This is a genomic window from Actinacidiphila glaucinigra (genome assembly GCF_035918135.1).
Taxonomy (GTDB): domain Bacteria; phylum Actinomycetota; class Actinomycetes; order Streptomycetales; family Streptomycetaceae; genus Actinacidiphila; species Actinacidiphila glaucinigra.
Genome location: NZ_CP109144.1, coordinates 977487 through 1087609, shown reverse-complemented (window position 1 = coordinate 1087609; position 110123 = coordinate 977487). Strand labels below are relative to the sequence as shown.

The 110123-nt window shown below is 73.2% G+C and carries 104 protein-coding genes, 1 pseudogene and 1 riboswitch (1 of these 106 only partly in view); of the genes and pseudogenes, 52 read left to right on the top strand and 53 right to left on the bottom strand.

Annotated features, from left to right (window positions below):
• Positions 1 to 36: 36 nt before the first annotated feature.
• Positions 37 to 771 carry a class I SAM-dependent methyltransferase gene (locus OIE69_RS04690; RefSeq protein ID WP_326570651.1) on the top strand — a complete coding sequence of 245 codons (735 nt, stop codon included), beginning with the start codon at positions 37 to 39 and terminating at the stop codon, positions 769 to 771.
• Positions 772 to 919: 148 nt separating this feature from the next.
• Here the strand turns inward: OIE69_RS04690 and OIE69_RS04685 are convergent, their stop codons facing one another.
• The 3 genes from OIE69_RS04685 to OIE69_RS04675 form a co-directional block, all read right to left on the bottom strand.
• Positions 920 to 3220 carry an esterase-like activity of phytase family protein gene (locus OIE69_RS04685; protein ID WP_326570650.1) on the bottom strand — a complete coding sequence of 767 codons (2301 nt, stop codon included), beginning with the start codon at positions 3218 to 3220 and terminating at the stop codon, positions 920 to 922.
• Positions 3221 to 3351: 131 nt separating this feature from the next.
• Positions 3352 to 3594: a hypothetical protein gene (locus OIE69_RS04680; RefSeq protein ID WP_326570649.1), complete on the bottom strand. Its 243-nt coding sequence runs from the start codon at positions 3592 to 3594 to the stop codon at positions 3352 to 3354.
• Between the two features lie 61 nt (positions 3595 to 3655).
• Positions 3656 to 4195 (bottom strand): universal stress protein, encoded by a 540-nt coding sequence (locus OIE69_RS04675; protein ID WP_326570648.1) that lies wholly within the window; start codon positions 4193 to 4195, stop codon positions 3656 to 3658.
• A gap of 164 nt (positions 4196 to 4359) precedes the next feature.
• Between OIE69_RS04675 and OIE69_RS04670 the strand changes: the two genes are divergently transcribed.
• A complete protein-coding gene (locus OIE69_RS04670; protein ID WP_326570647.1) occupies positions 4360 to 5238 on the top strand; it encodes a LysR family transcriptional regulator in 879 nt (292 codons plus the stop codon).
• Positions 5239 to 5269: 31 nt separating this feature from the next.
• Here OIE69_RS04670 and ssuE read toward each other — a convergent pair whose 3' ends face one another.
• From ssuE to OIE69_RS04615, 11 genes are all read right to left on the bottom strand, one after another.
• Positions 5270 to 5827 carry an NADPH-dependent FMN reductase gene (gene ssuE, locus OIE69_RS04665; RefSeq protein ID WP_326570646.1) on the bottom strand — a complete coding sequence of 186 codons (558 nt, stop codon included), beginning with the start codon at positions 5825 to 5827 and terminating at the stop codon, positions 5270 to 5272.
• A gap of 57 nt (positions 5828 to 5884) precedes the next feature.
• A complete protein-coding gene (locus OIE69_RS04660; protein WP_326570645.1) occupies positions 5885 to 6673 on the bottom strand; it encodes an alpha/beta hydrolase in 789 nt (262 codons plus the stop codon).
• A complete protein-coding gene (locus OIE69_RS04655) occupies positions 6670 to 7716 on the bottom strand; it encodes an LLM class flavin-dependent oxidoreductase (RefSeq protein WP_326570644.1) in 1047 nt (348 codons plus the stop codon). The genes OIE69_RS04660 and OIE69_RS04655 overlap by 4 nt, the downstream gene beginning before the upstream one ends.
• Positions 7717 to 7735: 19 nt before the next feature.
• Positions 7736 to 9076, bottom strand: coding sequence for an NtaA/DmoA family FMN-dependent monooxygenase (locus OIE69_RS04650; RefSeq protein ID WP_326570643.1), 1341 nt, complete (start codon positions 9074 to 9076; stop codon positions 7736 to 7738).
• 26 nt (positions 9077 to 9102) lie between these two features.
• Positions 9103 to 9972, bottom strand: coding sequence for an ABC transporter ATP-binding protein (locus OIE69_RS04645; RefSeq protein ID WP_326570642.1), 870 nt, complete (start codon positions 9970 to 9972; stop codon positions 9103 to 9105).
• Positions 9969 to 10847: an ABC transporter ATP-binding protein gene (locus tag OIE69_RS04640; protein WP_392567458.1), complete on the bottom strand. Its 879-nt coding sequence runs from the start codon at positions 10845 to 10847 to the stop codon at positions 9969 to 9971. The genes OIE69_RS04645 and OIE69_RS04640 overlap by 4 nt, the downstream gene beginning before the upstream one ends.
• Positions 10844 to 11734 carry an ABC transporter permease gene (locus OIE69_RS04635; protein ID WP_326570641.1) on the bottom strand — a complete coding sequence of 297 codons (891 nt, stop codon included), beginning with the start codon at positions 11732 to 11734 and terminating at the stop codon, positions 10844 to 10846. Before OIE69_RS04635 ends, OIE69_RS04640 begins: the two co-directional genes overlap by 4 nt.
• A gap of 2 nt (positions 11735 to 11736) precedes the next feature.
• Positions 11737 to 12765 carry an ABC transporter permease gene (locus tag OIE69_RS04630; protein WP_326570640.1) on the bottom strand — a complete coding sequence of 343 codons (1029 nt, stop codon included), beginning with the start codon at positions 12763 to 12765 and terminating at the stop codon, positions 11737 to 11739.
• A 31-nt stretch (positions 12766 to 12796) separates the two neighbouring features.
• Positions 12797 to 14371 carry an ABC transporter substrate-binding protein gene (locus OIE69_RS04625; RefSeq protein ID WP_326570639.1) on the bottom strand — a complete coding sequence of 525 codons (1575 nt, stop codon included), beginning with the start codon at positions 14369 to 14371 and terminating at the stop codon, positions 12797 to 12799.
• Positions 14372 to 14856: 485 nt separating this feature from the next.
• The gene (locus OIE69_RS04620) at positions 14857 to 15774 is read right to left on the bottom strand and encodes a DsbA family oxidoreductase (protein ID WP_326570638.1); all 918 of its coding nucleotides are present in this window, start codon (positions 15772 to 15774) and stop codon (positions 14857 to 14859) included.
• The gene (locus OIE69_RS04615; protein ID WP_326570637.1) at positions 15771 to 16205 is read right to left on the bottom strand and encodes an RrF2 family transcriptional regulator; all 435 of its coding nucleotides are present in this window, start codon (positions 16203 to 16205) and stop codon (positions 15771 to 15773) included. The genes OIE69_RS04620 and OIE69_RS04615 overlap by 4 nt, the downstream gene beginning before the upstream one ends.
• Before the next feature lie 137 nt (positions 16206 to 16342).
• On the opposite strand from OIE69_RS04615, the gene OIE69_RS04610 reads away from it, so the two are divergent.
• Positions 16343 to 16849 (top strand): cupin domain-containing protein, encoded by a 507-nt coding sequence (locus OIE69_RS04610; protein ID WP_326570636.1) that lies wholly within the window; start codon positions 16343 to 16345, stop codon positions 16847 to 16849.
• Between the two features lie 74 nt (positions 16850 to 16923).
• Here the strand turns inward: OIE69_RS04610 and OIE69_RS04605 are convergent, their stop codons facing one another.
• Complete coding sequence (locus tag OIE69_RS04605; RefSeq protein ID WP_326570635.1) at positions 16924 to 17709, bottom strand: glutathione S-transferase C-terminal domain-containing protein; 786 nt, start codon at positions 17707 to 17709, stop codon at positions 16924 to 16926.
• Positions 17710 to 17910: 201 nt separating this feature from the next.
• A riboswitch (SAM riboswitch) is annotated at positions 17911 to 18014 on the bottom strand.
• A gap of 643 nt (positions 18015 to 18657) precedes the next feature.
• Between OIE69_RS04605 and OIE69_RS04600 the strand changes: the two genes are divergently transcribed.
• From OIE69_RS04600 to OIE69_RS04580, 5 genes are all read left to right on the top strand, one after another.
• A complete protein-coding gene (locus OIE69_RS04600) occupies positions 18658 to 19785 on the top strand; it encodes a GNAT family N-acetyltransferase (RefSeq protein WP_326570634.1) in 1128 nt (375 codons plus the stop codon).
• A 76-nt stretch (positions 19786 to 19861) separates the two neighbouring features.
• On the top strand, positions 19862 to 19978 hold the full coding sequence (locus OIE69_RS04595; protein WP_326570633.1) for a putative leader peptide: 117 nt from the start codon (positions 19862 to 19864) through the stop codon (positions 19976 to 19978).
• A gap of 71 nt (positions 19979 to 20049) precedes the next feature.
• The gene (locus OIE69_RS04590; protein ID WP_326570632.1) at positions 20050 to 21300 is read left to right on the top strand and encodes an LLM class flavin-dependent oxidoreductase; all 1251 of its coding nucleotides are present in this window, start codon (positions 20050 to 20052) and stop codon (positions 21298 to 21300) included.
• A gap of 14 nt (positions 21301 to 21314) precedes the next feature.
• Entirely contained in the window at positions 21315 to 22691 is a 1377-nt protein-coding gene (locus tag OIE69_RS04585; protein ID WP_326570631.1) for an NtaA/DmoA family FMN-dependent monooxygenase, read from the top strand.
• A gap of 112 nt (positions 22692 to 22803) precedes the next feature.
• On the top strand, positions 22804 to 23931 hold the full coding sequence (locus OIE69_RS04580; RefSeq protein ID WP_326570630.1) for an LLM class flavin-dependent oxidoreductase: 1128 nt from the start codon (positions 22804 to 22806) through the stop codon (positions 23929 to 23931).
• An 18-nt stretch (positions 23932 to 23949) separates the two neighbouring features.
• On the opposite strand, the gene rpmF is transcribed toward OIE69_RS04580, so the two are convergent.
• Genes rpmF through rpmG form a run of 4 tightly spaced genes read right to left on the bottom strand, consistent with a single transcriptional unit; the run spans position 23950 to position 25835 of the window.
• On the bottom strand, positions 23950 to 24120 hold the full coding sequence (gene rpmF / locus OIE69_RS04575; RefSeq protein WP_326570629.1) for a 50S ribosomal protein L32: 171 nt from the start codon (positions 24118 to 24120) through the stop codon (positions 23950 to 23952).
• Positions 24121 to 24150: 30 nt separating this feature from the next.
• Positions 24151 to 24411, bottom strand: coding sequence for a 30S ribosomal protein S18 (gene rpsR / locus OIE69_RS04570; RefSeq protein ID WP_326570628.1), 261 nt, complete (start codon positions 24409 to 24411; stop codon positions 24151 to 24153).
• A gap of 34 nt (positions 24412 to 24445) precedes the next feature.
• Positions 24446 to 25621 (bottom strand): GTP-binding protein, encoded by a 1176-nt coding sequence (locus OIE69_RS04565; RefSeq protein ID WP_326570627.1) that lies wholly within the window; start codon positions 25619 to 25621, stop codon positions 24446 to 24448.
• A gap of 49 nt (positions 25622 to 25670) precedes the next feature.
• Entirely contained in the window at positions 25671 to 25835 is a 165-nt protein-coding gene (gene rpmG, locus OIE69_RS04560) for a 50S ribosomal protein L33 (protein ID WP_089223718.1), read from the bottom strand.
• A 66-nt stretch (positions 25836 to 25901) separates the two neighbouring features.
• Here rpmG and rpmB point away from each other — a divergent pair, with 66 nt between their 5' ends.
• The 4 genes from rpmB (at position 25902) to OIE69_RS04540 (ending at position 27339) form a co-directional block, all read left to right on the top strand.
• Positions 25902 to 26138, top strand: coding sequence for a 50S ribosomal protein L28 (gene rpmB / locus OIE69_RS04555; protein ID WP_326570626.1), 237 nt, complete (start codon positions 25902 to 25904; stop codon positions 26136 to 26138).
• Entirely contained in the window at positions 26138 to 26443 is a 306-nt protein-coding gene (gene rpsN, locus OIE69_RS04550) for a 30S ribosomal protein S14 (RefSeq protein WP_326570625.1), read from the top strand. Before rpmB ends, rpsN begins: the two co-directional genes overlap by 1 nt.
• A 65-nt stretch (positions 26444 to 26508) precedes the next feature.
• Positions 26509 to 26775, top strand: coding sequence for a type B 50S ribosomal protein L31 (locus OIE69_RS04545; protein WP_326570624.1), 267 nt, complete (start codon positions 26509 to 26511; stop codon positions 26773 to 26775).
• A 327-nt stretch (positions 26776 to 27102) separates the two neighbouring features.
• Positions 27103 to 27339: a DUF397 domain-containing protein gene (locus tag OIE69_RS04540; protein WP_326580975.1), complete on the top strand. Its 237-nt coding sequence runs from the start codon at positions 27103 to 27105 to the stop codon at positions 27337 to 27339.
• Positions 27340 to 27511: 172 nt separating this feature from the next.
• Here OIE69_RS04540 and OIE69_RS04535 read toward each other — a convergent pair.
• Positions 27512 to 27773, bottom strand: a pseudogene (locus OIE69_RS04535) (IS5/IS1182 family transposase); the annotation flags it as partial.
• Between the two features lie 63 nt (positions 27774 to 27836).
• On the opposite strand from OIE69_RS04535, the gene OIE69_RS04530 reads away from it, so the two are divergent.
• Positions 27837 to 28250 carry a cytidine deaminase family protein gene (locus OIE69_RS04530; RefSeq protein ID WP_326570623.1) on the top strand — a complete coding sequence of 138 codons (414 nt, stop codon included), beginning with the start codon at positions 27837 to 27839 and terminating at the stop codon, positions 28248 to 28250.
• 208 nt (positions 28251 to 28458) lie between these two features.
• Here the strand turns inward: OIE69_RS04530 and OIE69_RS04525 are convergent, their stop codons facing one another.
• Both OIE69_RS04525 and OIE69_RS04520 read right to left on the bottom strand, forming a co-directional pair.
• Entirely contained in the window at positions 28459 to 29139 is a 681-nt protein-coding gene (locus tag OIE69_RS04525; protein WP_326570622.1) for an NADPH-dependent F420 reductase, read from the bottom strand.
• Positions 29140 to 29211: 72 nt separating this feature from the next.
• On the bottom strand, positions 29212 to 29775 hold the full coding sequence (locus OIE69_RS04520) for a TetR/AcrR family transcriptional regulator (RefSeq protein WP_326570621.1): 564 nt from the start codon (positions 29773 to 29775) through the stop codon (positions 29212 to 29214).
• A gap of 61 nt (positions 29776 to 29836) precedes the next feature.
• On the opposite strand from OIE69_RS04520, the gene OIE69_RS04515 reads away from it, so the two are divergent.
• From OIE69_RS04515 to OIE69_RS04490, 6 genes are all read left to right on the top strand, one after another.
• Complete coding sequence (locus tag OIE69_RS04515; RefSeq protein ID WP_326570620.1) at positions 29837 to 30616, top strand: SDR family NAD(P)-dependent oxidoreductase; 780 nt, start codon at positions 29837 to 29839, stop codon at positions 30614 to 30616.
• 151 nt (positions 30617 to 30767) lie between these two features.
• Positions 30768 to 32195 (top strand): hypothetical protein, encoded by a 1428-nt coding sequence (locus OIE69_RS04510; protein WP_326570619.1) that lies wholly within the window; start codon positions 30768 to 30770, stop codon positions 32193 to 32195.
• A 75-nt stretch (positions 32196 to 32270) separates the two neighbouring features.
• Positions 32271 to 33524: an AAA family ATPase gene (locus OIE69_RS04505; RefSeq protein ID WP_326570618.1), complete on the top strand. Its 1254-nt coding sequence runs from the start codon at positions 32271 to 32273 to the stop codon at positions 33522 to 33524.
• Positions 33521 to 34780, top strand: coding sequence for a vWA domain-containing protein (locus OIE69_RS04500; RefSeq protein WP_326570617.1), 1260 nt, complete (start codon positions 33521 to 33523; stop codon positions 34778 to 34780). Before OIE69_RS04505 ends, OIE69_RS04500 begins: the two co-directional genes overlap by 4 nt.
• A 133-nt stretch (positions 34781 to 34913) precedes the next feature.
• Positions 34914 to 36326, top strand: coding sequence for an APC family permease (locus OIE69_RS04495; protein ID WP_326570616.1), 1413 nt, complete (start codon positions 34914 to 34916; stop codon positions 36324 to 36326).
• Entirely contained in the window at positions 36323 to 37345 is a 1023-nt protein-coding gene (locus tag OIE69_RS04490) for an acetamidase/formamidase family protein (protein ID WP_326570615.1), read from the top strand. Before OIE69_RS04495 ends, OIE69_RS04490 begins: the two co-directional genes overlap by 4 nt.
• A gap of 117 nt (positions 37346 to 37462) precedes the next feature.
• On the opposite strand, the gene OIE69_RS04485 is transcribed toward OIE69_RS04490, so the two are convergent.
• Both OIE69_RS04485 and OIE69_RS04480 read right to left on the bottom strand, forming a co-directional pair.
• Positions 37463 to 37936 (bottom strand): carboxymuconolactone decarboxylase family protein, encoded by a 474-nt coding sequence (locus OIE69_RS04485; protein ID WP_018560156.1) that lies wholly within the window; start codon positions 37934 to 37936, stop codon positions 37463 to 37465.
• Positions 37937 to 38029: 93 nt separating this feature from the next.
• Positions 38030 to 38620: a flavodoxin family protein gene (locus OIE69_RS04480; RefSeq protein WP_326570614.1), complete on the bottom strand. Its 591-nt coding sequence runs from the start codon at positions 38618 to 38620 to the stop codon at positions 38030 to 38032.
• A gap of 287 nt (positions 38621 to 38907) precedes the next feature.
• On the opposite strand from OIE69_RS04480, the gene OIE69_RS04475 reads away from it, so the two are divergent.
• Positions 38908 to 39516 carry a flavin reductase family protein gene (locus OIE69_RS04475; RefSeq protein ID WP_326570613.1) on the top strand — a complete coding sequence of 203 codons (609 nt, stop codon included), beginning with the start codon at positions 38908 to 38910 and terminating at the stop codon, positions 39514 to 39516.
• Between the two features lie 25 nt (positions 39517 to 39541).
• On the opposite strand, the gene OIE69_RS04470 is transcribed toward OIE69_RS04475, so the two are convergent.
• Positions 39542 to 40570, bottom strand: a complete 1029-nt coding sequence (locus OIE69_RS04470; RefSeq protein WP_326570612.1) for a LacI family DNA-binding transcriptional regulator — start codon at positions 40568 to 40570, stop codon at positions 39542 to 39544.
• A gap of 211 nt (positions 40571 to 40781) precedes the next feature.
• On the opposite strand from OIE69_RS04470, the gene OIE69_RS04465 reads away from it, so the two are divergent.
• Genes OIE69_RS04465 through OIE69_RS04450 form a run of 4 tightly spaced genes read left to right on the top strand, consistent with a single transcriptional unit; the run spans position 40782 to position 45897 of the window.
• The gene (locus tag OIE69_RS04465) at positions 40782 to 42086 is read left to right on the top strand and encodes an ABC transporter substrate-binding protein (protein WP_326570611.1); all 1305 of its coding nucleotides are present in this window, start codon (positions 40782 to 40784) and stop codon (positions 42084 to 42086) included.
• A 5-nt stretch (positions 42087 to 42091) separates the two neighbouring features.
• Positions 42092 to 43072 (top strand): carbohydrate ABC transporter permease, encoded by a 981-nt coding sequence (locus OIE69_RS04460; RefSeq protein WP_326570610.1) that lies wholly within the window; start codon positions 42092 to 42094, stop codon positions 43070 to 43072.
• 16 nt (positions 43073 to 43088) lie between these two features.
• On the top strand, positions 43089 to 43910 hold the full coding sequence (locus tag OIE69_RS04455; RefSeq protein ID WP_326570609.1) for a carbohydrate ABC transporter permease: 822 nt from the start codon (positions 43089 to 43091) through the stop codon (positions 43908 to 43910).
• A 34-nt stretch (positions 43911 to 43944) separates the two neighbouring features.
• Positions 43945 to 45897, top strand: coding sequence for a glycoside hydrolase family 127 protein (locus OIE69_RS04450; RefSeq protein WP_326570608.1), 1953 nt, complete (start codon positions 43945 to 43947; stop codon positions 45895 to 45897).
• Positions 45898 to 45972: 75 nt separating this feature from the next.
• On the opposite strand, the gene OIE69_RS04445 is transcribed toward OIE69_RS04450, so the two are convergent.
• Positions 45973 to 47193 carry a threonine synthase gene (locus OIE69_RS04445; protein WP_326570607.1) on the bottom strand — a complete coding sequence of 407 codons (1221 nt, stop codon included), beginning with the start codon at positions 47191 to 47193 and terminating at the stop codon, positions 45973 to 45975.
• 67 nt (positions 47194 to 47260) lie between these two features.
• Between OIE69_RS04445 and OIE69_RS04440 the strand changes: the two genes are divergently transcribed.
• Together OIE69_RS04440 and OIE69_RS04435 are read left to right on the top strand one after the other, a co-directional pair.
• A complete protein-coding gene (locus OIE69_RS04440) occupies positions 47261 to 48172 on the top strand; it encodes an alpha/beta fold hydrolase (RefSeq protein WP_326570606.1) in 912 nt (303 codons plus the stop codon).
• 43 nt (positions 48173 to 48215) lie between these two features.
• Positions 48216 to 48743 carry a GNAT family N-acetyltransferase gene (locus OIE69_RS04435; RefSeq protein WP_326570605.1) on the top strand — a complete coding sequence of 176 codons (528 nt, stop codon included), beginning with the start codon at positions 48216 to 48218 and terminating at the stop codon, positions 48741 to 48743.
• A gap of 3 nt (positions 48744 to 48746) precedes the next feature.
• Here OIE69_RS04435 and OIE69_RS04430 read toward each other — a convergent pair whose 3' ends face one another.
• From OIE69_RS04430 to OIE69_RS04420, 3 genes are all read right to left on the bottom strand, one after another.
• Positions 48747 to 49133 (bottom strand): TetR/AcrR family transcriptional regulator C-terminal ligand-binding domain-containing protein, encoded by a 387-nt coding sequence (locus tag OIE69_RS04430; protein WP_326570604.1) that lies wholly within the window; start codon positions 49131 to 49133, stop codon positions 48747 to 48749.
• Positions 49133 to 49333 (bottom strand): hypothetical protein, encoded by a 201-nt coding sequence (locus tag OIE69_RS04425; RefSeq protein WP_326570603.1) that lies wholly within the window; start codon positions 49331 to 49333, stop codon positions 49133 to 49135. The genes OIE69_RS04430 and OIE69_RS04425 overlap by 1 nt, the downstream gene beginning before the upstream one ends.
• 293 nt (positions 49334 to 49626) lie before the next feature.
• Positions 49627 to 50508 carry a LysR family transcriptional regulator gene (locus OIE69_RS04420; RefSeq protein WP_326570602.1) on the bottom strand — a complete coding sequence of 294 codons (882 nt, stop codon included), beginning with the start codon at positions 50506 to 50508 and terminating at the stop codon, positions 49627 to 49629.
• A gap of 148 nt (positions 50509 to 50656) precedes the next feature.
• Between OIE69_RS04420 and OIE69_RS04415 the strand changes: the two genes are divergently transcribed.
• The 3 genes from OIE69_RS04415 (at position 50657) to OIE69_RS04405 (ending at position 54441) form a co-directional block, all read left to right on the top strand.
• Positions 50657 to 51493 (top strand): EamA family transporter, encoded by an 837-nt coding sequence (locus OIE69_RS04415; protein WP_326580973.1) that lies wholly within the window; start codon positions 50657 to 50659, stop codon positions 51491 to 51493.
• A gap of 68 nt (positions 51494 to 51561) precedes the next feature.
• Positions 51562 to 52395: a S1 RNA-binding domain-containing protein gene (locus OIE69_RS04410; RefSeq protein WP_326570601.1), complete on the top strand. Its 834-nt coding sequence runs from the start codon at positions 51562 to 51564 to the stop codon at positions 52393 to 52395.
• Positions 52396 to 52584: 189 nt separating this feature from the next.
• The gene (locus OIE69_RS04405) at positions 52585 to 54441 is read left to right on the top strand and encodes an FHA domain-containing protein (protein ID WP_326570600.1); all 1857 of its coding nucleotides are present in this window, start codon (positions 52585 to 52587) and stop codon (positions 54439 to 54441) included.
• 9 nt (positions 54442 to 54450) lie between these two features.
• Here OIE69_RS04405 and OIE69_RS04400 read toward each other — a convergent pair whose 3' ends face one another.
• Positions 54451 to 54798 carry an ArsR/SmtB family transcription factor gene (locus tag OIE69_RS04400; protein ID WP_018560147.1) on the bottom strand — a complete coding sequence of 116 codons (348 nt, stop codon included), beginning with the start codon at positions 54796 to 54798 and terminating at the stop codon, positions 54451 to 54453.
• Positions 54799 to 54908: 110 nt separating this feature from the next.
• Between OIE69_RS04400 and OIE69_RS04395 the strand changes: the two genes are divergently transcribed.
• The 4 genes from OIE69_RS04395 (at position 54909) to OIE69_RS04380 (ending at position 57306) form a co-directional block, all read left to right on the top strand.
• Complete coding sequence (locus OIE69_RS04395; protein ID WP_326570599.1) at positions 54909 to 56198, top strand: MFS transporter; 1290 nt, start codon at positions 54909 to 54911, stop codon at positions 56196 to 56198.
• A 245-nt stretch (positions 56199 to 56443) separates the two neighbouring features.
• On the top strand, positions 56444 to 56593 hold the full coding sequence (locus OIE69_RS04390; protein WP_326570598.1) for a hypothetical protein: 150 nt from the start codon (positions 56444 to 56446) through the stop codon (positions 56591 to 56593).
• 105 nt (positions 56594 to 56698) lie between these two features.
• Positions 56699 to 57073: a hypothetical protein gene (locus OIE69_RS04385; RefSeq protein ID WP_326570597.1), complete on the top strand. Its 375-nt coding sequence runs from the start codon at positions 56699 to 56701 to the stop codon at positions 57071 to 57073.
• Positions 57055 to 57306: a hypothetical protein gene (locus OIE69_RS04380; RefSeq protein WP_326570596.1), complete on the top strand. Its 252-nt coding sequence runs from the start codon at positions 57055 to 57057 to the stop codon at positions 57304 to 57306. The genes OIE69_RS04385 and OIE69_RS04380 overlap by 19 nt, the downstream gene beginning before the upstream one ends.
• Before the next feature lie 5 nt (positions 57307 to 57311).
• Here OIE69_RS04380 and OIE69_RS04375 read toward each other — a convergent pair whose 3' ends face one another.
• From OIE69_RS04375 to OIE69_RS04355, 5 genes are all read right to left on the bottom strand, one after another.
• Positions 57312 to 57734, bottom strand: a complete 423-nt coding sequence (locus tag OIE69_RS04375; RefSeq protein ID WP_326570595.1) for an ester cyclase — start codon at positions 57732 to 57734, stop codon at positions 57312 to 57314.
• A 61-nt stretch (positions 57735 to 57795) separates the two neighbouring features.
• A complete protein-coding gene (locus tag OIE69_RS04370; protein ID WP_326570594.1) occupies positions 57796 to 58998 on the bottom strand; it encodes a cytochrome P450 in 1203 nt (400 codons plus the stop codon).
• A gap of 57 nt (positions 58999 to 59055) precedes the next feature.
• Complete coding sequence (locus OIE69_RS04365) at positions 59056 to 59487, bottom strand: hypothetical protein (RefSeq protein WP_326580971.1); 432 nt, start codon at positions 59485 to 59487, stop codon at positions 59056 to 59058.
• A gap of 196 nt (positions 59488 to 59683) precedes the next feature.
• Positions 59684 to 60862 carry a GDSL-type esterase/lipase family protein gene (locus OIE69_RS04360; RefSeq protein WP_326570593.1) on the bottom strand — a complete coding sequence of 393 codons (1179 nt, stop codon included), beginning with the start codon at positions 60860 to 60862 and terminating at the stop codon, positions 59684 to 59686.
• Positions 60863 to 60940: 78 nt separating this feature from the next.
• A complete protein-coding gene (locus OIE69_RS04355) occupies positions 60941 to 61510 on the bottom strand; it encodes a TetR/AcrR family transcriptional regulator (protein WP_326570592.1) in 570 nt (189 codons plus the stop codon).
• A 144-nt stretch (positions 61511 to 61654) separates the two neighbouring features.
• Between OIE69_RS04355 and OIE69_RS04350 the strand changes: the two genes are divergently transcribed.
• On the top strand, positions 61655 to 61834 hold the full coding sequence (locus OIE69_RS04350) for a hypothetical protein (protein ID WP_326570591.1): 180 nt from the start codon (positions 61655 to 61657) through the stop codon (positions 61832 to 61834).
• Between the two features lie 154 nt (positions 61835 to 61988).
• Positions 61989 to 62735, top strand: coding sequence for a hypothetical protein (locus OIE69_RS04345; RefSeq protein ID WP_326570590.1), 747 nt, complete (start codon positions 61989 to 61991; stop codon positions 62733 to 62735).
• On the opposite strand, the gene OIE69_RS04340 is transcribed toward OIE69_RS04345, so the two are convergent.
• Complete coding sequence (locus tag OIE69_RS04340; RefSeq protein ID WP_326581581.1) at positions 62713 to 62955, bottom strand: hypothetical protein; 243 nt, start codon at positions 62953 to 62955, stop codon at positions 62713 to 62715. The two genes, OIE69_RS04345 and OIE69_RS04340, sit on opposite strands and share 23 nt — an antisense overlap.
• A gap of 73 nt (positions 62956 to 63028) precedes the next feature.
• On the opposite strand from OIE69_RS04340, the gene OIE69_RS04335 reads away from it, so the two are divergent.
• Both OIE69_RS04335 and OIE69_RS04330 read left to right on the top strand, forming a co-directional pair.
• A complete protein-coding gene (locus OIE69_RS04335) occupies positions 63029 to 63610 on the top strand; it encodes a TetR/AcrR family transcriptional regulator (protein WP_326570589.1) in 582 nt (193 codons plus the stop codon).
• A gap of 46 nt (positions 63611 to 63656) precedes the next feature.
• The gene (locus OIE69_RS04330) at positions 63657 to 63872 is read left to right on the top strand and encodes a hypothetical protein (RefSeq protein ID WP_326570588.1); all 216 of its coding nucleotides are present in this window, start codon (positions 63657 to 63659) and stop codon (positions 63870 to 63872) included.
• Here OIE69_RS04330 and OIE69_RS04325 read toward each other — a convergent pair.
• The 8 genes from OIE69_RS04325 to OIE69_RS04290 all read right to left on the bottom strand — a co-directional run bounded on the left by OIE69_RS04325 (position 63866) and on the right by OIE69_RS04290 (position 77155).
• Positions 63866 to 64882, bottom strand: coding sequence for a LacI family DNA-binding transcriptional regulator (locus OIE69_RS04325; RefSeq protein WP_326570587.1), 1017 nt, complete (start codon positions 64880 to 64882; stop codon positions 63866 to 63868). The genes OIE69_RS04330 and OIE69_RS04325 overlap by 7 nt on opposite strands.
• Before the next feature lie 63 nt (positions 64883 to 64945).
• The gene (locus OIE69_RS04320; protein WP_326570586.1) at positions 64946 to 65974 is read right to left on the bottom strand and encodes an ABC transporter permease; all 1029 of its coding nucleotides are present in this window, start codon (positions 65972 to 65974) and stop codon (positions 64946 to 64948) included.
• A complete protein-coding gene (locus OIE69_RS04315) occupies positions 65971 to 66939 on the bottom strand; it encodes an ABC transporter permease (RefSeq protein ID WP_326570585.1) in 969 nt (322 codons plus the stop codon). Before OIE69_RS04315 ends, OIE69_RS04320 begins: the two co-directional genes overlap by 4 nt.
• Positions 66932 to 68545: a sugar ABC transporter ATP-binding protein gene (locus OIE69_RS04310; RefSeq protein WP_326570584.1), complete on the bottom strand. Its 1614-nt coding sequence runs from the start codon at positions 68543 to 68545 to the stop codon at positions 66932 to 66934. The genes OIE69_RS04315 and OIE69_RS04310 overlap by 8 nt, the downstream gene beginning before the upstream one ends.
• Positions 68546 to 68640: 95 nt before the next feature.
• Complete coding sequence (locus OIE69_RS04305; protein ID WP_326570583.1) at positions 68641 to 69732, bottom strand: ABC transporter substrate-binding protein; 1092 nt, start codon at positions 69730 to 69732, stop codon at positions 68641 to 68643.
• Positions 69733 to 69872: 140 nt separating this feature from the next.
• Positions 69873 to 73184, bottom strand: coding sequence for a LamG-like jellyroll fold domain-containing protein (locus OIE69_RS04300; RefSeq protein WP_392567457.1), 3312 nt, complete (start codon positions 73182 to 73184; stop codon positions 69873 to 69875).
• A 413-nt stretch (positions 73185 to 73597) separates the two neighbouring features.
• On the bottom strand, positions 73598 to 76012 hold the full coding sequence (locus OIE69_RS04295; RefSeq protein WP_326570581.1) for a glycoside hydrolase family 32 protein: 2415 nt from the start codon (positions 76010 to 76012) through the stop codon (positions 73598 to 73600).
• A 129-nt stretch (positions 76013 to 76141) separates the two neighbouring features.
• Positions 76142 to 77155 carry a carbohydrate kinase family protein gene (locus OIE69_RS04290; protein WP_326570580.1) on the bottom strand — a complete coding sequence of 338 codons (1014 nt, stop codon included), beginning with the start codon at positions 77153 to 77155 and terminating at the stop codon, positions 76142 to 76144.
• A 261-nt stretch (positions 77156 to 77416) separates the two neighbouring features.
• Between OIE69_RS04290 and OIE69_RS04285 the strand changes: the two genes are divergently transcribed.
• The 6 genes from OIE69_RS04285 to OIE69_RS04260 all read left to right on the top strand — a co-directional run bounded on the left by OIE69_RS04285 (position 77417) and on the right by OIE69_RS04260 (position 84022).
• Positions 77417 to 78418, top strand: coding sequence for a sugar ABC transporter substrate-binding protein (locus OIE69_RS04285; protein ID WP_326570579.1), 1002 nt, complete (start codon positions 77417 to 77419; stop codon positions 78416 to 78418).
• A gap of 3 nt (positions 78419 to 78421) precedes the next feature.
• On the top strand, positions 78422 to 79417 hold the full coding sequence (locus OIE69_RS04280) for an ABC transporter permease (protein ID WP_326570578.1): 996 nt from the start codon (positions 78422 to 78424) through the stop codon (positions 79415 to 79417).
• Complete coding sequence (locus OIE69_RS04275) at positions 79414 to 80268, top strand: ATP-binding cassette domain-containing protein (RefSeq protein ID WP_326570577.1); 855 nt, start codon at positions 79414 to 79416, stop codon at positions 80266 to 80268. Before OIE69_RS04280 ends, OIE69_RS04275 begins: the two co-directional genes overlap by 4 nt.
• Before the next feature lie 50 nt (positions 80269 to 80318).
• Complete coding sequence (locus tag OIE69_RS04270) at positions 80319 to 81347, top strand: LacI family DNA-binding transcriptional regulator (protein ID WP_089223669.1); 1029 nt, start codon at positions 80319 to 80321, stop codon at positions 81345 to 81347.
• Between the two features lie 222 nt (positions 81348 to 81569).
• A complete protein-coding gene (locus OIE69_RS04265) occupies positions 81570 to 83000 on the top strand; it encodes a cytochrome ubiquinol oxidase subunit I (RefSeq protein ID WP_326570576.1) in 1431 nt (476 codons plus the stop codon).
• Complete coding sequence (locus OIE69_RS04260) at positions 83000 to 84022, top strand: cytochrome d ubiquinol oxidase subunit II (protein ID WP_326570575.1); 1023 nt, start codon at positions 83000 to 83002, stop codon at positions 84020 to 84022. The genes OIE69_RS04265 and OIE69_RS04260 overlap by 1 nt, the downstream gene beginning before the upstream one ends.
• 498 nt (positions 84023 to 84520) lie before the next feature.
• Here OIE69_RS04260 and OIE69_RS04255 read toward each other — a convergent pair whose 3' ends face one another.
• Positions 84521 to 89065: a S8 family serine peptidase gene (locus OIE69_RS04255; protein ID WP_326570574.1), complete on the bottom strand. Its 4545-nt coding sequence runs from the start codon at positions 89063 to 89065 to the stop codon at positions 84521 to 84523.
• 151 nt (positions 89066 to 89216) lie between these two features.
• Positions 89217 to 90227 carry a LuxR C-terminal-related transcriptional regulator gene (locus tag OIE69_RS04250; RefSeq protein WP_326570573.1) on the bottom strand — a complete coding sequence of 337 codons (1011 nt, stop codon included), beginning with the start codon at positions 90225 to 90227 and terminating at the stop codon, positions 89217 to 89219.
• A 110-nt stretch (positions 90228 to 90337) separates the two neighbouring features.
• Between OIE69_RS04250 and OIE69_RS04245 the strand changes: the two genes are divergently transcribed.
• Positions 90338 to 90769: a type 2 periplasmic-binding domain-containing protein gene (locus tag OIE69_RS04245; RefSeq protein ID WP_326570572.1), complete on the top strand. Its 432-nt coding sequence runs from the start codon at positions 90338 to 90340 to the stop codon at positions 90767 to 90769.
• Between the two features lie 148 nt (positions 90770 to 90917).
• Positions 90918 to 91529, top strand: coding sequence for an NAD(P)H:quinone oxidoreductase (wrbA, locus tag OIE69_RS04240; protein ID WP_018560128.1), 612 nt, complete (start codon positions 90918 to 90920; stop codon positions 91527 to 91529).
• A gap of 116 nt (positions 91530 to 91645) precedes the next feature.
• On the opposite strand, the gene OIE69_RS04235 is transcribed toward wrbA, so the two are convergent.
• From OIE69_RS04235 to OIE69_RS04220, 4 genes are all read right to left on the bottom strand, one after another.
• Positions 91646 to 91951 carry a hypothetical protein gene (locus OIE69_RS04235; protein ID WP_326570571.1) on the bottom strand — a complete coding sequence of 102 codons (306 nt, stop codon included), beginning with the start codon at positions 91949 to 91951 and terminating at the stop codon, positions 91646 to 91648.
• A gap of 251 nt (positions 91952 to 92202) precedes the next feature.
• On the bottom strand, positions 92203 to 94503 hold the full coding sequence (locus OIE69_RS04230) for a SpoIIE family protein phosphatase (protein ID WP_326570570.1): 2301 nt from the start codon (positions 94501 to 94503) through the stop codon (positions 92203 to 92205).
• 146 nt (positions 94504 to 94649) lie between these two features.
• Positions 94650 to 98126, bottom strand: coding sequence for a phosphodiester glycosidase family protein (locus tag OIE69_RS04225; RefSeq protein WP_326570569.1), 3477 nt, complete (start codon positions 98124 to 98126; stop codon positions 94650 to 94652).
• A gap of 243 nt (positions 98127 to 98369) precedes the next feature.
• Positions 98370 to 99140, bottom strand: a complete 771-nt coding sequence (locus OIE69_RS04220) for a GNAT family N-acetyltransferase (RefSeq protein ID WP_326570568.1) — start codon at positions 99138 to 99140, stop codon at positions 98370 to 98372.
• 299 nt (positions 99141 to 99439) lie between these two features.
• On the opposite strand from OIE69_RS04220, the gene OIE69_RS04215 reads away from it, so the two are divergent.
• Both OIE69_RS04215 and OIE69_RS04210 read left to right on the top strand, forming a co-directional pair.
• Positions 99440 to 99883, top strand: coding sequence for a VOC family protein (locus tag OIE69_RS04215; protein WP_326570567.1), 444 nt, complete (start codon positions 99440 to 99442; stop codon positions 99881 to 99883).
• A 149-nt stretch (positions 99884 to 100032) separates the two neighbouring features.
• Entirely contained in the window at positions 100033 to 101487 is a 1455-nt protein-coding gene (locus tag OIE69_RS04210; RefSeq protein WP_326570566.1) for a dihydrolipoyl dehydrogenase family protein, read from the top strand.
• A gap of 62 nt (positions 101488 to 101549) precedes the next feature.
• Here the strand turns inward: OIE69_RS04210 and OIE69_RS04205 are convergent, their stop codons facing one another.
• Positions 101550 to 102452 carry an SGNH/GDSL hydrolase family protein gene (locus tag OIE69_RS04205; protein WP_326570565.1) on the bottom strand — a complete coding sequence of 301 codons (903 nt, stop codon included), beginning with the start codon at positions 102450 to 102452 and terminating at the stop codon, positions 101550 to 101552.
• Between the two features lie 369 nt (positions 102453 to 102821).
• Between OIE69_RS04205 and OIE69_RS04200 the strand changes: the two genes are divergently transcribed.
• Entirely contained in the window at positions 102822 to 104441 is a 1620-nt protein-coding gene (locus OIE69_RS04200; protein ID WP_326570564.1) for a phytoene desaturase family protein, read from the top strand.
• A gap of 74 nt (positions 104442 to 104515) precedes the next feature.
• The gene (locus OIE69_RS04195; RefSeq protein WP_326570563.1) at positions 104516 to 105505 is read left to right on the top strand and encodes an aldo/keto reductase; all 990 of its coding nucleotides are present in this window, start codon (positions 104516 to 104518) and stop codon (positions 105503 to 105505) included.
• A 64-nt stretch (positions 105506 to 105569) separates the two neighbouring features.
• On the opposite strand, the gene OIE69_RS04190 is transcribed toward OIE69_RS04195, so the two are convergent.
• Together OIE69_RS04190 and OIE69_RS04185 are read right to left on the bottom strand one after the other, a co-directional pair.
• Positions 105570 to 106022: a universal stress protein gene (locus tag OIE69_RS04190; RefSeq protein ID WP_326570562.1), complete on the bottom strand. Its 453-nt coding sequence runs from the start codon at positions 106020 to 106022 to the stop codon at positions 105570 to 105572.
• Between the two features lie 193 nt (positions 106023 to 106215).
• Positions 106216 to 106518 (bottom strand): putative quinol monooxygenase, encoded by a 303-nt coding sequence (locus OIE69_RS04185; RefSeq protein ID WP_326570561.1) that lies wholly within the window; start codon positions 106516 to 106518, stop codon positions 106216 to 106218.
• A 206-nt stretch (positions 106519 to 106724) separates the two neighbouring features.
• Between OIE69_RS04185 and OIE69_RS04180 the strand changes: the two genes are divergently transcribed.
• The 3 genes from OIE69_RS04180 to OIE69_RS04170 form a co-directional block, all read left to right on the top strand.
• Positions 106725 to 107150 (top strand): pyridoxamine 5'-phosphate oxidase family protein, encoded by a 426-nt coding sequence (locus OIE69_RS04180; RefSeq protein ID WP_392567456.1) that lies wholly within the window; start codon positions 106725 to 106727, stop codon positions 107148 to 107150.
• Positions 107151 to 107259: 109 nt separating this feature from the next.
• A complete protein-coding gene (locus OIE69_RS04175) occupies positions 107260 to 108111 on the top strand; it encodes a hypothetical protein (protein ID WP_326570560.1) in 852 nt (283 codons plus the stop codon).
• A gap of 487 nt (positions 108112 to 108598) precedes the next feature.
• On the top strand, positions 108599 to 110123 hold the 5' portion of the coding sequence (locus OIE69_RS04170) for an MFS transporter (protein ID WP_326570559.1). Its footprint extends 209 nt past the window's final position; 1525 of the gene's 1734 nt are visible here — the first part of the coding sequence; it begins with the start codon at positions 108599 to 108601; its stop codon lies beyond the right edge, outside the window.

The window sequence follows — 110123 nt, the reverse complement described above, 5'->3', positions numbered from 1 at the left end:
TGTGACGTGGATCCCACCCCGGGTAGTGTCGCCCCCATGGCCGACGAGGAATTCCGGGACCCGCGGCTCGCCGCGCTGTACGACGCCCTCGACGACCCCGGCCGCGGCGACCTCGACGCGTACACCGCGTTGGTGCGGGAGTACGACGCGCGCCGGGTCCTGGACATCGGCTGCGGAACGGGGGTGTTCGCCCTGCGCCTGGCCGGCCTCGGCTTCGAGGTCGTCGCCGTCGACCCGGCCCGGGCGGCCCTCGACGTCGCCCGGGCCAAGCCGGGGGGCGAGCGGGTCCGGTGGATCCACGGTGATGCGACGGAGCTGCCGCCGCTGCGCGTGGACCTGGCGACGATGACGGCCAACGTCGCCCAGGCGATCGACGACCCCGGGGCGTGGCGGGACACCCTGCGGGGGGTGTACGGGGCGCTGCGGCCGGGCGGCCGTCTGGTGTTCGAGACCCGGGATCCGGCGAAGCGCGCATGGGAGGGCTGGAACCGGGAGACGTCGCACCGGGTCGTGGACGTGCCGGGCACCGGACCGGTGGAGTACTGGGTCGAGCTGCTCGACGTCAGCGGGCCGCTGGTGACGTTCCGTTGGACGTACGTCCTGGCCGCCGGCAGGGAGGTGCTGACCTCGACCTCCACCCTCCGGTTCCGTCGGCGGGAGGAGGTCGAGGCAGAGCTCACCGCGCAGGGGTACGTCCTCGACGAGGTGCGGGACGCCCCGGACCGGCCCGGCCGGGAGTTCGTCTTCCTCGCGCGCCGTCCGGAAGCGTGACCGGCGGGCTCAGCGGCCTCGGCGCGACGAGGGGCGGCGGGCCGGGCCGGGGTCGTCGTGCACCTGGCGCGGGCCGGGCCCGCGCAGGCCCGACGCGTACGGCCGCCGGTGGAACCGGCGGCCGTACGGGGGAGGGCGGCGCGGACGATCAGCGCTTCCCGAAGACCTTCCTGCCGGAACCGAGGTCCATGAAGACCGTCTCTCCGGTGGCGTCGGCCAGGCCGTCGTTGTCGGTCACGGCGTAGACGTGGCCGTCACCGCCCACGGTGAGGCCCTCGAGCTTCTCCTGCGTCCACCCGTTCGTCGCCCGCAGGTCGGGCAGCACGTCGTGGGCCAGCTCCTTGGGCAGTACCTGGAGCGGTCCCGACGGGGCGGCGGACTTCGGCATGTCGACCGTGTACACGCGCTTGATCTTCGCGGCGGGGCCGTTCAGCTTGTCCCGCTCGATGAGGGCGAGCTTGTCGCCGACCGCCGTGATCTCGGACAGGCCGATCCAGTCGCCCGGGGTGTCCGTGGTGCCGATCCGGTAGCCGAACCAGCTCCAGGTGCCCGACCCGACGTCGTAGCGGCCGATCCGGACGACCCCGGCCGGGTCGCCCTTGACCTCGCGCTGCAGGGTGGCCCAGACCACCTCGCGGCCGCCCCGGTCGGTGGTCGCGGTGACGCCCTCGAAGCCCTGCTTCGCCAGGCCCGCGGCGACGTCCGCTGGGAGCGTGACGACCTGCCTGGTCACCCCGTCGCGGTCGAGGCGGACCAGCTTGTTGCCGTCGCCGGTCGCGCCCTCGACGGCGAGCCAGAAGCCGCCCTGCGGGCGGGCGTATATGCCCTCGGCGTCGTAGCCGACCGGCTTGCCGTCGGCGTCCTTGACGGTCAGGGCGCGGGTGATGACCGCCGGCTTCCGCGAGGTGTCGACGGTCATGATCCTGGTGACGGAGTACGCCGCGTCGGTGACCGTGTACAGCTCGTGCGGCCTGCCGGGGACGGCGGACAGCGCGCCGAGCGCGCCCCAGCCGATCGGCGTCCCGCCGGAGTCCGAGGCCGAGACGATGCCCGGGAACGACGGGGTGCCCTTGCCCAGCTGGAACAGGCTCACCGAGGCCCGCACGTTGACCGAGGCGTCGTCCTCCTCGCTGGAGACCACGAGCAGGTCGCGCGACGGGATCGGCAGCAGCCCCTCCGGGCCGTTGGTGGTGGCCAGCATCTGGCGGAAGACCGGGGCGGTCGGGCGGCTGACGTCGTACACGGCGACGAAGTTGCTGCGCTCCGACCCGACGAAGGCGTACCGCACGCCGTGGAAGGTGGCGACGACCACGCCCTCCGGCTCGGTGCCCTTCTTGGCCGCGCGGTCCTCGTTGTGCAGCCCGTAGCGGACGGCCAGGCGCTCGAAGCTGTTGCCCGCGTCCCAGACGACCTTGCCGGTGCGGCTGTCGAAGACGGTCCAGCCGCGCGTGCCGCCCTTCCAGTCGCCCTCGTTGGCGGTCGCGAAGTAGCGGTCGTCGATCCAGTTGACGGCGTCGGGCTCGCGCCGCACTTCGGTGATCGAGCCGGTCTGGTCGATGACGCCGTCCTTGACGGTGTCGATGCCGCGGACGGTGGCCGTGCCGGCGGTGAAGGCCTTGGTGATGCGGCCCGTCGGCAGGTCCACCAGGACGACGCCGTTGTTCTCCTGCAGCGTCACGGCCAGCTGGTTGCGGCCGTTGACGGCGACGTACTCCGGCTCCGGGTCGGTGGGCTCCACGATCCCGGCGGCGGACAGCACGGGCAGCGCGGTGCCGTCGGGCCGGGTCAGCGGCACGGCCCGGGTGCTCCAGTGCTGCGGCGCGGCGCCCTTGAGGTCGACGATCTGCACGAAGCCGGCCGGGGCCTGGGGCAGGTCGCCCTCCTCGCCGCCGGGCGGGGTCGCCTCCTCGTCGCGCTCGTTCTCGATCGCGATCGCGGCGTACCGCTTGTCCTTGGTGATGGTGATGGAGTCCGGCTGACCGCCCAGGTCGAAGCTGGTGACCCGCTCGCGGTCGCGCAGGGATATGACGTCGAGACGTCCGGAAGGCGTGGAGTAGCCGCTGCTGGTGTTCACCACGACCAGCACGTACTGGCCGACCACGGCCACGGAGGTCGGCTCGTCCTCGGCGTCGCCCAGCTCCGCCAGCGACAGCGTGCCGAGGCCGCGCGGGCTGCCCGGCTCGGCGATGTCGAGGAAGCCGATCCGGCGCGCCAGGGCGTCGGTGTAGACCAGGGTGCGGCCGTCCTCGCTGACCGCCGAGATCTCGGCGACGGTCGCCGCGGCCGGGTCCTCGCCCGCCGGGCGGTTCTGGAAGACCGGGTACGTGGCGGTGCGCTGGAAGGTGGGCGTCACGTGCGGGTGGTGGGCGCTCGCCGGGCTCGCGGCCACGAGCGTGCCGGCAGCGACAGCCGCGGTCGTGAGCGCGGCGTAGGTTCTCTTGGGGAGCATCGTCTCTCCGTTGCGCTACGGTCGGAAAGGCGATCATCTCGCCGCCGGGCCAGCGCAATCGGGCCCACAGGTGAACAACCGGCGAAGATCGCCCGCAGGGGGTGACGCCGTCCGGTCGGCGCCGCCGGGTCTCAGCGCGCGGCGGAGGCGCGGCGGACGGCCGGGGCGGCCGCGGAGTACCGGGCGGCGCGCCGCGGGGGAGTCTCCTGGGCGTACGGGACGGTGGGGCCGGACCGCTGCCGGGGGATCTGGCAGCCGCGGCACAGGGCGAGGCCACCGGGAGCGGCGACGAGCGTTCCCCACCCGCGGCAGGTCCGGCACCGGCGGGCCCTGCGGGGATCGGGGTGGGGAGCGGGGCCGGTGCCTCGGGTCATACGGGGGTTCCTTCCTCGGGTCGGGGTGCAGGCGGCGCGCGGGCCGCGGCCGTGTCCGGGATCAGCCATGCTTCCGACGCGCTCTCGGCCGGACGTCCCGCCGACGGCAGCGGCGCAGCAGTCGCGCCTCGCGGGGCAGCAGGCGCGGCCCGCCGACGATCACGAGGTCGCACACGGCGCCGGCGAGGACGGCCCTCTGGACGGGCCTGCGGTGCACGCCCATCGGTGAGCGCGAGGACCGTGCCGTGCCGACGAGCAGCACGTCCGCGGCATCGGACGCGACGGCGCACAGCACCGTCCCCGGGGCGCCCCTGACGACCCGCCGCTCGATCCGTACCTCCGGCGGCAGGCCGCCGAACGCGTCGTCCAGGGCCTGGTCAAGGCGCCGAGCCGCCCCCTCGGCCCAGAGGTCCGCCCAGGAGGACTCGGGCCGAGCGCGGTACAGGGCCTCGCCCTCCGGCGGCTCCCACGCCAGGACGGCGAGGAGCGGCCGGCCGGTGGCCCGGGCCTCGACCAGGCCGCGGCGCAGCGCCGCGAGGCCGGCGAGGGAGCCGCTCACACCGACGACGACCCGGCCCGCCCGGCCGGGCCGGCCGGTCATGGGCCGGCCCTGTGGGCGGTGCCACGGGGGGAGGGCGGTGTCGCGTTCGGCATGGCCGCGTCCCCTCTGTCGGTTCTGTCGGTCCTGTGAAAGCCCTGCCAGCGTGGCCGCGCGCCGTACGATGAGGCAAATCGATGGTATTCATCCCGTGATGCGAGGCACCGATGGACGTGACTCTGCGGCAACTGAACGTGTTCGTCGCGATCGCGGACCACCGCGGGTTCGGTACGGCCGCCGCCGCGCTCGGCATGAGCCAGTCCTCGGTGTCGCACTCACTCGCGTCCCTGGAGCGTGCCGTACGGGGCGAGCTGGTGCGGCGTGCCGCCCCTGCCGGGCCCACGCCCCTGGGTGACGCGCTGCTGCCGCACGCACGCGCCACCCTCGCCGCGGCCCGGGCCTTCGCCGCGGCGGCGGCCGCCCGGCACGACGCGGCGGCCGAGGGCACGATCACCGTCGCCGTACCGCCGACCGCCGCGCACGGGCTGCTGCCGCGGCTGCTGAGGCTGTGGCGAGAAAACGCCCCGCACGTCGAGATCAGGATCTTCGAGGGCTTCGCCGAGGAGATCACGCAGTGGCTGGAGAGCGGCACGGTCGACGCGGCGATCCTCATCGACCCGGACCCGGTGCCCCGTGGGGCCGTCCCGGTCGCGACCGACGCGCTGGAGGCCGTCATGCGCGGCGACCATCCGCTGGCGGGCGAGGACTCCATCGAACTGGCCGACCTCCTGGACGACCCGCTGCTCGCCACCACCTCCGGCGCCGAGAGCCAGCTCAGGGAACTCCACACGCTGGCCGGGGTTCCGTACCGTCCCACGCAGCGCATCCGTGAACTCGGCACGCTTCTCTGCATGGTCGAGGCCGGCCTCGGCGTCGCGGTCGTCCCCTCGCTGGCCGGGAGCATGCTGCCGGGCGGTCTCACCCTCGTCCCCGTACTGCCGCGGGTGGAACGGAGGTTGCTCCTCGCCGGCCCGGCCACACGCCCCTGGCACCCGCACGTGACCGCGATCCGCGACCTGTGCCGGGAGACCGGGCCCGCGACGTGAGTCCCGCGCGCGGCGTACGGAGGGCGGGGGCTCACCCCGTGGGCGCCAGTGCGGTCGTACGGCCTCCCAGGGCGACGGAGAATCGGTCGGTGACCTGCGTCAGGGCCTCGGCCGTGGCGGGCGCGACGGTCAGTGTGCCGTCGTCGGCGACGGTGAGGTCCTTGTCGAGCGTGAACCACCCCGGGACGACGTGGGTGGCGCCCATCGAGCTGAGCACCGGGCGCAGCGCGTAGTCGATGGCCAGGACGTGGGCGGTGGTGCCGCCGGTGGCCAGCGGCAGCACGGTCTTGTCGGCGAGGGCGAACTGCGGCAGCAGGTCGAGCAGCGACTTGAGCAGGCCCGAGTAGGCGGCCTTGTAGACGGGCGTGCCGATCACCACGCCGTCGGCGCGCTGGAACAGGGCCGCGGCCGCGGCGATGGCGGGGTGGCGTACGTCGGCGCCGAGCAGTGCCTCGGCGGGCAGCGTGCGCACGTCCAAGGGGACGACCTCGTGGCCCTGGAGCCGGAGCCGGTCGTCCAGGTGGCGCAGCAGCCGTGCGGTGCGGGAGGTGGCGGAGGGGCTTCCGGAGACGGAAAGGATGACGGCCATGGGGACCTTCCGGGTCAGGGCGGGCGGGGGTGTGGGCGAACGGGGACCTCGGCGTGGTCACCAGGTGCTGGATTCCACCGCCACGACGGGCACCAGCCCGTTGCGCAGCGTCTCCAGGAAGGTGACGGCCTCGGCTGCCACGGAGCGGTGCTGTATGTCGTTGAGCACGTCGTGGTGGGCGCCGCGGACCACCGAGAGCCGGGCGCGGTGCTGGGACTTGGCGGTGCGCGCGAGGGCGTCGTGATCGGCGAGCGGGTCGGTGTCACCGACCAGGAAGAGCGCGGGAAGGGCGAGTTCGGCCTCGTAGGCGGCGGTGAGCAGGGAATCCGGCAGCGGCTCGCCCAGCGAACCCCGGCGTACGCGGGGATCCCGGGTGAGCGTGTCGCGGTGGGCGGGGCAAGAGGTGCGGACGTCGAGTTCGCCTTCCCAGCCGCCTGCTCCGGCGGAAGCCGCCCGGCCGGGGAGCCCGGCGAGGACGACGCCGTCCGGCCGGACCCCGGCGGGTCCGGGCCGCCCGAGGAGCGCGGCGAGGGCGGCGGCGCCCGAGTCGGCGCCGACCAGGACGAGGGGGGCGGCCGGTGGACCCTCGATGGCGGTGCTCTCGACGGCGGCCGCGAGGCGCTCGCCGAACAGGGTCAGGGAACCGGCCGGGTCACCGTGGTCCGGCTCCGGGGCGGTCACGACGCGGACGCGGTAGGCGTCCGCGGCCAGCCGCCGCCCGAAGCGGGTGTAGGTCGCCGGTGTCTCGCCGCGACCGGGTACCACGACGACCGTGCCGCGGGTGAGCAGGCCCTCGGGGCCGTGGTGGTCGGTGTGGGCTGTTGTGCCGGGGGTGTGGTCGGTCATGTCGGGACTCCCGCCGGCTCGGGCCGGGGCTCGGGCTCGGCCGCGCGCCGCCAGCCCAGCGCCGGCGCCACCTCCGTCGCGATGAGTTCCAGCGCGCGCAGCGCCGCGTCGTGGTGGGGGACGGCGGGGTTGAACTGGGTGATCAGATCGGTCGCGACCGGCAGGACCCGCTCCCGCCGCAGCGCCGCGACGATCTCCTCGGGATGCCCGTGGAAGGAGTGGAAGCGGCGCAGTGCCTCGTTCAGGTCCAGGCCCTTCGGGAAGGCGCCGCCCTCCGCCATGCGCAGCGCCGCGCGGTGCACGTCGTCACCGATCTGCCGCAGCGCCGTCCGCCGGTCCTTCGCCGGGAAGACGAAGCGCGACAGCCCGATCCGGGGCCGGCGCGGCCAGTCCCAGGCGCCGAGGTACGCGTCCGCCCACGGGCGCTGCACCGCGTCGGTGGGGGAGTCGAAGCCGTACGCCGCCCGGTTGAGCAGGAGGTTCGACCCGCCGGCCGCCGCGTAGGCGGCTCCTTGCGTACTGAAGGCGCCCTGCCAGATGCGGTCGCCGAAGTCGCCGGCGGCCGGCTGGACGCGGAAGCCGGGCGCGCCGACCTCCTCGCGGGCCAGCGCGCTGCGCAGCACGTCGAGGTGTTCGCTGGTCAGTTCGCGCTTGCGGGCGACGTCCCGGCCGAAGGCGGCGTACTCCAGGGCGTTGTAGCCGCTGCCCACGCCGATCTCGACGCGGCCCCCGCTGAGGGTGTCGACGGTGGCGACGTCCTCGGCGAGCCGGATCGGGTCCTCCAGCGGGAGGATCGTCACGGCGGTGCCGAGCCGGATCCGGGTGGTGCGCGCCGCGGCGTGGGCGAGGAACGTCCAGGGCGAGGCCAGCCCCCCGCCGCCGAGGGGTACGTGGTGCTGGGCCACCCAGCCGGTGTCGAAGCCGAGTTCGTCGGCGGCGACGAAGAGTTCCAGGGCGTTGCGGTAGGTGCGGACCGGGTCGTCGTCGCGGCCCTGCACATGGGTGAGGAAGCCGAGCCTGAAGCGCGGGCTCTCGGTGCTCATGACCTGTTTCCGTCCGTCCTCAGTCGGCCACGAGCCGGCGCTCGCGGGTGTGGCGGTTGGCGGGGACCGGCAGGCCGAGGTTGCCGCGCAGGGTGTCGGCCTCGTACGCGGTGCGGAACAGGCCGCGCTTCTGCAGCAGGGGCACGACGCCGTCCGCGAAGAGTTCGAGTTCGTCGTTGGTGCGGAAGGCGAGGTTGATGCCGTCGAAGGTGCCGGCGGCGAACCACTGCTCGATGGTGTCGGCGACGGTCCGCGGCGACCCGACGAAGGGGGAGCTGCGGAACTCGTTGGCCGACTGGGCGACCTGGCGCAGCGTCAGGTTTTCCGTCCTGGCCCGCTCGGTGATCCTGGCGGCGCCCGTGCGTCCGCCCTTCTCGGCGAGGTGCGCGACGTCGGGGAAGGGCGCGTCCAGGTCGTGCACGCCGAAGTCGTAGGCGCCGAAGGAGCGTCCGAGCAGCGCGAGGTTGCGGTCGAAGTCGTTGTCCTCCTCGAAGATCTCCCGCTCGCGGCGCCGGGCGGCATCGTCGGTGGCGGCGACGACCGGCCCGCCGTGGATGAAGATCTTGATGTGGTCGGGGTCGCGCCCGTAGGAGGCGGTGCGCTGCTTGATGTCGGCGTAGTACTCCTGCGCCTGCCGGAGTGTGCCCCCGGGCGCGTAGATGCCCTCGGCCACCTGGGCGGCCAGGTCGCGGCCCTCCTCGGAGACGCCGGCCTGGAAGATCACGGGCTGGCCCTGGGGGGACCGGGACAGGTTGAGGGGGCCGGCGACCGAGAAGTGCTCGCCGGCGTGGTCGAGCGCGTGCAGCTTGGCCGGGTCGAGGAAGACGCCCCGTTCCACGTCGGCCGGGAAGGCGTCGTCCTCGTAGGAGTCCCACAGGCCGCGGGCGACCCGGACGAACTCCAGGGCACGGCCGTAACGGGAGGTGTAGTCCAGGTGCTCGTCGAACCCGAAGTTCCTGGAGGTGCCCGTGTCGAAGCTGGTCACGACGTTCCAGCCGGCGCGGCCGCCGCTGATGTGGTCGAGGGAGGCGAAGCGCCGGGCGAGGTTGAAGGGCGAGTTGTACGTCGAACTGGCCGTGCCGACCAGCCCGACGTGACGGGTGTGCGTGGCGACCGCCGACAGCAGGGTCAGCGGCTCCAGCCGGTTGAGGTAGTGGGCGGGGTAGGTGGCGTTGATGAACTGGCTGTCGACGATGAAGAGGGCGTCGAAGAGGGCGTGTTCGGCCGCCTTGGCCTGCGCGATGTAGTAGTTGATGTCGGTGCTGGCGTTCTTGGCGACGCGGGCGTCCTTCCACAGTCCGTGCTGGCCTGGGCCGCCGACGCCGTAGGGGTGGAGCGCGAGGTGGATCCTGCGGGACATGGTGGCTGTTCCTGTCTGTCGTGGGGTCAGGTGCGCAGCAGGGCGCGCAGCGCCTCGCGTTCGGCCCGGTCCGCCGGGGCGGAACGCAGGGTGGGCGCCGAGCCGATGAGCAGGCGCGTGTAGGGATGGCGGGGGTGGTTGACGACGTCGTGGGTGGTGCCGGTCTCGACCAGCTCGCCCTGGTGGAGCACGGCGACGCGGTCGCAGATCCCGGCCACGGAGCCGAGGTCGTGGGAGATGAAGACCAGGGCCACTCCGGAGGCGCGGAGCTCCTTGAGGATCTCCAGGATCTGCACGCGGGTGGCCGCGTCGAGGGCGCTCACCGGTTCGTCGAGGATGACCAGGCGCGGTCCGGTGACCAGCGCCCGGGCCACCGCGACCCGTTGGCGCTGCCCGCCCGAGAGCTCCCCGGGCAGCCGGGCCAGGAGCTCCTCGTGCAGGCGGACGCGGGGGAGGAACGCACGCGCCCGTTCGGCCGCCTCCTCGCGGGGGACGCCCTGGAGGAGCAGCGGTTCGGTGAGGGAGTCCTCGACGGTGAGGTCCGGGTCGAGGCTGCGCAGGGGGTCCTGGAAGACGTACTGGACGACGCCTCGGCGGCGCAGGGCGCGCCACTGCCGCGGGCCGTGGCGGGTGACGTCCTCCCCGCCGACGACGACCGACCCCGCCGAGGCGCGCACCAGGCCCAGCACGGTGCGGGCCAGGGTGGACTTCCCGGACCCCGTCTCGCCGATGAGGCCGACGGCCTCGCCGGGCGCGACGGTCAGGGACACCCCGCGCAGTGCCGGGCGGCGCCGGCGGCGCAGGCCGTAGTGCACGTCGAGGCCGGTGATCTCCAGCACGGGACCGGCGGGGTCCGCACCGCCGGCCGGCGTCGTCCGCGGTGGCTCGCCGGTCATGCGTCCTCCTTCACGGTGAGGAACTTCTCCAGGCCGTACTGCTCGTGTTGGGCGATCAGCAGACGGGTGTACTCGTGCCGCGGGTCGTGCAGCACCGCGCGGGTCGGGCCCTGCTCGACCACCTCGCCCTCCCGCAGGACGACGACCTCGTCGCAGACCTGGGCGACGACCGCCAGGTCGTGGGAGACGACGACGAGGGCCAGCCCCGCCTGTTCGCGCAGTTCGGTGAGCATGTCGAGGATCCCGGCCTGCACGGTGACGTCGAGGGCGGTGGTGGCCTCGTCGGCGATGAGGATCCGCGGGCCGGCGGCGATCGCCGCCGCGATCAGGACGCGCTGGAGCATGCCCCCGGACAACTCGTGGGGGTAGCTGCCGTACGCCAGCTCCGGGTCGCGCAGTTGCACCGTCCGCAGCAGCTCGACCGCCTGCCGGCGGGCCTCGCGGCGCCGCTGCCCCTTCTTGGCGCGCAGGACCTCGGCGATCTGCGCGCCCACCCGGATCGAGGGGTTGAGGTAGGAGGCCGGGTCCTGGAAGACCGCGCTGATCGTGGTGCCCCGCAGGGCCGTCCACTGAGCGCGTGTCAGGGTGGCGATGTCGGTGCCGTCGATCTCGATCGACCCACCGGTGACCTCGAAGTGCGCGGGCAGGATGCCGAGTGCGGCGCGGCAGGTGAGGGTCTTGCCGCTGCCGGACTCCCCGACGATGCCGACCGCCTTTCCGGGTGCGAGGTCGAAGCTCACCCCGTGGACGATCTCGCGGTCGCCCGCGCGGTCGCCGATGCGCACGTCGCGGAGGGACAGCACCGGCGGTGCCGGGGGGTCGGGCGCGGTGCCCGGGGCAGGCCGGGGGAGCAGTCCTTCGGACACGGTCGTCAACGCGCACCTCCGGCGGGGGCGGGGTCGGTCTTGTCGAGGCGGTCGGCGCGGGCCCCGCGGCGGTCGAGCAGTGCGCGTCCGGCCTCGCCGGAGACGTCGCGGATCGCGTCGGCGAGCAGGTTGCTCGCCCAGACGGTGGCCATGATCAGCAGGGCGGGGGCCACCGGGGCCCACGGCCGGTGGCTGAGGTAGCCCAGGTCCGAGGCGAGCAGGCCGCCCCAGGTGGGCGCCGGCGGCTGCACGCCGATGCCGAGGAAGGTCAGGCTGGAGACGATCACGAAACCGACGCCGATGGTCTGGGCGAGCGCGACCGCGACAGGCGGGAGGATCTTGCCCCACACATGGCGGCGTACGATCCAGCCCGTCGAGGCACCGGAGACGAGCGCCGCCTCCACGTACGGCGAGCGCGCCACGGCCAGGGTGGCGGCGCGGGCCACCCGGTAGAACAGCGGTGACACCAGCACGCCGGTGACCAGCATGGCCTGGGTGAGGCCGTTGCCGAGGAGCGCGACCACGGCGACGGCGAACAGCAGGAAGGGCAGCGCGACCAGCGTGTCGGCCAGGCGCAGGGTCGTCCACTCGAAGACCCGGCCCCAGTAGACGGACAGGATGCCGGGCACCGCGCCGACGACCAGGGCCGTCAGGGCGACTTCGAGCGAACCGAGCACGCTGACGCGCGAGCCGTCCAGGAGCCGGCTGAGGACGTCACGGCCGAGGTAATCGGTGCCCAGCCAGTGCGGGCCCGAGGCGGCGGCCAGCGTGTTGTCGCTGGTGGCCAGGGGATCGTGCGGTGCGAGCCAGGGACCGAGCAGCGCCAGCAGCGCGATCACGGTCAGCACGACCGCGGCGATCCGGCCGGAGGAGAGGGAGAGGACGCGGCGCACCATGGTCAGACCCCCCGCTGGGACGCCGGCGTCACGCGCGCCAGCACCAGGTTGACGATCAGGTTGAAGGAGACGACCAGGACGATCGACACCACGAGGACGCCCTGGACGGCGGGGACGTCCCCGGCCTGGGCGGCGTCGTTGGCGAACCTGCCGAAGCCCTGCAGACCGAAGATCCATTCGGTGACGACGGAGGCACCCACCAGGGCCGGGAACTTCAGTCCGAGGGTGGCGAGCGCCGGCCCGAGGCCGTTGCGCAGGACGTGACCGAAGAAGATCCGCCGCGGGCTCAGGCCGCGCACCACCGCGCCCGTCACGTAGTTCTCGCGGTGGGCCGCCACGAGGCCCGCGCGCAGTTGGCGGGCGACGTCGGCGACCACGTCGAAGCTCAGCGCGATCGCCGGGAGGGTGATGTGGGCCAGCCACGGTCCGACGCCCTGCTCCGCCGGGACGTAGCCGCCGGAGGGGAACCAGTGGAGACCGACGGCGAAGACGACGACCAGCACGATGCCCACCACGAAGGCCGGCATCACCGAGACGACCGTGACGAATCCGGTGATCGCACGGTCGATCCACGTGGTGCTGCGCAGCGCCGCCACCGTGCCCAGCACGAAGCCCACGACGACGCCGATGAGCAGGGCGAGAATCGCGACCGAGAGGCTGACGCCCAGGCCGAGACCGATGAGGGTGGAGATGTCGGCGCCGTTGGCCCAGCTGGTGCCGAGCCGCCCGTGCAGGATGCCGTCGAGCCAGTCCCCGTACTGGACGAGGAACGGCCGGTCGAGCCCCCACTGAGCCTCGACCCGGGCGATGGCCTCCGGTGTCGCGTCCTCGCCCAGCTGGATCCGTGCGGGGCTGAGCCCGCTCAGCGCCCGCAGCGCGAAGGTCACGAAGGTCGCGACAAGGAACACGGGCACGATGATCGCGACGGACCGGGCGAGGGCGGCCAGGACCTGGCCTCCGGCGTGCCGGGCGCCGGCCGCGGCGAGGCCGCGACGGGGGGTGAGGGCGACCGGCGTGGCGGTCGTCGTCATGAGGTTGCCTCCCCTGAGTGGTGGACGGTGGTCAGCTGCCGCCGGCGATGGTCACGCCGGTCCAGTCGATGTGGGCCGGGTTCTTCGGCAGGTCCGAGATCGCCTTGCTCTTGGCGAAGAGGTTGGGCGAGGAGTAGGTGAAGACCAGGGCCTTGCTCTTCAGCCCGGCCCGGGTCGCCGCCTGGAGGTTCGTCACGTAGCCGGGGGAGTCCAGCGGCGTGCGGCGGACCTTCGCCACGGCCGCGTCGAAGCCGGCCGGCTCGTACGGAGTGCTCAGGTTCAGCGGGCCGTTGGGCCCGAAGTGCGCGGTGAGGGTCTGCACCGCGGAGTCGCGCCCGGTGGTGCCGTAGAGCGAGAACGTCAGGTCCTTGGCGAAGAACGGGGTGGCCCAGTTCTTGTCGACCTTGATGCGGACGGTGATGCCGACCGCGGCCAGCTGCGCCTGCACGATCTCGGCCTGCGGGTCCTCCGCCGGGATGACGAGGTCGAGCTTGATGTCGCCCGCCTTGTGGCCGGCCTCGGCGAGCAGCTTGCGGGAGGTCGCCGGGTCGTACGGGTACGGGTCCCGGGACTTCGGGTCGTAGGCCACGTACCCCGGCGGGAAGGGCTGGTCGGTCGCCTCGCCGTAGCCGAAGGTCAGCTTGTCGACGAACTCCTTGCGGTTGACCGCGTGGCGGACGGCGTCGACGACCCTGTCGTCGTCGAACGGCGCCTTGTTGACGTTGAGGCTGAGGTTCGAGGCGTTGAATCCCGGTTGCACGAAGACGTCCAGGCCGGCCTTCTCGGCGGCCTCCGCCTGACTCGGTTCGAGGTCGGCGAAGTTGTAGACGCCGGTCTGGAGGCCGGAGACGACCGTCGAGGCGTCGGGGGCTGAGGTCAGCTCCACGTCGTCGATGTGGATGTTCTTCGCGTCCCAGTAGTCCGGGTTCTTCTTGAGCAGCACCTTGGTGCCGGGGATCAGCTGCTTCACCACGAACGGACCGGCGCCGACGGGGTTCTGGTCCAGTTTCTGCGGGGCCGCGGCCGCCTTGGGGCTGGCGATCTGCAGGACGCGCTGACCGAGCAACTGGGGTATCTGGTAGTCGACCTGGGTGAGGTGGACGACCGCGTCCAGTCCGTCGGCGTCCACCGACCCGATCGAGGTCAGGTCGCCGAAGAGCGCCGAGTTCTTCTGCTTCTTGGCCCGCTCGATCGCCGCCTTGACCGCTGCCGCGTCGACCGGCTCCCCGTCGCTGAACTTCAGGCCGGGGCGGAGGCGGAAGGTGATCTCGTCACCCTTGTCGTTGTACTCCCAGCTCTTCGCGAGGTCGGGGACGGCCTTGCCGTTCTCGTCGGTTCGCGTCAACGAGGCGTAGACAAGGGCGAGTTGGCGGAACTGGGCGCCGCTGCCGGAGACCACCGGGTCCCAGTGGGCGGGGAAGTAGGAGGAGGCCCACTTCAGTGTGGCGCTCCCGGTCGACGCGCCGGCGCCGCCGCCGCACGCGCCGAGGGCGGGGACGAGGACGGAGACGAGGGCGGTTCCGAGGGCCGCGGTGCGCAGCCGGCCCGGGGGCCGGGCGGCAGGGGAGGCGGGCTCTGGGCGGCTGGGCGTGAGTCGTCCGGGCATCTGAGTGCTTTCTTCGAGGGCCCCCGGACCGGCTCAGGGCAGGCGGGGGCGCGGCGGCGGGCACGGCGCGCACCCGCGCCGGACGCCGTCGTGCCGGGACGGTCGTGCCGACGGGGCTCGGGAGCACACATCGGGCACACCGCCCTCAGGGCAGGGCGTTCGGGGGTACGCGGGGACTCACCGGGATGCGGTGGGAGAAGGCGGCGGAGCGCGGAAGGGGCGGCGCGGACGGCGGGCGCGGCTCGACGGGGCGGCGGCGCGGCCGGTGCTGACGGATGCGGTCAGGCGCCTGTGGGCCGTGGGCGGCGGCCGGTCAGCGACAGAGGGCGCTGCAGGTGCGCCGCAGGTCCACGTAGCGGCACACCACACCGGGGTGCGTCGTGAGCATGCTGTTCATCCTGGCGAGCGCGGAGAGCGGCTGTCAATAGACACCAATTGGTGTCTCATTTGGCGGGACGCGCTCCTGACTGCGCCTCAGATATCCCTCAGCGCAGGCCGCGAGCGCCGCGAGCGGTGGCCGGGTGCGTCGCGGCCTCCTCGGGGTGCAGCCACAGGGGGCCGTTCCCGGTGTCCACCCGGATCGCCTCCGGTGGCGGCCAGGCCCCGGTGACCAGCAGGGCACGCTCGGGATCAGTGAGGCTCCGGTAGCGCCGCAGCGCCTCGGACGGCGGCAGCGGGGCCGGGGGGCGCAGGAGCCCCGGGCTCAACTCCTCGACGGCGGAGGCGTACTCCTCGTAGGGCCGCCAGCCGGGCACCACGCGCCGCCCGGCCGGGGAGCGCACGAGCAGCGTCGGCAGCGCGTACCGGTGCCCGCCGTCGCCGGTCTCCTTCGCCGCACCGGGGTGCGGCGACGCGCTCCGCACCGACAGCACCTCGCGCACCGGGCGGCGCGCCTCCGCACGGTCGGCCCGTACCCGCTCCAGGACGTCACCGGCTCCCGCGTCGGCCGCGAACCGTACCGGGTCCAGTCCCGGCGTGCCCCGTACGGCGGCCAGCGCGAGCGCGGGCGTGTCGGCCGGCTCCCCGAGCACGAACACGGTCTCCCGGAGCCGGCGCAGCACCCGCCCGGCCACCTCCTCGCCCTGCAGCTCGGCCGCCTTGGCGGCCAGCGAGGCGGGCCAGGAACTCGCCGCCACCCGGCTCAGACGCTCCGCCCGCGGCGCCCGGGTGTGCGCGCTGATCACCTCGACGTGCCGCGCGTACCAGGCGGTCTCCGCGGCCGCGTCGGGCGGTGGGTCGTCGTCGACGTCGAACAGGACGCCGTGCACGCGGCGCCAGCGCACCCGGCCGCCCAGCGCGGCCCGCAGCCTGCGGAACACCGGTTCCGAACCCCAGGCCCAGGGGCACAGCGGATCGGTGTACTCCACCACCTCCACGGCGGGCGGGGGAGGCGGGGCCGTCACGCAGCTCCCTTCCGGTCCAGCCGTTCCGCGGCGGCCGCCGGCAGGAGCGAGGCCAGGGTCACCCCGCCCAGGACCGCCGCCGCGCCCGCCTCGACCTGGCGCCACACCCCCGGCAGCCCCGCGGCCGGACCGGGGTAGCCGAGCCCGGCCAGCGACTCGCCCCGCAGCGTGATCAACTCGCCGTCCACGGCGCGCGCCACGTCCAGGAGGGTGATCTCGCCGGCGGGCCGGCCGAGCCAGTAGCCGCCCTCGCAGCCACGCTGACTGCGCACCAGCCCGGCCTTGCGCAGTTCGCTCACCACGGACTTCAGGAAGCGGAACGGGATCTGCTGCGCGGAGGCGATGGCCTCGCAGGTCAGGGGGCGGGCAGGCTCACAGGCGAGCTCCAGCAGAGCCCGCGTGGCGTAGTCCGCCTTCGCGGAGATATGCATGGGGCCATCATGCCCCAACCGGTCCGCGCGGCCCGGGGGTTCCGCCACCGCGCTCGTTCATTGCGGCAGCATTGCCGCAGGTAAGCCTAAAAGACACTTCTTGACATCCTTTTCGGGGCCGCCCTAGCGTCCCGGCCATGAGCGAGCCCCTGACGAACCCCGGTGAAGGCTTCCATCCCCATCTCCACGACGCGCCCGGGCAGGCGGCTGCGGCCCTGCGGACCCGGCTGCACCACATCCGCGCGGACGCCCTGGACGGCGAGACGGCGCAGACCGGCGGGATGCGCAGGTTCGCCGCCGTCAGCGGGCGGACCGTGGGGTCCGAGAAGCTCTGGATGGGCCAGACCCACGTCGCCCCGGCGACGGCGTCCTCCGACCACCACCACGGCGAGTCCGAGACCGCGATCTACGTGGTGAGCGGGCACCCCGAGTTCGTGTTCCTGGACGGCTCGGGCGACGCGCCCGAGGAGGTGCGCCTGCGCACCTCGCCCGGCGACTACGTCTTCGTCCCCCCGTTCGTGCCGCACCGCGAGGAGAACCCGGACCCCGCGGAGGAGGCCGTGGTCGTCATCGCCCGCAGCACCCAGGAGGCCGTCGTGGTCAACCTCCCCGGTCTGTACGCCCTTCCGGCCGAGGGCGCCTGAGCGGGCCCGCACACGCACCCCGGAGCCGTCCCCGCCCTCGCCCTGTGCGACGAGGGCGGGGACGGCTCCGTGCGTCAGACGGTGGGCGCGAGCGCGGCCGCCGTCCGCTGCGCACGGAACGCCGGGTGAAGGTCCAGACGGGCGACGTACGCCGTCAGGTGGCCGTAGGAGCAGAGCAGGCCGCTCGCGAGGTGGGAGAGGGCCACCCACACGTCGACGTCGGCGGCGGTCAGGTGCCCACCCAGGACGTACGGCCCGCAGGCCAGCCGGCGGTCCAGCAGGTCGAGGGTGGCGTGCAGGGTCCGCAGGGCCGCGTCACGGTCGGACGGTGTCCCGTCCGCGGCCAGTTCGGCGGCTCTCGTCAGGCCCGCGTCGACCGTGTGCCGGAGGCCCTCGATGTCGGGCAGGAGGGCCGGGGGACACAGCGGAGGTACGGGAGCGCACCCCTCGGCGCCGAGGCGGCCCGCGAGGTCGCCGAGGATGTCCGGGGTGTGGTTGCTGACGACCCGCCCGGTCCACCGGTCGCACAGTGCGGGCACGGTGAGCGGTCCGTCGTAGTGGTGCCACGTGGCCTCGTAGGCCGCGCGCAGCGCGGCGAGCGCGGTGTCGCCGGCGGCCCCCGCCGGGACGGGCGTCGTGGCGACGGAGTCCCGCAGCCCCAGCAGGTCGAGGGTGATGGCGACCCGTTGCGAGAGCGGGCACCCCGGCGACAGGAACAGCTCGAACCGGCGCGGCGCCGGGTAGAAGCCGCCGGCGAGGTCGACACCGATGCGGCTGCGGAAGCGGTCGGGACGGGACGCGCGCGGCAGCGCCGAACAGGAGACGTGGAGTGCGGGGTCGAGCGGGATCGTCTCGGTCATGCCCTCTCCAAGGCGTGGCGGGCCGCCGGTCGCCCCGTGGGGGCACCGGCGGCGGGACGGCTGAAGGTCCTGGGTGGAGGTCAGCCGGCCGCGCCGTACGAGCTGCAGACGCGCAGGAAGTCGATGTGCAGCCGCCGGGTGAGGAGGAGGGTTCGTGCCCTGGGCATGTCCGCCTCCCCGGCTCGGGGCCCGCCGGAGGCGGGACCGCGCTTGCCCCGCCGCACCGGCGGGACCAGGTCGTCACCCGGGGCACCCCACCGCGATGTGAGGGTTGCCGGTCAGCGGGCCGGGGCCGATGACCCACCGCGCCGCGGGGCGGCGTCGTGGGCGCTGACGATCGTGACCTGGCCATCAGTGTCGAGTCGTCAAACCCCGCGCGTCAAGGGACCCGTTCGCGTCTCATCGGACCGCTCACGATGTGAGACGGCGTCGTTGACATTCCCGGTGGGCCGTGCCTAACTTACGCCGCAGATCGGTCATGAGCTCCGGCGCGAGCCCGGCTCGCCGGGGCCGGCGCCCCCGTGTCGCGGTGGGACGCCCCGGATGACGACCGGACCGGACGGTCCGACGACGGCAATGGACGCGAGGCCCCGCGGGGCGGAACGGTGACGGTGACGACGATGCACGCAGTTCCGGGGACGGCCGCACAGCGGCCCCACGGCCGCGTCCCGTCGTGCCCGCGGCTCCCCGTCGCCGCGCTCCACGTCCCCAGCGCCTCCTGTAGCGCGTGTCCCGCGCACTGTCGCGCCCTCTGTCAAGGCTGACGGCTTCCTGAACCCCGGCCCCCGCCGCTGACGCGGCGGCGCGCCCTCCCGCCCAGGCCCGCCCAGGCTTGCTCCGCCCGCCTCCCCGCCTCCCCGCCGCATCGCCACGCCCGCCGGACGCCCGATGCCGGTGGAGCCGCTGCCGCGTGCGCGACCGGGGCGTACCGAACCGCTGGAGTCCCCCATGACCGAACCACCCGGCACCGCCGTGTCCTCCCGCCCGGCGCCGCCCCCGCCCGGAGCACCCGCCGACGCAGCGCCTCCCGCACCAGGACCGCCCACCGCAGAGCGGGTGTTGCCGCTACGGCGGCGAGGTCGCCTGATCGCCACGGCGGTCGTGCTGGTGCTCGTCGCCCAGATCGCCCACGGCCTGGTGACCAACCCCTTCTACCAGTGGGACCGCTTCGCCTACTGGTTCGTCCGGCCGGTGATCCTGGACGGGCTGCTCATCACCCTGGAGGCGGCCGCGTACAGCGCGGTGCTCGGCCTGCTGGGCGGGATCGCGCTCGCACTGGCCAGGCTCTCGGGCAGCCCCGTGCTGCGTGCCGTCAGCTGGACGTACACCTGGCTGTTCCGCTCGGTGCCGCTGATCGTGGTGCTGCTGTTCCTGTACAACTTCAGCGCGCTGTACCGGACGTTGAGCCTGGGTGTGCCCTTCGGGCCGGCTTTCCCTGGTGGCCGTCGGGGTCGGCGGGACGGTGCGCAGCGCGCCGACGTCTCCCCGTTCACCGCGCTGTCCGACCCGGCCGATCCGCGGGCCTGGGCGGACCTGACCGTACTCGCCGGGCCGGGAGCCGCCGTCGCGGTCACCGGCGCGCAGCGGCCGCCCGACGGTTGGGAACTCGTCGAGGGCGGGGTGGGGGTGCAGCTCGTCGACACCTCGCTGCGCGCCGAACACGCGCCTGAGGCGGTGCGGCTGGGCGCCGCCGACGTCCCCGAGATCCTGGAACTCGTCGCCCTCACCAGGCCGGGCCCCTTCCTCTCCCGGACCGTCGAACTCGGCACCTACCTCGGCATCCGGGAGGAGGGACGGCTGGTCGCCATGGCCGGGGAACGACTGCGGACGCCGGGATGGACGGAGATCAGCGCGGTGTGCACCCACCCCGGTCACCGCGGCCGGGGTCTGGCGACCCGGCTGGTACGCGCCGTGGCCGCGGGGATCAGGGACCGTCGGGAGACCCCCTTCCTCCATGCCGCCGCCGTCAACACCGGCGCGATCCGGCTCTACGAGTCGATCGGGTTCACCCTGCGCCGCCGGACGACCTTCCTCTTCCTGCGAACCCCGGGCGGCCCGGGGGAACAGACCGGCTAGGGAAGGCGTTCCGTTGACAGGAGGAGTACGGGCGCCGTGCCGCCCGCCGTATCCGGGGAGAGCGGAGGTGAGGTCCGTGCCGACGCCGTCCCGCGTGTCCGCCGCGGTGCCCGCCCCACCCCGCGACCCCCTGCTCTACTCCCGCGCGCACATCGACCTGCAGCGCGTGGCCGCCTCCCTCTGTCGTTCCTGACCCCCGTCCCCGCCGCCGGCCCTCCCGACGAGCGCCGGTGAGACCCGTGGTCGATCAGGAAGGCCTCTCCCATGTCCTCGGACATCCCTTCGCCGTACCCACTTCCCGATTCCTCGCCGAACGCACCGCTGCACCTCGCCGTGGCCCTCGACGGGGCCGGCTGGCACCCGGCCGCCTGGCGTGAGCAAACGGCCCGGCCCCGTGAACTGCTCACCGCCCGCTACTGGCAGGACGTCGTCACCGAGGCCGAGCGGGGGCTGCTCGACTTCGTGACGATCGAGGACTCCCTCGGTCCGCAGTCCTCCCACCCCACCGAACCCGACGGACGCACCGACCAGGTGCGCGGCCGCCTCGACGCCGTCCTGGTCGCCGCCCGGGTGGCCCCCCTGACCCGGCACATCGGTCTCGTGCCGACGGTGGTCGCCACCCACACCGAGCCGTTCCACATCTCCAAGGCCATCGCCACCCTCGACTACGTGAGCACCGGCCGGGCCGGTCTGCGCGTCCAGGTCTCGGCCCGGCCGAACGAGGCCGCGCACTTCGGCAGGCGCGCCATCCCCCCGTTCGGCATCGGGGACCTGGACACCCCGGTCGTACGGGAGCTGGTCACCGGCCTCTTCGACGAGGCGGCCGACCACGTCGAGGTGGTGCGCCGGCTCTGGGACAGCTGGGAGGACGACGCCGAGGTCCGCGACGTCGCCACCGGCCGCTTCATCGACCGCGACAAGCTCCACTACATCGACTTCGAGGGCCGGTACTTCAGCGTCAAGGGTCCCTCCATCACGCCCCGGCCGCCCCAGGGCCAGCCCGTCGTCAGCGCCCTCGCCCACAGCGGTGTGCCGTTCCGGCTCGTGGCCCGCTCCGCCGACGTCGGCTACGTGACCCCGCACGACGGGGAGCAGGCCCGCGCCATCGTCACCGAGATCCGCGCCGAGCAGCGGGCGGCCGGCCGGGAGCGCGAGCCCCTGCACGTCTTCGGCGACCTCGTGGTCCTCCTCGACGACGACGCCGGCGCGGCCCGGGCCCGCCTGGACCGGCTCGACGACCTCGCCGGCACGCCGTACACCAGCGACGCGAAGGTCTTCGCCGGCACGCCCGCAGGTCTCGCGGACCTGCTGCTGGAGTGGCGGCGGGCCGGGCTCACGGGCTTCCGGCTGCGCCCCGCCGTGATCGGCCACGACCTGCCGGCCATCACCCGGGGGCTCGTGCCCGAGCTGCAGCGCCGCGGCGCGTTCCGCGGCGCCTACGAGGCCCGCACCCTGCGCGGCCTGCTCGGCCTGGCCCGCCCCGCCAACCGCTACGCCACCAGCGCGACCGCCTGAGCCGGAGGAACCGTATGAGCAAGCCGCGCAAGCAGATCCATCTGGCCGCCCACTTCCCCGGCGTCAACAACACCACCGTATGGAGCGACCCGCAGGCCGGCAGCCACATCGAGTTCGGCTCCTTCGCGCACTTCGCACGGACCGCAGAACGCGCCAAGTTCGACTTCCTGTTCCTCGCCGAAGGCCTGCGCCTGCGCGAACAGGGTGGCAGGATCCACGACCTGGACGTGGTCGGCCGCCCCGACACCTTCACCGTCCTCGCCGCGCTCGCCGCCGTCACCGAGCGCATCGGCCTCACCGGCACCATCAACTCCACCTTCAACGAGCCCTATGAGGTGGCCCGGCAGTTCGCCAGCCTCGACCACCTCTCCGGCGGGCGCTCCGCCTGGAACGTCGTCACCTCCTGGGACGCCTTCACCGGGGAGAACTTCCGCCGAGGCGGATTCCTCCCGCAGGAGGAGCGCTACTCCCGCGCCAGGGAGTTCCTCGCCGCCGCGGGCGAGCTCTTCGACTCCTGGCACGGCGACGAGATCCTCGCCGACGGGGCGACGGGCGCCTTCCTGCGCGACGCGCGGGCCGGATCCTTCGTGCACAAGGGGCACCACTTCGACATCCAGGGGCAGTTCAACGTGCCGCGCAGCCCGCAGGGACGCCCGGTGGTCTTCCAGGCCGGCGACTCCGAGGAGGGCCGGGAGTTCGCGGCCGCCGACGCCGACGCCATCTTCAGCCGCTACAGCACCTTCGAGGAGGGCCGGGCCTTCTACCGCGACGTCAAGGCCCGGCTGCCGAAGTACGGGCGCGCCCCGGACCAGTTGCTGATCCTTCCCGCCGCGACCTTCGTCCTCGGCGACAGCGACGCGGAGGCGGCCGAACTGGCCCGCGAGGTGCGGCGGCAGCAGGTCAGCGGGGCCACCGCGATCAAGCACCTGGAGTTCGTCTGGAACCGCGACCTGTCCGCCCACGACCCGGACGGCCCCCTCCCGGACGTCGACCCCGATCCCGGCGAGCACACCGTCGCCCGCGGCCGCGCCCAGGTGCGCATGTACCGCGACCCTCTGGCCACCGCCCGCGAGTGGCGCGAGCTGGCCGCCGCCAACGGGTGGTCGATCCGCGACCTGGTCATCGAGACCGGCAACCGCCAGTCCTTCGTGGGATCCCCGGCCACCGTCGCCGCGGCCATCGACGACTTCGTGCAGGCCGACGCCGCCGACGGCTTCATCCTCGTCCCGCACGTCACTCCCGGCGGCCTGGACTCCTTCGCCGACACCGTCGTCCCGCTGCTGCAGGAACGGGGCGTCTTCCGCGCCGACTACGAGGGCACCACCCTGCGCGACCACCTCGGCCTCGCCCGCCCCGACGCGCAGACCCCGGCGGAGCGGGCCGCGTCGTGAGCCAGTCCGAGGTCGCACCGGTGCTGCGGCGGGCCATCCCGGACCCGCCGTTCGCCTGGGGCCCGGACCCGTCCTCGCCCGAACCCGCCCACCGCTGAGGAGAACGCCCACCGTGTCCCGTACGCCGCTCGGAGTCCTCGACCTCGTCCCGATATCCTCCGGCTCCACCGCCGCGCAGGCCCTGCGCAACAGCATCGACCTCGCCCGGCAGGCGGAGGAGTCCGGCTACGCCCGCTACTGGTTCGCCGAGCACCACCTCAACCCCGGTGTCGCCGGCACCTCGCCCGCCGTCCTGCTGGCCCTCACCGCGGCCGCGACCTCCACGATCCGGCTGGGCTCGGGGGCCGTCCAACTCGGCCACCGCACCGCCCTGTCCACGGTCGAGGAGTTCGGCCTCATCGACGCCCTGCACCCGGGGCGCCTCGACCTGGGGCTCGGCCGCTCCGGGGGCCGCCCGCCGGGCGGCGCGGCCGATCCGGTGCCGTCCACGACACCGGTCGTGGACGGGCGGACGCCGGGCGGGCTGCGGATCCCGCCGAAGTTCTCCTTCGAGCATCTGCTCGGCTCACCCCGTATCGCGCTCCAGCGGCAGCTGCTGCAGCAGCCCGGCGCGCGCTCCCAGGAGTACGGGGAGCAGGTCGACGACATCCTGGCGCTGCTGCGCGGCACCTACCGCTCGGCGGACGGCGTCGAGGCGCACGTCGTGCCGGGGGAGGGCGCCGACGTCCAGGTGTGGATCCTCGGCAGCAGCGGCGGCCGGAGCGCCGAGGTCGCCGGCCGGCACGGATTGCACTTCGCCGCGAACTACCACGTCAGCCCGGGCACCGTCCTGGAGGCGGTCGACGGCTACCGTGCCGCCTTCCAGCCGGGCGGCGTGCTCGACAAGCCCTACGTCAGCGTCTCCGCCGACGTCGTCGTCGCGCAGGACGACGCGAGGGCCCGCGAGCTCGCCACCGGCTACGCCCCCTGGGTCCGCAGCATCCGGACCGCCGAGGGCGCCATCGAGTTCCCCACCCCCGGACAGGCCCGGGCGCACCCGTGGACGGAGGCGGACCGGGCGCTGGTGGCCGACCGGGTCGAGACCCGGTTCGTCGGCTCGCCGCAGCGTGTCGCCGACCAGTTGGAGCAGCTCCAGGAGGCCACCGGCGCCGACGAGTTGATCGTGACCACCATCACCCACGACCACGAGGACCGGGTCCGTTCCCATCGGCTCCTGGCCGAGGAGTGGCACCGGCGCTGACGGTCCGGCGCGGCGGCGTCAGTCCCGCCCGGGCAGCAGGCCGCGCCGGAACGCAGCGACGAGGTGGACCGGCACCAACTGCTCGCGGCCGTCGACGGTGACCGGGACCAGGTGGGGAGCCGCGGCCTTCCACCGGGCGCGGCGGTGACGGGTGTTGCTGCGGGAGGTCTTGCGTTTGGGTACGGCCACGGGGGTTCTCCTTCGGGGACGGGTGCGCGGTCAGCGGGAGGCGTACGGCAGCAGGGCCATCTCGCGGGCGTTCTTTATCGCCCGGGCGAGGGCCCGCTGCTGCCGGGCGGTGACGCGGGTGACCCGCCGGCTGCGGATCTTGCCCCGGTCGGAGATGAGCCTCCGCAGCAGGTCGGTGTCCTTGTAGTCGACGTACTCGATGCCGGCGGCGATGAGCGGGTTGGGCCGGGACGCGCGGGCGTCCTTGCCCCTGCCCTTGCTCCTGGGCGTGGCGGTGCGGGCTGTCTTCACGGTGCTGTCTCCGGTGGTCGTCGCGGTGTGCGGTTCAGGCCGCGTGGTCGAGGAAGCCGTCGAAGGCGTGGGGGAGGCGGCGCCAGCCGTCTGGTCCCGCGGCGTACTCGGCGTCCGTGAGCAGGCAGCGGTCGAGGGTGGCCACGAGTCCTTCGCGGTCCAGGCCGGGCGAGGTGAAGGTGAGGTGCTGTCCGCGGTCGCCGTGCTCCGGGTGCCAGTCCAGGGCGGCCGCCACCCGCCGTTCGGGCGGCACCATCTCCCACGCCGCGTCGGGGAGCGCGGCGAGCCACGGCCCGACGTCCTCGATGCACAGCGCGCCGCCGGCGGCCTCCCAGGAGAGCAGGGTGTCGGGATGGTCGGCCAGCCAGAAGCGGCCGCGGCTGCGTGCGGCGGCGCAGCTGAGGTCCTCCAGGGCCGCGTGCAGCCGGCCGGGATGGAAGGGCCGGGCGGACCGCCACACCAGGGTGGCGACACCGTGGGCGTCGGCCTCCTGGGGCAGCAGGGCACAGGCCGGATGCTGCCGTGCGGCGGCCGCGGCGACGTCGAAGCCGGACCGTGCGGCCGGGGCGAGCCGGCCCGTGCCGATGGCGACCTGACGGGCCGTCGGGTGGAGCTGGGTGAGCAGTTCGACGTCGCCGGGGTCGGCGTCCTCGCCCGGCGCGAGGGCGAGGACGCCGGCGTACTCCAGTTGCCGGGCCAGGGTGTCGGCGACGGTGCGGTGGTCGCCCGGAGCGACGGCGAGGCCGTGTTCGGTGAGGTCGTCGCCGCAGCCGAGGTGGTCGAGCAGGAGGGCGGGGTCGACGCAGGTGACCACCCCGGCCGCCGCCAGCAGGTTCCCCGAGAGGCTGCCGTCGGGCAGCGGGGTGCCGACCAGGACCTCGGCCATCGCCTGTGGTTCCACCGAGTCCCACAGTTCGACGACGGCGAGCCGGCAGGACGGGTCCGCGGCCAGCGCCAGCAGCTCGGGGAGCAGGTCGGCGCGGAGCGCGCAGCAGGCGCAGTCGTTCACGAGCTCGGTGTCGGTCCGGGAGAGGACGCCCGCGCGGTCACTGAGGACGCGCCGGACGGGTCCGCCGACGGCGGGCCGCAGGTCGTGGTGGAGGGCGAGGGCCCCGGCGGTGGAGTGCAGGAGTTCGCGCACCGCGGCCCGGCGGGCCTCGGCGTGCAGACCGCCGACGAGGACGACGGGCAGCTTGGGGCTGCTGTCCACGGGAGGTGCCTTTCGTGTCAGGGGTCGAGCGGGTGAAGAGCGGGGCGGGTCAGCGTTCCTCGCGGAACTCGACGTGACGCCGGACCACCGGGTCGTACTTGCGCAGGACCAGGCGGTCCGGGTCGTTCCGGCGGTTCTTGCGGGTCACGTAGGTGTGGCCGGTCCCGGCGGTGGAGCGGAGCTTGATGACGGGGCGTAGGTCGGTGCGTGCCATGCCGGGTACTATACAGAACTGGTTTTCATTTCCAATAAGCTCGATGAGCCGACAGAACGGACCGACATGCCCGCACACTGCCAACTCACCGGCCGCAAGCCCGGCTTCGGCAACTCCGTCTCGCACTCCCACCGGCGCACCAGGCGCCGCTTCGACCCGAACATCCAGCACAAGCGCTACCTGCTGCCCAGCGAGGGCCGCACCGTCCGGCTCACGCTGAGCGCCAAGGGCATCAAGACCGTCGACCGCATCGGTATCGAGAAGGCCGTCGCCGTCATCCGCGCCCGGGGAGGCCGGGTCTGATGGCCAAGGCCGGGAAGATCGCGAAGAACGAGCAGCGCAAGGCCGTCGTGGCGCGGTTCGCCGTACGGCGCGCCGAACTCAAGGACGTCCTGCGCCGCCCCACCGCCACCCCGCGGGAGAAGGCCGACGCGCGGCGGGAGCTGGACCGGCAGCCTCGCGACGCCAGCGCCACCCGGGTCCGCAACCGCGACGCCCTCGACGGGCGGGCCCGCGGCCACCTGCGGGCGTTCGGCCTCTCCCGGATCACCATGCGCGCCCAGGCGCACGCGGGCCACCTGCCCGGAGTGCGCAAGGCCTCCTGGTGACACCGCCCTCCCGGAACACCGCACCACCGGCCCCCGCGGCCCGTACGACACCTCACGGAGAACCCATGAAACCCGGCATCCACCCGGACTACCGTCCGGTCGTCTTCCGCGACCGCGCGGCGGACTTCGCCTTCCTCACCCGCTCCACGATGACCAGCGAGAAGACCGTCGTCTGGGAGGACGGCAGGACCTACCCCGTGGTGGACGTGGAGATCTCCTCCGCGAGCCACCCCTTCTACACCGGTACCGCCCGCGTGGTGGACACCGCCGGCCGCGTCGAGCGGTTCCGGCGCCGCTACGGGACCGGGGACACGGCACCCGGCGGAAGCTGACGGAGGCCGCTGCCCCACGGCGGTGCTCCGGCACCGGCCCTCCCGGTGCAGGGGCGCCGCCTCGCGCGCGTACGCGCACGATCCGCCGCGGCGCCCGCGAACACGGCGGGGATGTATGACGACGCACGGTTCGTCCGGAAGCGCCTGGACGCCGGCCGCTCGACTCGCCGCGTGTTCTCGCAGGCGGTTGCGGCGAGGGGACCGGCCGGTGCTCGATACGGCTCCGCTCCGGGGCGGACAGCCGGCCGGGAGTGCGAGATGCACACGAGGACCATCAGAGCGACGCTGAAAGGAGAAGTCCGTCCGAGCGCAATAGGAGATCCCCTGATGGACGCAGGCAAGGCAGAGCTGTACGCAATGGACCTGACTGATGCGGACTGGGTCGCGAGCAGCTACTCCAACAGGTGGGACAAGACGTGTGTGGAGGTCGCAGACCTCGGCGGCGGAGCGGTCGCGGTCCGCGATTCGCAGAACAAGGACTTGCCGCCGCTGCGGTTCACGGCGGAGGAGTGGGCGGCGTTTCGACTGGGAGTACGTGACGGCGAATTCGGCTGGAGACCTTGAGCCTTTTCCAGCCTGACGCAAGTCGCACCGCGGTCGCCGCCAGGGCGGTGCCCGACTGTTCAGGAGCCTTCGGTGTCCGGCCGCTTCGCGGACTGGAGCAGATACGGGGGGAGTTTTGAACTGGCGGACGGCGCCTCGATGCCGACCGACGCCCCAGGCCGCACCGTCCTGAGGCTGACGGGGCGAGGTGCAAGGCCAGTACGGCCTTGACGATGTCGGTGATACAGCTGGTGCCGCAACTGCGAAGGAGCCGACGGCTCGGATCCTGACGTGGGTGGAGTTCACCGCCCGCTTGCCCGCTGGGAACGTGCTCCATCGGCGCCGGTGAGGCACCGGGATCGTCCCCCGAGCTCCCTGATTCCCCGTGGCTGCCCACGTTCGGACGCCGGCCTCGGTCAGGGGACGATGCCGTGTGCGGACTTGATGTCGTGGATATTTGCTTGCGCGTGGTCGTTACGCGGGTCAACGTCGCCTGACAGCTGACGAAGGCAGAGAAGATGACCACGCAGACCCACCACGTCGACCACGAACTCATACAGGCCGCAGCCCACGTTGCGCGCACTCGTTGCCGGGGCGACAACCACACCATGGCGGCGGCGGCCCGTGCCCAGGACGGCCGGATCATCACCGCGGTGAACGCCTACCACTTCACCGGAGGCCCCTGCGCCGAGCTGGTCCTTATCGGCGCGGCAGCCGCCCAGGGCGCCTACGAGCTGCACACGATCGTCGCCGTGGGCGACCGGGACCGGGGGGTTGTCCCCCCATGCGGCCGGTGTCGGCAAGTCCTCCTCGACTACTTCCCTGCCCTCAAGGTCATCGTCGGCGATGACGTCCGCGTCCGAACCGTCGCCATTGCCGACTTGCTGCCCGAAAGCTACGTCTGGGCCGACCACCAGCTCGACGCCGAGTAAACCGTCACTCGGCACGAGCCGCCGCTGCCGGGGCAGGGCTCGAGTGCGACGTCAGTTCACCCACCGAGCCCACGGACGAACAGGTGCTCCACGTCGTGGAACGAGTCGTTCTGGCCCCCGACGAGGTCAACCACCGATCACGAGCCCGTGACCTGTGCGAACGCCGGACCCCGAGGCCTCCGGCGCCGGAGGCCGCGGGCTCCGTCCCTCAGCGGGTGGCGGCGGCGAGCGCGGCCCGGATCACGTCGGCGGGCACGGGGGTCCCCGTCACCTTCGCGAAGTCGGCCTCGCCGCCCGCGTACGGCAGGCCGTAGACCGGGGTGCCGGGCTGGGAGCGCCAACTGTCGGCGAGGGTGCCGTAGGCGACCGCGTCGTAGCCGAGTACGTCGAGGAGGTTCGCCGCGTCCGCGACGGCGGCGGGGTCGTCGCCGGCGATCGGGAGGGCGGTCCGGTCGGGGGAGCCCTTGGGCCGGGCGAGCTCCGCGAGGTGGCGGAAGAAGATGTTGTTGAACGACTTCACCACGTGGGCGTCGGGCAGGTGGCCCTGGAGCAGCCCGCTCTCCGTGGTCGTTCCGTCCTCGAGCGCGGCGATCCGGCCGTCGCGCTGGGGGTAGTAGTTGCCGGTGTCGATGACCGTCTTCCCGGCCGTCGGGGCCAGGGGGACCTGGTCGAAGGCCCCGAGCGGGATCGTCACCACGACCCAGTCGCCCGCCGCGGCCGCCTCGGCCGGGGTCGCGGCGCGTGCCCGGGGGCCCAGCTCGGCCACCAGGCCGTCCAGGGTCTCCGGCCCGCGCGAGTTGCTGAGCACCACGTCGAGGCCCGCGGCCACGGCGAGCCGTGCCAGGGTGCCGCCGATGGATCCGCTGCCGATCAGTCCAAGAGTCGCCATGTAGGCGGCAACCCCGTGCCCCGCGGTTCTGTTTCCGAGGGGCCGCAAAGAGCGTGCAAAACGGGAAGGTGGTCAGCCGTCGAGGAGCAGGTCGAACACCTGTTCCAGCCTCCGGGTCAGGGCTTGCTCGTCGGTGTCGTTGAGCGTGGTGCTGCCGATGATCGTGCGCATCAGCCAGAAGCCCGCGACGACCGAGAGGGCCATGGCGGCACGTTCGGTTCCCCGCAACTCCGGTGCGACGTCGAGCAGATGGGCTTCGACGTGGTTCTCGATGCCGGCCCGCAGGATCTCCGCGGCGCGGGGGTTGGGCGCCGAGCGCAGCATGAGGAGGAACGGGTCGAGGCTGTCGGCCTCCGGCGCGGTCCGGCGGACCAGCGCGGCGGCCACGTCACGGGCAAGGGTGGCCGGGTCGCTGGTGAGGACCGTGCGCTCGGTCATGGACGCCTCCACCACCTCGGCGAAGAGCCCTTCCTTGGAGCCGAAGTAGCGGCCCACCAGCATCGCGGTGACTCCCGCGGCCTTGGCGATCTCCCGCACCCCGACACCGTCGTAGCCGTGCCGGGTGAAGGCCTCGATGCCCGCACGCAGGATGGCCTCCTTGGTGGCGGCCGCGTCGCGGCGTCGCGGAGTCGTCATGTCGACGAGTGTAGACTGAGGTCATGTCTACAGGTGTATACATGATCGGAAGGACAACGCGATGGATCTGAACCTGAACGGCCGCCGGGCCCTCGTGACCGGTTCCAGCTCCGGCCTCGGCGCGGCGATCGCCGAACTGCTCGCTGCGGAGGGCGCCGACGTCGTGGTGCACGGACGGGACGAGGCACGGACGCGCGAGGTCGCGGAGAAGATCGGCGCCGTCGCCGTGGCGATCGGCGACCTCGCCACGGACGACGGCGCCGACGCCGTGGCCCGCGTCGCGGGGGAGCCCGACGTCCTGGTCAACAACGCCGGTTCGTACGAGCACGTCGGCTGGGCCGAGGCCACCGCGGCGGAGTGGCTGCGCACGTACGAGGTCAACGTGGTCTCGGGTGTCCGTATGATCCAGCGGCTGGTGCCCGGGATGCGCGAGCGCGGCTGGGGCCGGGTGATCCAGATCGGCGGCGGGCTCGCCTCGCAGCCGATCGCGATGCAGCCCCACTACAACGCGTCCCTCGCCGCGCGGCACAACCTGGCCGTCTCCCTGGCGCGGGAGCTGAAGGACACCGGGGTGACCTCCAACGTGGTCTCTCCCGGGGCGATCCTCGTCGACGCGGTGCAGGACCTGATCACCGGACTCGCGCCGGAGCGCGGCTGGGGCCGGACGTGGCAGGAGATCGAGCGCAACGCCGCGCGGGACTTCGTGCCCAACGACATCGGCCGCTTCGGCCGCCCCGAGGAGATCGCGGGCGCCGTCGCCTACCTGGCGAGCCCCTACGCGGACTACATCAGCGGCGCCACGATCCGCGTCGACGGCGGCACCATCCGCTCCGTGACGTGAGCCGGGCTCCCGCGGAGCACGGCGGCGCCCGGTGCCGGGACCCCGGCGACGGCAGGGGTCTGACAGATCGTGACGGGAACGCTATGCTCCCGGCGATGACGACTTACTCTTCTTCCAGATTGGGGGACCCGTCCGCGCAAGGTGAGTGCTGATGCTCACTCAGACCGCGAACGAGGATTCCCGCCTCTCCTTCTGGCTGCGCGTGCGCGAGTTCGCCGTGCCGCCGTCCATGGTCGAGATCGCGACCGCCCGCCGCCGAACCGGTGACTGGGCGGGGGCGTGCGCCGCCGCCGGTATCGACGTCGACCTCGATCTCCGTTCCCTCGCCCGCACCCACGGCCGGGAACTCGCGGCCCGGGTCCGGGCCGACCTCCGCCATCTGGCTCCCGACCTGCTGCGCTGGCACATGCCGCGGGTCGCTCCCGACGGTCTGCTGCGCCCAGCGCTGACCATCGCCCTGGCCCGGTACGGGGCCTCGGGGCCGGAGGGCGGTGACCGGGTGCACCTCGTGGTCCGGACCCCGCCCGCGTGGGCGGACGGCGGGCAGCGGTTCAGCCTCGCGCTGTGGGACCCGGCCCACCCCGGGGCGGGTGCCCGCCACCATCCGCACCACCGGCCCCACCGGCGGTTCCGCCTCGATCTGCACCGGCACCTGTGGGACGCGCGCAGAACCGGTGAGCTGCCGCTGCGCGCCGGAAGCGGTGGCCGCCGGCCCGTCGATCCGCCTCTCCTCCGGGACGCGGAGCCGCCGGGGCCACTGCCGCCGTACCGGCGCTGCGCGGTCGACCGGTGGGAGGACGAGGCGCGGATGGTGCTGCGTGCCGAGGGCCGGACCTCCGGTGCCGTCACCGTGCGTTTGGGCTCGCGCCACCGGCTGATCGTGGACGTGGCCGGCGGGGACGGCGGCGCGGGAGCGCCCACCGCGCGGATCACGGAGGCGACCGGAGCCGGCGGCGGCAGCCGGCCGCTGCCGGTGCTGCCGGACGCGGCGACCTGGGTGCCGCCGGATGTGGAACTGCTCGCCGCGGGTCTGATCGGCGCCGACGGACTGCACCCGCTGGTGGCGGCCGCGCTCGTGCCCGGCCACCCGGCGTCCGGGCCGTCCCTGCCGACGGGCGGGCCGGGAGGACCGCGCGTCGTGGAGTGCCGGGGCGCACCGCACCGGATCGGCCTGGTCGACGGTGTCCTGACCGCGCTGGACCACGAGCCGGACGAGATCCGCCGGGAGGAGCTGCTGGTCGCCCTGACCGGCACCCCGCTGCCGTGCCTGCAGGCGATCGACCGGGCGCACCGGCGTCCGGAATCCCTCGCCGACGTACGGGCACGCCTGGACCACGGCGACATCGCCGGCGCGCTGGCCGTCGTCGAGGGCCTGCTCGGTCCCGGCGCGGTGCTCCGCGACGGCCCGCTGCGGGACGAACTGGAGGCGGCAGCCCAACGGCGCATCGCGTACGGCCTGTTCCGGGCCGGCCTGGCGGGGCCCGCTCCCGGGCGGGTGCCGCCGCGCGCGTACCCCCCGGCGCTCCGCACCCGGCCCCGCCGCGGCCGTCCCGACCCGCGGTACCGCACCGCCCGCTGACCCGGGACGTGCGCGGCGTCCTCGCGCACGCCTCCGTACCCCCTTCGACTTCACGAACCCCCGAGGTGATCACCCATGCCCACGTCCGCCCCGTCCACCCTGCCCGCCGACCTGGTCTCCGCCCCCCAACTCGACGTCGCCGAGACCCTGTTGGCGATGCTGCGCCGCACCACCACCGAACCGCGCCCCGACACCCAGTTGGAGGCCCTCACCCTGGCCGTCGCCGCCGACCTGCCCGTGCTCCTCTGGGGCGAGCCCGGGATCGGCAAGACCGCCGCGCTCACCCAGCTCGCCGTCGCGCTCGACCTCCCGCTGACCACGGTGATCGCCAGCGTCCACGAGCCGTCCGACTTCTCGGGGCTGCCCGTCGTCGGGGACGACCCCGCGGAGCAGGGCGTACCGATGGCCCCGCCGGACTGGGCCGTACGCCTGGTCCGGGCCGGCCGGGGCCTGCTCTTCCTCGACGAGCTGTCCACCGCGCCGCCCGCCGTGCAGGCGGCCCTGCTCCGCCTCGTGCTGGAGCGGCGGATCGGCGCCCTGCGGCTGCCGCCCGGGGTCCGGATCGTGGCCGCCGCGAACCCCCGTTCCTCGGCGGCCGACGGCTGGGAACTGAGCGCGCCGCTGGCCAACCGGTTCGTCCACCTCCAGTGGACCCACGACCACGACGTGGTGGTCCGCGGCCTGGGCGGGACCTGGCCCCGGGCGACGCTGCCCCGGCTCGACCCGGGCAAGCTGCCCGGTGCCGTGGACTTCGCCCGGCGCGCGGTGTGCGGGCTGCTCGCCGCCCGCCCCGGCCTCGTCCACCGCCTCCCCACCGGCGAGACCCGCCGCGGCGGTGCCTGGCCGTCCCCGCGCAGCTGGGAGATGACGCTGTGCCTGATCGCCTTCGCGACCGCGGCCGGGGCCTCCCAGGAGGTGCTCTCCCTGCTCGTCCGGGGCACCGTGGGGGACGGCCCGGGGCTGGAACTGCTGGCGAGCATCGACCGGATGGACCTCCCCGACCCCGAGGACGTGCTCGCCGACCCGGCGGGTGCCGTACTGCCCGAGCGGGGGGACCTGCGCCAGGCCGTCCTGGACGGTGTGGTGGACGCCGTCCGCAACCGGCCGGAGAAGTCCCGCTGGGACGCGGCGTGGGCGCTGCTCGTCCGGGCCCTGGAGACCGGGGCGCCCGACCTCGTGGTCGTCCCCGCGACCACGCTCGCCTCGCTGCGCCGCGAGGACTGGGACGTCCCCGCGGCCATCGAGCGGCTCGCCGGAGCGGTGTCCCTGTCCCGGCGCGCCGACCGGGCGGCCGAGCGGTCCGGGCTCGTCGCGAAGGCCGGCCGGTGAGCGCGCAGGCGCCCGCGGCGCTGGACCGCGAGAAGCTCTTCGCCGCCCGGCTGTACGCCGCGCGGGTCCGCCCCTACCTGGCGACGGCGCTGTTCGCGCTGCACGTCGTGGAGTCCCGGCGGGTGCCGACGATGGCCGTCGACCCGCACTGGCGGTGCTACGTCTCACCGGCGTTCGTGGACCGCACGCCGCTCGAGGAACTGGCCGGTGTGTGGGTGCACGAGGTGTCGCACCTGCTGCGCGACCACCACGCGCGCGGTGACCGCGTCGCACGGCAGCAGGGACTGGAGGGCCCGGCGGAGCGGCTGCGGATGAACATCGCCGCGGACTGCGAGGTCAACGACGACGCCTTCGGGGAGGGGCTGGACACGCCCCGGGGCGCGGTGCTCCCGCAGTCCCTGGGGCTCCCCGAGGGGAAGCTCATGGAGGACTACCTCGGGCTGTTCGGAATCGGCCCACTCACCAAGGACTTCGTCTGGCTGGACTGCGGCAGCGGCGCGGACGGCCTGGAACGCGAGTGGGACCTCGGCCCGGAGGGCGCCCACGGCCTGGGCGAGCAGGAACGCGACGCCGTCCGCTTCCGCGTGGCGCAGGCCGTCAACGGCCGCCCGGGCAACGCGCCCAAGAGCTGGCGGCGGTGGGCCGAGGAGGCGTTCCACCCGCCGCAGCAGTGGCGGGACCTGCTGGGAGCGGCGGTGCGCTCGGCGGCGTCCGGTTCCGGCGCGGGCCAGGACTACAGCTACGGACGGCCCTCGCGCCGGTCGGCCGGTGTGCCGGGCGTCGTCCTGCCGAGCCTGCGGCGCAGACCGCCCCGGGTCTGCGTGGTCATCGACACGTCCGGCTCCGTCAGCGACGCGGAACTGGGCAGCGCGCTCCTCGAAGTGGCCGCCATCTCCCGCGCGGTGGGCGGCCGCCGCGACATGGTCACCGTCGTGCCGTGCGACGCGGCGGCACGGATCGTCCACCCGCTGTGCAGCGCCGAGGACATCCCGCTGGTGGGCGGTGGTGGTACGGACCTGCGCAGCGGCTTCGCGCGGGCGCTGCGCACCCGGCCGCGGCCGGACGTCGTCGTGGTGCTGACCGACGGTCAGACGCCCTGGCCGCAGTCGCGCCCGGCCTGCCGCACGGTCGTGGGCCTGTTCCCCCGCCGGGGCGGGCGCCGCTCGTGGCGTGAGAACGATCCCGACTACGTGCCGGACACACCGCCCGACTGGGCGCGCGTGGTCGTCATCGGGTCGTCCGGCGCCGCCGGGTGACGGTCGCGGGGAGAAGAACTCATGTTCCGTCAGAATCCCTGCAGAATCCCTGTGCACAGGCGTTCCCCTGCGTCGGCCGCGGACCCTAAGATCACCCCGCCAGTCAGGGGACCGCGGCCGCCGGGGAGGCGACGTGAGCGACAGCGCACCTCAAGGGCAGGATCTCGAGAAGTACGGCTACACCCAGCAGTTGGCGCGGTCACTGGGCTTCCGGGACCTGGTGGTCTACGGCCTGGTCTTCATGGTGCCGATCGCGCCGTTCGGCATCTTCGGCGGCGTCTTCCAGGGCTCGGGCGGCATGGTCGCCCTCGCCTACGCCATCGGCATGCTGGCGATGATGTTCACGGCGCACTCCTACGCCCAGATGTCCCGGGCCTTCCCGATGGCCGGGTCGGTCTACTCGTACGCCGGGCGGGGCATCGGCGCGCCGGTCGGCTTCCTGTCCGGCTGGATGATCCTGCTCGACTACATCCTCGTGCCGGCCCTGCTCTACCTGATCGCCGCCGTGGCGATGAACTCGCTGGTCGCCTCGGTGCCGGTCTGGATCTGGCTGATCGGGTTCGTCGTCCTCAACACCGTCGTGAACTGGCTCGGCATCGAGATGACCGCCCGGATCAACAAGATCATGCTCGTGGCCGAGCTGGTCGTCCTCGCGATCTTCCTGGCCTTCGGCGTCATCGCGCTCGCCCAGGGCAAGGGCAACGGCTCCGGCTTCCACGCCTTCTACGACTCCGGCACCTTCTCCTGGTCCCTGATCTTCGGGGCGGTGTCGATCGCCGTGCTCAGCTTCCTCGGCTTCGACGGCATCTCCACCCTCGCCGAGGAGAACCGCGAATCCGCCCGGGCGATCGGCCGGGCCATGGTGGCCGCGCTGCTGCTCGCCGGAGCGCTGTTCATCGTGCAGACCTGGATCGCGGCGATGCTGGTTCCCGAGGTGCCGACGCTGATCAAGGAGGGAGACCCGGACGGCACCGCCTTCTACGACGCCGCCCGCGTCGCCGGAGGCGCCTGGCTGGGCACCCTCAGCGCGCTCGCCACCGCCATCGCCTGGGGTTTCGCCAACTCCCTGGTCGCCCAGGCGGCCACCTCCCGGCTGCTCTTCGCGATGGCCCGCGACCGGCAGCTCCCGGGCTTCCTGGCCAGGATCGACCCCCGCCGCCGGGTGCCCGTCAACGCCACCTTCCTGGTGGCGGTGGTCTCGCTCGCCCTCGGCCTCTACATGAACTCCCGGGACGACGGCATCACGCTGCTCAGCTCGCTGGTCAACTTCGGCGCGATGACCGCCTTCCTGGTCCTGCACGTCTCGGTCGTCGTCCACTACGTCGTCCGCCAAGGCAGCCGCGACTGGTGGCGCCACCTGATCGCACCGCTGATCGGCTTCGCGATCCTCACCTTCGTGGTGGTCAACGCCAAGGTCACCGCCCAGAGGCTCGGCTTCCTCTGGCTGGCGATCGGCGCCGTCCTGATGGTGGGTCTGCTCATCGCCGGCCGGCGCACGGAGATACCCGACGAGCCCACCGAGGCCGAGGAGGCCGGACAGGCATGAACGACATCGACGTCGTACGGCTCCACCCCACCCCCGAGCAGTACGCCTACGCCTTCGGCGGCCCGCGGGAGCCGCTGCTGCGCGTACGCCCGGGCACCGTCGTGGAACTCTTCACCGAGGACTGCTTCGGCGGTCTGGTCCGCGGCCCCGATGACCTGCCGAGCAAGGTGTGCGAGTTCCCGTACCTCAATCCCGTCACCGGCCCGATCCACGTCGAGGGCGCCGAGCCGGGCGACACCCTGGCCGTCCACTTCGTCGACATCGCCCCCGCACGGGACTGGGCCGTGTCGACCACCTTCCCCCACTTCGGCGCACTGACCACCACGCACTCCACGGCGATGCTCCACGACCCGCTGCAGGAGGTCGTCTGGCGCTACGGGATCGACCGCGAGCGCAACAGCTGCCGATTCCAGGCCCGCTTCTCCGACCACACGGTCGAGCTGCCCCTCGACCCGATGCACGGCACGGTGGGGGTCGCCCCCGCCGCCGGAGAGGTCGTCATGAGCATCACCCCGGGCGCGCACGGGGGGAACATGGACACCCCGGAGCTGCGCGCGGGCACCACCCTCTACCTGGGCGTCAACGTGCCGGGGGCGCAGCTGGCGATCGGCGACGGGCACTGCCGGCAGGGCGAGGGCGAGGTGTGCGGCACCGCGGTCGAGGCCGCGATGGACAGTGTGGTGGTGATCGACCTGCTCAAGGGCGGCGCCCCCGCGTGGCCACGCCTGGAGGACGACCGCTTCCTGATGTCGACCGGGTCGGTACGGCCGCTGGAGGACGCCTACCGGATCAGCCAGCACGATCTGGTCGGCTGGACGTCCTCCCTCACCGGCCTGCACCAGCTCGACGCGTACCAGCTGGTCAGCCAGGCCGGGCTGGCGCCCATCGGCAACGTGGTCGACACCAACTACACCGTGGTCGCCAAGCTGCCCAAGACCGTGCTGGGCGGCGCGCCGGCCTACGACGGGCTGCACCGGTCGCTGCGCGAGAAGGGCCTCGAATACCTCCGTACGCGCTGAACCGCCGCCGGTGCCGCGGGGACGGCCGGGAAACGCCGTCCTCCCCGTCCCGCGGTCGGGAACGGTACGGGGGACGGACGGCCCGGCCTGGGCGACGCCGGCGGCGGGAACCGCAGGTCAGCCGAACATGCCGAGCTGGTAGCCACCGGCCGGCTGCTGGTTGATCACGTTGATCCGGTTGTACGCGTTGATCACGGCGATGAGCGAGATCAGGGCGACCAGCTGGTCCTCGTCGAAGTGCTTGGCGGCGTTCCCCCAGACCGCGTCGGAGACGCCACCGGCGGCGTCGGCGACCCGGGTGCCCTCCTCGGCCAGCTCCAGGGCCGCGCGCTCGGCCTCGTCGAAGACCGTGGCCTCGCGCCAGGTCGCGATCAGGTTCAGGCGCACCGAGGTCTCGCCGGCCGCGGCCGCCTCCTTGGTGTGCATGTCGGTGCAGAAGCCGCAGCCGTTGATCTGGCTGGCGCGGATCTTCACCAGCTCCTGGGTCAGGACCGGCAGCGTGGACTCCGCCAGGACCTTGCTCGCCGAGTTCAGGTGCCTCATGACCTTGCCGGCGAGGGCGTGGCCGAAGTAGTTCACGCGGGCTTCCATGCTGAGCTCCTCTGCTGTGGTGTGGGATTCGCAGTGATGACCGGGCCGCCCCGCGAAATGTGACAGCGGGACGACCCCGGCGGGACCGTCCGGTCAGGCGCCGACGACCGCGCGTCCCGCCGCGTAGATGCGGGCCTGCTCGGCGACCCGGCGGCCGAGGTGCTCGGCGGTCGCGATGTCGGCCTTGTGGACCTCGTCCGCACCGACGTCGGTGTGCGTTTGGGCACCCGCGCCGAGGTAGATGCCGAGGCGGTTGAGGTCGTCCTCGGAGGCCGTGGTGCTGTTCCAGCCCGGGTGCAGGCCGAGGTTGACCCAGGTCATGCCGTGCTGGGCGGCGAGGATGGCGAAGTACTGCAGGGTGTGCAGCTTGTCACCGCTCTTGGCGCCGGAGTTGCTGAACCCGGCGGCCAGCTTGTTCTTCCACGAGTGGACGAACCAGCGCTTGGAGGTCGTCTCCGCGAACTGGTGGAAGGCACCCGAGGCCGTGCCCATGTAGGTCGGGGAACCGAAGACGATCGCGTCCGCGGCGTCGAGCAGCTCCCACTGCTCGTCGGTGATCTCGTCGACCTTGACCAGGTGGACGACGGCGCCGGCTTCCACGGCACCGGCACGCACGGCTTCGGCGAGGACGGTCGTGTGGCCGTAGCCGGAGTGGTAGGCGATCGCGACGACGGGGGTGGTCATGGACGTTCCTCCTGCGGTGGTCTTTCCGGCCCCTCACGGGAGCCCTCATCCACCAGGACCGGACAGCTCCCACCGCTATGACACCGACCGGCCGTTTGTGACGAGGAGCACGCCGGGGGCCGGTGCGCGCCGACACCCGCGGGCGGCGCCCTCGCCTCCCCCGAGGTGCGACCGGCCCCATGGGCCGCCTCGCGGAACGGCGGCTCATCCTGCCGCGCCCCCGGGGTCCGACACGCCGGGGGCCGCCGGCGGACGGGACGGCGGGCGCGGCCGTGAATACTGCGGCCATGCGCGTCGACTTCGATCCCGAGGCCATGGGCGGTCCCGCCTTCTACCGATTCCTGACCTCCGTGGTCGTGCCCCGGCCGATCGCCTGGATCTCCACCGCCACCCCGGACGGCCTGTCCGAGAACCTCGCACCGCACTCCTTCTTCAGCATCGCCAGCACCGATCCGCCGATCGTGCAGTTCACCTCGATCGGCCGCAAGGACTCGCTGCGCAACGTCGAGGAGACCGGCGAGTTCGTGGTGAACTTCGCCACCGAGGCGCTCATGCCGCTGGTCAACGCCACGGCCACCGACTTCCCGCGGCACGTCAGCGAGTTCGACCACGCGGGAGTCGAGCGCGAGCCCAGCCTGAGGGTGCGTCCGCCCCGCGTCCGCGCGTCACCGGTCGCCCTGGAGTGCCGCTCGCACACCAGCCTGCGGATGGGCAACTCCACCCTCGTCTTCGGGCGGGTGGTGCACGCCGTGGCCGACCGGGAGGTCCTGGCCGGCGGCCGTCCCAGCGCCCCGCTGCTGCGGCCGCTCACCAAGCTCGGCGCCGACGAATGGGGCACGCTCGGCGAGATCCGGCACCTGAACCGCATCCCGTACGAGGAGCCCGGCCCCCGGTAGGTGCCGGAGGGGAGCGCGGCGCCGATCACGCCAGCGGCGCCGTCGAACCGCGGATCACCAGGCGGCAGGGCTGCGGTTCGGTCCCGGAGCGGCGCTGCCCGGCGATGGCCGCCGACAGGGCGCGGGCGGCCACCCGGCCCAGGTGCTCCAGCTGCATGTCGACGCTGGTCAGCGGGGGCCGGGAGGCGGTGGTGATGACCTTCCAGTCGTCGAAGCCCATGACCGCGACGTCGTCCGGCACCACGCGCCCCCGCTCCCGGAGGATGTCGATGGCGCCGCGGGCGATCTGGTCGTTGCCGCACACGATGGCGTCCACCTCGGGGTGCTGGTCGAGCAGCATGACGGTCGCCGCGCGGCCCCAGCCCTCGGACCACTCGCCGAAGCGGGCCTCGCCCACCGGTGCGACGCCCGCCTCGGCGAGCACCTCCAGCGCGCCCCGCACGCGGTCGCGGCCCGCGGCGTAGGTCGGGTCGCCCGAGATGTGGGCGATGCGGTTACGGCCGCAGGTCAGCAGGTGCCGGGCCGCGGTCCGCCCGGCGTCGACGTTGTCGGGGACGATCGACAGGTCGTCCGGGTCCTCGGACGGCGCGTACGCGTACACCACCGGCACGGGCAGCCCGCGCCCCAGGGAGGGGCGCGGGTCGGTACGGCTGCCGACCACGATCAGCCCGTCGACGCGCCGGTCCAGCAGGGCCCGTACATGGTGCCGCTCGCGGATCGCGTCGCCGCGCGCGTCGCACAGCAGGACGGCGAGCTCGCCCGCACCGAAAGCGTCTTCGGCGCCCATCAGGATCGGGATGCTGAAGCGTCCCTCGAGGTCCCCGGTGAGCAGCCCGACGGTCCGGGTCGGCCCGGCCTGCAGGCTGCGGGCCACCGGGTTGGGCCGGAAGGACAACTGCTCGGCGGCCTCGATGACGCGTTGCCGGGTCTCCTCGCGCACCTGGCTGCGGCCGTTGAGCGCCTTGGAGGCCGTGGCCGGGGAGACCCCGGCCAGCCGTGCCACGTCGTTGAGAGTCGCGGGTCGGCCTGCGGTGTGTTCGGCCGGCTGGACCATGGCTGCATCCCTCCTCGTGCTCGTCGAGGTCCCGCTGAGCGGCGCCCCGCGGGTGGGGAAAGGCTACTCGAAAGTCTTTTTCCGTGATGTGTGCAGGGTGGTTGACGCCCAAGGGTGCCGCTTCTACTTTAACGGAAAACGTTTTCGGTGAGTTTAGGCGGCCGGCCGCCGCCCCCTCGACATGCCAGGCCCTCCGAGCAAGGAGCGAGACATGAACACCACCGACGTACGGAGAAGAAGGCGCCACCGGGCCCTGGCCGCGGCCGTGGGGCTGCTCACCGTCACGACCGCGCTCGCGGGCTGCGGCTCCGGCGGGAAGGGCTCGACCGAGGACAAGGGCGGGGTCATGGGCCCCGACGACGGCGCGAACCTGACGATGTGGACGCGCGCCGCCACACAGCAGCAGAGCCAGGCCCTGGTGAAGGCGTACAACAAGTCCCACAAGAACAAGGTGCAGTTGACGATCATCCCCACGGACGACTACCAGGCGAAGGTGGGCGCCGCGGCCGGCTCCAAGTCCCTGCCCGACATCCTCGCCTCCGACGTGGTGTTCGTGCCCAACTACACCGCCAGCGGCTTGTACGCCGACATCACCGACCGCCTCGACGCGCTGCCGTACGGCAAGGAACTGGCGCCCGCCCACATGGCGGCCGGCACGCTCGACGGCCGCAAGTACACCGTGCCGCACACCATCGACTCCTCCGTCCTCTTCTACAACAAGACGCTCTACAAGAAGGCGGGACTGGACCCGGAGAAGCCGCCGACCACGCTCAAGGAGTGGGACGAGCAGGCCCGCGCCGTCGACAAACTGGGCGGCGACGTCAACGGCACCTTCTTCGGCGGCAATTGCGGCGGCTGCGGGGTCTTTACCTGGTGGCCGTCGATCTGGGCCGCGGGGCAGGAGGTCATGAACGAGGACGGCACCGCCGCCACCCTGGACTCGCCCGTGGCGAAGGAGGTGTACGCGACGTACCGCGGCTGGGCCCAGGACGACATCACCGCCCCCGGCGCCGCCGAGGAGACCGGCGCCACCTGGACCGGGCTGTTCCCCAAGGGCACCATCGGCGTGATGCCGATGCCGTCCACCACCCTCGGCCTGATGCCGGGGGACCTGGACTTCGGCGTCGCCGCCATCCCCGGCCCGGACGGCGGGCAGTCGACCTTCGTCGGCGGTGACTCCCTCGGGATCTCGGCCAACAGCAAGAAGGCCGGCCAGGCCTGGAACTTCCTCGCGTGGTCCCTCGGCGACGAGGCCCAGGTCGAGGTGCTCGCCGCCCACAAGGACATCGTCGCCCGCACCGACCTGGCCGAGAACAAGTACGCCGAGGAGGACCCCCGCCAGGTGATGATCAACACCCTGGTCGCCAAGGGCAAGACGCCCTTCTCCCAGAAGTTCGGACAGACGTTCAACGACCCCAACGGCCCGTGGCTGGCCCTGATGCGGGACGCCGTGTTCGGCGACCCCTCCAAGGTCGACGCGGACAACAAGGCCATCACCGAGTCCCTGAAGGACTGACCCACATGCTGCTCGCGCGATCGCGCGGCTCCGGCTCCCCGGCGCCCGGCGGGGAGCCGCCCTCCCGGTCCCCCTTCGGGGCCGGGAGGGCCCGCGCCGCCCACCGCGTCCCCTGGTGGCGGACCCGCCCGGCACAGGGCATCGGCTACGCGGCGCCGACCGCGCTGTTCGTCGGGGTGTTCTTCGTGGTGCCGCTGGTCCTGGTCGGACGGATATCCCTGAGCGACTGGCCGCTGCTGGCCGGGAACCGGGGCTTCAACGCGCCGGACAACTTCACTGAGGCCGCCACCGACGACCTGCTGTGGCCCTCCGTGCGCTTCACCCTCACCTACACCGCCCTCGTCACGGTCCTGCTGCTCGGACTCGCCCTCCTCCTCGCCCTGTTGCTCCAGGAGACCCGCCCCGGCACGGGCCTGTTCCGCACGGTCTTCTTCCTGCCCAGCGCGCTCGGGCTGGCCTCCGCCTCGCTGCTGTTCCTGGGCATGTACAGCCCCAACGTAGGCCCGATCAGCCCGCTCCTGGAGAGACTCGGCGTCGTCGACGAACCGGTCTCCTTCCTCGGCACCCCGACCGCCGCGCTGTGGTCCACCGTCGCCCTCATCGTCTGGAAGTACGCCGGCTTCTACATGCTGATCCTGCTCGTCGGGCTCCAGCGCATCCCGCAGGACGTCTACGAGGCGGCCCGGATGGACGGCGCCGGACGCTGGCAAACGTTCCGCAGCATCACCCTGCCGCTCCTGCGGCCCTCCCTCGCGCTGACGCTGCTGCTGTCGGTCACCGGCTCGCTGCTCGCCTTCGACCAGTTCTTCATCCTCACCAAGGGCGGACCCGACAACAGCACGATGACGGTGGTCTCCCTGATCTACCGGGAGGCGTTCCAGCGGCTCGACCTCGGGGCCGCGGCCGCGCTGTCCGTCGTCGTGCTCGCCGTGCTGCTGATCCTCAACGTCGCCCAGTTCCGCGGACTGCGCGGCACGGACACCTAGCGGACAGGGACCCGCCATGAAACACCACGGCCTCGGCCGCACCCCGTACCACGTCCTCGTCGGAGGGCTGGCCGCGCTCTTCCTGTTCCCGCTCGCCTGGAGCGCCTGGGCCTCCGTCAGCGGACAGCCCGGCACCGCGCAGCAGTCGGGCTACGGGCTCGGCAACTACCGTTCGCTGCTGCACTACGACGCCGGACTGGCGCAGTACCTCTGGAACTCCACCGTCGTCTCGCTGCTGACCGTCGCCCTCACCCTGCTCGTCTCCCTCATGGGCGGGTACGCCTTCGCGCGCTTCACCTTTCCCGGGAAGAACGCGCTGTTCCTGCTCACCCTGGCCATCCTCATGGTCCCGTACGCCACGCTCCTGATCCCGCTGTACGTGCTGCTGGGCGACCTGGGCCTGCAGAACTCGCTGTTCGGGCTGAGCCTGGTACTGACGGTGTATCAGCTTCCGTTCGCGACCTTCATGATGCGGATCTCCTTCGAGTCGGTACCGCACGAACTCGAGGAGTCCGCCCTCGTCGACGGCTGCGGCACGGCCAAGGCGCTGGTCCGCATCCTCCTGCCCGCGGTGTGGCCCGGCCTGGTCACCGTGGGGCTGTTCGCCTTCCTCGCCGCGTGGAACGACTTCATCGCCCCGCTGATCCTGATCTCCGACAGCGCCAAGGCGCCGCTGCCGCTGGCCATCGCCAACCTGCGGCAGCGGTCCATGGGGGCCATCGACTACGGGACCACCGAGGCGGGAGTCGTCGTCCTGGCCCTGCCCTGCCTCGTGCTCTTCCTCCTCCTGCAGCGGCACTACATCCGCGGCTTCATGTCCGGCGCGCTCAAGGGCTGACCCCCGCTCCGGCACCACGACCGAAAGAGAGACCATGACACAGCCGATCCCGGCTCCCGTGCTGCCCACCCGCGGCAGCCGACGTCCTCTCGGCCTCGGCGAAGTCCGCATCACCGGCGGCTTCTGGGCCCGACGCCAGCAGGTCAACGCCTCCGCCACCCTCGAACACTGCCGGCAGTGGATGGAACGCGTCGGCTGGATCGACAACTTCCGCGTCGCCGCGAGCGGCGGTCCCCTCGGCGAACGCCGCCGGGGACGGGAGTTCTCCGACTCCGAGGTCTACAAGCTGCTCGAGGCCATGGTGTGGGAGGCGGCCCGCACCCCCGGCAGCGCCCTCGACGCCGCCGTCGACGAACTCACCGACACCGTTGTCGCCGCCCAGGAGGCCGACGGCTACCTGAACACGGCCTTCGGGCACCCCGGGCGGCCGGCCCGCTACAGCGACCTCGAATGGGGCCACGAGCTCTACTGCGCGGGCCACCTCATCCAGGCCGGCGTGGCCCAGCTGCGCACCCGCGGCGACGGCGCCCTGGCCAAGGCGGCGATCCGCGCCGCCGACCACATCTGCCACGTCTTCGGACCGGGCGGCGCCAACCCGGGCCTGTGCGGGCACGCCGAGATCGAGACCGCGCTGGCCGAACTGCACCGGGCCACCGGCGAACGCCGCTACCTCGACCAAGCCGCCCTCTTCCTCGAACGCCGCGGCCACGGCAGCCTCGCGGGGGGCGAGTTCGGCCCCGAGTACTTCCAGGACGACGTCCCGGTACGGCAGGCGCACACCCTGCGCGGGCACGCCGTCAGGGCCCTGTACCTGGCCTCCGGCGCCGTCGACGTGGCCGTCGAGACCGGCGACGGCGAACTGCTCGCCGCCGTCGTCCGGCAGTGGGAGCACACCACCGCGCGCCGCACGTACCTCACCGGCGGCATGGGTTCCCACCACCGCGACGAGGGGTTCGGCGAGGACTTCGTCCTGCCCCCGGACCGCGCCTACTCCGAGACCTGCGCCTCCGTCGCCTCGCTCATGCTCAGCTGGCGGCTCCTGCTGGCGACCGGCGACCCCCGCTACGCCGACCTCGCCGAACGCACGCTCTACAACGTCATCGCCGCGTCGCCCGCGGACGACGGCCGCTCCTTCTTCTACGCCAACACCCTCCACCAGCGCGTGCGCGGGACCGTCCCCCCGCACGACAGCGACCGTCCGCGCTCCGAGTCCGGCCTGCGCGCCCCGTGGTTCGCCGTCTCCTGCTGCCTGCCGAACGTGGCGCGCACACTCGCCGCACTCGGCGGCTACGTCGCCACCGCCGACGCCGGCGGGCTGCAACTGCACCAGTACGCCGACGCCGAGATCACCACCCGCACGGCCGGCGGGGAACGCCTCGCACTGCGCGTGCGGACCGGCTACCCCGCGGACGGCACGGTCGCCGTCACCGTGGACGAGGCGCCCACGGGCCCGTGGAGCCTGTCCCTGCGCGTGCCCGGGTGGGCGGGTGACGGGGCCCGGCTCGTCACCCCTGACGGGCGGCGCAGTCCGGTACGGCCCGGCACGGCCGTCGTCCCCGGTACGCTCCGCACCGGCGACGAGGTCCGGCTCGAACTGCCCGTCACCCCGCGGTGGGTCCACCCCGACCCGAGGGTGGACGCCGTCCGCGGCACGATCGCCCTGGAACGCGGGCCCGTGGTCTACTGCGTCGAGTCCGCCGACCTGCCCGGCGGCCGCGACGTCGACGCGGTCACCGTGGACCCCTCCGTGCCGCCGCGCGACGGCGAGGGCGACCGGGTGGTCGTCGCGGGCGAGCTGACCGGCGCCCGCTCCCGGGAGTCATGGCCCTACACGTACGACCGGCCGCCGGCCCCGGCCGGTGAGCGCGCCGAGCTGACCCTGGTGCCGTACCTGACCTGGGCGAGCCGCGGCCCCTCCACCATGCGCGTCTGGATGCCCACCGGCCCCGGTGCCGCGGGGGACCGCGCCGCGGCTCCGGAGGGCTGACGTCCGTCACGGCGGCCGTACCACGCCGTCGGACGCCGCCCGCCGCCGGGCCGGACGCCCGGCGGCGGCGCGGACTCAGGGGATGCGGTCGGTGAGCTCCAGGACCGGCGGGTCGACCCGGAACGTCTCCGGGTACTTGGCCGCGGCCCCGGTGTTCAGCACCACGACCTCCTCGTCGCCGGACAGCCACCCCTGCTCGCGCAGGACCCGGACCGCCGACAGGGTCGCCGCGCCCTCCGGGCACAGCAGGGCCCCGTCGGCCGCGGCGCACCTGTCGCGGTCGGCGAGCAGCTCCTCGTCGTCGACGGCGACCGCCCGGCCGCCGGTCTCGTACAGCGCGTCCAGGACGAGGAAGTCGCCCAGCGCCTTGGGCACGGTGATGCCGAACGCCACCGTGCGGGCGTCCTGCCACGGCTCACTGGTGCGCTCGCCCTTCTCGAAGGCGCGCACGATGGGGGCGCATCCGGAGGCCTGCACGCTCACCAGCCGGGGCATCGGCCCCCGCAGCCATCCCAGGGCGCGCAGTTCCAGCAGGGCCTTGTGAATGCCGATGAGGCCGACGCCACCGCCGGTGGGGTAGACGATGACGTCCGGGGCGCGCCAGCCGAGCTGCTCGGCGATCTCCAGGCCCATGGTCTTCTTGCCCTCGATGCGGTACGGCTCCTTGAGCGTCGCCGCGTCCATCCAGACGCCGGGCTCGGCGGCGATCTTCTCCGCCACCAGCCGGCCCGCGTCACCGATCAGGCCGTTCACCAGGTACAGGCCGGCCCCCGCCGCGGCGCACTCGGCCCGGGTGATCGACGGCGCGTCCGCCGGCATCGCGATGAGCGCCTCCAGGCCCGCCCGCGCGGCGTAGGTCGCCCACGCCGCCCCCGCGTTTCCGTTCGTGGGCATGGCGATCCCGCGCGCACCCAGTTCGAGCGCCCTGGCCACGCCGACGGCCGCGCCCCGCGCCTTGAAGCTGCCGGTGGGTATCAGCCCCTCGTCCTTCATCACCAGCCCCGGCACGCCGATCGCCGCGCCGTACCGCGGCAGCGGCACCAGGGGCGTCATGCCCTCGCCCAGGGTGACGACATGTGCCGCATCGCGTACGGGCAGCAGTTCGTGGTAGCGCCACAGGGTCTGCGGGCGCCCCGCGAGGTCCGCGGGCGTGAGCGAGTCCCGGACCCGGTCCAGGTCGTAGCGGGCGAGGAGCGGCGATCCGCAGGCACATAGGTTCTGCACCCGGTCGGCGTCGTGGCGGCGGCCGCACCGCGCGCACTCCAGATGCGTCAGCACACTGAATGGCAAGGTCATGATTCCCTTCATACCTCGCCGGGTGCCTAGCATGGAAAGGCGTCGCATACGCGGCGCACGAGGTGCCATGGACGATGTGACGACCGGCCTCCCGCCCGCGGAACGCCGCGAGGGCGAGGTGGTCACCAACGACGGGGTGCGCCTGCGCTACACGGAGGCGGGCGCCGGGGAACCGCTCGTCCTCGTCCCCGGCTTCGCGCAGAGCGCCGCCGAGTTCGGCCCGCAGATCGACGGGCTGAGCAGCGGCCGCCGGCGCGTGATCGCACCGGACCACCGCGGCCACGGCCGGTCCGCCAGACCTGGCCACGGCTACCGGATCGCGCGGCTGGCGATGGACCTCCACAACCTCCTGGACGCCCTGGCCCTGCGGGACGTCACGCTGCTCGCCCACTCCATGGGCTGCCCGGTCGTGTGGTCCTACTGGGACCTGTTCGGCGGCGAGCGGATCGCCCGCCTCATCCTGGTCGACCAGCCGCCCGTGATCTCCTCGGCGCTCGCCGGCGCCGGGGAGCAGACGCCGCCCTCCGCGGTGTTCACCCCGGAGATGTCCCAGGGCATCGTCACCGGGCTGCGGGGCACGCCCGAGAGCGCCGCCGCCACCTCACGCGCCATCGTCGGCATGCTGCACGGCCCGTCGCTCCCGGACGCGGAGGTGGAGTGGCTCGTGGAGCAGAACCGCCTCCTCCCGCCGCGCCACGCCGCCGCGCTGCACCTGGACCACTGGGGCGGCGACTGGCGGGACGTCCTGCCGCGGATCGACGTCCCCACCCTCGTCATCGGGGGCGAGCTGAGCTTCTTCCCGCCCGGGACGACCGAGTGGGTCGCCTCCCTCATCCGGGGCGCGCGGGCACGCGTCCTCTCCGCGGCCGAGGGCGGCAGCCACCTGATGTTCCGGGAGAACCCGGCCCTGTTCAACCGCGTCGTGGCCGGCTTCCTCGACGAGCCCGGGACGGGGACCGGCCCTGGGCGGCCCGGATAATCCGGGTGCGGTGCGCTCGTCACGCCTGATATCCCTTCGTGCCATGGGTGATCTCGCGACAGCACGGCTCGTTCTCCATCCGATGACCGCCGCCGAGGCCGAGCGCGTGCTGGCGGGCGAGCCGGACGACGCTGCCCGCTGGGCGCCCGGATACCCCACCGACGGGGATGTGTTCGCCGCCCGGCGCCTGCTGGAGACGTTCGCGAGCGCCGGCGATCCCCGGCCGTTCGGCAACTACGAGATCCGCCGCCGCGAGGACGGCCGGGCGATCGGCGGCATCGGCTTCCACGGCGCCCCGGACGACAACGGCGACGTCACGATCGGCTACGGCCTCGTCCCGTCGGCGCGGGGCAGCGGATACGCCTCCGAAGCCCTGCGCGGACTGCTGCTGTTCGCGCGGGCGCGCGGCGTCACCCGTGTGAAGGGCGACGCCGACCTGGACAACATCGCCTCGCAGCACGTCATGACCGCGGCCGGCATGCGGCCGGCCGGGCAGGACGAACGCCTCCGGTACTTCGCCATCACCTGGACCGGCGCGAGCGCGGACGCGGACAGCGACCCGCGCTCCTGAGTCTCACCGGCCCGGGGCGGGACCGTGCCGGCGAACGAGGCGCAGGTACGCCTCGTCGACGATCTCGACGAGGACGTCGTCCGGCGCCGAGGGCACCCCGCGCACGACGAACCCGTCGCGCAGCAGGACGACCGCCACGGGGCGGCGACGGCGTCGCCGCACTGGTCCTGCGACTGCCCCGGGAATTCCGCCGCCGCCGCCGGCGGCCGCGAGCAGTTCGCGCAGGATCGCGCCCAGCGGCGAACTCCGGTGGCGATCCGCCCCGCGCAGCAACTCCCGGACGTCCTCGCGCAGATCGCCCGTGTCGGGGAGGGGGACGGACGTCGCCATGCGCCGGTAGGCGGCGATTCCCCAGGGTGAGGCGGCGGGGCCGGCGGCCGTAGAGGGCATCAGTCCTGCGGACGGCGGTTCCGCAGCCGCGCGAGCTCCGCCGGCCACCGGCCCCGGCGGTCGCCGACCGCCTCGTCACCCTCCGGAGCGGGCATCGGCAGCCTGACCGATTCGCAGTACGTCTTCCACGCCTGGTACCAGTTGGGCGCCAGGACGGCGGCGAGCATGATGAGCGGCACGAGCACGGCGGATATCAACACGGCTGCTCCCTTCCGTGCGGCCGTCGCGCCGTCGGGGGCGGGCGCGAACAACGGTCGGTGGAAGCTGGCCCGCCGACCGGACCGGATGAAACGGGCTCCGTCCGTTATCGTCCTCCCGGCCGCGTCGAACGCAAATCGAGTGAACCGCCGCCGCCCTTGGCGCTCCTGGTCACGCCGCCTTCGCGAGGTCGCGACGAGGGCGGCGGCCCCGCAGCCCTCGTTGCTCCGAACGGATGACGCGACGGGACCCCTGGCCAGAGGTCATGGCCGCCGTGGCCGGACCCCGTCCCGGATCATCCGTCACCGCGGTAGAGCTCCATCGCCAGCGCGACGGCCGCGTGCGTGGCCGGGTGCGGGTCGTGGCGGCGCCAGACGAGGTGCACGGGTACGGGGGCGGCGTCGCGCAGCGGGCGGTACACGATGCCGTCGCGGCGGTACTGGGCGGAGGTGGACTGCGGCGTGACGCCGACGCGGCTGCCGGTGGCGATCGCGGCGAGCCAGTCGTCGATGTCGTGGGTGTACTCGACGGCGGGCCGGCAGTTCTGCGGCCACAGGTCGGGGCTGGTCGTGCCGGTGCGCCGGTCGACGACCAGCGTGCGGGCGGCGATCTCGGCGAGGCGGATTCCGCGGCGCCGCGCCCATGGGTCGTCCGCGGCGAGGGCGACGCAGCGGGGTTCGTGGCCGACGAGGGCGTGGGACCAGCGGTCCAGGTCGACGGGGGCGCGGACGACCGCGAGGTCGCAGAGGCCCTCGGCGAGCCCGGCGGTGGGGGTGTTGTGCCGGATGAGCCGGAGCTCGACGCCGGGTTGGCGGTCGCGCCAGAGGCGCTGGAACTCGGTGGTGCGGCGGCCGAAGGCGGACCAGGCGTGGCCGACGCGCAGGCGCGTGTGACCGGTGGCGGCCTCCCCGACGAGTTCGTCGACGCCGGCCAGCAGGACCCGGGCGCGGGCGAGGACCTGCACGCCCGCGGTGGTGGGGGCGACCGTACGGCTGGTGCGGTGCAGCAACCGCACGCCGATGACGCGCTCCAGGGCCAGCAGGTTGCGGGAGACCGCCGCCTGGGAGACGCCGAGGTCGAGGGCGGCGTCGGTGAAGCTTCCCGCGTCGACGATGGCGACCAGGCAGCGCAGGTGCCGGAGCTCGAGCCCGGAGGCCCCTTCGCGGTGCTCGTCCATGCGTCCAGCGTATCGATCGTGCGGCGCATGCATTTCACGTATGGCCCTGCGCGGCGGGACAGTGGCCCGCATGACGATGCAGACCTCCGGAGACGTCGCGCCGGCCGTCCCGGTCCGGCACGCGGGACGCCTCGGCGGGGTCGCGCTGATGCTGGGCAGCGGCCTGTCCAACCAGGTCGGCGCGTCCGTCGCCGCGCTGGCGTTCCCCGTGATCGGGCCGCTGGGCGTGGTGGCGGTCCGCCAGTGGGTGGCCGCGGCGGTGCTGTGCGGGGCGGGCCGGCCCCGGATGCGGTCCTTCACCGCCGCGCAGTGGCGCCCGGTCCTGGCCCTGGCGGTGGTGTTCGCGGCGATGAACCTCTCCCTGTACACCGCCGTCGACCGCATCGGCCTGGGCCTCGCCGTCACCCTGGAGTTCCTCGGGCCGCTGGCCGTGGCCCTGATCGGCTCGCGCCGCCGATCCGATGTGCTCTGCGCCCTCGCCGTCGCGGCCGCCGTGGTCGTCCTGACCCGTCCCGAGCCCTCCACCGACTACCCGGGCATCGGCCTCGCGCTGCTCGCCGCGGCGTGCTGGGCCTGCTACATCGCACTCAACCGCGTCGTCGGCAGCCGGCTGCCCGGCCTCCAGGGCCCGGCCGCAGCCGCTGCCGTCTCCGGCGCGGCGTACGTGCCCGCCGGCGCGCTGGCCCTGTGGTGGCATCCCCCCACGGTCGCCGCCCTGGCCTGCGCCGTCACCGCAGGGATCCTCTCCTCCGCCGTACCGTTCCTGTCCGACCTGCTGACGCTCCGCCGGGTCCCGCCGCACTTCTTCGGCGTCTTCATGAGCGTGAACCCGGTCTTCGCCGCGCTCGTCGGCCTGGTCGTCCTCGACCAGCACCTCGACGCGGCGGCGTGGACGGCCACGTTCGTGATCGTCGCCGCGAACGCGGTCGCGGTCGGCACGGGCGTCCGGGAGACGGCTGGGAACGGAAATGGCGGCGGCAACTGACGGCCGCTCCGCGCCGAACGCGCGGACTGGCTCGCCAACTGCCCGTCCACGGGATGAGACTGTCCCGCATGAGCGAATCGTCCGAGGACCAGGCGTGCAGGGAGTTCCTGACCGGGATCCAGGTGGGCGACGTCTGCGACGGGACGGTGGCGGAGGCCACCCACCACGGGGTGACGGTGACCCTGGACGGCTTCCCCGCGCGTCCGCTGGGGACGGTGGGATCGCAGGACCTGTCCTGGACCCGGCGTCAGGAGATCGAACCCGGGCAGCGGATCACCGCCCGGGTGCTGTCCGTCGACGTGGACGCGGCGCAGGTCCGGCTGTCGACGACCGCCACCGAGAACCCGGAACTCTGGTCGTTCCTGGGCTCGTTGCGCCCGGGCGAGCGGATGACCGGGACGATCGCGTCGATCGAGCGGTTCGGGGTGTTCGTGGCGCTGGACGACGGCCCTGGCCACCCGGTCTTCCCCGGCGTGGGCTTCATCACCATTCCCGAGCTCTCCTGGCGGCATTTCGAGGACGCTTCGGAGGTCGTCCGGGTCGGGGAGCAAGTGACCTGCGAGTTTCTCCAGTTCGACACGACGAACGGCGAGGCCAGGCTGTCGCTGAGGGCGACCCTGCCGGACCCCTTCGCGGAGTTCGCCGATCGGACGGCGGTGGGCCGGACGCTTCGCGGACGGGTCACCAAGCTCGTCCCCTTCGGTGCCTTCGTGGAGGTCGCCGACGGGGTCGAGGGGCTGGTGCACCTCGGCGAACTCGCCGACACACCCGTGGACGCACCGCAGGACGTCGTCAGGACCGGCGACGGGATCACCGTCGTCGTCATCGAGGTCGAACGTGAGGGGCGCAGACTGCACCTGTCCCGGCGGCGGGTTCGCGCGGCCCGTCAATCCGCCGGATGACGGAGGCGGCCGGGTCCCCGCGGACGTAGCCGGCGGCCGTGCGGGGGGTGGTTCCGCGCCGTGTTGCGCCGGGGGTGTTTCCCACGGTGGGCGGGTTGGGCAGCCAGGGACTGTGCGTGCGTTCCCCGGGGTTCGTTGACACGAGATGAGGGACCAATGCCTCCTGAGATAGTCGGGCGTCGAGGCGCGTTGGCAGGGGAGAGGTTCGGGATCGGCGACAAGCCCGTCACGTTCGGGCGCAAGGCCGGGAACACGGTGGTGATCGCCAGCGTCAGCGTCTCCCGTGTGCACGCGGAGGTGCGGCGCGAGGGTCACGGCTTTGTGCTCTACGACCGGGGGAGCAGCAACGGGACGCGGGTCAACGGGGAGCCCGTGACGTCGCACGTGCTGCAGCCCGGGGACGAGATCGCCATCGGCGACGAGACCTTCGGTTTCGAGGCCGCCGACGCGATGGAGACCATTCTCGACCTCTCCCTGCTGGAGGCGCTGATGCCGCCGGCGGAGCCGGAGGAGCCCGGACCGGTGCTGAAGGTGACGGTGGCGGGCGGCGGTCCGGTGGGCCTGGCGTTCGCCCTGCTGCTGGAGAACCTGATGGGCCGGCGGGTCTCGCTCACCGTCCACGACAGCCGCTGGGCGCAGGACGGGGACCGCGTCGTCTGGAAGGACGAGGGGCAGGGCAACGTCCGGCGGCAGCAGGTCGTGACGGTGCAGAGCCGGCAGTATCTGAACCTGCCCGAGGAGGTGCAGGCCCGGCTGTTCACGGAGGGCACGTACACCGAGATGTGGCCCGCGGGCCCGGACTCGATCCGCGGCTTCAACCCGCGCAACATACGCATCGCCTACGTCGAGGACACACTGCTGGACCTGGCGAACGCCAAGCGCGACCGCATCCGCCTGGTGCCCGCCCGGTTCGACGTGGCCGAGCAGCAGGAGACGGTGGCCCGGGACCACGTCCTCGCGATCTGCGAGGGCGGCCGGTCGCGTACGCGCGAGCACTTCGCCGCCAGGTTCGGGACTCCCGACACGTCCATCTACTCCCTGGACGGGGAACACCTCCAGGACGTGGTGCTGGGCCTGCGCGTCAAGTCGAGGCTCTCCGATCCCATGACCGTCCTGCTGACCGTCGCGCAGAACCGCTTCCTCCTCAACTCCCTGCGCGGCGAGGGCTTCCTGAACATGCGGCTGACCGACGCCGAGGCGCGGGAGGTCGTCGGGATCGACCCCGTGCGGCAGGTCTTCGAGCAGTGCATCGCCTCCCGCCCCTGCGTGATGAGCCGCGACGGCCACGGGGACTTCCACTGCTCCACCCACAGCACGTTCTTCCTGCCCGCCCTCATCAAGGGCTCGGCGCTGTGGCAGCGCATCAAGGAGGGCCTGGCGCTCTTCGACGTCGACGAGCAGGACCTGAGCGCGATCACCGCCTTCCGACTGGACATGGTGCAGCGCCCGCGCTTCACGGCGCGCCTGCACCCGGCGACCGCTGCCGGCCCGGGGACGTACGGATTCCTGCTCGGGGACGCCGCCAACGCCATCCACTTCTGGCCCGGGCGCGGTCTGAACAGCGGCCTGGCCTCGGCGATCTCGCTCGCCCGGACACTGAGTGGCACCTGGCGCGGCAGGGCGTTGCGCGACGCGGACTTCGTACGGCACGAGGCGGCGATGTCGATGCTTCAGTACCGGCACAAGAGCCGTGCCTGGAACGCGATGATCACCACCGACGAGAACGGGGTGGGCCAGGCGATCAAGGACAAGATCGCGCGGAGCATCGAGGAGTCCGCCGCGGGCAAGCCGGACCGTGCGGCCGACCTCGACGCCCTCATGGAACAGCTCCGCGCGATCCGGGAACGGCTGGCCCCGCGCATCGCCGGGATGCCCGACGACGCCGTCCTGCGGCAGCACCTGGAGACCCTCGGGAGCGAGACGCTGCGCACCCTGCGGGACAGCGGTCCGTGGGACACCGTCACCGTCGGCGGCGAGGAGGTCGACATCGACATCTTCTACCAGGACGCGCGGGCCGCCTCGCGCACGGCTCCGGTGGGCGGCTGAGCCGCCGGGTCAGAGGTCGATCGGTCCGGGCGGCGCCGCGCCCGGCTCGTCGACGACGGCGGTGATCAACCCGGGGAAGCGGCTCTCCAGGTCCTGGCGGCGCAGGCTGACCAGGCGCTGCCGGCCGTGCGGGTCGTTGCGGATGACCCCGGCCTCGCGGAGCGTCTTGAGGTGGTGGGAGAGCGTGGACTTGGGGATCTCCCCGTTGACGGGCTGGCAGGCCGATCCCTCCAGGGGACGGTCGGCCAGGCGGCGCACCAGGTCCAGCCGCGAGGGGTCGCTCAGCGCGAAGAGCACGTCGGTCAGCACCAGGTCCGCGGTGTCGGGGTGCGGCAGCTCCCGGGGGGCTCCAGTCATGGTTCGATAATAGTTGAACTATCGGCGGATGTGTGTTTACCCTCGAACGGTTCGATATTTTTGGAACCGTTCGGAGAACCGATATGCACACCCAGCGCCCCGTGAGGCGGATGCCGCGTCCGGTCGGCTTCTGGTTGCTCGCCGCCACCCTGCTCGCCTTCCTGGCCGCCTCCAGCGCGCCCTCCCCGCTCTATGTCGTCTACCAGCACCAATGGGGTTTCTCGCCGATCGTGCTCACCACGGTCTTCGCGGTCTACGTGCTCGCGCTGCTGGTGGCGCTGCTCACCGTCGGAGGGCTGTCCGACCACGTCGGCCGGCGGCCGGTGCTGCTCGCGGCGCTCGTCGTCGAGGCCGCGGCCATGGTCGTCTTCCTCGCCGCGGACGGCGTCGGGGCGCTGTTCCTCGCGCGCATCCTGCAGGGTGTGGCGACGGGCGCGGCCGCCGGGGCCATCAGCGCGGGGCTGATCGACCTGCAGCCGTCGCCCACCTCGCCCCTCGGCTCCCTGCTGAACACCGCGGCGCCGGCCACCGGACTGGCCGCCGGGGCGCTGGGCGCGGGCCTGCTGGTGCAGTACGCCCCGGCCCCCACCCGCCTGGTCTTCGCCGTGCTGACCGCCGTTTTCGTGGTGCTGGCGGCGCTGGTGCTGTTCCTGCCCGATCCCGTCTCGCCGCGCCCGGGGGCCTGGGCCTCGCTGCGGCCCCGTGCGGCCGTGCCGGCGCAGGCCCGCCGCACCTTCCTGGCGGCGACGCCCTGCCTCGTCGCCACCTGGGCGATGGGCGGGCTCTACCTCGCGCTCGGTCCCTCCCTCACCGCCGGGGTGCTGCACCTCGGCAGCCACCTGGTCGGCGGCCTGGTCGTGACCACCCTCTTCGGTGTGGCGGCGGTCGCCTCCCTGGTGGTCCGCGACGTGACGCCGCAGCGGATGATGACCGGCGGCTCGGCGGTGCTCGCCGCGGGGACCGGGCTCACGCTGCTCGCCCTCGCCGGACCCTCCACGGCGCTCTTCTTCGTCGGGACCGGGCTCGCGGGCTTCGGCTTCGGCGCCGCCTTCCTGGGCGCCTTCCGCTCCCTGGCGGCACTGGCCCGGCCCACGGAGCGGGCGGAGCTGTTCGCGTCGGTCTACGTCGTGAGCTACCTGGCCCTGAGCGTCCCCGCCGTGCTGGCCGGGCTCGCCGTTCCGTCCTTCGGCTTGCACGACACGGCGACGGTGTACGGCGCCGCGGTGGTCCTGCTCGCGCTGCTCGCGGCCGTCTCGGGAGCCGTCGTCCGCAGGCCCGCGGTCGTGCTGCCGGCCCCGGCCGCGTCCGCGTCCGCGGGTGAGTCTGCCGCCGGCACCGGCCGGCACGCCGTGCCGGCCGCGGCCTCCGCACCGGGCCGCGGGTCCGGGTCCGGCAGCTGACCTCGCTCCGGCCGGGGCCGGGCGCACCCGCCGCGGGTATCGCGGAGACAGCCCGGCCTGCCGCATCCGATCAGGCGTCCGCGTGCCGGGAACGCGGCCGTACGGGATGGCGGGCATGGGTGCTCCCACGACAACCCCTTCCACCGCGGAGGGTACTTTGCCGGGCCCCGGCCGAGACCGCCCGGCCGGAACGGCCGCACCGGACAGGCGTGGTCGCCGTTCGGTCCTGATCCGGACGGGCGGCCATGGCTGACGCCGCGTCACGCGCCGAGGAGCAGGTCGCGCGTGTACGCGACGACCCCGCCGCGCGCTACACGCTGGCGCGGGAGTTCTACCGCCTCGCCGGCGGGCCCCGCCGCCACTACGGCCACGCCGAACTCAGCTTCATGCGCTAGTCGCTCGCCCGCGGTGTACTGGCACCGGAGACCGCCGACCCACCGGGCAGCCCCTGGTGGCGGGCCGTCAACGAAGGGCTGCTGCGCGACAAGGCCGAGGCCCGGTTGCTGTCCGCGGGAGCCGCGGGCACGCCAGGCGCCCGCAGCGTCGAGTTCTGGCTGGACTTCATCCGCACGCCCGAACCCGGCCGCTGGTACCGCGCGCACAACGCCAGCGTCGTCGCCGGCTACCTGCGGCACGAGGAACTGGCCGACGCCGAACTGCAGGTGGAGCGGTTCATGATGAACGTCGCGCTGCTGCGCGTGCTGTTCACGCACGCGATGCTCGCGCGCCCCCGGCTCACGCTCGGTCCGCTGGCCCTGTTCGGCCCGCTCATGGCCGACCCCCGGCACCGGGCCGTCCAGATGTACCTCGACCTCGGCCGGTCCTTCCCGCCCGGGTACCCGGTCACCGCGCCCGCATGCTGGACTACGGGGTGATCGCCCCGCGGCTGCCCGGCCTGTACGCGTTCTCCGCCGTCTCGCTGGAGGAGCCGCGGCTGACCGCCCTGCTGGACGACGGCGTCCCGGCCTACGCGTGGGCGCACGCGGACCGGCGGATCTGGTACGTCGGCAACACCGGCCCGCACCTGCGGGCCATCGCTCGCCTCACCGGCGTCCGCCTGCGCTGGGACCCCTCGCCGCGGTGGGCGGGGCGCCCGCGCGCCGGGTGATCGGCTCAGCGTCCTGCGGTGCCCGTCAGTTGCCGGTAGAGCTCCCAGGCGGCGCGTTCCACCCAGGCGTGGCGCAGCCTGCCGTCCTCGCGCACCGCCCAGACGGCCGTACCGGAGAAGCGGACCGGCCGCCCGTCGGGCTCGGTGCCCAGCAGACCGTTGTTCCTCCCGTGCACGACCCACCGCGACGCCACGCGGCTCCCGTCCTCGTTCTGGAAGGACTCGACGACCTCCAGCCGCAGGTCCCGGACCTGGCCCAGGAAGGCGGCGACCCACGCCTTGAAACCCTCCCGGCCCTCGACGGCTCCGCCGGGGTCGGTGAGGACGAAGTCCTCGGTGACGAAGTCGTCGATCCTGTCGGGGTCGTGGGCGTTCCAGACCTCCTGCCAGAACGCTTCGACGATCGCCACGGAAGTCCTGCGTGACATGGGACCCACTCTCCGGCTCCCGGCGGTGGCCGGGGGAGCCACTTCGACGACACCCCCTGCCCTAGAGGCGGACCGGCAGCTCTGTCCTCCCGTTGAAGACGAAGGTCGGCAGCGGTTCCAGCTCCTCCAGCGGCGCCGCCGGCCGCAGGCCGGGGAAGCGCTCGAACAGGGCGGGGAGGGCGGCAGCCGCCTCCAGCCGTCCGAGCGGTTCACCGATGCAGCGGTGCACGCCGTGGCCGAAGGCGACGTGGTCCTTGTCGCGCCGGTGGACGTCGTAGGCGTCCGCGCCGTCCGGGTGCCTGCGCGGGTCACGGCCGCCCGCGCCGAAACCCAGGACGATCGCCTCGCCGCGGCGGATCACCACGCCCTCGCCGAGGTCGATGTCCTCCACGGCGTACCGCAGCGGCATGTGCTGGACCGGGGAGTCCGCGCGCAGGGTCTCCTCGACGACCGCCGGCCACGGCACGGCGCCGGCGAGGACGTCCTCCAGCTGCTCCGGGTGGCGCAGCAGGCCGATGACGGCGTTGGTGATCAGGTCGGTGGCCGAGGGGACGCCCCCGGCGACGGTGACGACCAGGGCGAGGAGCCGTTCCTCGTCGGTCATGTCCGGGGCCCGGAGCAGGGTCGTCGCCATGTCGTCGCCGGGCGCGCCCGCCTTCTCCGCGAGGAGCGCGGCCCAGAAGGCCATGGACGCCTCCGTGGCGGCAGCCGCGGCGCCGGGATCGGAGGGCGGCTCCAGCAGGGCGCGCATCGCCCGCACGGCCTGCTCCCAGCGGTCCTCCGGTACGCCGAACAGGTCGCACAGCGTCTCGCTCGCGACGACACGGGCGTACCGGGCGCGGATGTCGACGACACGCCCGGAGCCGGGCGTACCGAGCGCGTCCAGGTAGCCCTCCGTCCTGTGCCGCAGGTTCGCCCCCAGGACGGCCGTCCGCCCGGGGGCGAACGCGCGCTCCATGACGGCGCGCAGGCGGTGGTGGTCGGAGCCGTAGGCGTTGAGCACCGTCGGTGAGGCGAGGAAGGGCGACAGCGGCCAGTCCGAGGGCACTTCGCCGAGGCCGGGCCAGTGCTGCCGAGCGTCGCGGGACACCCGGTGGTCGGCGGCGAGCCGCCGCAGCACGTCGTATCGGGTGACCGACCAGGCGGTGATGCCTCCGGGCAGTTCGACGAGGGTGGCGGGGCCCGCCGCCAGCAGGTGTGCGGTGTCTTCGTGGAGCCGGTGGCCGGTCGGGTCGAGTCGGATCGGCTCCGAAGGCTTGTGCATGGGGAGTCCTTCCTTCGGCTTCGCGCCGTCGCCGTGCGGCGGCCGCCGAGAGGGGGATCAGTCGCCGGGGAGCGGTCCGCCGATCCGGCAGGCCTGGCAGGGAGGCCGGCCGCAGGTGCACTGGGTGATCGCCGCGAGTACACCGCGGTCGTGGTGGAGGCACTCGTCGCGGCAGGTATGGCGGGGGATGAACCCGGCCTGGATCTCGCCGGGCCAGGGCTCGTGGCCCTCGCGGCAGCGGGCGAAGCGCTCCGGGTCGGTCGCGTGCAGTTCGTGCATCGCGGAGCGGGCCTCGTCCTCCAGCTTCCGTACCCGGGTCACCAGGGCCTTGAGCTCGGCGGCCAGGCCCTCGAAGCGCTCGGCGCCGGTCCGAACGTGGGCGGCCCGCAGGGCCATGGCTGCGTTGCCCAGGAACCTGCCGGCGTCCTGGAGGTCGGTGACGTGGTGCATCTGAAGGCCGTTCACGCCACGGACCCACACGGCGTCCATGCTCACTTCTCCACCTTTCCGGTGTTCGCCGTGTTCCGCGCGACGTGCCGTACAGCCTGCCGGACTCTCGCGGGGCGGACCTGAGGTAGCGCTGCCATGGTGGATCCGGGCATCAGGTGAGGCAAATCGATGAATCGCATGCCGTGATGCGGTACGTCGATGACCCCTGGTGCCTCGCCGCCACGCGGCGCGCCGGTCAGCGGGTCGCGGTGGCGAAGGGACCGGTGCCGGCGAACACCAGCCGGGCGAAGTTCTCGCCGATGCGCCGGTGACCCGCGGGGTCGGGGTGGACCTCGTCCGGCAGCGGCAGTTCCGCGTAGTCGGCCGCACCGTAGAGTTCTCGGCCGTCGAGGTAGTGCAGGTTCGGGTCGTCGGCCGCCCGCCGGGCGACGATCCGGGCCAGCTCGTCGCGGATGACGTTGAGGGTCAGCCGGCCCGCGGCGCGTTCCGCCGGGTCGCCCGTGGCCCTGAACCGCAGGGTGCCGCCGTCGAAGTCCGGTACCAGCGGGCCCGGGGTGTCCTCCTGGACCGGGCAGAGGACGGGGGAGACCACCAGCAGGGGCGCCGTCGGATGCCCCTCGCGCACGATGTCGAGGAAGCCGTGGACCGCCGGGGTGAAGGCGCGCAGGCGCATCGCATCGGTGTTGACGATGTTGATGCCGATCTTGAGGCTGATGAGGTCGGCCGGGGTGTCGCGCATCGCGCGGGCGGTGAACGGGTCCAGCAGCGCGCTGCCGCCGAAGCCCAGGTTGACCAGCTCCACGCCGCCCGCCGTGGCCGCCAGTGCGGGCCAGACCTCCGTCGGATACGCGGCGTTGGAGCCGTGGCTGATGGAACTGCCGTGGTGCAGCCACACTTTGCGGTCCCGCGGCGCCGGCGGCTCGACGGGAGCGTCGGTGCGCAGGGCGATCACTTCGGTGATCTCGTTGTGGGGGAGCCAGATCTCGACCTCCTTTTCCCCCGGGGGCAGTTCGCCGAACCGGGCGGTGCCGGCAGGCCCCTCGTGCAGTTCGGAGGCCTGGGTGACCATGTCGGTGATCTCCCGGACGTTGCCGCCGGCCACGGTGGCCCGCGCGGCGAGCCGGCCGTCGGCCAGCAGGTCGTACACGCCGTCCGCCGGGGGAGGGAAGCCCCGGTAGACGCGCTTGGTGGGCAGCGTGTCGAGTTCGACGGTGGTGGCCCGGGTGCGGAAGGTCAGCCGCACGCCGGAAGGTTGCGCCTCCGCGGTGGCCAGTTGCTCGTCGGGGATCTGCCGGCGTGCCGCGGCGGGCAGACGGTGGGGGAGCAGCCCGTGGTGGGTGCGCTCCACGTCGAGGGCGCCGCGCAGCAATTCCTCGGTGACGGGTGTGGTGATCAGGTTCTCGTTCGTGTGCATGGTCCGGTGCCTGTTCGTGGGCGGTTCGCGGGCCCGGAAGCCCGTACGTTCGGTGGAGAGGCGGCGGGGCGCGCGCCCTCAGGGCGCGGACCGCTCGCGCAGCAGGGCGTCGAGCGAGTCCAGCGCCCACGTCCACGACGCCTCCGCCGTGACCGGCGTGTGGTCGAAGCCGCCCGCCAGTTCGAGGCTGACGTAGCCGTGGAAGACGCTGCCCAGGAGGCGGACGGCGTGCGTCTGGTCCGGCTCCGGGAGGTCGTAGCCGCGCAGGATGGCCCGCGTCATCTGGGCGTGCCGGACCCCTGCGCCGGCGGCCGCCGTCTCCGGGTCGAGCCGCAACTGGGCCGCCGCGTAGCGGCCGGGGTGCTCCCGGGCGTAGGCGCGGTACACGTTCGCGAAGGCGATCAGGGCGTCCTTGCCCGCACGGCCGGCCAGCGCCTCGGCAGCGCGGTCGGCGAGTTCCTCCAGGGCCAGCAGGGCGATCCGGGTCTTGAGGTCCTGCGAGTTCCTGACGTGCGAGTACAGGCTGGCGACCTTGACGCCGAACCGCTCGGCGAGCGCCGAGACGGTCACCTGGGCGAAGCCGACCTCGTCGGCGAGCTCCGCGCCCGCCAGGGTCAGGCGTTCCGCGGTGAGTCCTACGCGTGGCACAGCGCGCCTCCCTTCATCCGTAAGAGATTATGCGCATACCTAAAGGCATTAGGCAAACACCTAGCGGATTATCAGGTGTGCACTCTCCGCTACGAACGGCCCACCCAGGATGCGGCTCAGGTCACCGCATGTAACGGTCATCTTGTGCAATTCGGGTTCGAATGGGACCAGGGGACTGCCGACGGCTTCGGTCGTCGCATCAGCGTCCGCCTCGCCCAGGACGTCGAGGCCGACTTCCCCGAGTACGGCTCCTGCCGTAGGGGAGGCCCTGACCTCGAACGCATCCCCCCGCACGATCCACAACCACTCACCAAGTTCTGCTGAAACGCGAAGGTTCATGACTCGACCGCCGTCGTGTCGTGCCGCGCTGCCGTGCGCCGCGCAACGCCTCGGCACGGGCAGCGGGCGGGACCCTTCGGCTACCCGGAAGGAATGAGCTGTGAAGGCTCGTCTTGGCTTGATTCGGGGAAGGACCCTCGTGGCCGTTGCGCTGGCCACGATCGTCACCTCGACCCTCACGGGAACGGTGTCCGCCATCGCGGACGGACACTCGGGTGACTCCATAGGCACCGACCACTGGGGTGTCATCACCCGGAACACCATCGGCTCTCCTGTCGCCGCCCTCAGGGACGGCCCGTTCGGCTCGTTCGGCGTCACGGGATCCGCCTCCAGGCCGCCCTACGGCAACGGCAGCCTGGGCATCGAGGTGGCGGACGACTCCACCTCGCTCACTCCCCCGAGCGAGAAGGTCGACTTCGGCAACGAGGTCGACTTCTACGGCAGCCGGGTCCGGGACCTGACCGCGCTGGGGTTCCACGTCTTCCAGACGGGCGAGAACGTGGGGTACGGCGGCACACGCAACCTGCCGAACCTCAGGTTCGAGATCAACCCGAGGCTGCCCTCGCTACCGGGCGACACCTACTCCACCATGGTGTGGGTCCCGCCCGCCGTCGCGCCGGTGAACCAGTGGAGTGGGTTCCTCAACGCCACCGCCGCGACCAGCGAGTGGTTCCTGTCGGGCAACGAACTCGCGCCCCTGTGCACCCAGTCCAGCCCGTGCAACTTCACGACGCTGCGGAACGCGCTTCAGCAAGCGACCATCAACTCCGTCGCCGTCGGCAAGGGCCGTGACTACAACTGGGTCGGGGCGGTCGACGGCCTGCGGATCAACCGGTACGTCTACGACTTCGAGGCCGACGGCGTCAGGGCCCGCCGCGTCGGCTGACGACCGGGAATCCTCTCCCGCGAGGAGCCCGGGCCGTCACCGGGGCGAGCTGCCCGGTGACGGCCCGGGCGGCGTCGTAGAGGACGGCCGCCTGTTGTGCGGACGGGAGCGCGATGTTCATGATCGCTCCGTCCAGGAACACCATCAGCTGGGCGATGCCGATGAACAGCAGCGCCGCCCAGCGCCGCGGGTCGGGCGCGGGGGTGTCGTCGTCGGACATGGTCGTGCTCCTCGGGGAAGGGGGCGGAGGGATAAACTGGACTGTTCGTTCCGGATAGGCGTACACTCCGCCCATGGCACGCGTGAGGGAGTTCGACACCGAAAAGGCCGTGGATGCAGCGATGAACGCTTTCCGCGGCAAGGGCTACGAGGGCACGTCGGTCCAGGACCTGGTGGACGCCACCGGTGTCGGCCGCGGCTCGCTGTACGCGGCCTTCGGCAGCAAGGAGGGGCTGTACCTGGCGGCCATGGACCGCTACCGGGAGCAGTACGCGCTGCCCCTGGTCGAGGTCCTGCGCTCCGGCGCCCCCGGTCGCGAACTGCTCCGCGAGGTGCTGGTCGCCGCGGTCGACGAGATCGCGCGCGACGGCAGCCGGCGGGCCTGCCTGATCGTCGGTGCGGCCATGGAGCGCGTCGCCCACGATCCGCGGGTCGCCACGCACGTGGAGTCGACGACCGTCCTGCTGGAGGACGCGCTGGCCCAGGTCGTCGCACAGGCGCAGGCGGACGGCCAGGTGTCCGGCAAGCGCGACGCGCGGGACCTCGCGCGCTACCTCGTCGTCACGATGCACGGCCTGCGGGTCATGGGGGCCATCAACCCCGACCGGGAGGTGCTGACGGCCGTCGTCGACGCCGCCCTGGACGCTCTCGACTGACCCGCCGGCGGCCGTTCCGCGCCTCGCGGCCGGACGCCGCGTCGAATTGGGCGAGCCCGAGTGCACCGGCGGCTGCTGCGGCCACCTGTCGGTCCGCCTGCTCCGCAGTGGTGGCCTCGTCGAGTGGGCCGACTGGCGGGGGCCGTTCGTACAACCCCCGCCGGAACTCCACTTCGACGTTCGGCAGTACGACGCCGAACTGGCCCGCGCCCGCGCGGACCGCTGGTGGGAGCGGAGCGCCAGGCACCCGGCCGGTCAGTGACCGCGGCCCAGGGTGGACTCGCGGACGACCAGGTCGAAGCCGGGCCGCACGCGGCGCGGCGGGGCGTCCGGCGACCCGGTCAGCCGCTGCACGAGGCAGTCGACGGCCTGGCGGGCGATGGCCTTCTTGTCGGGGGAGATCGTGGTCAGGGTGATCGTGCCGTAGCGCCCCTCCTCGATGTCGTCGAAGCCCACCAGCGCCACGTCCTCCGGCACCCGCAGCCCCCGGGTGGTGAGCACCCGCAGGGCGCCGACGGCCTGGAGGTCGTTGTAGGCGAACACCGCGTCCGGCCGGGCCCCGCGGTCCAGCAGGTCCGCCATGGCCTGGGCACCGTCGGCCCGCCCGTACCCGGACGCGGTGGCGACCAGGTCGTCGCCGTGCGGCAGCCCGCAGGCGGCCAGTTCCTCGCGCCAGCCGCGCAGTCTCAGGTGCGCGGGCTGCCGGGCGATCTCGCTGCGGGCACCGATGAAGGCGATCCGCCGCCGTCCCGTCCCCGCCAGGTGCCGTACCGCGCTGCGCGCCGCGGCCACGTTGTCGATCACGATGTGGTCGTACGGGGCGTCGTACTCGCGCTCCCCGAGGAGCACCAGCGGTGAGCTGTCGGTACGGGCGAGCAGGTCCGGCGTCTCCAGCTCGATCGGCGAGAGGATCAGCCCGTCGATCACATGGGTGCGGAAGCCCTGCGTCACCAGGATCTCCTTGCGCCGTTCGCCCGCGGTGTGGTCGAGCAGCACGGTGTAGTCGTGGCGCGCGGCGGCGTCGATGACGGCGCCGGCCAGCTCGGCGAAGTACGGGTTGCCGAGCTCCGGCAGCGCCAGCGCGATGATGCCGGTGCGGCCCTTGCGCAGGTGCCGGGCGGTGAGGTTGGGCCGGTAGCCCAGTTCGTCGATCGCCTGCTGGACCCGCGCGCGCATCGCGGGTGTGACGTGCTGGTAGCCGTTCACGACGTTCGAGACGGTCTTGATGGACACTCCCGCGCGCTGCGCGACGTCCTTGAGGCTGACGCCCACGGCGCTCCCTCCGGGTTGGGCCGGTGCCGGGGGGCCGTGCGCGGCCCCCCGGCACCGGCACGGTCAAGTGGTGCGCGGACCCCGCGCGAGATACCGCTGGGCCACGACCACCACGATAAGGAAGCCGCCGCTGACCACCGATTGGTACGAGGAATTGAGGGAGCCGATCTGGTTGATGAGGTTCTGGATCACCGCCAGCACCAGGACGCCCCACAGGGTGCCGCTGACCGAGCCCGCACCGCCGACCAGCAGCGTGCCGCCGATGACGACCGCGGCGATGGCGTCCAGTTCCATGCCGACGCCGATGATGGTCACGCCGGAGGACAGCCGGGCGGCGTTCAGGGCGCCCGCGAAGCCCGCGAGCAGCCCGCTGATCGCGTAGACCAGCACCCGGGTCCTGGCCACCGGCAGGCCCATCAGCGTGGCCGCGTCCGGGCTGCCGCCCACCGCGAACAGCGACTGCCCGAACGACGTCCGCTGGAGCACCAGTCCGCCGGCGGCGAAGAGCAGCAGGGCGATCAGTACCGGGTGACCGAACCCGGCCACCGTGCCCTGCCCGAGCTCCGCGAAGGCCGAACCGTGCGGCACCAGATAGGTGTCGGCGCCCTCGTCGGTCAGGGCCAGCAGCAGTCCCCGGGCGGCCAGCAGGCCCGCCAGCGTGACGATGAAGGGGGCCATCCCCGCCCGCGCGATGAGCAGACCGTGCACGGTGCCGAGCAGACCGCACACCGCGAGCGGCAGCAGCAGCGCCGGCAGTATCCCGTACTGCGAGGCCCACGCCGCGAGGACGCCGCCCAGCGCGAAGACCGAGCCGACCGACAGGTCGATGCCGCCGGTGATGACGACGAGCGTCATGCCGAGCGCCACGATCGCCAGGAACGAGGCCTGGACGGTGACGTTCCGAGCGTTGTCGAGGGTTCCGAAGGACGGGAAGACGAAGGAGGAGACCAGCACCAGCAACAGCAGGACGGCGAGTACGCCCTGCCGCTGCACCAGTACGGCCAGCCGCCGCCGGTCCCCGGCGCGGGCCGCCGCCACCGCGGGCGGCTCCGCTGCGGCCCCGGCGGAGCGGGGCGTGGTGAGTGATTTCATCGGGATCGACGCTCCCGGGCGACGTAGACGGCGACGAGGATGATGACGGCCTGGGCCATCTGCGCGGTGGAGTCGGGCAGATCGTGCTTGACCAGGGTGGCCCGCAGCAGCTGCATCAGCAGCGCCCCGCAGACCGTGCCGAGGACACGCACGGACCCGCCGGTGAGCGGGGTGCCGCCCACCACCACCGCGGTGATCGCGGACAGCTCCATCAGGGTGCCGAGGGTGGACGGGTCACTGGCCGTCAGACGGGCGGTGGCCAGCACCCCGGCCAGGGCGGCGAGTACCCCGCACACCACGTACACGCCGATCAGCACCCGCTTCACCGGCAGTCCTGCCAGCCCGGCGGCGGCGCGGTTGCCGCCGATCGCGACCAACCGGCGCCCGAAGGTGGTGCGGTGCACGACCCCGGCGACCAGCAGGGCGAGCCCACCGGCGATCAGCACGACCACGGGGACGCCCAGGACGTCGTCGGTGCCCAGGCCCAGCAGGCCCGGGTTGGCGATCTGCTTGAGCTGCCCGTCGGCCAGGACCAGCGCCAGCCCCCGGCCGCCCACGAACAGCGCGAGGGTGGCCACGATGGGCTGCAGCCCCACCACCGCGACCAGGGTGCCGTTGGCCGCGCCCACCACCGCCCCGGCGGCGAGCGCCGTCAGCAGCGCGGGCAGCAGACCGTAGCCCAGGTACAGCGGCAGCAGGGCCGCGGCGAGGGCCATGACGGACCCGACCGACAGGTCCACCCCCTCGGTGCCGATCACCAGCGCCATGCCGAGCGCCACGATCACCACCGGGGCCACCTGGACGAGCTGGGTGCGCAGGTTGGCCCCGGTCAGGAAGTGGTCGGTGAAGACGGCGTTGAACAGGACCAGCACGGCCACCGCCGCGTACACCCCGTACGCCTGGAACCAGGCGGGCGAGGGGAGCCGGACCGGGCCGCGCCGTACGGCCGGGGAGAGCTCAGCCATCGTGCCGCACCTCCTCGTCGCCGCCGCGCTTCGCGGCGGGCGCGTGCGCCGCGAGGACCTCCAGCAGCTCCCCCTCGCCGACCCGCTCGCCGGTCAGCTCCCCGGCCACCGCGCCGCCGCGCAGCACCACCAATCGGTCGGCGCCCTCCACGAGTTCCTCGATGTCGGAGGAGATGAGCAGCACCGCCAGTCCCTCCTGGGCCAGTTCGTCCACCAGTGCCTGCACCTCGGCCTTGGCCCCCACGTCGATGCCGCGCGTCGGCTCGTCGAGGAGGAGCACCTTCGGCTCCAGGCAGAGCCAGCGGGCCAGCAGCACCTTCTGCTGGTTGCCGCCGGAGAGCTCGCCCACCTTCTGCTCCGGTCCCGAGGCCTTGATCCGCAGGCGTTTCATGAAGATCTGGACGACGCGGTCCTGCCGGGCGCGCGAGACGACGCCTGCCCGGGACAGTCGCGGCATCGCCGCCAGCACGATGTTCTCCCGCACCGACAGGCCCGCGACGATGCCCTCCGCCTTGCGGTCCTCGGGGAGCAGGCTGATGCCCGCACGGATCGCGGCGGCGGGGGAGGGGCGGCCCAGCCGCCGCCCGGCGACCGTCACCGAACCGGAGTCCAGCGGCAGCGCCCCGGCCAGGGCCTTGGCGGTCTCGCTGCGCCCGGAGCCGAGCAGGCCCGCCAGGCCCAGCACCTCGCCGGGGCGCAGCTCCAGGGAGACGTCGTCCAGGACATGGCGCCGGTTCAGCCCGGAAGCGGTGAGCACCGCCTCGCGGTCGGGGTGGTGGTCCTCGCCGAAACCGGTCCGCCCGTGCCGGCGCACCTCGGAGACCTCGCGGCCGAGCATCATGGCGACCAGCTGCATGCGGTCCAGGTCCGCGAGGTCGCCGGTGTGCACCAGGCGTCCGTCGCGGAGCACCGTGACCCGGTCGCAGATCCGATACAGCTCCTCGAGGCGGTGGCTGACGTACAGGACGGAGATGCCCCGGTCGTGGAGGTCGCCGATGACCCGGAAGAGCGTCTCGACCTCGCGCGGCTCCAGCGCCGAGGTCGGCTCGTCCATCACCACGACCCCGGCCCGCACCGACACCGCGCGGGCCAGCGCCACCATCTGCCGGGTGCCCACGCCGAGGCTGCCCAGCGGGTGGCGGACGTCGGCGGTGACGCCGAAGCCCGCGAGCAGCGCCGCCGCCTCCCGGTGCATCCGCGGGAAGTCGATCAGGCCGAGGCGGTTCCTGGGCTCGCGGCCCAGGAAGATGTTCCGCGCCACGCTCATCAGCGGGACGAGGTTGACCTCCTGGTAGATCGTGGTGACCCCGGCGTGCTGTGCGTCGGACGGCCGCGAGAACGCGACCGGGCGGCCGTCGAGCCGTATCTCGCCGGTGTCCGGCCGGTGCACTCCGGTGAGGACCTTGATGAGGGTGGACTTGCCGGCGCCGTTCTCGCCGACGAGGGCGTGGATCTCGCCCCGGCGCAGGGTGAAGGAGACGTCGTCGAGCGCCACCACACCGGGGAAGCGCTTGCCGATGCCGACGGCCTCCAGCACCGCGGGCGCGGTGGGGCCGTCGTCCGGACCGGGCGGCGGTGCGGCGGGTGCCGCGTCGGGGGGTGCCATGGCGGGCCTTCCGTGGGGTCGCGGTGTCGGGGAGCCGGGGAGGGACGGGCCTGCCGCCCGGCCGGGGAGGAGGACCGGGCGGCAGGCGCGGGGGCTCAGTAGGCCCCGGACAGCGAGTCCTTGGCGTTGGCCGCGTCGTACTCGCGGTCGGAGATGATCACGTCCTCGGGGATGGCCTCGCCGGCGAAGAACTTCTGCGCGGTGGCGAAGGCGAGCGGCCCGAAGCGCGGGTTGGACTCGATGACGCCGTTGTACTGGCCGTTCGCCAGCGCCTGCACGGCGTTGCGCGTGCCGTCGATGGACACGATCTTGACGTCCTTGCCGGGCTTCTTCCCGGCGGCCTTGAGCGCGGTGACCGCGCCGAGGCCCATCTCGTCGTTCTCCGCGTAGACGGCGGTGATCCCGGGGTTCGCCTGGATCAGCTGCTCCATCACCTGCTGGCCCTTGTCGCGGGCGAACTCGCCGGTCTGCTGGGCGACGATCTCCAGGCCGGGAGCCTGCGCCTTGATCTGGTCGACGAATCCCTTGGTGCGGTCGGTGGTGACGTTGTTGCCGGAGGCCCCGAGCAGGATCGCGACCTTGCCCTTGCCACCGGTCACCTTGATCATCTGGTCGGCGGCGCGCTTGCCCTGCTCGACGAAGTCCGAGCCGAGGAAGGCCATGTAGTCCTTGCAGGCGGTGGCGTTGATCTTGCGGTCGATGGTGATGACGGGCACGTGCTTGGCCGCCGCCGCGCGCAACGCGGGCTCCAGGCCGTCGGAGTTGAGCGGCGCGACGATCAGCAGCTGGGCGCCCTGAGCGAGCATGTCCTGGATGTCGGTGATCTGCTTGGGCAGTTGCGACTGCGCGTTGGTGGTGAGCAGCTTCTTGACGCCGAGTTTCGCCGCCTCGTCCTTGATGGACTGGGTCTCCGCGATGCGGAAGGGGTTCGCCTCCTTCTCCGACTGCGAGAAGCCGACGACGGCGTCCTTGAGGTCGATCTTCTGCGCTCCGTAGCTCTGCAGGGTGCAGCCGCTGCCGGAGGCGTCGGCCGCCGCGGTCGGGGACTGTACGACCTGGGCGCCCTCGGAGGAGGCGGAGGAGGCGCTGCCGGAGCCCTCCTCCTTGGCGCAGGAGGTGGCGGTCAGGGCGGCCGCGGCGGTGAGGCACACGACGGCAAGGAAGCGGGTGGAACGGGAGGTGCTCATGGACGTTCAACTCCTCGGAGAGCGGTGTGCGACCTGATCAGGGGTGGTGCGGTGGTTCCCGCCGTCGCCCCGGGGGACGGCCCGGGAAGCGGCCCGCCCCGCCCACATGACGGGGCGGGCCGCTCATGGTCGGTGCCCGGTCAGCGCTTCGCCGGTACGGCGGGTTCGCCGGCCGCCAGGGACGCCACCTCGGCGGCGGTCAGCGCGCGGTCGTAGGCGTGCACGTCGGAGATCGCGCCGCCCCAGTAGTCGACGCGGTTCCCGCCGTACTTGCCGCGGCCGATCACCAGGTGGCCCGAGGGCCCCTCGGCGTTGCAGCCGCGGACCGAACCGGCCTCGCCGCCGTCCACGTAGATGCGCAGCCGGCCGTCTCGGTGGCTGTAGCTGCCCACCAGGTGGTACCAGCGGCCCGCCTCCGGCTCGCCGATGGTGCCCGCGAGGGCCCGGCTGCCGGCGAAGCTGAACGCGAACCGCTTGTCGGCCTGCGAGTACTGCAGGTAGAAGGCGCTGTTGGCGTCGCCGTCGACGGACACCGCGGTGCTGAAGTGCCCCTTGTCGTCCAGCCGGACCCAGGCGGCCACCGAGTAGTCGTGGCGGTCGGTGTCCAGCACGGCGGCGCCGGTGTCGACGGAGCCGGTGCGGCCGTCGAACTGCAGGGCGGCGCCGTTCGGACCGGTCGTCCAGCTCGTGCCGCCGCTCAGCGTGCCGTCGTGCTCCCCGGCGACGTCCTTCGCGACGGTTCCGGAGCCCTCGTGCAGCGGCCACCATCCGACGCCGTTCGGCCCTGGCGTGCCGGGCGGCACGTCGGCCCCGCCGGCGGCGGCGCCGGCCGCGATGACCTGGCGGTTGACCTCCCGTACCTGCTCCGGGAGCACCTTGACCACGTCGCGGTCGTAGGTGAGCAGGCCGTTGAGCTCGCCCTCGACGTCGGTGATCTGCGTGTAGACCGAGCCGGACAGGCCGCAGGCCGCCGGGCGGAGCAGCTTGCGGGTGTTCTCCACGTAGGCCGCGGTCAGCTCCTCCTTGCTGTGGGCGGCGTCGCCGTAGTCCTGGCCGCCCGCGGTGCCGAGGATGTGGCCGGGGACGAGGTAGGAGTAGCCGCCGTGCTCGCCGTCGACGGCGGCGCGGGTGTCGTCCGGGGCGGGACTGGCCGGGCCGTGGTAGTCGTGGAAGTCGATCAGGTCCCCTCGGCCCGAATCACCCTTGGAGGCACAGCAGTTGACGCCGGAATGCGCGTCCACCAGACGAGAGGGGTCCTGCTGCCTGACGGCGTCGGCGAGCTCGCCGGTGGCCTGCCTGCTCCACTCGCCCCAGCCCTCGTTCATCAGCGTCCACACCAGGACGGACGGGGTGCTGATGTGCTGGTCGACGATCTGGTGGACCTGGTCGACGAAGGCCTCGGTCTCCGGGGTGCCGGCGGCCGCGGTGCCTCGGCTGGGCATGTCCTGCCACACCATCAGGCCCAGCCTGTCCGCCCAGTAGTACCAGCGGGCGGGTTCGACCTTGATGTGCTTGCGGACCGCGTTGAAGCCGAGCTTCTTGTGCTGGACGAGGTCGTACTTCAGGGCCTCGTCGGTCGGCGCGGTGTGGAGGCCGTCGGGCCAGAAGCCCTGGTCGAGGGTGGCGAGCACGAACACGGGCTTGCCGTTGAGCTTGATCCGGTTGGTGCCGCCGGCCGGGGACACCTCGATCGACCGCATGCCGAAGTAGGAGCGGACGCGGTCCTTGCCGCGGCCGTCGGTGAGGGTGACATCGAGGTCGTAGAGGTACGGGTCGTCCGGGCTCCACAGGTGGGCGCGGGGGACGGGCAGCCGCAGGGCGGTGCCGGCGGCGCCGGTGACCGAGCCGGCCTTGCGCCCGTCACGGGTGTACGCGGTGGCGGTGACCTTCGCGCCCGGCGAGGTGCCCGCGCCCGGCCGTACGGTGACGGCGAGCGAGGAGTCCGCGACGTCCGGCGTCAGCACCAGCGAGTCGACCGACGCCTCGGGGACGGGCTCCATCCAGACGGTCTGCCAGATGCCCGAACTCGGCGTGTACCAGATGCCGCCGGGCGTGCGGGACTGCTTGCCGAGCGCGTAGCGGTCGTCGGTGGTGTCCTTGACCTTCACCAGCAGGGTCTGCGGACCGCGCCCGGAAAGGGCGTCGGTGACGTCGGCCGTGAACGCCTGGTAGCCGCCGGTGTGGTGGGCGACCTCGCGGCCGTTGACGTACACCCAGGCCTCGTAGTCCACGGCGCCGAAGTTGAGCTTCAGCCGGTTGCCGGAGCGGACCCGCCAGTCGTCGGGGACGGTGAAGGTGCGCTGGTACAGCGACCAGTCGTGGTGCCGGGCGACGCCCGACAGACCCGACTCCATCGGGTAGGGCACGACGATGCTGCCGCTCAGCTTGCCCTGGGGGAGCGCCGCGTCCTGCGCGGTCGGCTGGAACTGCCAGGTCCCGTTGAGGTTCTTCCACTTCTCGCGGGTCAGCTGCGGCCGCGGGTAGTCGGGCAGCGGGTGGGACGGGGAGACGTCCTTGGCCCATCTGGTCTGGAAGTACCACGTCGAGTCGTTGCGCGCGACGACCGAGAAGGGGCCGAGCGCGCCGTCGGCGGTGGTGATGCCGCCCCTGCCGTCGTAGCTGAGCCGTACGTCGGCGTGGAGCGAGACCGGAGAGTCGGACTCGGCCGGCTTCAGCACCAGCCGGGTGGGGTGCTTGGGGTCGCGGGCGACGGTGGCGGACCAGCGGGTGCCGCCGGACAGCAGGGCCAGGTGCGATGCCGCGCCTTCGGGGAGGGCGGTCACGGGGGAGTCCAGCTCGACGGTGGCGGTGCGGCCGGTGCCGGCGACCGTCGCCTCGGCGTCCGCCGGGGCGAAACCGGCCGGCAGGTGCAGCGCGGAGTCCGGTACGGGGCGGCGGTCGAAGCCCGGCCCCGACCACTCGGTGTGCAGGTAGGCGCCGCCGTTGCCCTGGTTGTAGTCGTAGGCGAGCTCGTGCAGGCCGGCGGTCAGGGTGATCGGCTGCGAGGTGGTCTGGACGTCCCAGTCCGTGGTCCAGTGGTCGATCACGCTCGCGCCGTCCAGGGACATGCGGAAGCCGTTGTCGCCCTTGATGTAGAACGTGTAGGTGCCGTCGGCGGGCACCTCCAGGCGGCCCGTCCAGCGGACGGCGACGCTGTCCGTGGTGCCGGCGTAGGCGCGCAGGGTGGGCAGCAGGTCGTCCACGTGGAGTGAGCTGTCGATCCGGGTGCCGGTGTACCGGGCGAAGTCCAGGGCCGTGCCGCTGGACATCCGGTAGTAGTCGCCGCGCAGGCCCGCGTCGGCGGAGGCGGCGGTGACGTCGGTGGGGACGTCGGTCGTGGCCGGGGGCCGGGCGGACGCCGTGACCGGCGTCAGCAGGGCCGCTCCGAGGAGGAGCGCCACCAGGGCGATTAACCGAGCAAAGCCGTTGGTACGTCGTCGGCCAGGACTCATGGTGCACCTTCCGTGGGAGTCGTCGACGCCTTGACGGGAAAGTTGCGGGTCAGGAGTGTGCGGTGCCTGGAACCAAGAGCGCTGCACGCCGGGAACGTGGTTGTACAACGTTGGAAATTCTCGGCGCGGAGAGCATGAAAGCAGGGCCCTGACGCCGTGTCCAGACCCCGCGTCGAACCTCGTCTAAGGGCCGTCAGGTCAGGCGGAAACGCGGCGGGCAGCCTTGTGCGCCCGTGCGGGCACCGAGCGGAAGGGGATCACGGGGCACGGATGACGAGGATGAAGTGGCCCTGACAAGGGGTGGGCGGGATACCGTCACGGCGAACCGGAATGTGTTCAACGTTGGAAAAGGGCACGGCGGAGGGACCACCCGGGGCAGGCCGCGGAGGCCCGCCCCGAGCGGTCCCGGTGGGTCAGCCGATGCTCAGGTTCTGCACCTGCGTGTTCGCCGCGAAGCCGTTCACCCCGAACAGGCCGGTGGCGTAGGCGTCGTCGGTGGCGTCGATGACGGGATCGGCGGAGCCGCCGAGCCAGACCCGGATGCGGGAGCCGTCCGTCCGCACCTTCAGGTGGTAGGTGCGGCCCTCGACGATCTGCGTGGCATGGGTCGCGATGTCCCGGCCGGGCCGCCACAGCTTGACGACGCCGCTGGTGTCGATGTTCGCCGTGTAGCCCGCGCCGTCGTCGCGGGCCCGGAAGGTGAGACCGGCCGCCGTGCCGTTGGTGACGGACAGGTCCCCCTCGTAGGTGAAGTCACCGCCCGTGCGGTCGCTGAGGTAGAAGCCGTCCTGCGGCGAACTGCCCCTCAGCCCGGACGGCGTGACCGTCCAGGTGCCGCCCCGCGGGGTCCACCTGCCGGCGGGGAAGGCGGAGAAGCCGGCCGTACCGGTGTCGAGGTTCTGCACCGTCGCCGTGCCGTTGAAGATGTTCACCCCGAACACGCCGGAGGTGTAGGTCGTGTCGGTGGCGTCGATGACGGGGTCGGTGCCGTTGTCCAGCCAGACCCGGATGCGCGAGCCGGTCGTCTGCACCTTCAGGTGGTAGGCGCGCCCCTTGGCGATCGGGGTGCTGTAGGTCGCGATGTCCCGGCCGGGCCGCCACAGCTTGAGGACGCCGCTGGTGTCGATGTTCGCCGTGTAGCCCGCGCCCTGGGCGTCAGCGCGGAACGTCAGGCCCGCCGCCCGCGCGGTGTCCAGGGTGAGGTCGCCCTGGTAGACGGCGTCACCGCCGCTGCTCGCGCTCAGGTAGAACCCGTCCCCGCCGGCCGACGCGCGCTTGCCGCCGCTGACGTCGGTCCACGCCCCGCCCGCGGCGTGCCACGGGCCCTTGAGGTTGCTCTCCAGGGTGGACTGTGCCGTGCCCCAGCTGGTGTTGAGCCGGGTGAAGGTCGCGGAGTCCAGCTTCACCTTGCCGCCGACGGCGAAGAGCCGGATGCCCTGACTGTCGGCGGCGGAGTCGAAGTCGACGTTGTCGGACAGGGAGTAGAGCCCGCCGTCGGCGAACGTCTCCAACTGCCCGCGGTCCACCAGCAGCCGCATCGTGACCTTGCCGTTCCGCGGCTTGAGCGGCTTGCCCCGCAGGGTCTGCGCCCTGGTGTCGTAGACGACACTGCGGTCGGCGGTGCCGTCGGAGCGGGCGTGCAGGTCGAAGCCGAACCCCGTCGCGGTCGCGCCCTTCACGTCGAACTGGGCGGTGATCTCGTAGGTGTCGGCCTTGATGTCCCCGAAGAGGTTGCCGCCCTTGGCCGCGTCGACCGTCTGGTTCTTCCAGCTCCGGGTCTCCGAGCCCAGCGAGCCGAGTTCGGCGACCGGGGTCCGGGTGATCCGCGGCCCGTCCGGGGTGCTGACCAGGCCGAGGGAGACGGGGAAGGTGGAGTTGCCCGTCCAGGTGCTGCCGCGGTTGCCGCCCTGCCAGGCCATCTGCACGGTGCGGCCGTCGGGCGTGTCCGCGAACGTCTGGGCGGCGTAGAAGGTGCCCCCGGCGAAGGTGGTGCCCAGGTCCATCTGCTGCGGGCCGGTCCAGTCGGTGCGGAAGGTCGTGCCGTCGAAGGAGCCGACGACGTACTGACTGGACGCGGAGGTCAGGACCCACCGCTGCTGCCCGGCCTTGCCGTCCAGGGCCAGAGGGTACATGTCGGGGCACTCAAAGAGCCACGGCGCTCTGAAGCGGCTGGCGAAGCTCCAGTCGAGGAGGTTCGGGGAGGTGTAGATGTCCACGCCGTTGCCGCCCTTGTTGGACCAGACGACCATGGCCCAGCGGTGGCGTGCCGCGTCCCAGAACACCTTGGGGTCACGGCTCTCGACGGGGATCTCGATCTGCTTGCGGCCCTTGTCGTACGCCTGGAACGTGCGGCCGTTGTCGTTGCTGTAGAAGACGCTCACGCCGTCGGTGTTGGAGAACACCACGATCGGGTCCAGGGAACCCGTCTTCAGCCCGGAGGTGTTGGCCTTGTCCACGACGCCGCCGCCCGAGAAGAGCGTGCCGGGGTGGACGCCGGGTTCGAGAGCGATCGGCTTCTGGGTCCAGTGCACCAGGTCGGGGCTGGTGGCGTGGCCCCAGTGCATGGTGTCCCAGTCCAGGCCGTGCGGATTGTGCTGGTAGAAGAAGTGGTAGAGCCCGTTGGCGAACACCAGGCCGTTGGGGTCGTTCATCCAGCCCGACTGCGAACTGAAGTGGAACTGGCCGCGGAACGGCTCGCTGTAGGTGGTCGCCGGATACGGGAATTCCGCGTAGTCCCCCGCGGTCCCGGCGACCGCGGGGGTGCCCGGCAGTAACGCGGCCAGGCTCGCGATCAGGGCGACGAGCAGCGCCCCGACTCTTCGACGCATGTGAACCCACTCTCTGCACGCCGGTGATGTCATCGTTGACATATGTCATCGCTGACATCCGATCGATGACCGATGATGGGCCCCTGCCGGGGAGCCGTCAACGCCCCGCACAGGATCGGCTGCGTCCCGTCAGGTCCCCGGGCGGGCGGTCAACTCGGTTTCGTACGAATTCACTTGGCGGGCCCACGGCGGGTTCGGTCCCGGGACGGCGCAGGTCAGCGCGGCCACCCGGGTCGCGTATGCGCAGGCCGCCAGGACGTCCTCGATCCGCAGGCCGTCGAGCCGGCCGCCCAGCAGCCCGCGGCCGCCGAGATGGTGCAGCAGCCCCGCGGTGAAGGAGTCCCCGGCGCCGACGGTGTCGACCACCCGGGCCGGCACCCCGGGCACGGAGATCCGCCTGCCGTCGAGCGAGGCGAGGGCGCCCCGCGCGCCGCGGGTGACCACGACCAGCCGGGCACCCGCCGCGTGGAAGCCGTCGCAGGCGGCCTCGGGCGGGGTGTCCGGGGCCAGTACGGCGAGGTCGTCCTCGCTCAGCCGGAGGACGTCCGCCGTCGCGCACCACGTCCGGATCCGGTCGCGGTAGACCCGCGGATCGACCAGGGCGGGCCGGACGTTGGGATCGATGCTGACCGTCGCATGCCGTCTCGCCCCCGCCAGGACCTCCTCCACGAGGGCGGCGCCCGGCTCCCTGACCAGGGCGAGCGAACCGGAGTGGACGCAGGCCGGGTCGCCGAGCGCGGCGCGGCCCAGCTCCCCGCGCGTCCACTGCCAGTCCGCGGTGCCCTCGGCGTGGAAGGAGTACGCGGCCTGCCCGTCGCCGTCCACGTCGGCGACCGCCAGCGTGCTGGGTTCGGGAGCGGCCGTGGCGGCCGACAGGTCGACGCCGGATTCCAGCAGGTGGGCGCGGAACAGCCGGCCGAAGACGTCCCCCGACAGCCGCGCCAGCAGCCGGGTCGGCGTGCCGAGACGGGCCAGGCCCACGGCGGTGTTGGCCGGGCCGCCGCCCGGCAGGACGCGCAGCCGCAGCCCCTGTGAGGGATCCGGGGAGCGGCCGTGCGCACCGGACGGGACCTGCCCGTCCCCGGGTTCGGGGAAGACATCGGCGACGCACTCTCCGAGCACGGTGACCTGACGCGGCTGCATGGGGAGGTTCCTCCAGGTGGGGACGGGGATACGGGCCGGACCCCGGCGGCGGCCCGGGGCGGGGTGCGCGGGGCGGGCTCCGCGGGTCGCCAACCGGCTTTCGCTGCAGGGGCATTGACGTTGCCGGAGCGGGAGTCCATCATCCTCCGCAAGCGGTGTCAACGATGACATGTGTCAACGTTGGCACTCTCCTGGCGAGATCCTTCGCCGACGCAGCGCCATACGGCTGTCCCCGCTCACTGCATCCCGTAGGAGTCGCAGATGTCCCGTAGAGCCCGTCCGGTCCTCGTCATCGGTGCCGCCGGCCTCGCCCTGTCACTGGCCGCGTGCGGTTCCGGTTCCGGCGGCGGCTCCCCGTCCGGGGGCAAGGTCAAGGTCGGCCTGATCACCAAGACCGACACGAATCCCTACTTCGTCAAGATGAAGCAGGGCGCGGAGCAGGCCGCCAAGAGCGAGAACGTCGAACTGACCACGGCGGCGGGCAAGTTCGACGGCGACAACGCGAGTCAGGTCACCGCGCTGGAGAACATGGTCGCCGCCGGCGTCAAGGGCGTGCTCATCACCCCCAACGACTCCAAGGCCATCGTCCCCGCGATCGCCAAGGCACGCGCCAAGGGCGTGCTCGTCATCGCGCTGGACACCCCACCGGAGCCGCAGGACGCCGCCGACGCGCTCTTCGCCACCGACAACGTGAAGGCCGGCGAGCTGATCGGCGCGTACGCCAAGGCCGCGATGGCCGGCAAGACGCCGAAGATCGCCACGCTGGACCTCGCCCCCGGTGTGTCGGTCGGCGTGCAGCGCCACGAGGGCTTCGTCAAGGGCTTCGGCGTCAGCGCCTCCGACCCGTCGATCGTCTGCTCCCAGGACACCGGCGGCGACCAGGCCAAGGGGCAGACCGCCATGGAGAACTGCCTGCAGAAGGCGCCGGACATCAACCTGGTCTACGCGATCAACGAGCCTGCCGCGCTGGGCGCGTACACCGCCATCAAGGCCAAGGGCCGCGAGAAGGACGTCATGATCGTCGCCATCGACGGCGGCTGCACCGGCGTGCAGGCGGTCAAGGACGGCAGGATCGCCGCGACCTCCCAGCAGTACCCCCTGAAGATGGCCGCCGACGGCGTCAAGGCGGTGGCCGCGTTCGCCAAGGACGGCAAGAAGACCAGCGGCTACACCGACACCGGCGTCACCCTGATCACCGACAAGGCGCAGGCGGGCACGCAGGCCGAGGACACCGGCTTCGGCCTGCAGAACTGCTGGGGCTGAGCCGTGACCGCATCCACCTCGCTCCCCGCCGTGGGCAGGGAACCGGCCGCGCTGCGCCGGTTCCTCACGGCGCCCGCCGCGGGACCGTTCGCGGCCCTCGTCCTCGCCTCGGTGTTCTTCTCCCTGGCCACCGACCAGTTCCTCTCCGGGGGCAACTTCTCGCTGATCCTCCAGCAGGTCATGGTGGTCGGCACGCTCGCCATCGGCCAGACGCTGATCATCCTCACCGCCGGCATCGACCTGTCGTGCGGGGCGGTCATGGCCTTCGGCGGCATCCTCATCGCCAAGCTCGCCGTCCAGGGGCCGCTGCCGCCGCTGCTCGCGATCGGCCTGGGCATCCTGGTCTGCGGAGTGTTCGGGCTGGTGAACGGGCTGCTGGTGCGGACGGTGCCGCTGCCCCCGTTCATCGTGACGCTGGGCATGCTCAACGTCGCCTTCGCCCTCACCCACATCTACTCCGACGAGCAGACCGTCACCGGCCTGCCGGAACCGCTCACCGCGCTGGGCCGCACCTTCCCGCTCGGCAGGACGGACGTCACCTACGGGTCGCTGGTCACCATCGCCCTCTTCCTGGGCTTCGCCTACGCGCTGAGCAGCACCGCCTGGGGCCGTCACGTCTACGCCCTCGGCAACAGCGCGGAGAGCGCGCGGCTCAGCGGCATCCGGGTCTCCCGGCTGACCGTCGGCGTCTACGCGGTGGCCGGACTCGTCTACGGGGTCGCCGCCCTGCTGCTGGTGTCGCGGACCGGGGTCGGCGACCCCCAGGCGGGGCAGACCGACAACCTCGACAGCATCACCGCCGTCGTCCTCGGCGGGACGAGCCTCTTCGGCGGCCGGGGCACCGTCCTCGGCACGTTCGTCGGCGTGCTCATCGTCGGCGTCTTCCGCAACGGCCTGCAGTTGATGGGCGTCTCGTCCGTCTACCAGACACTGGTCACCGGTGTGCTGGTGATCCTCGCGGTGACCGTCGACCAGCTCTCGCGAAAGGGGACCCGATGACCGGCCCCGAGTCCCCCGCTCCCGCCGCAGGGCCGGAACCCGTGCTCAGCGCGCGCGGCCTGGTCAAGCGTTACGGGCACGTCACCGCCATCGACCACGCCGACTTCGACCTCATGCCGGGCGAGGTGCTGGCCGTCATCGGCGACAACGGCGCCGGCAAGACCAGCCTGATCAAGGCACTCACAGGAGCCCTCGTCCCCGACGCCGGCGAGGTCCGGCTGCACGGAAGGCCCATCAGGTTCGCCGGGCCGCAGGACGCGCGGGCGCACGGCATCGAGACGGTGTACCAGGACCTCGCCGTCGCCGCGTCCATGGACATCGCCTCCAACATGTTCCTGGGGCGCGAGATCCGCCGCGCCGGCGTGCTCGGCTCGGTGTTCCGCCTCCTGGACAAGAAGGCGATGCGCCGTCAGGCCGCCGAGCACATGGCCGCGCTCAAGGTCGGCGTCGGCTCCATCACGCAGCCGGTGGAGACGCTGTCCGGCGGCCAGCGCCAGGCCGTCGCCGTCGCCCGCGCCGCCGCCTGGGCGCGCAGCGTCGTGGTGATGGACGAGCCGACCGCCGCCCTCGGGGTCAAGGAGTCGGGACAGGTCCTCGACCTCATCCGCCGCGTCCGGGACAAGGGCATCCCGGTGATCCTCATCAGCCACAACATGCCCCACGTCTTCGAGATCGCCGACCGCGTCCACGTCCACCGGCTCGGCAGGCGGGAGGCCGTCATCAAGCCGTCGGACTACTCCATGGCCGAGGTGGTGGCCATCATGACCGGCGCGCTCGGCGTGCGTCCGGACGGCGGTACGGTCGTGGCGGACAGTGACGCAGCCTCGGCCGCGGGGGTCCTGGGGAGCTGACCGACGCGCTCCGGCATCCGCGGGGCCGACACACGGAGAAAAGGTGGTCCATGACAGCGACCCGCAGACCGACCCTCGCCGACGTGGCCCGCGAGGTGGGTGTCAGTGCCAAAACGGTCTCCCGGGTGCTGAACGAGGACGGTCCCAGCTCCCCGGAGACCAGGAGGCGGGTGCTGGAGGCCGTGGCGAAGCTCGGTTTCCAGCCCAACCTCATGGCCAGGAGCATGCGGGTCGGCGGTCCCGACACCACCGTGGGGCTCGTGGTGCCGGACCTCGGCAACCCGTTCTTCGGCGCCGTCGCGGGCGGCATCGAGGACGCCGTGCACGGCCACGGACTGACCCTGCTGATGGGCTCGTCGGACGACGACCCGGAGCGGGAGCACGCGCTGATCCGCACCTTCCTGGCCCGCCGGGTGAGCGTGCTCATGGTCGCGCCGGCGGTGGGCGCCGACCACGCCCACCTCAAGTCCCACCGGGCCGCCGGGATGCCGGTGGTCTTCCTCGACCGGCCCGGCAACGGCCTCACCACCGACACCGTCGTCAGCTCCAACCGGGCCGGCACCCAGGAGGGCGTCGCCCACCTGATCGCCGGCGGACACCGCAGGATCGGGTTCATAGGCGACCTGCCGGCCCGGCTCTACACGCGCCGCGAACGCCAAGCCGGCTACCGCGCGGCGCTCGCCGGGGCGGGCCTGCCCCACGACCGCGGCCTCGTCGCCGACGCGCACGACCCGGCGGGCGCCGCCGAGGCGACGGCCCGGCTGCTCGCCCTGCCGGACCCGCCCACCGCGCTGCTGTCGGGCAACAACGTCATGACGATCGGGGTCATGACCGAGCTGTCCCGCAGCGGGCGCAAGGACGTCGCGGTGGTCGCCTTCGACGACGTCCCCATGGCCGGCATCCTCGAACCCGCGCTCACCGTCGTGGCCCAGAACCCCGTCACCATGGGCGAGTCGGCGGGCGCGGCGGCCCTCGAACGCCTCGGGGGCGACCGCGGCCGCGCCCGTACGATCCTGGTCGACACCCGGCTCGTACCTCGCGGCTCGGGAGAGCTGCCCCCACCCGCACGCACTCGCTGAGCGCCCACCGCCGCGCTGAGGGCCGGCCGGGCGGCCCGGTACGGGGACCTCGCGGCCACCGAACGGGTTGTCGGCCCCGCCCGTGGTGCGCATTACCACCCAAACCGACCGTCGTGACCTAAGGTGATCGTCCTGTCGCGAAAGGGTCGTGGTCGATGTGATGGCGGTGGCGAACGCGGGCTGTCCGGGCCGGAAGCCCTCCGCGGACGGACGGTGCGGACGGTGACGGGGGCCTGGGACCTCCTGGCGCAGGGCCTGACCTCGGCGGGTGATCCCGATCAGCTGCTGCCGGCCCGTCAGCAGATGGCCTTCACCCTGGGGTTCCACATCATCCTGGTGCCGTTCGGCGTCGCCCTCACCGCGCTGATGCTCATCGCGAACCACCGCGGTCTGCGCCGCGGGGACGCCGACGCCATGCTGCTCGCGCGGCGCTGGTCGAAGGTGGCCGCGGTGCTCTTCGCCGTGGGGGCGATCACCGGCACCGTCCTCTCCTTCGAACTCGGCATCCTCTGGCCGGGCCTGATGCGCGGGTACGGGCCGGCGTTCGGCTTCCCGTTCGCCATCGAGGGGCTCTTCTTCTTCCTCGAGGCGATCTTCGTCTCCCTCTACATCTACGGCTGGGACCGGCTCTCGCCCTGGGCGCACTTCTGGACGGGCGTACCGGTCGCGCTGTCGAGCATCGGCGGCGCGGCCGCCGTCATCGCGGCCAACAGCTGGATGAACCAGCCCGGCGGCTTCACGATGCGCGACGGCAGGATCGTCGCCGTCCGGCCCGCGGAGGTCTTCTTCAACGGGGCCTTCCTGTGGGAGTTCCTCCACATGCTGCTCGCCGCCTACATCGTCGCCGGCTTCGCGGTGGCGAGCGTCTACGCGGTGGGCATGCTGCGCGGCCGCACGTCCCGCTACCACCGCACCGGGTTCCTCATCGGGTTCGTCACCGCCGCCGTCGCGCTGCCCCTGCAGGTCCTGGTGGGCGACACCATCGCCCGGTACGTCTACCAGGCCGAGCCCGCCAAGTTCGCCGCGATCGAGATGCTGCCGGACACCGGCACGCACGTCCCCGAGACGCTCGGCGGCGTGCTCGTCGACGGGAAGGTCCGCTACGGCCTCCCCGTACCGGACATGGCCTCCCTGCTGGCCGGCTTCCACCCCTCCACCGAGATCAAGGGGCTCGACGCGATCCCCGCCGACGTGCGCCCCTCGGACCGGATCGTCAGCACCGTCCACCTCGCCTTCGACGTCATGGTGGGGCTCTCCTTCGCGCTGCTGGCGCTGGCCGTGTGGTTCGCCTGGCTGTGGTGGCGGCGGCGCCCCCTGGAGCGCCAGCGGTGGTTCCTGCGCTGCTGCGCGGTCAGCGGGCTGGCCGCCGTGGCCTGCCTGGAGAGCGGATGGGTCGTCACGGAGGTGGGCCGCCAGCCCTGGACCGTCGTCGGTCACCTCCTCACCCGGGACGCGGTGACCACCCAGGGCAACCTGTGGCCGTTCTTCGGGTCGGTCGTCGTCATCTACGCGGCGGTGGGCGTCGGCGCGGTGACGGTGCTGCTGTCGATGAAGCGGCGCTGGCGGGCCGAGGGCGACGACAGCGTGGACGTCCCCTACGGTCCGCGCACCGGCACGGAGCCCGTCGGCGCGCGCGCCGGGACGGAGGAGTGATGCCGGACGCCGTCGCCGCCTTCCTCTTCCTCGGCGTCATCGCCTACTGCCTCTTCGGCGGCGCCGACTTCGGCGCCGGGTTCTGGGACCTCACGGCGGGCGGGGCCGCGCGGGGCAGAGGCACCAGGCACCTGATCGACACCTGTGTCGGCCCGGTGTGGGAGGCCAACCACACCTGGCTCGTCTACTGCCTGGTCTTCCTCTGGTCGGGGTTCCCGGTCGCGTTCACCGCCATCACCACGACCCTCTACATCCCGCTCGGCATCGCCGTCCTCGGCATCGTGCTGCGCGGCGCCGGCTTCGCCTTCCGCAAGGTCTCGCTGCGCACCCCCGAGCAGCGCCTGTACGGCGTCGCCTTCGCCGCGTCGTCCGTCCTGACCCCCTACTGCTTCGGGTCGATCGCCGGGGGCATCGCCTCCGGGCGCGTGCCCACGGCGGGCAACGGGGACGCCGTCACCAGTTGGCTGAACCCGACCTCGGTGCTCGGCGGCGTGCTGGCCGTCCTCGTCTGCGCCTACCTCGCCGCGACGTACCTGTACGTGGCCGCCCGTCAGCAGCGCGACCACACCCTGCAGCGGCGCTTCCGCGGCAGGGCCCTGCTCGCGGCAGTGCTGACCGGGGCCGTCAGCATCGCCGGCGTGTTCGTCCTGAGGCAGGACGCGCCGCACCTGTTCCGCCGGCTCAGCCACGGCGCCCTGCCACTGGTGCTGCTGGCAGCCCTCTGCGGGATCGCGACCATGGCCGTGGTGTGGCGTGAGCGGACCCGGTTCCTGCGCGGGCTCGCCGCGGCCGCGGTCGCCCTGGTCGTGCTCGGCTGGGGGGTCGCCCAGTACCCGTACCTGCTCGGCACCCATCTGGAGATCGACGAGGCGGCGGCCCCGGAGGCCACGCTGGCGGTGACGATCGGCGTCGCCGTGGTGGCCGGACTCCTCATCTTCCCCTCGATCGCGCTGCTCTTCCGGCTCGCCAACCGGGGCAGCCTGCGGCCGCCGGACCGGGAACCGGCCGAACCTGGTCCCTGAGGGCGCCTGGTGGGAGCGGGCTCGCCGTGATCGGCGACGCCGAGCGTGGACCGGGCCGAACGGCCGGAGTTCGGCCGCGCGGGGGATGGCGCGTCACGGCAGCGGGTGTGTTCGTACACTTCGGCTGCGTCGGGCGCGGGAGTCTGCGCCGGTCGTCATCGCCACCGGCGCGAGTGTGCCTGCCCGCGTGGGGTGGCCACGAGGGCCTTGCCGACCGGTGTGCTCACGGGTGTCGCCGGACCGGTGGACGTGATCGGCGTTCCGGGGGCAGCCGCAGTCGGCGGGGTGGTCATGGGCCGGGTGTACCGGCGTGGGGGAGTCCCGGGCGGTCGCGCGCAGTGCGCGCGGGGACGCCGGCCGCCGAGCCGTCCTCGGCCGCGCGGGAGGCCCTGTCGCGATCACCCGCGGCCCGAGGCGCGTCAGCGCGTCGTCGGCAAGGGACCGGGCGCGGCCCGGCCGGCGTACCCCTGGGGAGGGCACGCCGGCCGGGCCCACCGGCTAGCCGGAGACGCCGAGCACGGTCTCGCCCGAACGGCCCGCCCCGGTCCCGGTCACCCGTACCGTCAGCGTCCGGTCGTGGGTGTGCCGGACGGGGACGAACGCGTGGGCGAAGCCCCCCGCCGTCGCGCGGCCGAAGCCGACGACCCGGCCGTCGAGCCGCACGGTGAAGCGCTCACGGGGCGACAGGCCCGCCGCGGTGACCGACGCGGTGGTACCCGCGGCCGCCTCCCGGGGCATGGTGTCCACGACGAACGCCGGCCGGGAACCGGAGCCGCGCACCGGCTGGAGGTCCGCCGCGGCCACCGGTGGCACGAGGATCCGCCGCACCGCCAGGGCCTGGAATATCGGGCCCTGGACCTCGTAGTACGCGGTGGCCCACAACGGCCGCCCGGCGGGCACCGTGACGGTCCGCGAGACCGGCGCCCCCTCCTGCGCGCTGCGCGGGACGGGGATGCGCTCGTCGAGGAGGAGCGACGTGCCCGCGTAGATCTCCGGGCCCTCGCCGACCGTCAGGGCGAATCCCCCGCTGTACGCCGCGGGGCGGTTGGTCACCGTCATCTTCAGCGACGCGGTACCGCCGTGCTGCTTGGCCGAGCCGCCACGCTGGAAGGTCGTGTAGAACGGCTCCACCATCGTGGGGCGGCCGGTGAGCCCGGCGCGGTCCCTGTTCCGGTACGTGGCCACGGTCGTCCCGTCGATCACGAGGTCGAGGCGGTCCACCCCGGTCGTGTCGTAGGAGCGGGTGAACGTGTCCTCGGGATCGGCCTGCAGGGTGGCCAGGACCAGGTCGCCGTTGGTCAGCTTGTAGCGCAGTGTCGGGAAGGCCGGCACCTCCGAGTTGTTGGTGTAGCTCACCTTCGCGGTGTGCGCCGCGGCGCGGTCCTCGGTGATCGACGCGCTGCTCGCCTTGACGGCCGTGGGGGTCCACGTCAGGGACGTGCTCTGCCCGGTGCGGCCGTGGTCCGCGACCACGGCGAGCGTTGCGGTGAGCTTTTCCGGCCTGGTCTCGACCGGCTCGGACTTCCAGGCGTACCAGCCCAGTTCACCGGCGTCGACGGCGAGGGTCCGGCTCAGGTAGGTGCCGGATGCGCCGCGGACGGTGATGCGCACCGTGCCCTTGCCCCGGACGGCCGTGGTCATGGCGGCCAGCGGGTTGCCGTCGAAGGCGTGGGCGTCGGAGTGCTCGGAGTCGCCCAGGACCAGCTTGGCGACGGTGAAGGAGCCGCCCGCGCTCCGGCTGCCGTACCTGACCTCCAGGGTCTGCTTCCCGGTGGCGATGTCGGCCGGCAGGGTGACCAGACGGCCCACACCGCCGTCGTCGGTGGTGCGGCCGCTCGCCAGCACCCGGTTGGTGCCCTTCACCCGGATCTGGAAGTCGACGGCCGGGGTCAGACCCTTCGCCACGACGACGGCGGACTGGCCGGCCACGGCGTAGGCGGGCTGCACGGCGACCGAGGGCCGGGTGCCGGGCGAACCGCCGGGCGGGCCGCCCCGCGGGTCACCGGTGACGGTCACGTAGGTGGTCCGTCCGGTGTCGCCGTAGGTGACGCGGCCGAGGTACACCGCTCCGGCCCGCAGGCCCTTCCAGGACAGCGTGACCGGCGTGGTACCGCCCGCCCGGAGGGGCGCCGTGGCGGGCTGCGCGGTGAACGAGCCCTCAGCGCCCTTGTCGTTCAGGGAGAAGCTGGTCACGGTGAAGCCGAGAGGCCCGGACCCGGCGAAGAAGTCCACCTCGACCTCGTACAGACCGGGTTCGGGGTCCTCCAGGTCGAGCTGCTCGTCGGCGGACTCGGTGGCGGCCCGCTCGACCAGCGCCGTGTCGCCGTACTGGTTGAGCCGGTACACCGACAGGTCGAGGTCGGCCGAGTCGTCGGCGGCGTCGAGGGCGAAGCGGGCGTGCTCCGTCCCCGCGGGCACCTCCACGACGTGGGTCTGCGAGGGACCGCCGACGGTCCCCGAGCCCTGGACCCGCAGACCACGGGAGAGCCCGGTGAGGTCGAGCGGCACGTCGCGGTCCTCGCCGCCCTTGAGGGAGACGGTGGTCCGGCCGGTGCTGCCCGAAGCGGCGACCGCCGTGGGCGCCACCAGGGTCACCGGTCGTACGGCGAGCGCGCTGCGGACGCTCTGCCCACCGCCGCGCCAGGTCAGGTACCCCGTGGCGTACTCGCCCAGCGGGGCGGTGGTCCGGGTGAACGTCACCTTGAACGTCCTGGACTGCCCCGCCTCGGTGAAGGTCAGCGACCGCGGCTCGACGACGGTGTCCACGCCGGGGATCTGCACGGGGTCGGCGGTGAAGGTGCCGGGCCCGGTCGAGGTCACGGTGCGGGTCACGGTCTGCCGACCGGCCAGCGAACCGACGCCGATCGACGCCAGGTTGAGGTCGGACGGTGCGGGGGCCGTCCGGTCGCCCTTGATCGCGGCGACGTACCGCGCCCAGTCCTCCGGACCGTTTAGGTACAGCAGCCCGGGGTGCAGGTAACGGGTCGCGTCCACCTGGCCGTTGCCCTGTGCGAACACGTCCTCCGACGCCTCTCCCGCCCCCGTCACGGTGGGCCGGGTGGTGGTCATCAGCGCGGACTTGATCTCGGCCGGGGTCGCCTGCGGGTGCAGGCCCAGGTAGAGCGCGCCGAGACCGGCCACGTGCGGCGAGGCCATCGAGGTGCCCGACATGAAGGTGAAGCTCGGTCGCCCGCCCGCGGCGTTGGCGCCGTCGGCGAGGACGGCCACGCCCGGTGCGGCGAGGTCCGGCTTGATCAGGTCGCCGCCGTCGGCCTGGACCGGGCCGCGCGAGGAGAACCCGGCGATCTGCGGGACCGCCGCCGACGCCAGGTGGTGCGGGTTGCCGTCCACCAGGGTCGCCGTGGGTGCCTCGGTGCCGGCGTAGGAGAGCAGCGCGTCGTAGCCGTCCGCGTCGACGGCGATCGTCGGGACGGCGTGGGTGTCGAGGTCCGTCGAGTCCGGCGAGGGGTTCACCAGGACCATTCCGATGCCGCCCGCGCGCTTCACCTCGGCCGACTTGGCCGCCCGGTCGTACGTGCCGCGCTCGCACAGCACGATCGCGCCCTTGACCTTGGCGCCGTCCAGGCTGTCCGGGCCGCACAGCTGCGGCCGGACGGAGATCGCGGTGCCGGCGCCCGAGGCGGCCACCAGCGGGGCGGACACCTTGCGGCCGTCCGCCGGGAGCGAGACGGAGGCGCCCAGCACGTTCTGGCCGTCGCCGAGCTCCACGGTGGCCTCACGGGTGGGCATGGTGCTCGCCGCCGTGGTGGTGATCCACGGCGAGGCGTTGTCGACCGTGCTGTCGCCGGGGCCGGAGTTGCCGCCGGCGGTGGCGACGAAGATGCCGCTGGCGGCGGCGTTGCGGAACGCCTCGTCGACGACCGAGTCGGTGGTGCGGGCACCGTCGGCCGAGCCGATCGAGTAGTTGATCACGTCGACGTTGTCGGCGACGGCCGCGTCGATCGCGGCCAGCAGGTCACCGGTGGCGCAGCCGTCGTCCGTGGTGTCCTTCGCGTCGGGACCGCTCCAGCAGGCCTTGTAGGCCGCCACCTTGGCGGCCGGCGCGACGCCGGAGACCGGGCCCATCGGCATGCCGCCGAGGTCGGCTTCGACACCGTTGGCACCCGCCGCCGTACTGGCGGTGTGCGATCCGTGCGCCTCGCCGTCACGCGGCGACAGGTACTCGCCGATGGAGGGGCCGCCGATGCGGGTGGCGCCGAAGTTGTCGACGAAGTAGCGCGCGGACACCAGCTTGGTGGAGCAGTCCGCGGCGGTGAACTGGACGCCCGCGGTGCAGGCGCCGGTGAAGGTGCCGCCGTCCGCCTTGCGGTAGGTGATGACCGAGCCGTCCAGGTACGGTTCCTGCCCCGGCGCGGTGCCCAGCGGCGCACCGGAGAACGAGGGGTTCTCCGGGGCGATGCCGGTGTCGACGACGCCGACCACCACGCCCTTGCCGGCGCCTTCGACGCCGCCGTTGCCGGCCCACACTCCGCTCTTGCCGCTCAGGCCCAGGTAGTCGGTGGAGTTGACGGCCGCCAGCGGCTTGCGCAGGTCGTCCTTGACGACCGACACCACCGTGGGGTCGGCGCGCAGTTCGTCGACCTGCCGCGGCTGGAGTTCGGCCGTGAAGCCGTTGAGCGCCGCGGAGTACGACGAGATCACGCGGGCGCCCACCGTGCGGGCCGCGTCGTCCTGACGCGAGCGCAGGTAGGTGCGGTAGGCCTTCACGGGGGCCGAGCCGGCCTTCAGTCCCTCGCCGTCGCGGGGCGCCGTGCGGGCCTTGCCGGCCACACCGCCGCTGTAGGTCGCCGCGGCCGGTTCGCGCAGGGTGACGATGTACCGCCCGGCGGACGGCTGTTCGCCGGACCCCGGGTCGTGCGCGCCGAACGGCGCCGGGACGGCGGGTGGAGTCGGGACCGGGGCCGCGACGGCCGGCGCCGGGGCGGCGGCGGCGAGGACCGTCAGGCTGACGCCGGCGACGAGGGCCGCGAAGGATCGCGGTATCGCCGAGCGGCGCGCAGGAGGATGGGCAGGTGGTGCCACCAAAGCTCCTTCGTCAGGGGGTGGCCGGGAGATCCGGCCGAGTGACACGCCGTTCGGGCGCACACAAGTTCTAGCCGGGTGATCCTTTGGTGACCAACGTCCTACGCCTGCCGAAACCGGCCAGTGGCCAGAAAGGGCCATCCGGTCCCGGTCAGATCCAGTCGCGGCGGGCCGCGGCGACGCCCGCGCCGAACCGGTTGGTGGCGCCGAGCTCGGTGAACAGCTCCTGGATCCTGCGGCGCAGCGTCCGCGGAGAGACGCCCAGCTGGCGGGCGATCGCCTCGTCCTTGACACCGGCCGCGAAGAGCGCGAGCAGGTTCCGCTCCTCGTCGGTCGGCCTGTGGGACCGGTTCTCTCCGGGCACCGGCGCCTCCGGCGACGCTGCGGGCAGGGTGCCTGATCCGGGCTCACCGGTCAACGGGGAGGCGGAGATCCAGTAGTTCTCGAAGAATTCGGCCAAGGTCGCAAGCAGTGGCGGGGATTCGGTGTACAGGTACTCCGCGCTCCCGACCGACAGGCTCAGCGACACCATCGCGGCCGAACGGTCGGCCATCGCCAGCTTGACCGGCAGCGCCGGCACGACCCTGGCCTCCTCCCCGCGCGACACGAGGCTGCCCAGATCCTGCCACCCGCCGTCGGCCTCGAAGCTGGCGGCGGCGTAGACCGCCCGCACCCGCACCCCGCGCCGTACCGCCGCCTCGTCCAGCGGCTCGTTCGGGGCGAGCAGGAAGGGCGGGCGGTCCAGGGCGCAGAGCTCGGTCCGCGCGGCCTGCTTGAGCCGGTAGTAGCGGTCCCCGACGGCCTCCAGGCCACTGATCACAGCGGTGCCGGGACCGCCGTCCCCGGCCCTCCTCGCCGCGTCGAAGAGCGCCCCGAGCGGGCCGGCCGCCTCGCGCACGGCGGCCAGCTGGCGCTCCCGGGACTCGACCAGCGAGCGCAGCGCGTGCCGCGGGTCCACGGTGAAGAACTCCCCCGAGGAGCGCCGGCTCATCAGCCCCGCGTGGTGCAGCCGTTCGAGGACCGCCAGTCCCTCGTCCGCCGACACACCCAGCGCGGACACCACGTCGTCGACGGTCGTGCTGTCGCGGGACAACAGGAGGCGGTAGGCCCGCTCCGCCACAGTGTCCACCCCGACCCACGCGAGCGGTGCGTCATTCTCCACGAGAGCATCCATTCCTGCCGTCCACATAGCCGACGCGATGGAACCAAGAACGGGCGGCAACTTCAACGCGGCGGCCGGGCGCCCCGGCCGCCGCACTCACCTACGACCGGGTGGGCGCCCTGCGAGACGGCTCGGCCGATGTGGCGCTGCTGTGCGTCGGGAGCGACGACCTGACCGGTCTCGGGACGGTCGAGGTGGCGGAGGAGCTGCCCGTCGTGCTGCTGCCGCGGGGCCACCGGCTCGCCACCCGGCGCGAGGTGACCACCGCCGAGCTGCGCGAGGATCCGGGCCACCGGGAGGAGTGCCCGCCGATGGGCCTCGACGAGATCGTCGACCGGGTGGCGCTCGGCCGGCTCGTGACCGTCGTCGGCTCGGCCGCCGCGGACCGTCTGACCCGGGACGTGGTCGCCGTCGCGGACCTGCCCGCGACGAGGCTGGCGCTGGCCTGGCCGCGGCAGGCCTCGCGCCCGGATGTCGCCGCCTTCGCCGGCACCGCGCGGCGGATGGCCGGTGATCTCGGGGCGCGGAAGCGGACCGGGTGACATTCGTCGCACGGACGCCGGTGGACAGGGGTGCCCCAATGTTGTTTATTCTTCAACCAGTGAAGCGCGGCCCGCCCCCACGGGCCGCGGGATCCCTGGACCGTGCACCCCCGACGCGTGGGGCAGGTCCTCCTTGAAAGGAACCACCTTGTCGATCAAGCTTGCGATCGTCTACTACTCCTCCACCGGCACCATCACCGAGATCGCCAAGGAGATGGCCGAGACCGCGGAGAAGGCCGGCGCCGAGGTGCGCCTGCTCAAGGCCGCGGAGCTCGCCCCGCAGGCCGCGATCGACTCCAACCCCGCCTGGGCCGCCAACCACGCCGCCACCGCGGACATCCCGGTGGCCACCCCGGCCGACGTCGAGTGGGCGGACGCGGTCATCTTCGGTACTCCCACCCGCTTCGGCAACATGTCCTCGCAGCTCAAGCAGTTCATCGACACCCTCGGTGGCCTGTGGGCGCAGGGCAAGCTGGCCGACAAGGTCTACAGCGCCTTCGTCTCCACCGCCACCTCCCACGGCGGCCAGGAGTCGACCCTCCTCGCCCTGTACAACTCCATCCACCACTTCGGCGGCATCGTCGTGACCCCCGGTTACACCGACCCCTCCAAGTTCGTCGACGGCAACCCCTACGGCACCTCCCACGTGGACGCCCAGGGCAACAACCCGGTCAACGACACCACCCGCACCGCCGCCCGCATCCAGACCGAGCGCGTCATCAAGCTCACCGCCGCGCTGAACAGCGGCCTCGCGGGCTGATCCCACGCCGACGGCGCACCCGCTCGACCGGTGGGTCGCGGGTGCGCCGTCAGCTCACTCGGCGGCGTCTCCTTCTGTCGTGCCGGAGGCGCCGCCGACCCGTACCCGCGGCGCCGTCAGGCGCAGGAGCGGGTGAGGTAGACCCACCCCAGCGGGTTCCACCGCAGGCGCCGCACCTCGACGCCGTCGATCTCGGCGTCGTCGTCGCGCGCGCCGCGGGAGCGGGGGAGCGAGGCCCGCGCCATCGCGATCGCCACCGCGTCCTCGGCGTCGGCGGCCTCGCCGACGACGAAGAACTGCCTGCCCACGGAGCCCAGGGGAGTGCGGAAGCGGAAGCCCACGAACCACCGGTCGCGGCCCGTGCTGCCGGCGTCCTCGCAGACCTCGGCGGTAGTGGGGTGACGGTTTCCGATGCCGGTCATGGTGGGTTTCCCTGCTCCTCGACTGATGGGCTCGACGTGACTTCACCGTGACATGCCGGACATGCAGTGAAAAGGGGACAAAAGCGTCCCCCCATGTCGGGAATAGGCCACCCGGCGGGACCCGAGAGGCCTCAGTCCCGCCCCGCACCGGGACATCCCGGGCGCCGAAGCGCGGGCGGCCACCGTACGGCGGCGTCTTCGCTCTCCCTGACGGGGTTCCCACGAGGCCCTGCAGCTCCTGGCCGGACCGGTCAGCGGCCGTCCCAGGCCGCCCCGAGCGGTTGCTGGGCCCACACCGTCTTCCCCCGGGCGCGGTGGCGGACGCCCCACTGGTCCGCGAGGCCCGCGACGATGAACAGCCCACGCCCGTTCTCGTCGACGGTGCGCGCGTGCTGCACGTGCGGCGCGCCGGCCGCGCTGTCACTGACCTCGCAGGTCAGCATCTGCTCCAGGACCAGGCGCAGTTGCAGGGGCGGAGCGCCGTGGCGGACCGCGTTGCCGACCAGTTCGCTGACGATGAGCTCGGTGGTGAACGCCGTCTCCTCCGCCACCCCCCAGGCCGCCAGCTGCCGTCGCGCCGCCGCGCGGGCGATCGGCGCGGCCTCGGCGCCCGCCGGCAGCGCGCGGGTCATCACCCGGTCCGCGGGCAGCGCGCCCGTGCGGGCGAGCAGCATCACCGTCTCGTCGCTCGCGCCGGAGCCGGCGAACGCGGACCCGATGGCGTCGCTCACCTCCGGCAGGGACCGGGTCGCCGCGCCGTCCAGGAGGGGGCGCAGGGGAGCCGACGGTGCCAGGACCCGCTGCGCGAACGAGGTCGTCGCCATCGCCAGGGTGCTCCCCGCGGGGAGGTCGACCGTGATCGCCGGGAAGGGGGTGTCGGCCGGTCCGCTGAGCAGGGGACCCGACGGGACGGCCAGGGTGGCCGACGTGCCGTCCGGGAGGACCGCGACCGGCTCCGGCAGGCCGGCCCGGGCGACGGTGCAGGTGAGATCCACCGGGTCGTACACCGCGATGGCGCAGCCGATGTCCAGCGGCTCGAAGTCCAGTTGCGGCAGCGCGGCGGACGCGGCGGCGAGACGGGCGGCGGTCTCGCTCAGGCGGGCCAGCAGTTCGTCGGGGGGCAGGTCCAGGGCGGCGAGCGTGTGGAGGGCCGTCCGTACCAGTCCCATCGTGATGGCCGCGACGATGCCCCGCCCGGCCACGTCGCCGACGACCAGCGCGGTCCGCGCCCCGGGCAGCGCGATCGCGTCGGACCACGCCCCGCCGCCCTCCGCACCGGAACGGTGCAGCCGGGAGACCTCCACGGTGGGCCGTCCCGCAGGCTGCCCGGGGAGCAGCCTGCGCTGCAGGGTCGAGGCGATGATCCACTCACGCATGTACTGCCGGGCGTTCTCGATGCAGAGGGCGGCGTGCGCGCACACGGCGGAGGCCACCGCCAGGTCGCCGTCGTCGAAGGGCTCCCGGTCCCGGTCGCGGTAGAAGCTGACCACGCCCAGGGCCTGATCGCGCAGCATCAGCGGGGCCACGATCAGGGAGTGGGCGCCGCTGCCCAGGATGGCCTCCGACCGGGCCCGGTCGGAGGCCAGCCACGGCGTGCGCTCGTCGATCGGTACCAGGCGCGCCCTCGCGTCGGACAGGACGTCCGCGAACGGGGTGCCGGGCGGCAGGGGACGCACCTCGCCCACCGGGTACGCCGACAGACGGCCCCGGAACGCGGCCCGCCGCAGGGGAACGTCGTGGTGGACGGGCACCTTCGGCGGTTCCTCCCCGCGGACGACGTCGTCGACGATCTCGACGACCGCCGTGTCGGCGAGGGCCGGCACGACCGCGTCCACCAGCTCCCGGGAGACGAGCCCCACGTTCTGGACGCGCCCCAGTCGTGTGCGGACGAGTTCCAGGAGGTCCAGGCGGTCCTGCGCCTTCTCCCGGTCGGTGACGTCCACCGCGGACGCCACCAGTCCGAGCGTGTCTCCCCGGGAGTCCTCCAGGCGGAAGTAGCAGACGGAGCGGCTGCGGCGCCCGCGCCCCTCCGGCGCCCCGGGGCCGTGGACGAGCCGGTCCAGGACCGGCTCCCCGCTCTCCAGGACCCGCCGTGCCACCTCGGCCTCCTCCTCGGGGCGGTCGAGGTCGTACACCTCGGTGAAGTGCCGCCCCAGCGGGCTGCCGGCGCGCGCGCCACGCGCCGTGCCGAAGGCGGCGCTCATGCGGACCACACGCAACCGGCGGTCGAGGACGAGCAGTTCCACGGGGGTGCGGGCGAAGACGGTCCTCAGGACCGCCACGTCCTGCCGCGACAGCGCCGGGTCTGCTGCCGCGCGCACCCGCCACAGCACCGAGGTGCCGCGCAGCACCGGCTCGATCCTTACCGACACCCCGCCGGGCAATCCCGCGTGCGGGTGTCCGGCGTCCATGGCGGTCCCGCGCAGGAGCGCGCCCAGGGACCGGCCGACGGCCTCCTCGGCCGAGCACCCGAACAGTTCCTCGGCCGGACGCCACCATTCGACCACCCGGCCGTCCTCGTCGACGAGGACCAGCACGTCACCGCTGGGCATGGACCACGCACCTCCGGCTCCATGCCTGCCCGCGCCGTGCCCGCGGCAGGCCCGCCCGGGCACCGGCTCCGCCGATCGGCTCAGCCCTCCCGGGTGCTCCCTGTACGAGGGAGCGCCCGGAAGGGCCGGTTGCCGGTTGCCCGGACTCAGCCGCGGCGTACGGTGATCGTCCGCTCGGCGGTCACGCCGTTGACGGTCACGCGCAGCACCGCGGTGCCGGTGCGCAGCGCCTTGAGCGCCCCGGTGGCGGGGTCGTAGGCGACGACGGGCGCACCGTCGTGCTGCCCGTGGCCGTGCCCGCTGCCGTCGGCGCCGGCCACGTCGACCCGGCTGCCGGACCACGTGGCGCCGACCGGCCAGGCCACCGGGACGGTACGCGTGCCGTCCTGGGTGAGCGTGGCCGAGGCGTGGCCCACGCCGCCGAGGGTGAGCGTGGCCGGGGCGACCATGTCCACCGCGTCGGTGCGGGCGTGCACCTCGGCGCGCAGCCAGGTCCCGGAGTCGCCGGAGGGGACGTCGAAGGGGTCGGCGACCCGTCCGTGGCGCGGGTCGATGCCCAGCATCGTCCAGCCGGTGAACCCGCCGTTGTCGGGCGTGCTCGCCGGGTTCTTGCCGGAGTTGCCGTTCACCAGGTAGGGGACGCCGTCGACCTGGGTCGCGGCGAAGGCGCCGACGTGACCGGCGACGAACGCGGCGGACTTGTGGCCCTCCGCGCGGAAGTCGGCGAGCCACTGCTCGACCAGCGCTGCCTCCTTGCGGTCGCCGAGCCGGCTGGCCTTGTCCGGCAGCGGGTCCTCGGCCGGGTGGTGCTCGAACACCACGACACCGCTGACGGAGCGGTCGGAGGCCGCGTCGCGGAGCTGGTCGTGCAGCATCTGGAGCTGGGCGAAGCCACCGCCGCGCAGGGTGCCGCTGGAGGAGTCGAGGGTGATGAAGCGGGTGCCCTCGACGTCGAAGACCGACGTCGTGTCACCGAAGGCGGCCTTGAAGTTGGAGGTGTTCCCGGGGCCCATCACCTCGTGGTTGCCCGGCACGTAGTGCCAGGGGACGGTGCCCTTGGTGCGGGCGTCGAACTCGTCGAGCAGCGTGCGGGCGAGCGCGAAGTCGGCCGGGGAGCCCTCGTCGACGAGGTCGCCGTTGATGACCAGCAGGTCGGGCTCGGCCTCGGCGATCTCCTCCAGGGTCCGGCGGGCCGCGGCGACCAGCGGGCTGCCCGGGTCACGGGCGACGAACTGGGCGTCGGACATCACGGCCACGCGCAGCGGACGGCCGTCGACGGTGCCGTTGGTGACGACCACCGGGTCCTCGACCCGGGGCTGCACGGGCAGCTCCACGTCGGGCGCCACCTTGACCCGCAGGTCGCTGACGGTGACGGCCCCGGTGTAGGAGCGGGCGGCGCTGGTCTCCAGCAGCCGCACCCGCTGGAACGTCAGCGGGTAGGGGGTGCCCATGGGCACGGGGAACTCGACCTTGCGCCAGCCGGTCCAGGTGATGGTGGGGCCGTCCAGGTTGGCGGTCACACCGGCGGCCGTGCGGTACTGCAGCCGCGGCCACTCGCCGTTGCCGTCGCCGTTGATCCACATGGTGACGGCCTGCGGCTGGCCGGGCAGCTGGATCTGCTGCGGCGGCACGGCGTACTGGCCGCGGGTGGCGGTGGACCGGGTGAAGTCGTACGTCAGCTTCAGGCCGGGGGCGCCGTCGTGGCCCTCGGCCGGGGCGACGGAGCCACCGGGGGCCCGGTCGTTCGCCGAGGTCCAGGAGGCCGCGTCCGACAGGTCCGCGAAGGTCTTCTCGGCCAGGCCGACGGTCACCGCGACGTCGGTGGTCATCTTCCCGACCGTCAGGTGCAGGGTGGTGGACACGCCGTCGGTCAGACCGCGCACGGTGAACGTCGCGTCGTCCGCGGGCGACACCGACACGACCCCCTCGCCGCCGGTGACCTTGACGTCGGACGCCTCGATCGGAGCGGAGTCGCCGAGCGCGTCGTACCCGGTGACGGTCAGACGGGCGGTGTCGTCCAGGCCGTCCAGGGCCACCAGGCTGCTGCCCGGGGCGATGCGGACGGCGGGGGCGAGCACGGTCAGCTCCGCCGAGCCGGTGGCCCGCCGACCGGAGGAGGCCTCCACCCGGCCGGTGCCGGAGCGCTTGCCGGTGACGACGGCGGAGCCGTCCCGGCCGGGGCGGACGGTCAGCCGTCCGTCGCCGCGCCACTGCGTCCGTCCGGCGGACACCGGCGCGTACGTCTCGTCGTGGGCGAGCGCCCGTACGGTGCGGTGCAGCCCCGGGAAGACCTTCTGCGAGCCGTCCGCGGTGAGCGCGGGCCGCACGCGGAAGCCGTGGACCCTGCCGGAGCCGGGCGCCGCGAACAGGCCGAGGCCGTTGGCGACTTGGCGCTCCGAACCGTCCGAGGGGCTGCTGACCAGGCCCGTGGTGCTCTCGCCGGGCAGCCGGGCGGCCATGGCGGTGGAACCGCCGCCGTCCATGTTGAGGGCGTTCCGCGCTCCGAGGCCTTTCATGAAGGCGCCGAGCTCGTTGAGGTCCATGCCGCGGCTGTCGGTCTGCTTGCCGTCGACGGCGACCAGGTACATGGTGCGGCCGTCGGCGGAGAAGCCGACGCTGGTGCGGGAGGTGGCCGTGACGGTGTCGCCGTCGGTGAAGTGCCTGACCGTGCCGTCCGCGACGAGGACCTGGCCGCCGCCCACCGCGACCGCCACGTCTCCGAAGTCGGCACGCGGCTTGTAGGCGACGGTGACGGCGTCGCCCGGACAGAGCCCGGCGAGCGCGTCGGCACCCGCCTCCCGGCCCAGCAGCACGCTGGTGCCCGCGGGGATCGGGCCGGCGCTCACCGACGAGTGCACCTCGGTGACCTTGCCGTCGCGCAGCAGGACCTCGGTCACCCGGTCCGCGCCGCTGACCGGCTTCGTCCGCGGGGAGACGCCCCACTGGTCGGTGAAGAGCCCGATCCCGCCGGCCGCCAGGACGGGGGAGTTGACCCCGGTCAGCTTCAGGTGCTGCGTGCCGCCGACCGTGACGTCGCCCTCCAGGAACACCTGGGCGAGCCGGCCGAGGCCGTCCGCGCCGATGGCGACCGTCTGGTTGCGGCCCTCCGTGGGCGAGTTGACCAGGCCGTCCGCGCGCGACACCGCGGCGCCGATCGGGGCCTCGGTGTCGTTCATGTCGAAGTAGTCGCCGTTGACGGCCGCGACGGCCCCGGTGTGCTCGGCCTGCTCGGTCACCCGGGACTTCCCGGTGACCGTGCCGGAGGATATGTGGTCGACGCTGAGCCGGTCCTCGGCGAGGTCCGCGACGAGCACCTGCCCCCGGACCCAGCCGCCGGCCTCGAAACGGTCGAAGCGGGTCAGGTTCAGCCCGGGCGCGATCGGGGTGCGGGTCTCACGGGTGACGATCGACTCGCCGGGCGTGCTCGGGATGAGCCCACGGCCGGAGGTGCCCGGCTTCGTCGCGCCCGCGGGTGCCGAAGCGAGCTGTTCGGGCGTGAACGCCTGGGCGGTCGTCATCATCCCGGCGCCGATGCTGAGCGCGGTGGCCAGGGCGAGCGCGGCGGCACCCCGGCGTGCCGCGGAACGCGGACCCGGGACGGCGGGCTGGAGGGGGAACGGCACTTGCTGACTTCTTTCCCTGTTGGGGTGGTGGTCGCCGTCCAGTTGATGTGCCGTTGGTGTCGCGTTGCCGTGAAACGGGTGGTGATCCGGAATGCGCAGTGTGAACATCCGTCACCACCACCCTCGTGAGCAGCGAAGACGTCCGCAGGGGACCGCCCGACCGCCCGGCGCCGCTCGCGGCGGAAGCCGGCGAGGCGGCCGTCCGGCTGTCCGGCGAAGCCGCCCCCGGTGGCCCGGCGCGGATCAGCCCGCGGGGGTGAGGTACGTCCAGTTCTCCACGAGCCGGAAGCCCAGGGACTCGTACAGCGGGCGGGACATGGGGGAGTTCTGCGTGAACGCGTGGCGGGCGCCCGACGCGACGGCGTCCCGGAGCCGGGCCGTGACGAGCGCGCGGTAGTGGCCGTTGCCCCGGTGCCGGGGCGGTACCGAGCCGTTGAACATCCCCACGTGGTCGCCGACCATGACGTTGAACCCGGTGGCGACGGGTTCGCCGTCCACGTCGAGGGTGAACGCGGTCATGTCCGGCGCGTCGAGCAGCGCGGGCAGGGCGAACGCGTCCGCGATCTCCTCGGGCATGCCGAACCCCGCCGTGAGGGCGGCGGAGTACCGCCCGGCCGCGGCGCCTCCGAGCTTGCGTACCGTGCCGTCTCCGGGGAGCACGGCGGGCAGTCCGGGGAGCGACGCGGCGTCCCACGCCAGCAGCGGCAGCGTGGTGGTCGCCGTGAGGCCGAACCGGGCCGCCAGCGCCCTCACCTCCGGGCCGGCCTCGCCGCGGACCTGGACGCTCCAGGGCAGGCCCCTCGCCGACAGTTCCTCGGCGAGCGCCTCCGTCTCACGCAGGGCCGGTCCGTGACCGGTGCACACCGTGTTGAGAACGGCGACGGGGAGGCCGGTGCACAGCAGCCGCTCCCCGTTGGTGCCGTGCCGCGCGAAGGCGCCGGGCAGGAGGTCCGTCAGCCGCTCCATGGCCCCGTACAGGGCGTCCACCGCGGCATCGCTGATCGTCTCGCTCACGCCGCGAAGGATACCGGGACGGCCCGGGCGGTCACATCGCCGCCCGCGCCTCGGACCGGTGGTTTCTGCCGCGGGGGCGTCACAGCGGGTGTGGTCATCCCGGTCTTCCTCACGGGTGAGGGCGCGAAGGGAGCCTAATATTTGATGAGTCAAGGATATTCCGGCAGCCCCGGTGGAGGGGTCCGTGATGGAGGCCCCTCCCGTCACCGCCTTGACAGGTTACGCACTGCTGGGCCATGCTCGTCACCAGTCAAAGCGGTGACGATGTGCGGAACTGCTCGCAGAACTGGGAGAACGTGATGGAACTGAAGCTCGAGGTTGTGGTGCTGCCCGTGTCCGACGTGGACCGGGCGAAGGACTTCTACGCGGCGCTGGGCTTCCGGCTGGACGTCGACTACGTCGGCGACGACGGCTTCCGCGTCGTCCACTTCACACCGGACGGATCCGGGGCCTCGATCCTCTTCGGCGACGGCGTCACCACGGCCGCCCCGGGCTCCGTGCAGGGCCTCCACCTGATCGTCGAGGACATCGTGGCGGCCCGCGCCGAGCTGGCGGCCCGCGGCGTCGGCATCAGCGAGGTCTTCCACGACGCGGGCGGCGTCTTCCACCACGCCGGTGAGACCGCCCGGGTCGCCGGTCCGCACCCCACGCGCGCCAGCTACGGCTCCTTCGCGACGTTCACGGACCCCGACGGCAACGGCTGGGCGCTCCAGGAGGTCACGGAGCGCCTGCCGGGACGCTGACCCCGCCCTCCCCTGTGACCGACCCTCCACCCCCAATCCCCCGCGGTGCCGCGGATCCCCCCTCCGCGGCACCGCGGGCCCCTGACCGGGTCCCCTCCGGCCCTTTTTGGAAGCAGGTTATGCAGACCGACGGAATGACGGGTCAAGCGATGAGCGGTACCTCCCGGGAATACGACGTCGTCGTCATCGGCGGCGGACCGGTCGGCGAGAACGTCGCCGACCGGACGAGCGCCGCCGGACTGGCCACGGTGCTGGTGGAGGGTGAACTGCTGGGCGGCGAGTGCTCGTTCTGGGCGTGCGAACCCAGCAAGGCCCTGCTGCGGCCCGTGGTGGCACGGGCCGACGCCCGCCGGATACCCGGCCTGAGGGGCGCGGTCGGCGGGCCGCTGGACGTGGCCGAGGTCCTCGCCCACCGCGACCGGCTCTCCGCGCACTGGAAGGACGACGACCAGGTGGAGTGGCTGGACTCCGTCTCCGTCGACCTGGTGCGCGGCCACGGCCGCCTGGACGGCCCCCGCCGGGTGGTGGTGGACACGCCGGACGGCGGGACGGTCCGCCTGACCGCGCGGCACGCCGTCGTCGTCGCCACCGGGACCACGACACGGCTCCCCGACCTGCCGGGGCTCGCCGAGGTCCGTCCGTGGACCAATCGCGAGGCGACGAGCGCCCGCGAGGCGCCGGGCCGTCTGGTGGTGGTCGGGGGCGGCGTCGTCGCCGTCGAGATGGCCACCGCGTGGCAGGCGCTCGGTTCCGAGGTGACCGTGCTGGTGCGGGGGAGCGGCGGACTGCTGCCCCGCATGGAGCCGTTCGCCGGCGAGATGGTGGCCGGCGCCCTGCGCGAGGCCGGTGTGGACGTACGGCTCGGCGCCTCGGTGACCGCCGTGGCGCGCGACGACGGCCCGGACGGTCCCGTACGCGTCACGCTGGCGGACGGCGGGACGGTGGTCGCCGACGAGATCCTCTTCGCGACCGGCCGTGCCCCCCGCACCGCGGACCTCGGCCTGGAGACGGTCGGCCTGGCCCCCGGCACCTGGCTGACCGTGGACGACACCTTCCTGGTGACGGCCGTCGCCGACGGCTGGCTGTACGCGGCGGGCGACGTCAACCACCGCGCCCTGATGACGCACCAGGGCAAGTACCAGGCCCGCATCGCGGGAGCGGTGATCGGGGCGCGGGCCAAGGGCGAGCCCGTCGACGACCGCAGGTGGGGCGCCCACGTCGCGACCGCCGACACCGAGGCCGTGCCGCAGGTGGTCTTCACCGACCCCGAGGTGGCCTCCGTCGGCCTGACGACCCGTGAGGCGGAAGCCGCGGGGCGGCGCGTGGACGTCGTGGACTACGACTTGGGGCGCCTCGCCGGTGCCGTGCAGTACGTCGAGGACTACCGGGGCAGGGCCCGCGTCCTGATCGACCCGGACCGCGGCACGGTGGTCGGCGTCACCTTCGTCGGCCCGGGGGTGCAGGAACTGCTCTACTCGGCCACCGTCGCCGTCACCGGCGAGATCCCGGTGGACCGGCTGTGGCACGCCGTCCCCGCCTTCCCGACGATCAGCGAGGTCTGGCTGCGCGTGCTGGAGACCTACCGGGACATGCGGAAGGCCTGACACCACGGCGAACGGCGAGGACCCGCCTCCCCTCGGGGAAGGCGGGTCCTGGTGACGCGGGGTCAGCGGTGGTGGCGGGCGACGGTGCGGAGCACCGCGCCGGCCATGGCCTCCTCACCCCGGGCGTTGGGGTGCGCGGGTGCCGCGGGGCTCGCGGGGGCGAGGGACTCGATCCAGCGCGTACCCGCAGGCGCGCACATGTCGTGACCGACGGTCGGGGTGTAGGTGTCGGCGTAACGCGCGCCGGCCTTGCGGGCCTGGGTGGCCAGCATGGCGTTGAGCGTCTTCTCCGTGTCGCGCAGGTAGGAGAAGTCACCGGCCGCGAACGGCGTCGAGGGACTGGTGCAGGCCGAGCCGTCGTCCGGGAACAGGTCCGGGTAGCCGACCACCACGACGCGCGCGTGCGGCGAGCGCCGGTGGATGCCGCGGATGACCTCGGCGACCTTGGGCGCGGTCCGCGCGACGCGCTCCGCGAGCTGGTCGTGGCCGCCGGCGGTGAAGTGGGCGCGGCAGGGAGCTCCGGCGGGGTCGGAGGCCGTGACGCCGGCGCAGGTGGCGATGACGCTGCTGAAGCCGATGTCGTTGCCGCCGATGCTGAGCGTGACCAGGTCCGTTCCGCGTCCCAGTGCGTCGAGCTGCGCCGGGGCGCTGCCCTGGGGCGCGGTCATCTCCGCGGTGGTCGCCCCCGAGCAGCTGACGTCGGTGAGGCGGGCGTGCGTGCGCGCCGCGACGAGCGAGGGGTAGTTGTGACTCGACCGCAGGCAGGCCGCGTCGACCTGTTCGGGGATCAGCGGACCCGAGGCGTAGGAGTCGCCGAGGGCGACGTGGTCCCGGCCTCCGTGACCGGCGGGCGACGCGCCGGCGGTGCCCGCTCCGAAGCCCAGCAGCGTCACCATGCCCGTCAGGGCGGCAGCACCGAGTGCGGCCCGGCGACGGGCGCCGGGCCGGGTCAGTGTTCTCTTCATCTGTGTCCGTTCGTCGTGGTTCCGAGCCGTACCGGGCCGCCGGGCCAGGCGGCCCCCGGCGTCGCAGAGGTCCCTGCGGCGTCACACCACGGCCGCAAGTTACTTGCTGCGCCAAGCAAGTAGATCATCGCTCCGCCGGAGGACGCAAACGCCGACGTCCGGCGTGCCGCCGGCCCGCCGCGACGCTTTGTACGCGGGTGGGCGGGGGATCGGGGGAGCGGCGGGTCAACGCCGCCCGCCCCGGGGGCGGCCCGCTCGACGTGCGGGTGCCCCACCTGGCGCGCACGCTGGAGCGTGGACGCACGGGGACGTCGCCCCGGCCGGTTCCCGTGGAGCGGCATCCCGGAGCGACGGACCCGAGGAGCGCTGATGGCACGCACGGTGGACGCCGTCGTCGTCGGTTCCGGTGTGAACGGCCTGGTCGCCGCCACCGAACTGGCCAAGGACGGCTGGTCGGTGGCCCTGCTGGAGCAGGGCGACCGGCTGGGCGGCTTCATCGCCACCGAGGAACGCACCCTGCCCGGCTATCTGCACGACACCTACTCCTCGTGGCACCCGCTGTTCGTGTCCGGAGGGGCCTACGCCGCCCTCGGCGAGGACCTGCACCGCCACGGCCTGGAGTACCGCAACGGCGACGGCTTCGTCACCGGCACCGCCACCGACGACGGCCGTGTGCTCCTCGCCCACCGCGACCCGGCCACCACGGCGCAGGCCTTCGCCCACACCGAGGACAGGGCCGCCTACCTGGCGATGCTGGGGCGCTTCCTCGACAACGCCGAGGCCATCGGCGGCCTGCTGAGCGGCGAGCCCCGCTCGCCGCGGACGCTTCGGCACATCGCCGCGCTGCTGCGCCGCGAGCGGCTCACCGGCACCGAGACCTGGCTGCGGTCCGCACTCACCAGCGGACGCTCCTACTGCCGCGGCGCGTTCCGGGGCGACGAGGCGGACGTGATGTGGGTGCCCTGGCTGCTGCACGCGGGCCTGTCCCCGGACCACGCAGGGGGCGGACTGCTGCTGCCCGTGCTCGCCGCCTCCCTGCACGGCTTCGGCGTGCCCGTCGTGGCCGGCGGCGCCCGCAACTTCGTCCGCGCCTTCGAGACCCTCCTCGGCGAACTCCACGTGGACGTCCGCACCGGCCACCCGGTGGAGCGGCTGCTCGTCACCGACGGCAGGGTCACCGGCGTGGTCAGCGGCGGTGAGCCCATCCACGCCCGCCACGCCGTCCTCGCCTCGGTCACGCCGACCGCCCTGTACGGGGAACTGCTGCCGCAGGACGCCCCGGTGCCCGCCGCGGTCCGCGACCAGGCCCGGCGCTACCGCTACGGCCGCGCCGCGATGCAGCTCCACGTCGCCCTCTCCGCCCCGCCCGGCTGGCACGACCAACGGCTGGCCGGCGTCCCGCTGTTCCACCTGAGCGACGGCTCGGCGAGCACCGGGATCGCCTGCGCGGAGGCCGAGGCGGGCATGCTGCCGCGCCGGCCCACGGTGGTCGTCGGCCAGCAGCACGTGATCGACACGTCACGCGTCCCGGAGGGCGCCGCGGCCCTGTGGATCCAGCTCCAGGAACTGCCCTTCGCGCCGGCCGGCGACGCGGCGGGCGAACTCGACGCCGACGGCGGCTGGACGAAGGCACTGACCGAGGGCTACGTCGAGCGGGTCCTGACCAGAGTGGCCCGCCACGCCCCCGACCTGCCCGGCAAGGTGCTCGCCTGGGACGCCGTCACCCCGGTCGACCTGGCGGCCCACAACCCCAACGCGGTGGCCGGCGACCCCTACGGGGGCTCGGCCGAACTCGACCAGAGCCTGCTGTGGCGCCCGCTGCCCGGCGCCTCCCGGCACGCCACCCCCGTTCCCGGGCTGTGGCAGATCGGCGCCTCCACCCACCCCGGACCCGGCCTCGGCGGCGGCTCGGGACACCTCGCCGCGCAGCAGCTCATCCGCGGCACACGACGCCGCGGCCGCCGCCGGACCGGGCCCGCACCGCGGTGAGGATTGTGCGCCGGGCGGGGGGCGTGATCCCCTGGCTGCCGCAGGCAGCACACCGTACGGCAGGAGGGGGCGACATGCGGGCCGGCGAACTCGTACCGCTCGGACGCACATCGCTGCGGGTCAGCAGGCTCGGGCTGGGACTGGCCTCACTGGGCGGGCTCTTCTCACCCGTGCCGGCCGCGCGGGCCGCGGCCGTCCTCGACCGGGCCTGGGACCTCGGCATCCGGCTCTACGACACCGCCCCCGTCTACGGCTACGGGCGCTCGGAGACCCGCGCCGGCGCGGCGCTCGCCGCCCGGCCGCGTGACGCGTTCGTGCTGTGCACCAAGGTGGGCCGGCTCATCGAACCGGGAGGCCCCGACACCCAGCCGATCTGGGCCGATCCACCACCGGGCGTGGGGCCGCGGCTGGACTACTCGTACGCCGGGGTGCTGCGCAGCGTCGAGGAGAGCCTGGTCCGGCTCGGCCTCGACCGGATCGACGTGCTCCATGTCCACGACCCCGACGAGGACTTCACGGCGGCCGTGGGCGACGCCTACCGGGCGCTGGCCGGGCTGAGGGCGGCGGGCGCCGTCGGGGCGGTGTCCATCGGGGTCAACCACGCCCCCGTCGCGGTCGACTTCCTGCGGCGCGCCGCCGACCCGGGACCGGACTGCGTGCTGCTGGCCGGCCGTTACAGCCTCCTGGACCAGTCGGGCCTGGACGAGTTGCTGCCACTGTGCGCCGAGCGCGGGATCGCCGTCATGGCCGCCGGGGTCTACCAGTCGGGGCTGCTCGCGGACCCCCGGCCCGGCGCGCCCCACGGGTACACCACCGTGCCCGCGGAACTGGCCGGGCGGGTGGCGGCGTGGCGGGAGGTGTGCCGGAGGTACGACGTGCCGCTGCTCGCGGCGGCCGTGCGCTTCCCGCTGGGGCACCCGGCGGTCGCGAGCGTGGTCGTCGGTGCCCGCTCCCCGGAGGAGGTCGCGCAGAACGTCGCGTACTTCGACCACCCGGTGCCGGAGGAGTTCTGGCACGCCGTCAAGGCCGCCGGGCTGCTCCCGGAGCACGTGCCCACGCCGTGACCGGAGCCCCGCGGACGCGGCCCGTCCGGCTCGCCGGAGCCGGACGGGCCGTGAACCGGCCGGGTCAGACGGCGGAGTCGGCGCCCTCGGCCTGCTCCTCGGGGACGAGCAGCACCGCGATGCGGCTGGCGTGGGCGACGGCGTCGCTGACACGCGGGTTGAAGAAGGCCGCGACCGAGCCGCGGTGGTGGGGGCTGAGGACCAGGAGGTCCGCCTTGAACTGCTCCGCGGCGGCGGAGATCGCGCCGGCGACCTCCTGCGTGGTCACGTCGCGGACGACCTCACCATCGGCCTCCTCCACACCCAGGCCGTGGAGCGTGGCGACGGCCGCGTCGACGACGGCGCCGGCGTCGGTGTCCTCTTCCAGGTTCATGACGGTGTCGAAGGCGACCGCCGAGGCGAGCACGTGCACGACGTGCACCGCGGCGCCGGTCAGCCGGGCCATGTCCCCGGCCGTGCGCAGGGCGGGCTGGGCGAAGGGGCTCGAGTCGACGGCAACCAGAATGCGCTGGTACATGGATACCTTTTTCTCTTCGTGCGGGGCTGAACAGGGTTCGCGGACTCAGTAGAGGCCCGCGCCGGTGGAGCTCTCCTGACCAGCGCTGTTGTACGGCGTGAATATTCCGTTCACAGTGTGCGCCGACCACGGACGCCCTCCGAGGCCGGGGGCGTGTCCCCCGAGCCCGGTGCCTGGCGTACCCTTCGCCCCGTCAGCCGGGCAGCTTCGCCGCGAGCACCTCGACCGGAGTGATGACGGGCGGCACGGTGAACAGTTCGTCGCCGAGCGCCTCGATGCGCTGCCGCACCTTGCCGCGCAGGTGCGTCTCGCGGTCCTCCTCGGTCTCGAAGGCGTCGAAGATGCGGAAGGAGGACGGCCCCAGGCGGAAGCCGAACCAGGCCAACGTCCCCGGTTCCGCGTCCACCAGCGCCTTGGCGTCGACGAGGAAGCGGGCGACGTCCTCCTCCCGCCCCGGCCGGGCCTCGAACTCCACGAAGAATCCGTACGCGGGCATGGCGGTGCTCCCGGTCGCAGGTGGGACGGCCCCTCGGGGCCGCTGGTGAGGGCGACGCTACCCGGCCGTCCCGGCGTGTTCCGCGAAGCCGGTACGGCATTTCGCGAGGTCGTTCCCCGTGTCGTGCGGCGTGCTTCTGCCGGTTCGACCTTCTGCCCGCTCGACTTCGCGGAGGCGCTGTCGGTGGCCGGGCCTGCAGTCGGGGAATGGAACTGTCACGGGAGGAACGCGAAAGCTTTCTGGCCGAGCCGCGTGTGGCCGCGCTGGGCGTCGCGGCCGGCGACGACCGCGGGCCGTTGGTGATTCCGGTCTGGTACGCCTACGAACCCGGCGGTCTGCCGTGGATCCTCACCGGCGCGGGCTCCCGGAAGATGACCCTGATCAGGACGCCGGGCCGCTTCAGCCTGCTGGTGCAGCGCACGGAGCCGACGGCCCGGTACGTTTCGGTCGAAGGACGGGTTGCCGAAGTGACCGAGGGGAGCGGCACGCTTCACCGCGAGATGGCCGGCCGTTACCTCTCGGGTGAGGCACTCGAGAGATTCGTGGCCATGGCGGAGGGAACTCGCCGATCACGTCGTGCTCCGCATGCGGCCGGAACGCTGGCTGACCGCCGATCCGGGCACGGTCGCTGACCTTCCAGGAGGAGGGGACCCCTCCTCCTCATGAGCGGACGGAACCCGTTGCCGGGGCGGCACGTCACATCGGCGGGGTCCGAGGGGCCCGCTGCCCCGGGGAGGCGCCATGAGACCGTTCGTGCTGGTGGGAGTCGTCTGCCTGTTCCTGGGATCCGCCGGATGCGGGTCTCTGACGGCGTCCGGCACGGACGACAGCGCCGAGGCCGCCGCACGCATGCGGAAGGTCGCCGAGGCCTGGGAGGGCTCGGAGGCGGCGCGATCGTGGCGCGAGGGCTTCTACCCGCTGGAGGACGTCGTCCGCCTGCCGGACAACGCGTTCCGCACCGATACCGACAAACTGGCCTACCTCGCGCGGAACTTCGAGCACCGCGGCGCGCTGCCCCGCACCGAGCGGGAGGGCCGCATCCGCTGGGCGGACGGCACGTCGAGCCCCGTCACGCCGATGACGGCGCGGGAGACGTACGACCTGATCGACGACGGCCCGGAGGGCCGTGCGGACCCGCTGACCGTCACGAAGGCCACCTTCGGCGAGATGACCCTGCTCACCAGCCGCGGCCGGGCCCGCGTCCCCGCCTGGCACTTCACGCTCGAGGGCTACGACACCCCGCTGGTGCGCGCCGCGATCAACCCCGCGCGGCTGCCGCGCGCGCCGATCGCCGCCCTGTCCGAGGCCACCGACGACGGGTGGCGGCTGCACGGGCTGCGGAAGGTCGCCGGGGACGGCCGGAGCGTCACCGTCCTGGCAGGGCACGGCGGCTGTGACGACGGTCCGGCCGTGGAGGTGCTGGAGACCCGTGACAGCGTGGTGCTCCGCGGCACGGTCCCCGCCACGGACGACGGTCTGTGTACGAAGGAGCTGCTCATCGAGCCGGTGACGGTCCGCCTGGACCGGCCGCTCGGCGGGCGGATCCTGCTCGACTCCTTCACCGGCGCGCCCATGGCGCTCGGCGGGCGGTAGACCTTCAGCCGCACCCCCGCGCCGTACGAAGACGATGATCACGGCGCCCAGGCCGAGGGCCGGCAGCGCGGAGCCGCCGAGGAGCAGTGCGCCGCCGGAGTCACCGCCGGAGGACGAGGTGCCGTCGCTGCCGCCGGACGTACCGGTGGAGCCCGAGGCGTCGTCGCCGGAGGCCGTGGGCTGCGGGGTGGCCGACGGGCCGCCGGGGGATCCCTGCGAGCCGTGTGCCGTCCTGGGCACACGTCCTTCAGACCTGCCGGGCACCCGCGGCGTTGTGCACAGGAAGATCACAGAGGGGTCACAGATGGGGCTGTAGTGCCCCCTGGGATCCCCGTACGTCGGGACCAAAGCCAAATAAGCCGGTCAAATGCATGTTTTACGGCTTCCGGGTGGCGGAATAGTTGCCTCGGCATACGGGGTTGCACACCTCGTACACCGCACGCATGACCATCACCACGGTCCTACCTCTGCCCGGAGGCCTCATCCCATGACGCTCACGACGACCGATCTGCCCGCCCGGAGACCCAGTGGGGCGGTCGTCCCGGTACTCGCCTTCGTGGGCATCGTTGTCGCGGTCATGCAGACCCTGCTCGTCCCCGTCATCAAGGACCTGCCGCAGCTGCTGGACACCGAGCCGAGCAACGCGACCTGGGTGCTGACCTCCACCCTGCTCGCGGGCGCCGTGGCCACCCCGATCATGGGCCGCCTCGGCGACCTCTACGGCAAGCGCCGCATGCTCATCGGCAGCCTCTCGGTCATGGTCGTCGGCGCCGTGATCAGTGCCGTCACCAGCGAGCTGCTCACCATGATCGTGGGCCGTACGCTGCAGGGCTTCGCCATGGGCGCCATCCCGCTCGGCATCGGGCTGATGCGCGACATGCTGCCGCGTGAGCGGCTCGGATCGGCGATGGCCCTGATGAGCTCCTCCATCGGCGTCGGCGGTGGCCTCGCGCTACCCGGCGCGGCGCTGATCGCCCAGCACGCGGACTGGCACGCGCTCTTCTACGCCGCGGCCGGCCTCGGCGTGCTCGCCATCGTCCTCGCCCTGGCCGTCGTGCCGGAGTCCCCGATGCGCGCCAAGGGCACCTTCGACCTGCCCGGCGCGCTGGGCCTGTCGACCGGTCTGATCCTGTTCCTGCTGCCGATCACCAAGGGCAGCGACTGGGGATGGTCGTCCGGTACCACCCTCGGGCTGTTCGGCGCCTCCGCCCTCGTCCTGCTGCTGTGGGGCGTGATGGAACTGCGGGTCAAGGCCCCGCTGGTCGACCTGCGCACCACCGCCCGCCGTGAGGTGCTGCTCACCAACCTCGCCTCGATCATGGTCGGGGTCAGCTTCTACGTCGTGTCCCTCGTCCTGCCGCAGTTGCTCCAGCTGCCCACCGCCACCGGCGCCGGCCTCGGCCAGTCCATGGTCGTCGCCGGACTGGCCGTGGCCCCGCTCGGCCTGACCATGATGTTCACCGCCCCGGTCTACGCCAAGCTGTCCGCCCGCTTCGGCCCGAAGACCACGCTGATCATCGGCCTGCTGGTGATCGGCGCCGGCTACGGCGGCGGCATCGGCCTGATGGACGCCGTCTGGCAGACGATCCTCACCTCGGTGATCCTCGGCGCCGGCATCGGCCTGGCGTACTCCTCGCTGCCCGCGCTCATCGTCGGCGCGGTGCCGGCCTCCGAGACGGGCGCGGCCAACGGCCTCAACACCCTGATGCGGTCCGTCGGCACCTCGGTGTCCAGCGCGGTGATCGGCATGGTGCTGGCCAACAGCGCGGTGCAGGTGAACGGCGTCGCCGTCCCGACCATGCACGGCTTCCGTCTCTCGTTCCTCATCGCCACCGGCGCCGTCCTCGTCGGCCTCCTGCTCGCCTTCGGCCTGCCCGGCCGGCGGACCGGGCTGCAGATGCGGGCCGGCAGCGGGGAGCAGGCCGCCCCGGCGCCCGCGGAGCAGGTCCTGAGCGGCTTCCGCGGCCGGGTCGTGGGATCCGGGGGCGCTCCGGTCGCCCGCGCCAAGGTCA

What these genes read in the sequence shown, in the direction of transcription:
- OIE69_RS04690 (WP_326570651.1), top strand. Translation starts at nt 37, where the DNA reads ATGGCCGACGAGGAATTCCGGGACCCGCGGCTCGCCGCGCTGTACGAC.
- OIE69_RS04685 (WP_326570650.1), bottom strand. Translation starts at nt 3,220, where the DNA reads ATGCTCCCCAAGAGAACCTACGCCGCGCTCACGACCGCGGCTGTCGCT.
- OIE69_RS04680 (WP_326570649.1), bottom strand. Translation starts at nt 3,594, where the DNA reads ATGACCCGAGGCACCGGCCCCGCTCCCCACCCCGATCCCCGCAGGGCC.
- OIE69_RS04675 (WP_326570648.1), bottom strand. Translation starts at nt 4,195, where the DNA reads ATGACCGGCCGGCCCGGCCGGGCGGGCCGGGTCGTCGTCGGTGTGAGC.
- OIE69_RS04670 (WP_326570647.1), top strand. Translation starts at nt 4,360, where the DNA reads ATGGACGTGACTCTGCGGCAACTGAACGTGTTCGTCGCGATCGCGGAC.
- ssuE (WP_326570646.1), bottom strand. Translation starts at nt 5,827, where the DNA reads ATGGCCGTCATCCTTTCCGTCTCCGGAAGCCCCTCCGCCACCTCCCGC.
- OIE69_RS04660 (WP_326570645.1), bottom strand. Translation starts at nt 6,673, where the DNA reads ATGACCGACCACACCCCCGGCACAACAGCCCACACCGACCACCACGGC.
- OIE69_RS04655 (WP_326570644.1), bottom strand. Translation starts at nt 7,716, where the DNA reads ATGAGCACCGAGAGCCCGCGCTTCAGGCTCGGCTTCCTCACCCATGTG.
- OIE69_RS04650 (WP_326570643.1), bottom strand. Translation starts at nt 9,076, where the DNA reads ATGTCCCGCAGGATCCACCTCGCGCTCCACCCCTACGGCGTCGGCGGC.
- OIE69_RS04645 (WP_326570642.1), bottom strand. Translation starts at nt 9,972, where the DNA reads ATGACCGGCGAGCCACCGCGGACGACGCCGGCCGGCGGTGCGGACCCC.
- OIE69_RS04635 (WP_326570641.1), bottom strand. Translation starts at nt 11,734, where the DNA reads ATGGTGCGCCGCGTCCTCTCCCTCTCCTCCGGCCGGATCGCCGCGGTC.
- OIE69_RS04630 (WP_326570640.1), bottom strand. Translation starts at nt 12,765, where the DNA reads ATGACGACGACCGCCACGCCGGTCGCCCTCACCCCCCGTCGCGGCCTC.
- OIE69_RS04625 (WP_326570639.1), bottom strand. Translation starts at nt 14,371, where the DNA reads ATGCCCGGACGACTCACGCCCAGCCGCCCAGAGCCCGCCTCCCCTGCC.
- OIE69_RS04615 (WP_326570637.1), bottom strand. Translation starts at nt 16,205, where the DNA reads ATGCATATCTCCGCGAAGGCGGACTACGCCACGCGGGCTCTGCTGGAG.
- OIE69_RS04610 (WP_326570636.1), top strand. Translation starts at nt 16,343, where the DNA reads ATGAGCGAGCCCCTGACGAACCCCGGTGAAGGCTTCCATCCCCATCTC.
- OIE69_RS04605 (WP_326570635.1), bottom strand. Translation starts at nt 17,709, where the DNA reads ATGACCGAGACGATCCCGCTCGACCCCGCACTCCACGTCTCCTGTTCG.
- OIE69_RS04600 (WP_326570634.1), top strand. Translation starts at nt 18,658, where the DNA reads ATGACCGAACCACCCGGCACCGCCGTGTCCTCCCGCCCGGCGCCGCCC.
- OIE69_RS04590 (WP_326570632.1), top strand. Translation starts at nt 20,050, where the DNA reads ATGTCCTCGGACATCCCTTCGCCGTACCCACTTCCCGATTCCTCGCCG.
- OIE69_RS04585 (WP_326570631.1), top strand. Translation starts at nt 21,315, where the DNA reads ATGAGCAAGCCGCGCAAGCAGATCCATCTGGCCGCCCACTTCCCCGGC.
- rpmG (WP_089223718.1), bottom strand. Translation starts at nt 25,835, where the DNA reads ATGGCACGCACCGACCTACGCCCCGTCATCAAGCTCCGCTCCACCGCC.
- rpmB (WP_326570626.1), top strand. Translation starts at nt 25,902, where the DNA reads ATGCCCGCACACTGCCAACTCACCGGCCGCAAGCCCGGCTTCGGCAAC.
- rpsN (WP_326570625.1), top strand. Translation starts at nt 26,138, where the DNA reads ATGGCCAAGGCCGGGAAGATCGCGAAGAACGAGCAGCGCAAGGCCGTC.
- OIE69_RS04545 (WP_326570624.1), top strand. Translation starts at nt 26,509, where the DNA reads ATGAAACCCGGCATCCACCCGGACTACCGTCCGGTCGTCTTCCGCGAC.
- OIE69_RS04540 (WP_326580975.1), top strand. Translation starts at nt 27,103, where the DNA reads ATGGACGCAGGCAAGGCAGAGCTGTACGCAATGGACCTGACTGATGCG.
- OIE69_RS04530 (WP_326570623.1), top strand. Translation starts at nt 27,837, where the DNA reads ATGACCACGCAGACCCACCACGTCGACCACGAACTCATACAGGCCGCA.
- OIE69_RS04525 (WP_326570622.1), bottom strand. Translation starts at nt 29,139, where the DNA reads ATGGCGACTCTTGGACTGATCGGCAGCGGATCCATCGGCGGCACCCTG.
- OIE69_RS04520 (WP_326570621.1), bottom strand. Translation starts at nt 29,775, where the DNA reads ATGACGACTCCGCGACGCCGCGACGCGGCCGCCACCAAGGAGGCCATC.
- OIE69_RS04515 (WP_326570620.1), top strand. Translation starts at nt 29,837, where the DNA reads ATGGATCTGAACCTGAACGGCCGCCGGGCCCTCGTGACCGGTTCCAGC.
- OIE69_RS04510 (WP_326570619.1), top strand. Translation starts at nt 30,768, where the DNA reads ATGCTCACTCAGACCGCGAACGAGGATTCCCGCCTCTCCTTCTGGCTG.
- OIE69_RS04505 (WP_326570618.1), top strand. Translation starts at nt 32,271, where the DNA reads ATGCCCACGTCCGCCCCGTCCACCCTGCCCGCCGACCTGGTCTCCGCC.
- OIE69_RS04490 (WP_326570615.1), top strand. Translation starts at nt 36,323, where the DNA reads ATGAACGACATCGACGTCGTACGGCTCCACCCCACCCCCGAGCAGTAC.
- OIE69_RS04485 (WP_018560156.1), bottom strand. Translation starts at nt 37,936, where the DNA reads ATGGAAGCCCGCGTGAACTACTTCGGCCACGCCCTCGCCGGCAAGGTC.
- OIE69_RS04480 (WP_326570614.1), bottom strand. Translation starts at nt 38,620, where the DNA reads ATGACCACCCCCGTCGTCGCGATCGCCTACCACTCCGGCTACGGCCAC.
- OIE69_RS04475 (WP_326570613.1), top strand. Translation starts at nt 38,908, where the DNA reads ATGCGCGTCGACTTCGATCCCGAGGCCATGGGCGGTCCCGCCTTCTAC.
- OIE69_RS04470 (WP_326570612.1), bottom strand. Translation starts at nt 40,570, where the DNA reads ATGGTCCAGCCGGCCGAACACACCGCAGGCCGACCCGCGACTCTCAAC.
- OIE69_RS04465 (WP_326570611.1), top strand. Translation starts at nt 40,782, where the DNA reads ATGAACACCACCGACGTACGGAGAAGAAGGCGCCACCGGGCCCTGGCC.
- OIE69_RS04460 (WP_326570610.1), top strand. Translation starts at nt 42,092, where the DNA reads ATGCTGCTCGCGCGATCGCGCGGCTCCGGCTCCCCGGCGCCCGGCGGG.
- OIE69_RS04455 (WP_326570609.1), top strand. Translation starts at nt 43,089, where the DNA reads ATGAAACACCACGGCCTCGGCCGCACCCCGTACCACGTCCTCGTCGGA.
- OIE69_RS04450 (WP_326570608.1), top strand. Translation starts at nt 43,945, where the DNA reads ATGACACAGCCGATCCCGGCTCCCGTGCTGCCCACCCGCGGCAGCCGA.
- OIE69_RS04445 (WP_326570607.1), bottom strand. Translation starts at nt 47,193, where the DNA reads ATGACCTTGCCATTCAGTGTGCTGACGCATCTGGAGTGCGCGCGGTGC.
- OIE69_RS04440 (WP_326570606.1), top strand. Translation starts at nt 47,261, where the DNA reads ATGGACGATGTGACGACCGGCCTCCCGCCCGCGGAACGCCGCGAGGGC.
- OIE69_RS04435 (WP_326570605.1), top strand. Translation starts at nt 48,216, where the DNA reads ATGGGTGATCTCGCGACAGCACGGCTCGTTCTCCATCCGATGACCGCC.
- OIE69_RS04430 (WP_326570604.1), bottom strand. Translation starts at nt 49,133, where the DNA reads ATGCCCTCTACGGCCGCCGGCCCCGCCGCCTCACCCTGGGGAATCGCC.
- OIE69_RS04420 (WP_326570602.1), bottom strand. Translation starts at nt 50,508, where the DNA reads ATGGACGAGCACCGCGAAGGGGCCTCCGGGCTCGAGCTCCGGCACCTG.
- OIE69_RS04415 (WP_326580973.1), top strand. Translation starts at nt 50,657, where the DNA reads ATGCTGGGCAGCGGCCTGTCCAACCAGGTCGGCGCGTCCGTCGCCGCG.
- OIE69_RS04410 (WP_326570601.1), top strand. Translation starts at nt 51,562, where the DNA reads ATGAGCGAATCGTCCGAGGACCAGGCGTGCAGGGAGTTCCTGACCGGG.
- OIE69_RS04400 (WP_018560147.1), bottom strand. Translation starts at nt 54,798, where the DNA reads ATGACTGGAGCCCCCCGGGAGCTGCCGCACCCCGACACCGCGGACCTG.
- OIE69_RS04395 (WP_326570599.1), top strand. Translation starts at nt 54,909, where the DNA reads ATGCCGCGTCCGGTCGGCTTCTGGTTGCTCGCCGCCACCCTGCTCGCC.
- OIE69_RS04390 (WP_326570598.1), top strand. Translation starts at nt 56,444, where the DNA reads ATGGCTGACGCCGCGTCACGCGCCGAGGAGCAGGTCGCGCGTGTACGC.
- OIE69_RS04380 (WP_326570596.1), top strand. Translation starts at nt 57,055, where the DNA reads ATGCTGGACTACGGGGTGATCGCCCCGCGGCTGCCCGGCCTGTACGCG.
- OIE69_RS04375 (WP_326570595.1), bottom strand. Translation starts at nt 57,734, where the DNA reads ATGTCACGCAGGACTTCCGTGGCGATCGTCGAAGCGTTCTGGCAGGAG.
- OIE69_RS04370 (WP_326570594.1), bottom strand. Translation starts at nt 58,998, where the DNA reads ATGCACAAGCCTTCGGAGCCGATCCGACTCGACCCGACCGGCCACCGG.
- OIE69_RS04365 (WP_326580971.1), bottom strand. Translation starts at nt 59,487, where the DNA reads ATGGACGCCGTGTGGGTCCGTGGCGTGAACGGCCTTCAGATGCACCAC.
- OIE69_RS04360 (WP_326570593.1), bottom strand. Translation starts at nt 60,862, where the DNA reads ATGCACACGAACGAGAACCTGATCACCACACCCGTCACCGAGGAATTG.
- OIE69_RS04340 (WP_326581581.1), bottom strand. Translation starts at nt 62,955, where the DNA reads ATGTCCGACGACGACACCCCCGCGCCCGACCCGCGGCGCTGGGCGGCG.
- OIE69_RS04335 (WP_326570589.1), top strand. Translation starts at nt 63,029, where the DNA reads ATGGCACGCGTGAGGGAGTTCGACACCGAAAAGGCCGTGGATGCAGCG.
- OIE69_RS04320 (WP_326570586.1), bottom strand. Translation starts at nt 65,974, where the DNA reads ATGAAATCACTCACCACGCCCCGCTCCGCCGGGGCCGCAGCGGAGCCG.
- OIE69_RS04315 (WP_326570585.1), bottom strand. Translation starts at nt 66,939, where the DNA reads ATGGCTGAGCTCTCCCCGGCCGTACGGCGCGGCCCGGTCCGGCTCCCC.
- OIE69_RS04310 (WP_326570584.1), bottom strand. Translation starts at nt 68,545, where the DNA reads ATGGCACCCCCCGACGCGGCACCCGCCGCACCGCCGCCCGGTCCGGAC.
- OIE69_RS04305 (WP_326570583.1), bottom strand. Translation starts at nt 69,732, where the DNA reads ATGAGCACCTCCCGTTCCACCCGCTTCCTTGCCGTCGTGTGCCTCACC.
- OIE69_RS04300 (WP_392567457.1), bottom strand. Translation starts at nt 73,184, where the DNA reads ATGAGTCCTGGCCGACGACGTACCAACGGCTTTGCTCGGTTAATCGCC.
- OIE69_RS04295 (WP_326570581.1), bottom strand. Translation starts at nt 76,012, where the DNA reads ATGCGTCGAAGAGTCGGGGCGCTGCTCGTCGCCCTGATCGCGAGCCTG.
- OIE69_RS04290 (WP_326570580.1), bottom strand. Translation starts at nt 77,155, where the DNA reads ATGCAGCCGCGTCAGGTCACCGTGCTCGGAGAGTGCGTCGCCGATGTC.
- OIE69_RS04285 (WP_326570579.1), top strand. Translation starts at nt 77,417, where the DNA reads ATGTCCCGTAGAGCCCGTCCGGTCCTCGTCATCGGTGCCGCCGGCCTC.
- OIE69_RS04275 (WP_326570577.1), top strand. Translation starts at nt 79,414, where the DNA reads ATGACCGGCCCCGAGTCCCCCGCTCCCGCCGCAGGGCCGGAACCCGTG.
- OIE69_RS04270 (WP_089223669.1), top strand. Translation starts at nt 80,319, where the DNA reads ATGACAGCGACCCGCAGACCGACCCTCGCCGACGTGGCCCGCGAGGTG.
- OIE69_RS04260 (WP_326570575.1), top strand. Translation starts at nt 83,000, where the DNA reads ATGCCGGACGCCGTCGCCGCCTTCCTCTTCCTCGGCGTCATCGCCTAC.
- OIE69_RS04235 (WP_326570571.1), bottom strand. Translation starts at nt 91,951, where the DNA reads ATGACCGGCATCGGAAACCGTCACCCCACTACCGCCGAGGTCTGCGAG.
- OIE69_RS04230 (WP_326570570.1), bottom strand. Translation starts at nt 94,503, where the DNA reads ATGCCCAGCGGTGACGTGCTGGTCCTCGTCGACGAGGACGGCCGGGTG.
- OIE69_RS04215 (WP_326570567.1), top strand. Translation starts at nt 99,440, where the DNA reads ATGGAACTGAAGCTCGAGGTTGTGGTGCTGCCCGTGTCCGACGTGGAC.
- OIE69_RS04210 (WP_326570566.1), top strand. Translation starts at nt 100,033, where the DNA reads ATGAGCGGTACCTCCCGGGAATACGACGTCGTCGTCATCGGCGGCGGA.
- OIE69_RS04205 (WP_326570565.1), bottom strand. Translation starts at nt 102,452, where the DNA reads ATGAAGAGAACACTGACCCGGCCCGGCGCCCGTCGCCGGGCCGCACTC.
- OIE69_RS04200 (WP_326570564.1), top strand. Translation starts at nt 102,822, where the DNA reads ATGGCACGCACGGTGGACGCCGTCGTCGTCGGTTCCGGTGTGAACGGC.
- OIE69_RS04195 (WP_326570563.1), top strand. Translation starts at nt 104,516, where the DNA reads ATGCGGGCCGGCGAACTCGTACCGCTCGGACGCACATCGCTGCGGGTC.
- OIE69_RS04190 (WP_326570562.1), bottom strand. Translation starts at nt 106,022, where the DNA reads ATGTACCAGCGCATTCTGGTTGCCGTCGACTCGAGCCCCTTCGCCCAG.
- OIE69_RS04185 (WP_326570561.1), bottom strand. Translation starts at nt 106,518, where the DNA reads ATGCCCGCGTACGGATTCTTCGTGGAGTTCGAGGCCCGGCCGGGGCGG.
- OIE69_RS04180 (WP_392567456.1), top strand. Translation starts at nt 106,725, where the DNA reads ATGGAACTGTCACGGGAGGAACGCGAAAGCTTTCTGGCCGAGCCGCGT.
- OIE69_RS04175 (WP_326570560.1), top strand. Translation starts at nt 107,260, where the DNA reads ATGAGACCGTTCGTGCTGGTGGGAGTCGTCTGCCTGTTCCTGGGATCC.